A 111,693-nucleotide genomic window follows, 5' to 3' on the forward strand; every position below is an offset into this window, starting at 1 on the left:
GAGCGTCTGTCAAGCGACTATTTCACGATAAGCAACCGTCCGGCGATGCCACCTACAATTCTTCGATATTCACCCCTACCTAACACGCAGGAAACTCAGATGACTCACTTCCGCTCCGTCGCCCTTGAACACGCAAGCCGGTTGATCAATCACGGACCCACCGTGCTCGTCACGAGCGTTCATGGCGAACGTCGCGACGTGATGGCCGCGGCCTGGTCGATGCCGGTCGAATTCACGCCGCCGCGTATCGCCGTGGTCATCGACAAGAGCACTTACACGCGTGAACTCGCGATGGCGAGCGGCGTTTTCGGCGTCGTCATTCCGGGCGCGGCGGCTATCGACTTGACGTTTGCGGTCGGCTCGACGAGCGGACGCGAGATCGACAAGTTCAAGACTTTCGGGATCGAGACGATAAAAGGACCAGTGCTCGGTCTTCCGTTGATCGAGACGAACTGTGCGGCATGGCTGGAATGCCGGCTCATCAGCGAGCCGCATACGCAAGACGCCTATGACACGTGCTTCGCCGAAGTCGTGTCCGCTGCGGCCGACGAACGCATTTTCTCTAACGGTCATTGGAACGTGGATGACTCCAATGCGTCGCTGCATACCATCCATCATCTTGGCGCGGGCAAGTTCGTGCGCGGCTCATCCATGCAGCAAGTCAAGCCGCTCACGCGATAAAACTTGCCGCTTGTCGAGGCTGTCGTCGGTCGATCTGACTCGGCCTTGTACGCCTTTAGAGCGCATGCTCTAAGCGTGACTTAAAAGGTCTAAAGAATCTCTTTTCCCGGTCGTTAAGCAGTCGACGAACGCGAGGCACCGATGGTGCACTTGCGTCGCAAATAACAAGCACGCGATCCGTCACATGAACTCGGACGTGTGCGATAGGTGGGTGAGGACAGGTTTCATACAGTCACGGGCTTGCTGCGAAAGCGGCGCGCCGGTGTGACTGCCATGAAGGCCGCTCGCACCATCCGGGGAAAGGGGTGTGGTATGAAACAACGGTTTTCGGGTTTGCGATTCGTCGTTTATCTCGTGGGCTTTACGGGGCTATTGTGGCTCAGACTTTTGATCTCACCCGATGGCAAAAGCGGCGTGTTGGCCTTCTTCGCGTGCGTGGCCTCGCTCGCGGCGGCTTATCTGGTTTATTACGCGGCGTCGGAGGGTTACTTTCGCAACCTTGCCGGTGGCGTGGTGGTTTATCTTGCCATCGCGGCAGTGGTCGTGGCGTGTCCGCCATTCGTCTTGCTGCTTGCGTTCTGGTCGGTGACGAGCCTCTTCAAGCAACGCCGCGCGCTGCTCATGCATGCGCTTGCAAGCGTCATGTTATTCCTGCTCATTTTTCCGATGCCGCTCGCCGAGCGCCTTGGCATGCCTGAACTTGCGGGTGCGCCAGCGGGTCTCGCGTATCTGGTGTTTTCGCTTGCGTGGTCGGCTGTGGCTGCGCGCAGTCCGTTGAAGATCGGCCTCTTCAAGTTCGCGACGATGCTTGTGGCCCTGCCGCTCATTGGTACTTTCGTGTCGCTGGTTGGCGGCGGGATGCTGAATCGTCCGGAGCGGCGTGTGCGTAATTCGCTGGCACGTTCGCGACGGGCGATGCAGTTGGCTTTGCCTGCGCCCGAGGCTACAGCGGCTTCTTCCGCCTCGCGTGTGGCTTCGACCGATGCCGGATTGGCGTTGCCTGCCGCCTTGATCGCGGGGATCGCGGCTGAGGTGCTGATGCCGGTGGCTGTCGCGGCTGAGTAGGAGAGGTGTTTCGCCGATATGCTTGGTGGATGAGCGTATCGGCGGGGATGGTTTGGACGTTGGCCGCAGGACGTGTTGTCGAGTTGGCTGCTGCTGTCTCTTGCTTTGGACGTCCAAGCGTGATCGTTTATGCTCCGCGTTGGCGTCATACGCGCGCTCTTGCTCTTCCTCTTCGTTGACTCGCGCAACGCTCGCCATTGCTTGGCTACGTCATAAGGTCTTTTGCGGCGCGTTGCTCATGGGCGCTGGCCTTCGAATGCTCTCTATTCCTCTTCGTCTGACGCCGAGGAACTAGCGCGCCGTGTTTCTTCGACTGACGTCAGACTTCGTTATCAGATCGGGTGCTCGATCGTCTCGATAGACAGTGGCACACAAGAAGCCGCTATTCGCGGAGACGCACTCGGGCAGTCTGTTGAAAGCCGTGATCAAAAAAATTTCGCGCGCTCATTCCAATAACCGGCAAGAAACCAATATCTCCGTGAGCCAAATACAGGCATGGCCAGCGTCGTTATCACGACGCGTTTAAGTCGCTCCACTTTTATCACAGTCTATGTAGATTTTTCGCATCTTGACTTAGCGGAAATTCAAGCAAGTACTTTAAAATGTTTGGGAAGAAATTGGTATCACAGTAAAAACTAATGGGTGAATCAGGTTGTGTCGATGCCGATAGGCTTATCGAATCAATGAGAAAACGGAGCCTCTGAAGTCCGCACGATCCACACACATTAAAGTATCGTCACGGGAAACGAGGCCGTGGTCGTCAAGCTGGCATGACCTTGAGTCTGCCATGTTCACCCGAACTAACGTCCTGTTTCCCTTTAGTCTGAAAAGCCGTCGCCGGAAAACGAACCACCATAAAGCGTGGTGACGGTAATACGCGAAATCTCATTAGGCAGGCGGTTAGCGGTTGGGCAATTAGATTCCCAGAGCCCGCTGATTTTGATGTGCTCTCGGCACGCGCTAAAGAATGATATGAATCAAGGTTGCTCAGTCGTGCGTCGGCGTATTTCACTCGTAGTGCCTTTCCATAACGAAGCTGCGGTCCTTGATCAGTTCTTCGCATCCGTCACGCCGGTTCTGCGCGGCCTGCCCGACGTGGACTATGAGATTGTTTGCGTCAACGACGGCAGTACCGACGCCACCCTCGATATGTTGTTGACCGCTTGCAAGCATGATCGGCACGTGCTCGTCGTGGACTTATCGCGGAATTTCGGTAAAGAGGCGGCATTGACCGCGGGAATCGATGCGGCAACCGGCGATGCGGTAATTCCTTTCGACGCGGATCTGCAAGACCCGCCCGAAGTCATCCCTCAACTTGTTGCGCGATGGCGAGAAGGCTACGACGTGGTCCTTGCGAAGCGCGCCGAGCGCAACACGGACACGTGGACCAAACGCGGCACGGCAATGCTTTTCTATCGCGTGCACAACGCTATTTCGGAGACGCTTATTCCCGACAACGCCGGCGATTTCAGGCTTATGTCGAGGCATGTAATAGACGCTCTGAAGCAATTGCCTGAGAATCGTCGGTTCATGAAAGGCCTCTTTGCCTGGGTTGGCTTTCGCACGACGCAAATTGAATACGTCCGTAACTTGCGTGCAGCGGGAAAGACTAAATTTTCCGCGTGGAAATTGTGGAATCTTGCGCTCGAGGGACTCACCAGCTTTGGCACATTGCCGCTGCGTGTATGGACGTATATTGGCGGCGCTACCGCGGGATTTGCCATTCTTTATGCAATCTGCCTGACTCTGCGCACGTTGATTCATGGCGTCGATGTCCCCGGTTACGCATCCATCATTACAGCGGTGCTGTTTCTCGGCGGAGCGCAACTCGTAGGCATTGGCGTGATAGGGGAATATGTCGGCCGCATTTACATGGAAGCGAAACGGAGGCCTATCTATATCGTGCGCAAGACCTACCGGTCAGACGAAGCATGATACCGATGCAGTCCGGGTTTTGGCGTTTTGCGGACCTATCCGTAATTCTGTGGGCGAGGCATATTATGAGAGGTGAGGTAAAAGTTATGGATATGCCGATGAAGAAGAAACGCACCGTCGCTTCTCAGGCAGCGGCCCGAGGGCCGCTGCCCGCCCTTCCGGAAGGTCTGCTGGATGACCTGGTCAAAGGCCCGATGACGCCCACCGAGGTCCAGGACCTGATGCTGGCGTTCAACAAGGCACTCATCGAGCGCGCGATGGGCGCCGAGATGAAGATGCATCTGGGCTACCTGGCGGGGCAGCCGAAACCCGACGGCCAGGACAACGAACGTAACGGCGCCAGCGGCAAGACGCTCATCACCGATTATGGCCCGCTCAGGGTCGATCTGCCGCGTGATCGTGACGGCAGTTTTGAACCCATCCTGATTCCGAAACACGAGCGCCGTTTTACCGGTTTCGACGAGCGCATCATCGCCATGTACGCGCGCGGCATGAGTGTGCGCGAGATCCAGGCGTTTCTGGCCGAAGCCTATGGCACCGAGGTTTCGCCCGATTTCATCAGCTCGGTCACCGACGAAGTCATGGCTGAAGCGCTCGCCTGGCAAAGCCGTCCGCTTGAGCCGATGTACCCGGTGGTGTTCTTCGACGCGTTGCGTGTGAAGATCCGTGGCGACGGCGTGGTGAGCAACAAGGCGGTGTATCTGGCGCTGGGCATTCAGGCCGACGGCCAGCGCGATGTGCTCGGCCTGTGGATCGAACAGACCGAAGGGGCGAAGTTCTGGCTGAAAGTGTTCAACGAACTGAAGACCCGGGGCTGCCAGGACATCCTGATCGCGGTGGTCGACGGCCTGAAGGGACTGGCTGAGGCGATTGGCACGGCGTACCCGCGCACGGCCGTGCAGACCTGCATCGTGCATCTGATCCGCAACAGTCTGGAGTACGCCAGCTACAAGGACCGCAAGAGCGTGGCCGCAGCGCTGCGGCCGGTCTATGCCGCCGCGAGTGAACAGGCCGCTCAGCAGGCCCTGGAGGCCTTTGCCGAAGGCCCGTGGGGTGCGAAGTATCCGACTATCGTGCAGTCGTGGCGACGGGCGTGGGAGAACGTCACACCGTTTTTCGTGTTTCCGCCGGACATACGCCGTGTCGTCTACACCACCAACGCCATTGAGAGTCTGAACATGCAACTACGCAAGATCATCAAGACACGCGGCCACTTCCCCAATGACGAGGCCGCCATCAAGCTGCTGTGGCTGGCATTGCGCAACGTGCTGGCAAAGTCAGTACGCGCGGCGTTCGACTGGTCGTCCGCGATGAACCAGTTTGCCATCCTGTTTGGAGAGCGTTTTACCAACGCACGCGGGTGACTCCGCTAACCGCCTCGCACACAAAAATGCGGACAGGTTCCGTTTTGCAACCTATGCCAGCGTTGGTGTGGCTGGCACCTTCGCTCAATATGCCGTGCTCTCCGCGCTCGTATCCATTCATGCGTGCGGGGCAGTCCTTGCATCCTGTTTGGGCTCAGTCACCGGGGCCATGGTCAATTATCTCCTGAACTACCACGCCACATTCCGCGCCAAGGCCTCTCATAACAGGACGGCTCCTCGCTACTTCACGGTCGCGGCAATAAGCGTCGGCCTCAATAGCGCGCTTATGTTCGCGTTTATGCACCGGCTTCGCATGAGCTGGCCGTTGGCCCAATGCATCACGACCGCGTGCGTGCTGCTGTTCGGTTATAGCGTCAATTCCCTCTGGACTTTTCGCGTGCGCAGTGCGTGAGCGCCGCGTCCGTCGACTCAACGCATTCCCTTGAACCAGAAATACCCGATGTCCGACACTTCATTCGTCAAAGCTGATGTCGCTGCTTCACCTGCAGGCAACGGTGATGGCGGCAGTACACGACACCTTATCTGGCTACTGCCTGTCCATGCAATCGTCTGGATCATCTCCGCTTGGCTTTCTCGCGGCAACCTTGACACCCAAGGGGACATGATCGAGAACTATGTGTGGGGTATTGAGTGGCAGGCGGGCTATTCCAAACACCCGCCGCTATTCGCGTGGATCACGGCCGCCTGGTTCCGCGTCTTTCCACACACCGACATTGCTTATTTCGCGCTTTCAGCACTGAATTCGATGACGGGCCTTCTCGGCATCGTTGCGCTGGCGGGGCGCTTTTTACCGCGCCGGCTTGCGGTGATCGCCGGGCTCGCAATGGCCGTCTCTCCGCTCTACTCGAACCTTGCGATCAAGTTCAATGCAAACTCGGTGCTACTCTCTGTGTGGCCCTGGACGGCTTATTTTTTCGTGCGCTTCATGCAAACGCGGAGTTGGCGGGATGCGATTGCACTCGGAGCGCTGGCTGCCGCGTCCGTGCTCGGCAAGTACTTTTCGATAGTGCTTTTGATTGCGCTGTTCGTTGCGATGCTTGCGCGACCAGCTTGGCGAGCAAACCTTTTCGATTGGCGCGCGCTACTGGTCGCAGCGGCGGGTGCGGTCGTGCTAGGACCGCATGTTCACTGGCTCGTCGTCAATCACTTCCCGACCTTCGCCTACGCTGACGAACGTACGGGCGGCACCTTTATGGCCGCTGTGGCGCGTTTCGGCGTTTATACCCTCGCGCAGGTTGGCTATCTCGCGCTGAGCTTTGCCATGACGCTCATGCTGGTGCATGGGCGACGAGGTCAGGCTGCCCGGTTCATGGTCGAAAGCGTCGTAAGGCCTTCGCTGAATCCGGACCTCTGGTGGCTGGCGCTCGGCCCTCTCATGACCGTGGGCGTGATCGCCGTACTGTCCAGAACACAGATGGCTTCGGTATGGGGCATGGCGCAATGGTTTGCTATCGTGCCGTTGTGGTTGGCCGCTCTGGATCGCGCGGGCTTCAAGTTGAAGCCTGAGAGGGCGGTTCGCGCGCTGGCTGGTTACTGGGCAATTGCCTTGGTGATTGCTTCCGCAGTCGGCTACCTTGGCGCGCTCCGTAATACCGACGATGCCGCCGAACCCCGTGCGGAACTCGCAAGGGCGGCGCATGTGCTGTGGAATCAGCGCTTCGGGTACGACATGCCTGTGGTCGCCGGTTCGGTCCATGAAGCGCAATCGATCGCGTTTTACGGTGACGGCAACACTCACTATTGGGACATCTCCAATCCGCGAACGACACCTTGGCTGGCTATCGAGGACCTGAAGCAACGCGGCGCACTGTTCGTATGCGAAGAGATCGATACGCGCTGCATGGAAGAATCAAAACGAATCACTGGTGCAACGCCAGTCAGGGTCGAAGTCAACAAGCACGCTTGGGGGCGCTCGCTCATGGCGCGACAATATCTTTTATTCGTCCTGACGCCTCGCTGATGATGAACAGATGCTCGCAGCCACACGCGCGGGCGAGGTGATCGGCATTCGCGTTGGCGTCCCAACGAAACGCGCTGGCTTGGGCTATGACCGGTCCGCTTGCACGCGGAGCTATGAGCCGTCAGGATGTGCGACTTGGCGTATCAAGGCCGGATGAAAGATGACGGCCCGAGTTCGACTCTTAGCGAGGCGGGCGCCCCTTCACCACCAACCTCGCCTCCAACCCACCCCCCTCACGCTCATGCAGCGTGAGCGTCGCATCCATCGCAAGCGTCAATTGACGCGCAATCGCGAGCCCCAGGCCGGTCCCTCCGGTCTGCCGGTTACGCGATCCTTCCAGCCGCACGAACGGCTCGAACACCGCTTCCAGCGACTCGCCCGGAATACCCGGTCCGCGATCCAGCACCACGATCGAAGCGCCTCCGTCCGGCAGTCCGCCGATCTTGATCTCCGCTGCTCCGGCGAACTTGAGCGCGTTATCCACGAGATTGCCGACGATCCGTCGCAACGCCTGCGGCCGCGTCACCATCGTGCCGCCGATACTTCCCTTGAGCGACACGACCTTGCCCGCATCGAGATAATCGTTGAGAAGGCTCTCGAACAGCGCGTCCGAATCGACACGGAGCGGCGCCTCGGTCGTGCCGTGCAACGTCCGTGCATAAGTCACGCCTTCCTTCACGAGCGTTTCCATCTCCTGCAAATCCTGCTGTAACCTGGCACCGGCAGGATTTTCATCCATCGTGTCGACGCGCAATCGCATGCGCGTAATCGGCGTCTGCAAGTCATGCGTAATGGCCGCGAGTATCTGCATGCGCTGGGTCATGTACATCGAGACGCGGTCTTGCATCGCGTTGAATGCCTTGGCCGCGCGCGTTACTTCGTCCGGACCGTGCTCGGGCAGACGCGTGGCCTTGAGGTCCGGACCGAGTGTGTCCGCGGCTTCGGCCAATTGCTTGAGCGGGCGCGTCGCGATACGCACCGCGAGCCAGCAACATGCCGCGAGCAGCACGAGTTGTCCTGCAAGCACGAGCGGCAGCCACGCGGACAGCGGCGTGCCGACCATCGGATGCATGTCGATGGTGAGCGGGCTGCCATCGGTGAGACGCAAGTGAACCTGCATGCGTTCGGCATCGCCGGGAACGGCATTGACCGTCAGCGGATAACGCTTGCCGATGCCATCCGCAATCGACTCCGCAAATCGCTCGGAAAGCGCGGCATCGAGCGGCGTGCCGCTTTCGCCCGGCCCGAGGATGAATTGATAGCTGCGGCGCGCCAGTCGCGGCAGCCACTCGGCGCGTTCGGCGGGCGGCAGATGATCGAGCAGCGCCACGGAACTCGTCACCTCGCGCTCGACGTAGCCGACCATCACGTTGGTCATCGACTGATCGCGCTCGGTCATCGTGATCCAGAACGACAGCGTCTGCGCAAGCGCGATACCCACGAACAGAATCACCGCGAGCCGCGCGAACAGTGTGCGCGGCCAGGGCAAGAACCGTGGCGGATGCGCGGTCGATGTCGTTGCACCGAGCGCGCTCATGGCGATGCATCCAGCGGCGTGACCGCAGCGGAAAACACATAGCCTTCGCTGCGCAACGTCTTGATGTAGCGCGGCTCGCGCGCCTCGTCTCGCAGACGCTGACGCAGACGGCTCACCAGCAGATCGATGGAGCGGTCGAAGGCATCGGCCTGACGGCCTTGCGTCAGGTTGAGCAATTGATCGCGCGTAAGCACGCGTTGCGGATTGTCGAGGAACACGCGCAGCAGGCGATATTCCGCGCCCGACAGCGCCACCATGGTGCCTTCTGCATCGAGCAGATGGCGCGCGGTGGTGTCGAGCCGCCAGTCGCCGAAGCCCAGCATTTGCGCCGATTCGGTCACTTCCATTCCCGGCGGCAACATGCGTGTGCGACGCAGCACGGACCGAATGCGCGCGAGCAGTTCGCGCACGGCGAAGGGCTTGGGCAGGTAGTCGTCCGCGCCCATTTCGAGGCCGAGAATGCGGTCGGCTTCCTCGTTGCGCGCGGTGAGCATAAGCACGGGCACCGCGCGGAACTTGCTCGCGCGCAATTCGCGGCACAAGACGAGGCCGTCCTCGCCGGGCAGCATCAGGTCGAGCACGATCAAATCCGGCGCGCCTTGTTCGAGCGCCGCGCGCATCTGGCGTCCGTTGGCGGCGAGCGAAACGCGCATGCCATTCTTTTCGAGGTAGGTCGCGAGCAACTCGCGGATACCGCGATCGTCATCGACGATCAGCACATGGTCGGTCGTTTCCATCGATAGCTCACGGCTTCTTGCGCTTGATCTGCACCCGGCGCGTGGTTATCGCGAGGCACTGCACCGGATGGGCCAGTTTGGTTGCGATACCGCCGAATAAAAACGCTGCGACGGCGAAGAACTGCTTCATTTTCAATCTCCCGCGTGATCGCTGTGTCTGCGTTATAGCGCAGAACGCGAGCGCTTTTGTATCGCAGTGTATCCGGACTTTCTCGCGACACATGCGGATTCACTCGCGTGTCTTGAACGGCGCTTCGTATCGCAATGTATCCGCGCTGCTTTCGATACAAAACATTGCTCACGCAACACACAGCGGATACGTCCGAACGTTTTAATGCTTCAACGACGGCGTTGGCGGATTTCAAGCGTCGCTTCTCACCCACCAGTTAAGGAGTAGCACCATGAAGATTTCTATCGTTGCTTTCGCTCTCGTTGCAAGCGCCATGACGGGCATTGCTCACGCGGAGGTCCACGCCACGTCGACGCAACCGCAGGTCGGCAAGACACGCGCGCAAGTGAAGCGCGAACTCATACAAGCGCAAAAGAACGGGCAGATCGCGGCGCTCGCGAATCTGTATCGCGGTAGCTGATCGGCACCCATTGTCTCAATCCATTTCGTGAGGTTCACCATGTTCAAGAAGCTCATCACCGCTGCAGTCGTCGTTGCTAGCGCCACTGCCGCAGGCTCCGTTTTCGCAAGCAGCGGATACGGTCTCGCGCCGCACGGTGACACGTCGGCCGGCGTGCCCGCATCGCAACGCGCTCAGCGTGTGCAGTCGATCAACGATAGCGGCATGCAGGACTATGGCGGCATGCGCGATGTCCAGACGCAGTCTGGCAGCGCATCGACGATCACGACTTTCCCGACGAGCGGCACGGGTTCGCTCTTCGCGCATCACTAACGCCTTGATCAACGCCTACCGAAGGAGATGAACACCATGACGCAACTCGACAAACTTCTCTACACCGGCAAGACACACGTGACCGGAGGCCGCGATGGCGCGGCGCGCAGTTCCGACGACCGGCTGAATGTCAGGCTCACGCCGCCCGGCGCGCCTGGCGCGGGGACCAATCCCGAGCAATTGCTCGCAGCGGGATGGTCCGCATGCTTCATCGGCGCGATGGGCAAGGCGGCCGCGAAACTGCAAGTGAAGTTGCCGGCCAATACCGCCGTCGATGCAGAGATCGATCTGGGTATGAATGGCGATGCGTACTTGCTGCGCGCGCGGCTGAACGTGAGCTTGCCGGGCATCGAACGTGATGTGGCGCAGGCGATCGTCGAGGGCGCGCATCAAACCTGTCCGTATTCGAAGGCGACGCGCGGAAATATCGATGTGACCATTACGGTAGTTTGAAGCCGCAAAAAACTAAGCGCAGCCGTGCAAAGTGCACTGGCTGCGCTTCTTTCTGCTGGCCGTTCAAAGCGGGAAAGCTCCCGCTCGCGATACTCGAGACTTACTTCTTCGCTTCGGCAAAGCGCCGCGCGACTTCCTTCCAGTCGATCACATTGAAGAATGCGGCGATGTATTCAGGCCGGCGATTCTCATACTTCAGATAATAGGCGTGCTCCCATACATCGAGACCGAGAACCGGCGTATTGCCCGAGCCGATTCCCGACATCAACGGGTTGTCCTGATTGCCCGTGCTTTCGACCGCGAGCTTGCCCTGCGGTGTCACGCTTAGCCACGCCCAGCCGCTGCCAAAGCGCGTGAGTGCGGCCTTGGTGAAAGCTTCCTTGAAGGCATCGAAGCCGCCGAGGTCGGTATCGATCGCCTGGGCTACTTCGCCTTCCGGCTTGCCGCCGCCTTGCGGAGACATGATGGTCCAGAAGAGGCTATGGTTCGCGTGGCCGCCGCCGTTATTGCGCACCGGGGTGCGGACCGCTTCGGGCAGTTTGTCGATTTGCGTGATCAGTTGCTCGACCGGCAAGTCCTTGTGCTCCGAATTCTCCAGCGCGGCATTCAAATTATTGACATAGGTCTGATGATGCTTCGTGTAATGCACTTCCATCGTGCGCGCGTCGATGTTCGGCTCGAGTGCATCGTAAGCGTAGGGCAGGGGAGGCAGGGAATAGGCCATTGCGAATCTCCTTTTTGACGATGAGAGGAATCAATGCCGGGCCGGGCCGCTGGCGGAAAGCGCCAGACTGGCGTTTTCGATGGTCCGGGCAATGACGGAATGCGGCCCATGACGGGCGACGTGGCGGATCAGCGCCACGTGTGTTTCGCGGCTGTGACGCAAGGCGGCTTGCCGGATCGTTACCGGCCGCTCTGCGCTTACGGACAGCGCCAGAAGTGCTTCGTGCGCCTCGCAGCGCAACTGCGCGGCGGCGTCCTGATTGCCTTGTTCTGCGTAGTGATCGGCGAGATTGTGATGCGAGACGACGAGCGCCGCGATACAGTCCTCGCCGCGTCCGGGCGGCGGTGCTTCGATGAGTCGACGCGCGATCTCAAGTGCGTGCTCGAAGGTCGAGCTTGCTGCCGTGGTCTGTTGTTCCGCTGCGGCTTTCATCGCTTGCCGCATGAGTGCTTCCCACACGGGAAGACTCGGGCTGTCTTGTGCCGATATGTCCACGGCTTGGAATTCGATTCGTTCGTGCATGGCGTAGGCTCCAGTTCCTGCGCCCTTTGCGTCGACGAAAAGCCTGCGTACTCGGGACAAACAATGATAACCAGTATCGAGGGAGTCTGCACGCGGGGGCTAAACCTCGCGTAAAGCGAAAGCTTGCAAGGTTGCCATGCGCGGATCATAGAGCAACTAACCGTCTTCCTCTTGACCATCCACGAATTAACCCACCAGTAGCCTGTTAGCGACTCCCCTTGCCAACATGATTTCCAAATAAAGACAGTGGCATGTTTAAGTCGTATCACTCAACGCATCTTGATGCGCCTGCGCAAACTCCGCCATGCTCTTGAACCGAAAGTCGATGCGAGGTTGCGCGCCTGGGTCCATCGTTGCGCCGAAGCCCGGCTGCCCGTGCCGCCGATAAATCCAGCATGACGTCAGCCCGATTTCGTTCGCGGGCTTGTGATCGTGAAACAGACTTTCCGCGACGTGAAGAATCTGCTCCTTGCGAATGCCTCGGCTTGCAAGCTTCTCCAGCAAATACTCGAAGTTACGTTGTGATGGCTTGTATGCGCCGACATCCTCGGCGGTGACGATGCCGTCGAATTCCACTTGCAACTTCGCGTTGCTGAACGCAAAGCTTTCGTTATCGACGTTTGAGAGAATCACGAGCTTGAAATGCTGCTTCAGATAACGAAGCGCTTCGGCGGAGTCCGCAAACGCAGGCCAGTTGCGGATGGACCGACCATACGCGACGCATTCTTCCTGCGTGTAAGAGAGTCTCCATTCCTCGGCGAGCCGCTTGTATACGATGGCCAGCACCTCCTGATAGCGCTTGCCCGGCGTGTACTGCTGCTGCGAAGACTCGTGACGCGCATGCGCTTCGAGTACCTGATCGCGCGTGGGCGGCGGAACCGCGCGTTCGAGCAATGGCCGCAAGCCTTCGAAAATGCCGGTTTCCCAGTCGATCAAGGTTCCGTAGCAGTCGAAGGTGAGCGTATCGAAATCGGTGAGATTCACTGCGGCTCCTTTTTGGCGTTGGTAACGAACACCCGGTATCTTGCCGCAGATTAGAATGTGAGCGAATTACTCATTTTAAACCGATAAGGCCGCATGATGGCGCAAGCTCGCAACGCTCCCCGGCAAGACCGCTCGATAAGGACCATCGATTCCATCGTGGATGCCGCCGCGCGCCTGCTCGGTGAACGCGGCCAGCTTCTGACGACGAATGCGGTCGCAGAAGCGGCGGGCGTGAGCATCGGTTCGCTGTATCGATACTTTCCAGACAAGGGCGCGTTGATCGACGCCGTCCGCCAGCGTCATCGCGATGATCTGCTTCCCGTGCTGCAAGTCGGACGTGGGCAAGTTGCCGCGTTCGTCGATGGGATGATCGAGGTGCATCGCCGCGATCCTGCCGCGCAGCGTGTGCTGCTCGAAGAGGGCCGCTGCGAAGCCGAATGCAGACGAGCGTACGAAGCGCTCTTCGCGGCATTTACGCGATGCTCCGCGGAGCACAGGCGCATTGGCGCTGAAGTGCTTGCGGGCGCGGTGGGCGGCGCGCTTGAGGAGGCGGCGCGCAACGAACGCTTGGCATCACCCGTGTTTCGATGGGAACTGATTGCGCTCGTCGAGGCTTACACGAGCAAGCCGCGCCCTGCAAAAGCAGTCATGATCGAGCGCGCACCGCAAACGTCGCGAGCAAACAAGCGTCAGCCGCGTGCCCATTTGCGCCTGCGCAAATCGCCGACGCAGCCGCGCTCGGCGGAGACTGTCGCCGCCATCGTGGAAGCCGCGGCTCAAGTGCTCGAAAGCGAAGGCTTCGAAGGCTTCAATACAAATGCAGTCGCCGCGCGTGCCGGCGTGAGCATCGGCTCGCTGTATCAGTACTTCCCGGGCAAGGACGCGCTGACCGTTGCGCTCATCCATCGTGAGGCGCAACGCTTCTACGATGACGCAGCCATCGCGCTGGATAAGCGAAGCGGCAAGGCGGCGCTCGAATATCTGATCGGCGCGTCGGTACGTCAGCAACTTGAGCGTCCGATGCTCGCGCGGCTGCTCGATATCGAGGAGAGCCGTCCGGCCTTGCGCGATGAGCTTGCCAAGGTGGACCTCGCGGGGCTGTTTGCTGCAATCGTAGCGAGAGCGGCTCCGAAGCATCCGCAACCGGAAATAGCGGCAGGCGACCTGTCGGCGATTATCCGAGGCATGACCGACGCGGCGGGTGAACGCGGGGAACGCGACCTCGAACGTCTGCAACGGCGCGTTCGCGCGGCGGTTTTCGGGTATCTCGCTCGCGAGAGCTGAACATGCGAATGTGAGCAAGCGCAAAGCAAGCGCGGGCGTGCCAAGCCGCGACGAACCGCGCCATGCGGACTTCACGCCGCGCGCGTGGAGGTGCTCGATGCGAGTTGTACAATGTGAGCTTTTACTTTTATTCTGACGTCGTCGAGCGAAACGGCATGGGCCTTCGCCATTAACAGATGAGAACGACGATGACAGAAACCATCAAGAGCATGAAGCTCAACCACCTGAGCTTTCCTTCACGCGATACTGCTGCAACCGCGAAATTCTTTGAACACTATTTGGGCTTCACCGTTTCGGGAAGCTGGGACAAGTCGTACATTTTGAAGCGTCCCGGCTTCGACGTGGTAATCGATCATGTCGAAAGCGATGACGTCACGTGGCCCCGAAATTTCCACGCGGGCTTCGAACTGCCCACTGTCGATGCGTTGCAGGAACTCTATGATCGCTTCAAGCAAGAGGGTGTTCAGATGGAAACGGCGGTCTTCAACAATGGCCGTGGCTCGCGCTTCTTTTGCCGCGCGCCGGGCGGTGTGATGTTCGAGTTGAATACGCGTTCGGACGCCGCACCGGAGTTTCGCGGCACGTTCGACGAGTAAGCATCGAGCGTAGATTGCAAAAGCCGCATTGCCCTGTAAAAGGCAATGCGGCTTGTGTCGTTTCGCGAGACGCCTCGCGGCGTAGTGCGAGTTACTGCGAAAGCACGACTTGCGCGATGATCCCCGAAGCAACGGCGACGAGCAGATAGTCGCCACCGACGCCTACCCACTGATAGCCGCGCGGCGGCTGACGCAGGCCGTGTTCATGGTAGTTATCGACGACGTATTGATGGTCACGATAGTCTTGCGACAGATGCTGACCTTTCTGCCAGTCTGAATGGCGCGGGCCGTTGTCCGCATGCTCGGGCGGGCGCGGTGCGTCATGTCCGTAATTAGCAGGGCCGTGTCCTGGTTGGCCAGGACCGCCATGATTTTGCGGGCCGCCGTGATTTTGTCCCGGACCGCCGCCATGGTTCTGATCCGGACCGCCGGGGCCTTGCTGCGCAAAGGAAGCGCCGGCGGCAAGACTCAAGGTCGCGCACAACAGCGCGGCAACGATTCGATTCTGCTTCATGTTGATTCTCCAATCGAGTGAGAGGTTCGCGTGCATCGCCTGATGCGTGCGCTGCGAATCGATGAGCGGACTTTACTCAAAGCCGAAAGGAAACGGGGTGAGCAGATGTAAGCGTCGCTTACGTATCATTACGGCGAGGGGGGAGCAGACACGCGAAGGATACAGATCGCGGCACGTACCGCCTGGCCGGGTACTTCGGCATCTGTCGGTACACTTGAAAGGCAGGCCGCGTGGACTGCATGACCGCAATGAAGCTGTCCAACGGATGGAACGACATGCAGACCTATTATCTTGCCATCGATGTCGGGACGGGCAGCGTGCGAGCCGCACTCGTCGATGCGCGTGGCGTGGTGCGCAGCATCGCCGCACATGAGCACGAGCAAATCGTGCCGCGTTACGGCTGGTCTGAGCAACGCCCAGCGGACTGGTGGGAAGGCGCCGCGCGCTCGATACGCGAAGTGCTCGACGACGTTCCGGATGCAGCTTCCCATATCGTCGCGATATGCGCATGCGGCCAGATGCACGGCACGGTGCTGATCGACGCCGATGGTCAACTCGCACGCGATACCGCGCCGCTCTGGAACGACAAGCGCACCTTCGCACAGGTCGCGGCGTTTTGCGCGCGCCACGCAAGCGCCTCGTATCTCGCGAAGACCGCGAACCCCGCGACGCCCGCGTGGCCCGGTTTCAAGCTGCAATGGATCAAGGAGCACGACCCGTCGGCTTATGAACGCGCGAGCACGGTGTTCATGCCGAAGGACTACGTGAACTTCAAACTCACGGGCGAACGTGCGTGCGACTGGAGCGATGCATCGACGAGCTTCATGATGGACCCGCGCACGCGCGAGTGGTCGCAAGACATGCTGACCTTGCTCGGGCTCGATGCCGCGAAGCTCGCGCCGATTCGTGCGCCGCTCGACATACTCGGCGGCGTGACGCACGAAGCGGCCGCCGCAACCGGTTTGCGCGCGGGTACGCCGGTGCTGGTTGGCGGCGCGGATTATCCGGTGTCCGTGCTCGGCTCGGGCGTGTTCGAGCCGGGGCTGGCATCGGATATCACGGGCACATCGTCGATCATCACGATCATCGCCGACACACCGATGCTGCATCCCGAAGTGTCGAATCTAGCGACTTGCGAAGGGCTGTGGGGACGCTTCATGTTGCTCGATTCGGGCGGCGATGCCATGCGCTGGGCGCGTCGCGCGTTCCATGAAAACGCGCTGTCCTACGACGATGTCGCTGCCAAGGCCGCAAGCGCGCCGGTGGGTTCGGAAGGTTTGTTCTTTCTGCCGTATCTCACAGGCGAGCGTCTCGGCGAGCACGCTAATTCGCGTGCACAGTTCTTCGGTATTGCGGCGAGTCACGGGCTCGCCCATCTACATCGCGCGGTGCTCGAAGGCGTTGCATTTGGCGTGCGTCGGCATATCGCGCTCATCAAGCCCGAAGGCGTGGGTATCGAGCGGCTCGTTGCGGCAAGCGGCGGCGCGAAGGCGTCGCTTTGGCTCGATATCAAGGCCAGCATGTACCGCACGCCCATTCTCGTGCCGGCGCAATTGGAATGCGGCGTGATAGGCTGCGCCATTCTTGCTGCAACCGCGCATGGCCAGTTCGCACGTCTCGCCGACGCCGTGCGCGCCTTCGTGCAGTTCGAGCGCGAAGTGCAGCCCGACCCGCGTGCGAGCGATACCTATGACCGCATGATGCCGATTTTCGAGCGCCTTTATGTGCACTCGCAGCAGTTTTACGACGATCTCGACCGACTCTTTCCAGACAACCCAACCTCTACATGACGAATCAGACTTCCTCCATCAAGGCTGTCCTTTGGGACATGGACGGCACGCTCGCCGAAAGCGAACCGCTTCATTTGAGCACGCTGGTTGCGGTGCTTGCGCATCACGGCATCGAAGCGGGCGACGAATTGCATCCGCTGATCTTCGGTAAGACAGGGCGCGAAGTGCACGCGCTGTGTAGCGAACGCTTTGGCATCGATACGGACTTCGCGGACTGGTCCGCGTTTCGCGCACGGCATTATCTCGAAGGCGCGCCTCGGCTCGTGCCGCGTCCTGGCGCGCTCGAGGTGTATCGCGCGGTGAAGCGGGCGGGCATAACGCAAGGAATCGTGTCCAATTCGTCGCGCATGTTGCTTGAAGCGAACTTGCGAGCACTGGGCATCGAGGAACCGCAACTCGTGAGCGTAAGTGTGAACGACGTGCGCAACGGCAAGCCGAGCGCCGAGCCGTACGAACGCGCGGCGTGGCTCATGCGTCTTGAGCCGGAGGAAGTGGTCGTCGTGGAAGACAGTCCCACTGGGGCGCGCGCGGCGATCGCGGCGAACATGCGCGTGCTGGCCTGGCCTTTCGACGATGCTGGCGCCGCGCTTTTTTCAAACGATGCGCAAATCGTCCGCTCCGCCGAGGAGCTTGCCAAGGCGCTGGGCGTAGATCTGGCCTAAGCAAGAAAGTGTCGGCGTTTTCAGGTGCGCCGCTTGCTAAAGCGAGATGGCAATCGGTGCATGCCTTCGTTAAGCCTGCATGATTCTATGCAAAGCACGCGCGTAAAGACGCGCTAAGATGAATGGCTGCACATGGAACGTGCCTCGTTCGCATAATGCGCCGCGCGCTGCGAACGGACGCTCGGAAACGAAGGAGACACCATGCTTACGCTCTATCATCGAGGTGTAGCGCTACAGCCGTCCGCAGGTCGAAGCGGCAAGCTGTTCGTATCGTGCGTATCGATTCTGGAAGAAGACGGCGAGGAAACGGTACTGCGCGAGTTGGGCGCATTTCCCAGCCGCGACGCGGCGCTGCAGTTTGCGCTGACATGCGGCACCGCTTTCGTCGATGGTGAACCACTGCCGATTGCGCCACAATCCGTCGTGCGTGACGAGGAATCGAAAAACGCCGGTCTTTGAAGACCGGCGTTTTTTTGCTTCAGGGTGTGAGTACCACCTTGATGCAACCGTCCTCCTTGTCGCGGAAGGTCTTGTACATTTCCGGTCCTTCCGCAAGCGAGACGCGGTGCGTGATGACGAACGAGGGGTCGATCTGACCTTCCTGAATGCGGCTGAGCAGGTCGTCGGTCCAGCGAGCCACGTGCGTCTGACCCATGCGCCAGGTGAGGCCCTTGTTCATCGAGGCGCCAAAGGGAATCTTGTCGATCAGTCCGCCATAGACGCCCGGTACCGACAGAATGCCCGCGGGACGGCATACGTAGATCATCTCGCGCAACACGTGCGGCCGGTCCGACTCGAGCATGACCGCCTGCTTGGCTCGATCGTAAAGCGAGTCGAACGAGCCCGTGGCGTGCGACTCCATGCCAACGGCATCAATACACTTTTCCGGGCCTTTGCCTTGCGTGAGATCGGCGAGGCGCTCGACCACGCTCTCTTCCTTGAAGTTGATGGTGGTGGCGCCCGTGACGCGCGCCATTGCAAGGCGTTCAGGCACGCAGTCGATTACGACGACATGCTTTGCACCAAGCAGAAATGCGCTGCGAATCGCCATTTGTCCCACCGGTCCCGCGCCCCAGATCGCCACGGTGTCCGTTGGCTCGATATCGCAGTTGATCGCCGCTTGCCAGCCTGTCGGGAAGATGTCGCCGAGGAAAAGCACTTGTTCATCTGAAAGGCCATCGGGAATCTTCACGTGCGTTTTATCGGCGAAAGGTATGCGTACGTACTCGGCCTGGCCGCCGGCATAGCCGCCCGTCAAATGCGTGTAGCCAAAGAGACCCGCCGTGGTGTGTCCGAAAACCTTGTCGGCCGTGCTCTTGTTGCGATTACTGCGCTCGCACACGGAGAAATTACCGCGCTTGCATTGATCGCACTCGCCGCAAAAGATGGTGAACGGTACGACTATGCGGTCGCCGATCTTGAGCGCCGCGTTTTCAGCGCCGACTTCGACCACTTCGCCCATGAACTCGTGGCCCATGATGTCGCCGGATTCCATGCCCGGCATGAACCCATCGAACAGATGCAGGTCCGAGCCGCAGATGGCGCAACTCGACACCTTGATGATCGCGTCGCGCGGATGTTCGATCTGCGGGTCCGGTACCGTGTCGTAGCGAATGTCCTTCTTGCCGTGCCAAGTAAGCGCTTTCATTGGAAGTATCCTTGTCCTTTAGAGTGAACTGTCGACGACGCCTTACTTGTTGGTTGGCTCGCCGGGATCTTCGATGCCCTTTTCCATATTGTCCTTCTGGTCACCGTAGTCCTTTCGATTCGCACCGTTCGTTATCTCGACGTCACCCTTCAGCTTGCGATCTTCATTGCCGGTGAGTGTGCCGATGGCCGTGTCGGTCCAGCCCTTTATTTGTTCCTTGATGCCTTCTTTCTGATCCTTGTTCATTGCGTTCTCCGTGCCATGTATCGGAAGCCTAAGAGTCTCTTGCGCCAATCGTTGGCGTCGATACAATTCAGCAACGCGTGTGCCTTCGCCGTGTATACATTGCGCGAGCGCTCCGGCCGACATGCGGCACTACGATTGCTGCGAGAAAGAAGTGCGCTTCATGGTTCGACATCGCGCATCGAATCCACGCCTGATCTGTGCGTCCGGATGTGATTCGTCTGTTTATCCATCCGATCACTTAAACGCAACTATCAGGAGCAACAAGATGAACACGCCCGCAGAAACCCCCATGACCGATGACCCGAAAAGCGACGACGAAGTCGAATCCGGCACGGACGATGTGCTCACCACGGATGTATCGGAAACCGATGATGAAGGAACGACTGTCCGCGAAGCGGAAGTTGACCCGGACGATCTGACGGAGATCGAGCCGGAAGGAGGCGATAAGTCTTGATGTAAAGCGGTGTGGCGGCGCGGTCCGAATGGCCCGCGCCGCTTATCGTGTGTCTGATCAGCCGAGCGCCTGACTGGCCGCCGCTGCACGTCCGCGCAGCCAGTTGATGCTCGCAAAAAGCAGCACGGCGAAGACGATCAGCATGGTCGCGACCGCCAGTATGGACGGGTCGATCGAATCGCGGATGCCGCTCCACATCTGACGCGGCACGGTCTTCTGATCCGGCCCGCCGATGAATAGAATCACGATGACTTCATCGAATGAAGTGGCAAAGGCAAACACGCTGCCTGTGGCGACTGCAGGCATGATCAGCGGTAACGTCACACGCCTGAACGTGATCCATGGCGCCGCGCCAAGACCGGACGCCGCGCGCAGCAGGCTCTGATCGAACGACAGCAGCGAAGCCGTCACGGTGATGACCACGAATGGCGTACCAAGCGCCGCATGCGCGAGCACGACACCCGGATACGAGTTGACGAGACCGAGCGGCGCGAAGATTAGATAGAAGCCCGCAGCCACGACGACGATGGGTACGATCATCGGTGAAATGATGATGGGCATGATGAGCGAGCGCCACGGAAATTGCGCGCGGCTCAGGCCCAGCGCGGCCAGCGTGCCGAGACAGGTCGCGATCAACGTCGACGCCGCGCCAATGCCGATGCTGTTCAATAGCGAGCGCTGCCAGTCCGCGCTCGTCAACGCCTGCTCGTACCAGCGCATTGAAAAGCCCTGCATCGGATATGAAAAGTACGAACCCGAATTGAACGAGAGCGGAATGATCGCGAGGATGGGCGCGATCAGAAAGAACAGGACGATCGCCGTATGCACGCGCACCCAGCGATTCGCCACGCGTTCGGTCAGCACGGTATTGCGTTGATCTTGCATGTCGTCGAGTCCGTGTCGTTCAACCGAAACGCAGCCGGTCGATGCCGACTATGCGGTTGAAGAGGAAATAGAAGACCGCCGTGAAGATCACGAGGTACGCCGACAGCGCGCCCGCGAGTCCCCAGTTGAGCTGCGTGTTGGTCTGAATGGCGATGAGCTGGCTGATCATTTCATCGCCCGCGCCGCCGAGTAGCGCAGGCGTGATGTAGTAGCCGAGCGCTAGCACGAACACGAGGAAGCATCCCGCGCCCACGCCCGGCAGCGTCTGCGGCACATAGACCCGCATGAACGCAGTGAACGGATGCGCGCCCAGCGACTTCGCTGCACGCATATAAACGGGCGATACGCTTTTCATCACCGAGAAGATGGCGAGGATCATATAAGGCAGCAGCACGTGCGTCATGCCGATCAGCACGCCCGCGCGATTGAAGATGAGCGGCACGGGATGCGACGCAAGGCCCAGCCCCATGAGCAGGCTGTTGATGACGCCGCCCGGTTGCAGCAGCACATACCAGGCGGTCGTGCGCACGAGAAGCGAGGTCCAGAACGGCACGATCACAAACAGCATGAGACGGTTGCTGCTCTTAGCGGGCAGATTGGCGAGCAACCACGCAACGGGGTAACCGAGCACGAGACACATGAGCGTGACGGTTGCGCTGATGGAGATGGTACGCACGAACGCCTCGCGAAACACCGATGAATCGGCCGGCATGGACGCTATCTTGCCTTGCGGTGTCACTTGCGCATCGACCGCTGCGAGCAGGTAGTCGGGCGTGGGCGATGCAGCGGCGCGCTTGAGCAAGCGCCAGATTTCCGGGGAATTCCAGCGCTCGTCGGTTTCGATGAGCGCGGGTTTCCATGCGGGTGGTGCATCGGCGGGCAGGCTGCGTGCGGTACGCATCAACAGGCTGCGAAACTCCGCTTGCGCGAAGTTCAGACGGCGCGCCACGGTCCCGAGCTGACCGCTTTGCTGGGCTTCCTTGAGGCCGGCGGCCAGCAATGCGAAGGTGCGTTCGTCGGGCACGCCGTGGCCGTCCCAGGCATCGAGCGCGCGCGTGAGGGCGGGCATGCTGTCGGGGACTTCGCGATTCTGCACGCTGCGCGCGAGCAGTAGCGCAATCGGCGCGATAAAGGTAGACAACAGAAACACGATCAGCGGCAACGCAAGCAACAGCGCTTGCAACGATGCACGGCGACGCGCCTTCTGATAAGACGCGTGGCCGTCGGCGCTTCTAGGAGAGCCCGATGGCGCGGCCTTTGCGGATACGGACATGTTGGTGGTCGCGGTCAAGTCGGGCTCTCTTCGGATCATGTTTCGCGTGAAGCGGACAGCGTCGATACCTTGCTGTCTTACTGCGTCAGCCACACCTGAAAGCGCTTGTTGATCTGATCGGCATTGTCGGCCCAGAAATTCGCGTTGATCTGCACGGCGCGCTTGAAGTTGGCAGGCGAGGTCGGCAGGTCGGCAAGACGCTGCTTGTCCACCAGTTCTATAGCGTCCTTGCGCGGCGGCGCATAAGCGATGTACTTCGTAAGATCCGCATACGCCTTCGGCTGCGATGCCGAGATGATGAACTTGGCCGCCGTGTTTGCGTTCTTCGCGCCCGTCGGAATGCCCCACCATTCGAAGTCGTACACCTGCGCGTCCCACACGGCCTTGAAGGGCTTGTTGTCCTTCTTCGCTGCATCGTCGATACGGCCGTTATAGACCTGTGTCATCGCCACTGCGCCGTCGGCGAGCAACTGCGGCGCCTGCGCACCCGACTCCCACCACACGATGTTCTTCTTGATGGTGTCGAGCTTCTTGAATGCGCGATCCACGCCAGCTGGCGTGCCAAGCACCTTATAGACATCCTTGGGATCGACGCCGTCGGCGATCAACGCCCATTCCATCGTCACCTTTGGCGACTTGCGCAGGCCGCGCTTGCCGGGAAACTTCTGCAAGTCGAAGAAGTCGTTGACGCTGGTCGGCGCGGTCTTCAACTTGCTCGCATCGTAGGCGTAGACGGTGGACCACACCATGCTCGCCACTGCGCAATCGAGGATGGAGCCGGGAATGAAGTCGCTCGTCTTGCCGAGCGTCTTCTTGTCGAACTTCATGAGAAGACCTTCGTCGCAAGCGGTGATCGCGTCGTTGGTTTCGAGGTCGATCAGGTCCCACGTCGTGTTCTTCGCCTGTTCCATCGCGGAGAGCTTGGCCAAGCCGCCGTCGTACGATTCCGTCGAGAAGCCAACGCCCGTGGCTTGCGTAAAGGGCTCGAAATAAGCCTTCTTCGCAGCGGCTTCATAAGCGCCGCCGAACGTCACGACCGAAAGTGTCTCTGCAGCCTGAACGGTGATGCTGGAAAACGCGCATAACGCGAGTGCCGCGCATTGAGTTTTGATAAAAGTGCGCATGTCAGTTGGCTCCTGCTGTAGCGGGCGTGGTGATTGAAGTTGACGACGGTGTGGAAGAAAGAGGTGTGGACACGCTTCTGGACGCGCTCATCGCAAGTATCTTGCAGTCGTCGTGGCGCCAGGCGACATCGACCGTGCTGCCATCCGCGGGCAAGGCGTGACGCTGAGTGTTCGGCAGCTTGACGACGAGGTTGTCGCGCGTGCCGAGCTTCAGGTGCACGCGATGATGATCGCCGCAATAAACGAGTTCTTCGACTCGGGCGCGCACCACGTTGCTGTGTTCGTCGACATGCGAACCTTCCGCGCTCGGAATGTGCGCGCGTTCGGGGCGCAGCGCGAGCATGGCTTCGTCGCCTTCGGTGAGGCCGGGTTCGCATCGTCCACGAATGATGTTGCCGTCCGCGAGGGCCAGGGTCGCCCATTCGTCGCTCGTACTGGCCACGCGGCCAATGAGGCCGTTGTTCTCGCCCACGAAGTTCGCGACGAAAGCGTTCTGCGCGTTCTCATAGAGTTCGCCGGGCGTGGCGGCTTGCTGAATACGGCCATCGGAAAACACGGCGACTCGGTCCGACATGGTCAGCGCTTCGGCCTGATCGTGCGTGACATAGACGATGGTGAGCGACAACTCGCGATGCAGCCGCATGATCTCGTATTGCATGGTTTCGCGCAGACGCTTGTCGAGTGCGCCGAGCGGTTCGTCCATGAGCACGACGCTCGGTTCGAAGACGAGTGCGCGCGCGAGCGCCACGCGCTGTTGCTGCCCACCGGAAAGCTGCGAAGGACGCCGGTTCGCGAGATGCGGCAGTTCGATCATTTCGAGCGCGCGCTTGACACGCGCCTTCTGATCGGCGCGGCTTACGTGGCGCACGGAGAGCGGGAACGCGACGTTCTCTGCAATCGTCAGATGCGGAAACAGCGCGTAGTTCTGAAACACCATGCCGATATCGCGCAGATGCGGCGGCTTGTCGTCGAGACGTTTGCCATCGAGACGAATCTCGCCTTGCGTGGGAGATTCGAATCCCGCGAGCATCATGAGCGTGGTCGTTTTGCCTGAGCCCGATGGCCCGAGCAGCGACAGGAATTCTCCCTTGCGCACGTCGAGATTCAAGTCTTCGACGACGTAATGCACGCCGTCATAAGACTTGCTCACGCCCGTGAACGAGATAAAGGAAGCGTCAGGCATCGTTCGGTCCTGTCCGTTTGCAGTGACGTTCAATGCGCGCCAACCTTGCTGGCGAGATAGCGCGCGAAGTCATAGTTGGGCCGTTCGAGATGGCTGAGATGACCGGGCTTTGCAAGCGGCGCATGCACGCCACGAAAAACCGCTTCGACGCCGCGCTTGTCTTCCGCGTTGACTTCATCGAGCAAGGTCTTGAGCGAGGCCATATGCGCATTCGCTTCTGGGTCGGCGATGAACTCGGGCGCAAGACCGCCGCCGAAACGAATATGCACGCGGCCAACGCCTTGCGGTTGCAGCACGAGATACCAGAAGTAGCCAGGTGTGAGCGTGACGAGATGCGTCGGATAGATCGCCAGCAGCGCCGTGGTCTTGCGCCAGTGTCCCGTAAGCCGCGTGTTGTCCGGATGCGCGTTACCAATGGGCAGAGACGCTTCCTTCGTGATCCAGTGGTAATTGAATGCGGGAAAGCCCGGTGGGCATTCCATCTCTTCAAGACGTGAATGCGGTCCTACTGTCGCGCGATGCAGCATGGGCAGGTGATAGCTCTCCATGAAGTTTTCAGCGAGGATCTTCCAGTTGGTGTCCCACACGTGCTCTTCATAGAAAGTTTCGATGTAGTGTTCCATGCCGTAGGCATCGATGAGCCCGCTCAAATCGGCAAGCTGTTCACTGACCGGCCGCGCTTGATCGTCGAGCGTTACATAGATCCAGCCTTGCCATTCTTCACACCGCACGGCGGGCAACTTATAGCTTTCCTTGCAGAAGCCTTCTTGACGGTCCATCAGGGGTGCGCCTTGCAACGCGCCATCCAGCGAGTAATTCCATGCATGATATGGACACACGATCCTGCGCACGTTGCCGCGCCCTTCGAGCAGAACCGACATGCGATGCAGGCAGACGTTGGACATCGCCTTGAGTTGCATCTGCTCATCGCGCAACACCACGATAGGCTGTGCGCCAATGCGCGCCGTCAGGTAGTCGCCCGGCAACTTCAAGGCGCTTGCGCGGCCAACGCATTGCCATTCGCGTTCGAAGATGTCGCGCTCTTCGAGCGACAAAAAATCGGCGGAGGTGTAGACGCCAGGCGGCATGGCATGCGCGTCGTTGAACGATCGTTCGCAACCGGCGCGCAACTCGTCGACGAGTGCCGTGATCGGGATCGTTCTTGCCTGGCTGGTCATGAAAGACTCCTTGAATCTATTTCCCTATAAGCGCGCCAGCGTAGAGTCGGCAAGGCGTTGCGCTCGCATGGCAACAAATTTATCAAGCCAAATTACCAGCCAAAATATTGTTTTCGGATACAAAGCAGAGCTTTTGCCTATGTAGCGTTCCTGGCTTTGGCGTTTCTTAGGCGTCTAGATGCAGCCGCCGGATATAGTTCTCACAAAACGAGGCGAAGCGTTGCACCACTTGGCGCGGCTTCATGGTGCGCGATTGCGCAATGCCTAGCGTCGTTGCGTTGACGGTGTCCTTGAAGCGCTTAATCACGAAGTCTTCACCATCTACGGTGCGATTCGATTTGAGCGGAAAATTGAGGATGCTATAGCCTAAGCCGTTAGCCACCATGCCGCGCACGACTTCAGGCTGCGACGACCGAAATGCGGGAACCGGCCGGTTGCCGACGGCATCGAAAAGGGCCGCGAAATATTCTCGGCTATGCGGTAAATCCAGCATCACGTAAGGCTCCGCTTCGAGATCCGCTAATGAGACCTTGCGCGCGCGGGCTAGCCGGTGCGTCTTCGGCAAGATGACATAAGGCGGCAGAGAAAGCAGTGGCGTAAACGCGATGTCCTCGGTCAAATCCAGGCTATAGGTCAGCGCAATATCGAGCGAGCCGTCGTGCAAGCCTCTTAGCAGGCCATCCTGATGCGCCTCGACGGTCCTAAAGGAGATCCCTGCATGCTCGCCGGTAAAGCGGCTTATGAGCCCCGGCATGAGCGGCGGCGCAAGTGAAACGAGGCAGCCGAGCGCGATCGAGCCCGTCATGCCGCCATCCATTTCCTTAGCGGCCATTTGCAATTCTTCGGCTATTTTTAGCAGGTTGCGCGCTTGCCCCAGAAGGTCTCGGCCTGCTTGCGTAAGCGACAATCCCGCCGCGTGATGCCGTATGAAGAGCTGCACGCCAAACGATATTTCGAGGTCCGCGAGCGCGGTGGAGATCGACGGCTGCGAAATGTGCAGGCGCCGCGCGGCGGCTGTAAAAGACAGCACTTCCGCCGTCACGACGAAGTAGCGCAATTGCCGAAGCGAGTAACGCAAAGGGTGATTTTCCATCGGAAACGCTCCGCCTCTAAACGGTTGACCGGCCGAATTGTGGGTTCGCCAAAAAGGATTGCATAGCCAAAACCGATGCTAAGCATTTTTTAAATATATTTTTAGAATTCTGCGCTCAAGCGTAAATTTGGGCTTCATTGGCAGCACGCCAGCCACGTACGACTGCACGTATTTCAAGGACGCTGACTTCGCCGGACACATCCGCGAAGTAAAGCCATATCGGAAGGACATAGCCATGACAGTGGAAATAACCTCAATCGACACGCTCGTCGTTGGCGCCGGTCAGGCCGGCGTGGCGATGAGCGAGCATCTGAGCAAGCTCGGCGTGCCGCACCTCGTTCTTGAACGCGACCGCATTGCGGAACGCTGGCGCACGGGACGTTGGGACTCGCTCGTGGCGAACGGTCCGGCGTGGCACGATCGTTTCCCCAATCTCGAGTTCGATGAAGTCGATCCCGATGGCTTTGCCAATAAAGATCAGGTCGCCGATTACTTCGTCACCTACGCCGAAAAGTTCGATGCACCCATTCGCACGGGCGTCGAAGTCAAGAAGGTGGTTCGCAATGTCGGGCGGCAAGGCTTCACCGTCGAAACATCGGAAGGCGTGATCGAAGCGAGCCGCGTGGTCGTCGCTACTGGTCCGTTCCAGAAGCCGGTCATCCCGGCTATCGCCCCGAAGGACGAGCGTCTTACGCAGCTTCATTCGGCTGATTATCGGAATCCTGAGCAATTGCCGGAAGGCGCGGTGCTCGTGGTCGGCGCGGGATCGTCGGGCGTGCAGATTGCGGATGAACTGATGCGCGCCGGCAGGAAGGTGTATTTGTCGGTCGGCCCGCATGACCGTCCGCCGCGCGCGTATCGTGGCCGTGATTTTTGCTGGTGGCTGGGCGTGCTCGGCGAGTGGGATGCGGAAGTCATGCGGCCGGGCAAGGAGCACGTCACGATTGCAGTGAGTGGCGCGCGCGGTGGACAAACAGTCGATTTCCGCCGTCTCGCGCATCAGGGCATGAACCTCGTCGGTCTCACGAAGTCATTCGAGAATGGCATTGCAACGTTTCAGCCAGACCTCACGACCAACATCAACAACGGCGACGACAACTACTTGTCTTTGCTGAGCGCCGCAGACGCGTATGTGGCGCGCAATGGTATCGATCTGCCGGACGAGCCCGAGGCACGCATCATTCCGTCCGATCCGGAATGCATGAAGCAGCCTGTTCTCGAACTGAACCTTGCCGATGCTGGCGTGAGTTCGATCATCTGGGCAACCGGCTACGCCGTCGACTTCAGCTGGCTCGATGTCAACGCCTTCGACGATAAAGGCAAGCCCAAGCATCAGCGAGGCGTTTCCAAGGAGCCCGGCGTTTATTTCCTTGGCTTGCCCTGGCTTTCGCGGCGCGGCTCCGCTTTCATCTGGGGCGTCTGGCACGATGCAAAACATATTGCCGATCACATCGTCACGCAGCGCAAGTATCTCGCGTATCACGATGCGTCGCGCCGTCATGCCGACCAAGCCGCGACATTCAGCGATCCGCGCGTGCACAAGGTCAGCGAGATGGGCGTGAGTTGACGATCGCCCAAGACGCCGCATTCACTATTCAATCATTCTCAGCTTCGAGGTGCATCGATGAGCCAACCTACGCATACGCGTATCCGCATGTTCAACACGAAGGATACGTACCCGAACCAGACGCTCGATAACGATCTTTGCCAGGCCGTGCGCGCCGGCAACACGGTCTATGTGCGTGGTCAGGTGGGAACGGATTTCGAAGGCAATCTGGTGGGTCTCGGCGATGCACGCGCGCAAGCCGAGCAGGCGATGAAGAATCTCAAGCAGTTGCTCGAAGAGGCGGGCAGCGACATGAGCCATATCGTCAAGACGACCACGTATCTGATCGATCCGCGTTATCGCGAGCCGGTGTACCAGGAAGTCGGCAAGTGGCTCAAGGGCGTGTTTCCCATTTCGACGGGGCTGGTGGTGAGTGCGTTGGGACAGCCGGAATGGCTGATGGAAATCGATGTGATCGCGGTCATTCCTGAAGGTTGGAAGCCCGCCTAAGTCGAGGAGCCTTGCATGACATTCTCCGTGATCGGACGTTGCCAGGAAACCGGCCAGCTTGGCATTGCAATCAGTTCGTCGAGTATCGCCGTGGGCGCGCGATGTCCGTGGGCACGCGGCGGCGTGGGCGCGGTGGCCACGCAAAACGTGACTTTGCCCGCACTTGGGCCGCAGATCCTCGACCTCATCGACACTGCGCAACTCGATCCTCAAGCGGCGCTCGACCGTGCGCTCGATGCGAACGCGTACAGCGAATATCGGCAAGTAACGGTCATCGACGCTCATGGCCGCACCGCGTTTTTTAGCGGCAAGGAAGCGCTTGGCCTGCATCACGCGGTGGCTGGAGATCAATGCGTCGCCGCAGGCAACATGCTTGCGAGCCTCGGCGTGATCGAAGCCATGATTCCCGCGTTCGAAAACACCAAAGGCATGTTGGCGGATCGTTTGCTCGCGGCGATGCGGGCGGCGATGACCGCAGGCGGCGAAGCCGGGCCGGTGCATTCCGCAGCGCTCAAGATCGTAAGCGATCTGAGTTGGCCTATCGTCGATCTGCGCGTCGATTGGGCCGACGCCGACCCCATCGGCCAGCTCGATGGTCTGTGGCAGGCTTATCGGCCGCAAATGCAGGACTACGTGACCCGTGCGCTGAACCCGACAGTGGCGCCTAGCTATGGAGTGCCGGGCAATGAGTGAGATGTCGAGCCGCGACTTGCTCGAACGGCTGATCGGCTTTGCAACCGTCAGCCGCGATTCGAACCTGGAACTCATCGAGTTCGTTCGCGACACCCTTGCGAATCTCGGCGTCGAGAGCGAACTGTTTTATAACGCCGAGCGAACGAAGGCGAATCTGTTTGCGACGATCGGTCCGCGTGACAAGGGCGGCATCGTTCTATCCGGTCATACCGATGTCGTGCCCGTCGATGGCCAAGCCTGGACGCTCGATCCCTTTCAGCTTACCGAGAAGGAAGGGCGCTTATATGGCCGCGGCACGGCGGATATGAAGGGTTTTATCGCTTCGGTGCTGGCCTCGGTCCCCACGTTCCTTGAGAAATCGCTAGTCATGCCCGTACACCTTGCCTTCTCTTACGACGAGGAAGTCGGTTGCCTTGGGGTGCGGCCCATGTTGGAGCAACTGGCGAGGCGCCCACACAAGCCCGTTTTGTGCCTGATCGGAGAGCCTACCGAACTGAAGCCGGTGCTCGGTCATAAAGGCAAGCTCGCCATGCGCTGCCAGGTGAAGGGCGCGGCTTGTCACTCGGCTTACGCGCCCTACGGCGTGAACGCCATAGCGTATGCAGCACGTCTTATCGGCAAGCTGGATGATATTGGCGAGAACCTGGCACGGCCCGAGCACCATGACGCACTCTTCGATCCACCCTATTCGACCGTGCAAGCAGGCGTCATCAAAGGTGGGCGTGCGCTCAATATCGTGCCGGCGGAATGCGAATTCGATTTCGAAGTGCGTGCGCTTCCCGGCTTCGACGCGCATGAGGTGGCGGATGAATTGCAAAGCTTTGCCGAAGCCGAATTGCTTCCGAAGATGCGCGCGGTGAAAGCGGACACGGACATTCGCTTCGAATCCTTGAGCGCCTATCCGGGCTTGGCCACACCGCCAGATAGCGAAGCAGCGCGCCTGCTGACGCTTCTTAGTGGCTCGAACGAGTTCGGCACGGTGGCGTTCGGCACCGAAGGCGGACTCTTCAATCAAGTGGGCATCCCAACCGTGGTGTGCGGACCGGGAAGCATGGATCAAGGGCACAAGCCCGACGAGTTCGTGAGGGTCGAGCAACTCGACGCCTGCGACGCCATGCTCGCGCGTCTTGCGGATTATCTAGCAACCGCTTCCTGACACGCGCCATGGCGCGTTCGAGAGCCCCAAGATTTTCGACGGGCTCCGCGGTGCGCATGGTCTTTCGAAACGACTCGCGCATGCGCCAAATCAATAAAGGAGACGACTTTGAATACGTCGGATAGCAACACGTCCTCGTTCATCGAGAAGCATACGATCGGCTATGTGCCGCCGGAGGATCGGCATGGCAAGGTGCGCGATCTATTCACGCTCTGGTTCGGCGGAAACATTGCGCCATTGCCTATCGTGACGGGCGCGCTTGGCGTGCAGATATTCCATTTGAACTTGCTGTGGGGAATCGTCGCGATCATCGTCGGTCAGGCAGTGGGCGGCGTGTTGATGGCGCTGCATTCGGCGCAAGGGCCACAGATGGGTATCCCGCAGATGATCCAGAGCCGCGCGCAGTTCGGATCATGGGGTGCCTTGCTCGTCACGGTGATTGCGGGCGTGATGTACGTGGGCTTCTTTGCATCGAATATCGTGCTCGCAGGCAAGTCGTTGCATGGCATCGAAACGTCGATATCGGTGCCGGTCGGGATCGTCGTCGGTGCGGTGGGCTCGGGGTTGATCGGGATCATCGGCTATCGATTCATTCACGTACTCAATCGAATTGGCACGTGGGTGCTGGGCATCGGTATCTTCGTGGGCTTTGCATACATCTTCACGCATATCGCGACGGCCGATTTCTTCGCGCGCGGCGGCTTCAATTTCGCAGGCTGGCTGGCTACCGTTTCCTTGTCCGCGCTATGGCAGATTGCGTTTGCACCTTATGTTTCCGACTACTCGCGCTATTTGCCGAGCAATGTGCGTGTAGCGTCGACGTTTTGGGCGACGTATCTGGGCTGCACCATTGGCTCCTCGCTTGCGTTTGCCTTCGGTGCGGTCGCCGCGCTCGCCGTCGCGCCCGGCGCTGATACCATGGACGCCGTCAAGACTGCGACCGGCCCCCTCGGCTTGCCCATGCTCGTCTTGTTTCTGCTTAGCGTGATTAGTCATAACGCGCTCAATCTCTATGGCGCGGTGCTCGCCACGATTACTTCGTTGCAGACGTTTGCTTATCGCTGGATTCCCACGGCCAAAGCGCGCGCCGTGCTTTCAGTCGCGATTCTGCTTGCGTGCTGCTATGGAGCGATTGGCGCATCGACCAACTTTGTGGGAAATCTCGTCGATCTGGTGCTTGCCTTGCTCGTGGTGCTCGTGCCCTGGACCGCGATCAATCTGATCGACTTCTATGTCATCCATAAAGGGAAGTACGATATTCAATCGATCTTCGAAGCCGATGGCGGCATTTATGGGCGCTTCAATCCGCAGGCTTTGATCGCTTATGCAATCGGCATCATCGTGCAGATTCCGTTCATGAATACGCCGATGTACGCCGGTCCCGTGCCGAAGTATCTCGATGGCGCGGATCTGTCGTGGGTCATTGGCCTGCTGCTGACTTCGCCGCTTTATTACTGGCTGGCTTCGCGGGATTCGGGCTATCGGCGCAGACAAGAGGGCGCGTTGACGATGCGGCAAGCGCGCACGGGTCCCGGGTACGAGTGATGATGCCTGGCGGCGCGGCGATCCGTCTGCATGAGGATCGCCGCTCGCGGTCGCGTTTAGGTCATCCAGCTGACATGCGCGCTGACGACCTTCCATCCATCCTCGAAGCGTATCCACGTCTGACTTTGTCGGCCTATACGCGCGTCGCCTTCCCTCCGGAATTCGATATTTGCAACGGCCATCGAATCTCCATAGGTCGTCACCATTCGTGCCGTCACCTCGCGCGCCAAACCTGTTCCGGACCGTGCCGCACGAAACTCGCGTATGGCGTCGTAGCCGTAGAGATTTTCCGTCGCCCCATAGCGCACCGTTAGCGACGAATCAAAAAACAGGTCATCCAGCATCGCGACGTCATTGCTAGTCAGGGCCCGTTCATACGCGTCGAACACCGCATTCACTTCCTCGAGAACATCCGGTCGATTGATCTCGTTCACGCTTTCTCCTCGGCAAAACGCGGTGTCGCACAACCCGCTACGCCAGCTTGCTCCAGACGCCGGGCGGCTTCGAATGCCAGGTCTTCGCGCCACGGCGCGGCAATCAACTGAACTCCCATCGGCAAGCCGGCTTCCGTTCGCATAGGCGCGGTCACAACGGGCAACCCAAGGCACGAGATGGGTTGCGTCAACATGCCGAGGCTGGCTCGCACTGCCATTCGCTCACCGCGGACCTCCATGAACTCGTCGCCGATGCGCGGCGCCACGACTGGCGTCGCTGGCGCGATCAAGACGTCGTAGCGCTCGAAGAGTTCCAGCACGCGTCGCCGCAACGAAGCGCGGACGCGTTGCGCCTGAATGATCCATGCGGCAGGCAGCAACGCACCCGCGATCAAGCGGTCGCGCGACAAAGGCTCACGCTCGTCGTAGTGCGCGCGAAGGTCCTTCATGTGCAATTGGCCGCCCTCGGCAGCGGTGATGAGAAAAGCTGCACCACGCGCCGCATCGGCATCCGGATACTCGACGGTATCCGTCGCTTCGAGCGCGGCTGACGCAGTGAGCGATGCGTTGCGTGCATCGTCGTGTGCGTAGTCGTCGAAATAGCCCGTCAGACGTGCAACGCGCAAGGTTCCGCTCATCGCACGCGCGGGCTCGAATTCACGCTGCGCGCAAGCCATATCGAGTGGATCGGCAAACTGTAGCGCGTCATAGACAGCGCCGAGGTCTTCGACACTGCGCGCGAATGCGCCCATATGATCCAGACTCGCGACGAACGGATACGTTCCGCGCCGCGACAAGCGTCCATAGGTCGGCTTCACGCCGAACACGCCGCACAGCGAGGCAGGCACGCGCACTGACCCATTCGTATCGCTTCCGAGAGTGAGAGGCACGAAGCCCGCCGCGACCGCCGCGGCGCTGCCGCCTGACGATCCACCCGCCGAGCGTGTCAGGTCGTGCGGATTGCGGCATGGTCCCGCGTGACTGTTCTCGGTGGTGAAGCCGTAGGCGAACTCGTCCATGTTGAGCGCGCCGACCATGATTGCGCCATGATCGGCGAGTCGTTTAACGAGCGTGGCATCCGCAGCGGCGGGCGCGGCATTGGCGAGCACGCGCGATCCCGCGATCGTCGTGACGCTCGCGATGTCGAACAGGTTCTTCGCCGCAAAGGGAACGCCTGCGAGCGGCGGCAAAGCAGCGCCGCTCGCGCGCCGTGCATCGAGGGCAGTGGCTTCATTGAGTGCGCGTTCGCGCGTGATCGTGGTGAAGGCGTTGATCTGCGCGTTATACGTGTCGATGCGAGCGAGCGTTGCTTCGATCAATTCGCGCGCACTGAATGCACCTTCGGCATAGGCACGTGCAATGGCAACTGCGCCAGCAGGGAATGCGTCGTTGATGGTCATGGGCGATACACCGGCGCAGGTTCGTCCTGGGCATCGACGGGATAGGCGAGCACCGGTGCCGCGAGTTGCGCGATGCGCGCGAATTGCGCCTTGACACGCGCGGCGGTGTCATCCGTTAGATGAGGGAAGTGCAGCCGAATTGCGGCGTCGGCATAAGCGTCGAGCGTTCCATCGATTTCCGGTGGCATGTTCATGGTTCTCGTTCGATGTTGAAAGCGATGATGAGTAGACAAGATCGTCTACCTCATTCGATATTGGAGAACAGACTTCGCGCCCGCGCAATCAAGGCACGGTCGCTGTTACGCGGACCGATCAATGACAACGCGAGCGGGCCGGTCAATTCGTTCGCAATGGGTATGGTCACTTGCGGCAGTCCGGCAAATGCCGCGATGGCGTTGAAGGTCAAGGCATCGCGATAAAACGCGCCGATACGCTCCGACGTTTCATTCTGGCGCAAAAGCGAGACGGGCGTAGTTGGCAGCACAATCAAGGCATCGGCGACGATATCCGCCATACGTGCCGCATACTCCTCGCGTAAAGCGTGGCACCGATTCACCTCCGCGTCGTCGATCGACTTGAGCCGCGCGAAGCGTGGCGCGATGTTCGCTCCGAAGCGCGGCGTATGCGTGTCGATCCATGAACCAAGAGACGCACGTATCGCGTCGTCCTGCAACTGCTGATAGACATGCAGCCAGTCCGAGCCCTCGCCCGCGAAGAGTTCGATCTCGGCGGATGCGGGTGCAAGTTCGCGCAGACGCGCGGAACCGTGCGCGTCGAATGCTTCCTTGCAGCGCACGAGACGCGTGGGAGCATCGTGGGAAGCGACCTCATCGAGGAGCACGTCGGCAACGCGCGCAAGCAGATCACCCGAGCGCGCGAACCATCCGACCGTGTCGAAGCATGGTGCAAACGGCAGCACGCCATCGAGCGATACCGCGTCGTGCGTTGGCCGTATGCCCCAGAGTCCGCAGAACGCGGCAGGCACACGCACCGAGCCGCCGGTGTCGGTGCCGAGTGCGAAATCGACACTGCCGCTCGCAACCGCCGATGCCGATCCGCTCGACGATCCACCCGGCAACGCATGCGGCCAACGCGGATTGAGCGGCGTGCCATAGTGTTCGTTCGCGCCTTCGAGGCTGTAGGCGAGTTCATCGGTGATGGTCTTGCCATCCACGGATGCGCCCGCCGCTAACAGCTTCGCCACGCACGGCGCATGACATTGCGCGGCATCGTGCGTGGCAAACCAATCGGGATTGCCGCCGCCCGTCGTCACGCCCGCGATATCGATCAAATCCTTCACCGCAAAACGCAAGCCATCGAGCGCGCCGCTGCCGGTTGCATTCACGCGAATACGCGGACCGGGAACGAAAGCATTCATGCGGCCGCGCTGTTCAATGCGTCGGCGAATTGCAACGAATCCGCGACGAAGCCATAGCATTTCCTCACGTTCCAGATACTCGCTTCCGTGCAGAAGTCGGGCGATGAAGTCGCGCAACAATCGGTGAGCATCACGCAACCGTAGCCGAGAAAATTGGCATCGGTGAGTGTGTGCATCACGCATTGGTCCGTGTTCACGCCCGCGAAAAACACGGTACGTGTACCGAGATTACGCAGAATGCTGTCGAGCGGCGTGTCCCAGAAGCCGCTGATGCGGTACTTGTCCACGCAGATGTCTTGCGGTTCGATCTTCAGTTCATCGACCACGGCGGCTGCCCACGAATCCTTTTCGAGGACATGTGCGCCATGTTCGGGCAAGGCCTCGCCAAGCCCGATTCCCGTTCCCTTCGGCTTATACAGATGCAGTTGATTAGGCGGCATGTTGGCGAGATCGGGCCTATTGCCCCAGTTCACCCAAATCACCGGCACGCCGCTTTCTCGCGCGATCGGCAGCAGGCGCTGCAATGGCGCTATTGGTGCACGGTCCGCACCGTAATCGCCCCCGATATGGTCGACCCACCCGCCTTTGGTGCAGAAGTCGTTCTGCATGTCGATGATCACGAGCGCTGTTTTCTCGATGTCGAAGCGCACTTTCTGCGGCTTGGCATCGAGTGTCGCGAGGCGCGGAACGGGCGTTGGCACGGCCATATCGACGAGCGTTTCCGTCGCTTGCCAGCGCGTCTGCGCAAATGCGCCGAGCAAGCCAGCGCCTGCCGTGGCGGGGTTCGGGGCGTGGTCCATCGTGTTCTCCATCGGAAAAGAGTTGAGGATGTTGCCGCAGGTCGCCGATGACACCGAACGCGACTGGCGCGAAGTATTCGACATTCACGCGCGGGTTGAACATGGCATTGAAGTTGCAATGTGCATTTCGCTCATGAATAACCTACTTACCGAAACTCAACGCAAAAGGAGTGCCAGTGATGTTCCGTTCGCAACAGCCTTCCATCCTGATGAAACGCGTCGTGGCCATTGCCGGCGTAGTTGCGCTCGGCGTGCCGGCGTTCTTTATCCGCCCTGCGCACGCGGCCGATGAAGCGATGCGCGTGGGCGTCCTGATCCCCGGTTCGAAATCCGACAAGGGCTGGATGGAGTCGGGGTATGAAGGCGTCGCGGCCGCGCAAAAAGAGTTCGGCCCGAAGCTGAAGACGCAGATCATCGAGAACATCAACTACGCGGACATGGAGCAGGCGCTCACGAATCTCGCGACGAAGAATCAGCTCGTGATCGGTATCGGCGGTCAGACGCAGGCTGCGGTACTCAAGGTCGCGAAGCGCTTTCCGAATGTGAAGTTCTCCATCGTCGGCGGCAACAAGGGCGAGAACATGCCGCCAAATGTCGCGGGCTATGACGTGAAGCAGGCCGAGATCGCTTATGTCGCGGGCGCGGCTGCAGCCATGCTGTCGAAGAGCGGCGCGGTGAGTTATGTGGGCGGCATGGAGATTCCGTCGATCGTGAATGCGGGCAAGGAATTCGGCAACGGTGCGCGCTATATCAATCCGAAGGTCAAGTACTTCGAGGCTTATACCGGCGACTTCGACAACGTGGCGAAGGCGCGCGAAGCGACAGCAGCGGCCATCGCGCAGGGCGCGGACGTGCACTATCACATCCTGAATCTCGGCTTGCGCGGGCTCGAACAAGCGGCGAAGGAAAAAGACACGCACATCATCGGCAGCTATACGGACCGTTGCGGAAGCGATCCGCTTTACATCGCATACAGCATCACGGGCGTGGGCTATCAGGCGCAGTACGCCATCGAGCAACTGGAGAAGGGGCAATGGCAGCCGGGCTATAAAGCGTTCGGCCTTGCAATGGGGCCGAAAGCATCCGGCATGGTGATCTGCAAATCCACGCCCGCCATGGACGCCAAGATCAAGCAGATCGAAGACGATATCCAGAGCGGCAAGATCAAGGTTTCTGAAGGATGAGCACGCTGGCTTCCCCATCCGCCGATAGTTCGCCCATTCTCTCGCTGCAGGGAATCGGCAAACGCTTCGGCGCGTTCACGGCGCTCGACGACGTCTCGCTCGACCTATATCCCGGCGACGTGCATTGTCTGCTCGGCGAGAACGGCGCGGGCAAGTCGACGCTGTGCAATGTGATCTTCGGTGTGCATCAGCCGGACGCGGGTGCCATGCGCGTCAACGGCGCGCCGTATCGGCCGCGCAATCCGCGTGAAGCGCTCGCGAACGGTATCGCGATGGTGCATCAGCATTTCAGTCTCGTCGACGATGCCACCGTGCTCGACAACCTGCTGCTCGGTCAGGCGCGGGGCTGGCTCGACCGGCCAGCGGAAGCCACGCGCGTGCAGGACGTGTTGGCGAGCGTCGGTCTCGATCTTGCGCTCGACGCGAAGATCGCGGACTTGTCCGTCGGCGAACGGCAACGCGTCGAGATCGTCAAATGCCTGATGCGCGAGCCGCGTCTTCTGTTGCTCGATGAACCCACCGCCGTGCTCTTGCCCGCCGAGATCGATGCGTTGCTCGACACGTGCGAACGCGTGGCGAGACGCGGTTGCGCGGTAGTGCTCGTGACGCACAAGCTCAAGGAAATCGGCCGCATTGCGACACGTGCGACCGTGCTGCAATCGGGACGCGTGGTCGCGCGTTCGTCGAATCCATCGAGGGATATCGACCGGCTCGTGCACGCGATGATTCATCGCGAAGACAGCGATGCCGCTGACGATCTCGCGACGCGTCTGTCACTCGTGCAAAGCGGCTCGCCGTACTCGCGACCGCTCGATGACGAAGTACTGCAACTCGACGGCCTGAGCGCTCGCGACGCGGAAGGCGTCACGCGTCTCGCGGACTGCACGCTCGTCGTGAATCGGGGCGAGATCGTCGGTATCGCGGGCGTGGAAGGCAACGGTCAAAGCGAACTCGGCGCGGTGCTCGCGGGCATGCTGAGCGCATCGTCGGGGCGCTTCTTTATCGCTGGCCGCGACATGACCAACGCCAGCCCGCGCGAATTAACGGAAGCGGGCGTCGGTATCGTGCCGGAAGATCGTCACGCGGTAGGCTGCGTCACCGGCATGAGTCTCACCGACAACCTCTTGCTCAATCATCTCGACCGCTATACGCGCGGTGGCTTTCTGCGCCGCCGCGCCATGCGCGACGCCGCGCTCGAACTCATGCAACGTTTCGACGTGCGTGCAAGCGGCCCCGATGCATTGTTCGGCGGACTCTCCGGCGGCAATCAGCAGAAAGCCGTTCTTGCACGCGAACTCACGCTCGACCCTTTGCTGTTCCTGCTTGCGGCGCAGCCCACGCGCGGGCTCGATGTCGGCGCGGTGGCCGCCGTCTATGCGCATATTCGCGCGGCGCGCGACCGCGGCGTGGGCGTGCTGCTCATTTCCTCTGAACTCGACGAACTGATGAGCGTCGCCGATCGCATCGTCGTGCTGTATCGCGGTCGCATCATGGGCACATGTACGCCCGATGCGAGCAATCGCGGTCGTATCGGCGCATGGATGGCGGGCTCGGGAGATAACGCATGAACGTCAACATGAAGCTGCATCGGCCGTTCGCGGCAACGTCCGGCGCGCGCCATGCGCCGCAATTACGCGTTGCGTTCGTGATCGCGGCGGCCGTGCTCTTTGCAATGCTCGCGGCGCTCGGCTTGATCGCGTTGATGGGCGTATCCATTGCCGATGCGCTCGCCGCGTTCGCAGATGGCGCGTGGGGCTCGCCCTATGCAATCGGGGCCTCCGTCAATCGCAGCCTCGCGTTCGCGCTCGTCGGCACGGGCTTCGTCATCGCAAATCGCGCGAAGCTGACCAACGTGGGCGGAGAAGGGCAACTGGCGATAGGCGGCATAGTTGCCACGGCGATGAGTCTCTACGGCGGATGCGCGCACTTGCCTTTAGGCCTCGCCTTCATCGTGCCGATGCTCACGGCGGCCGCCGCGGGTGCGGTATGGGGCGGCGTGCCCGGCGTGCTGAAAGCTAAAGCCGGTACCAACGAAGTCATCAGTACGCTGCTGCTTTCGTTCATCGCCGTGTGGCTGCTTTACTGGTGCGTGCAAAGCGATGCACTGCTGCGTCAACCAATGACGAGCGGCGCGACCTTGCCTGAATCGCTGGAAATTCCCGATGTAACCAAGCTGCCGGCCATCTTCATGGCAAGCGGCATGAACCTGAATATCGGCTTGCCGGTGACGCTCGTGCTGGCTGTTGCATCGGCCGTGATGCTCGCGCGCACGCGCTTCGGCCTGTCGTTGCGCGCAGCGGGGCTCAACGCCGTTGCCGCGAAGCGCGCGGGTTTGCCGATCACATCATCGCTCGTCGGCGCGCTTGCGATCGCAGGCGCGTTCAGCGGACTCGCCGGCGCGTTGATGCTGCAAGGCGATCAATACTCGCTGAAGGCGGGCTTCTCGTCGGGCTACGGTTTCGATGGCCTCGTCGTCGGTTTGCTCGCGCGTGGTTCGATCACCGGCGTGTTCGCGGCGGCCTTGATGTTCGGCTTCTTGCGCTCGGGTGGCATCAACATGGAGATGGTCGCGCAAGTGCCTTCGGCGCTCGTGTTGATCGTGCAGGGCATCGTCACGATCGCTTTGGCAGGCGGCGCAACGTGGCTCGATAAAGGAGAAACTTCGCGATGAACCTCGAACTTCTCGCGGTCTTTGCGGGCGCATCCATTCGCCTGGCCGCGCCCATGTTGCTTGCTTCGACCGGCGAACTCATCAGCGAACGCGCAGGCGTGTTGAACATGAGCGTCGAAGGCATGATGCTGACGGGCGCGTTTCTCGGTGCGGTGTTTTCCTGGCTGACGGGGCATCCATCGCTCGGGCTTTTATGCGGCATGCTCGGCGTGATTCCGCTTGCCTTGCTGCAGGCGTTTCTGAGCGTGACCTTGCGCGCGAATCAGATCGTGACAGGCATCGGCATCAACATTCTCGCGCTTGGTGGCACGACGCTCGCATACCGGGCAGTATTCGGCGAACGTTCCAGCGCGGTCATTCCCGGCCTCGCGCACTGGTCGCCGCCCGTGCTCGGCAAATTGCCGTTGATCGGCGAGCCGGTGTTCGGTCAGGTGTGGCTGCTGTATGCGGGGCTTGCCGTTTTGATCGCAACGTCGGTCATCATGCGCCGCACCGCGCTCGGCATTGCGCTGCATGCGACAGGCGTCGCGCCACGCGCCGTCGATCAATCGGGGCTGCCTGTTACGCGCATTCGTTATGGCGCGGTGGTGTACTCGGGCGTGATGTCGGCGGCAGCGGGCTGCTTCATTTCCATCGGCGACATACACACGTTCACGGAGAATATGACTAACGGTACGGGTTATCTGGCGATTGCCGCCATCATCTTCGGCAACTGGAAGATCGGCCGCACGGCGCTCGCGTGTCTCTTGTTCGGTGCCGCCACGGCCATGCAGTTTCAGCTACCGATGTTCGGCCTGCACGTGCCCACCGCGTTGCTCATCATGTTGCCGTATTTGCTTGCGTTGATCGCGGTGGCGGGGCTCATCGGCAGACAGACCGCACCGCCCGCGCTTACGCTGCCGTTCAGACGTTAAAGGCGGGTAACATCGACATGTCCTTATCAACGACACGACTCATGGCCCCGCCCAAGCTGAAAAGCGCCTCGAAAGAAGATGCCGCGCCCACACGCCGCACGCAGCTCGCGGCGAAGACGAAGGAGCGCATCTTCAGGATCGCCATTCGCGAGTTCGCGGACAAGGGCTTTTCCGGTGCGCGCGTAGAGACCATCGCGAGCCGTTCGAAGGTCAACATCCGCATGATCTATCACTACTTTGGCGGCAAGGAAGCGCTTTATGTCGAAGTCCTGGAGCATGTGCTCGCGCGCCTTCGCGAAGCCGAATTAGCTGTCACGCTCGACGCGCATACCGTCGATCCCGCCGCGGGCATTTTGCAACTTTATGACTTCACCGAAGGCCATTTCGCGGCACACCCCGAGCTGCTGTGTCTGCTTTCATGGGAGAACCTGAATCGCGCGCGCTACATGAAGCGTTCGAAGGTCATTCCAGCAATGTCGTCGCCGGTGCTCGACATGCTGCGCACGCTGATCCGTCGTGGCGAGACGGCAGGGACGTTAAGGCGCGGCATCGACCCGTTGCATCTCTATGTCACGCTGGTGAGTCTCGCGTATTTTCACAAATCGAACGCGTACACGCTGTCACGCATGTTCGATACCGAGATGCTCGCCGCATCGTGGCAATCCGCGCACAAGGATCAGGCGCATCAACTCGTGCGCGCGTTTCTCGCAAGAGAAGGTACGATGAAGCTCGCGGTGAATGCGTGATGCGGTGAATGCGTGTAGCGGTGAATGCGTGAATAAGCGTGCGATTCAAGCCGCGCGCAGGCATGTTTGCGAAGGCCGCAACAAAGAAGCATTGCGATGCGCCGCCTCTTTGTGATAAAAGCCGAGCCACGCACGCGTCCGTTATCGACGCGGGACATGCATTGGGAGTCAAGGTTGAGAAGGTCCGCCGAAAACAAGTTGAAGGTCGTCGCGGTTCGCGTCGAGCCCGCGATCGAACAAAGATTACGCATACTGGCGGAAGCGACTGGGCGCAAGCAGTCGTTTTTTCTGCAGCAGATGATCGAAAGCGGCATCGCCGCAATGGAAGAGCGGTGGCTCTCGCCGCAAGTGCTCGAACAGGTCAGGAGCGGCGCGTTGCAGTCGTTGCAGCCATCGAGCGGTGCGACGTCGGATTTGTTCGGCGATTTGCACGACGCTCAGGCCGAATGAGCGGCTTCGCTCACGCGGAAGCGGCCACCCTAAACCTGAGCAAAACCCAGTGCCATATCGAGAAAGTTCGCGGTCTTGGCTTGCGTGGCTTCAATCCGCGATGCCAACGCAAGCCTGATCGATACGGCTTTGCCGGTCATGTCGGCATACACGACGCCTTCGACTTGTATCTGGCACACGGAAGCCGGCACGAGCGACACGCCGAACTCGGCCGCGACGAGGTTCACGACCGACGAAAGCTGCGGCGCCTGCTGGCCTGCAACGGGCTCGAAACCGGCCTCCCTGCATGCGCCGACGATCACATCGTGCAGCGTCGGACTCGCCACGCGCGGCAGCATGACGAAGGGATCTTCGGCCAGCGCTGACAATGCGATCTTCTTTTTCTTCGCCAGCCGATGCGTGACGGGCAGCACCACACGCATGGGCTCTACCGCGATGTGGTGAAACTCGACGCCCACAGGCGACTGGCTGCCGAGCCGCACGAACGCGACATCGACGGTGCCTGCATCGAGATAAGCCAGCAATTGGGCGGTGTTGCCTTCGGCCAACGTAAGCGTAACGTTAGGAAATGCCTGCCGATACGCGCGAATCAGTTGCGACACGACCGGATTGAACGCCGCGGAACCCGTGAAACCGATGTTGAGTTGCCCCATTTCACCGCGTCCCGCGCTTTGCGCGTTTTCCACGGCAATGCGCGTGTCGTTCAGGATGCGTCTGGCATCGGCCGCAAACGCTTCTCCGGCCTCGGTCAGCACCACGCCGTGCCCCGTGCGACGGAACAGGCGCACGCCAATTTCGTCTTCTAGAGCGTGAATCTGCTGACTGAGCGGCGGCTGCCCGATGCCGAGCCGCTCCGCCGCGCGCGTCACGTTTAGCTCTTCGGCCACGGCCAGAAAATAACGAATATGGCGCAATTCCATGCGATATCTGTTAAAGCTATTTCAGAAAGACGAGATAGATATTGGACAGTATAACAACGACGCGACAAAATAACGCTATCGCGCAGACCGCGCGCCTATAACTCTTCCTCCAATACACGCGGCCGGTTTTCGACTGAGGCCGACGGGACGAGTCGCGCTCGACGAGCGTGCCGGCGACGTGCTGCGGTTGCTCAATCTAAAGTGAGAAGGGGTCTGCCCGTGGCTGAAGCCGTAAAAAAACCAAGGCCCGAGTTCCGGAACATCGGGCTTGGTCAACTCGCGAAGTATCGCTTGCCGCTCGCGGGGAAGGTGTCCATCCTGCATCGCATCAGCGGCTTGCTGCTTTTCGTGTCGCTGCCGTTCATTCTCTATCTGCTCGATCAGAGCCTGACCTCGGAACTCAGTTTCGACGCGTTCAAGGGCTTTCTGGCCAACCCCATCGTCAAGATCATCACGCTCGTGCTGTCGTGGGCGTATCTGCATCACTTCTGCGCGGGCATTCGCTTTCTGCTGCTCGACACGCACGTTGGCGTGAACAAGGAAGGCGGCAAGCAAAGCGCGTTGATCGTGCTCGTCGTCTCGCTGCTTCTCACGGCTGTGATGGCCCTTAAAATTTTCGGAGCCGTCTAAGACCATGGCAACCCAAAACAGAGTTGGCCCGAAGCGCCTGGTCGTGGGCGCGCATTACGGCCTGCGCGACTGGCTCGCGCAACGTATCACCGCCGTCGTGATGGCGGCGTACACCGTCGTTTTGCTGTTCTGGTTCTTCGCCGCTCACAGCTTCTCCTATGAAGGCTGGGCGTCCATCTTCGCCATGCAGTGGATGAAGCTTGCCACCTTCGTGACTCTGCTTTGCCTGTTCTATCACGCGTGGGTCGGCATTCGCGATATCTGGATGGATTACGTGAAGCCCATGGCCGTGCGCCTGTTTCTTCAGGTGCTGACCATCCTCTGGCTCGTCGGATGCGCCGGCTACGCTGCACAGATTCTCTGGAGAGTTTAAAGAACATGGCTGCAATCAAGACTTCCCTGCCGCGTCGCCGTTTCGACGTGGTCATCGTGGGCGCGGGCGGCTCGGGCATGCGCGCATCGCTGCAGCTCGCGCGTGCGGGCCTGTCGGTCGCTGTGTTGTCGAAGGTGTTTCCCACGCGCTCGCATACGGTCGCCGCGCAAGGCGGCATTGGCGCCTCGCTTGGCAACATGAGCGAGGACAACTGGCACTATCACTTCTACGACACCATCAAGGGCTCCGACTGGCTCGGCGACCAGGATGCAATCGAATTCATGTGCCGTGAAGCGCCCAACGCCGTGTATGAGCTCGAACACATGGGCATGCCGTTCGACCGCAATCCGGATGGCACGATCTATCAGCGTCCGTTCGGCGGACACACGGCCAACTACGGCGAAAAGCCCGTGCAACGCGCCTGTGCCGCGGCCGACCGTACCGGCCACGCGTTGTTGCACACGCTGTATCAGCAGAACGTCGCGGCCAAAACGCACTTCTTCGTCGAATGGATGGCGCTGGACCTGATCCGCGACGCCGAAGGCGATGTGCTCGGCGTCACCGCGCTGGAGATGGAAACGGGCGACGTGTATATCCTCGAAGGCAAGACCACGCTGTTCGCCACGGGCGGCGCGGGACGTATCTTCGCGGCATCGACGAATGCGTTCATCAACACGGGCGATGGCTTGGGCATGGCCGCGCGCTCGGGCATCGCGTTGCAGGACATGGAGTTCTGGCAATTCCACCCGACCGGTGTCGCGGGCGCGGGCGTGCTGATTACCGAAGGCGTGCGCGGCGAAGGCGGCATCTTGCGCAATTCGAACGGCGACCGCTTCATGGAGCGCTACGCACCGACGCTCAAGGACCTCGCGCCGCGCGACTTCGTTTCGCGTTCGATGGATCAGGAAATCAAGGAAGGCCGTGGCGTGGGTCCGAACAAGGACCACGTGTTGCTGGATCTGTCGCACATCGGCGCCGAGACGATCATGAAGCGCTTGCCGTCGATTCGCGAGATCGCGCTCAAGTTCGCCAACGTCGATTGCATCAAGGAGCCCATTCCCGTGGTGCCGACCATCCACTATCAAATGGGTGGCATACCGACGAACATGCACGGGCAGGTCGTGGGTACGTCCAATGGTTATAACGAGCCGGTCAACGGGTTCTACGCGGTGGGCGAATGCTCGTGCGTCTCGGTGCACGGCGCGAACCGTCTGGGCACGAACTCGCTGCTCGACCTGGTGGTGTTCGGCCGCGCGGCGGGCAATCACATCATCAAGCACGCGAAGGAGTTGAAAGAGCACAAGCCGCTGCCGGCCGATGCCGCCGACTTCGCGCTCGAACGTCTCGCGGTGCTGGAGAAGTCGACGTCGGGCGAATACACGCAGAACATCGCCAACGACATTCGTTCGACCATGCAGGCGCATGCGGGCGTGTTCCGCACATCGAAGCTGCTCGAAGAGGGCGTGAGCAAGATCGACGAACTCACCGCGCGCGTGAAGCACGTGCATCTGAAGGACAAATCGAAGGTGTTCAACACGGCGAAGGTCGAGGCGCTGGAGTTGGCGAACCTGATCGAAGTCGCGCGCGCGACCATGGTGTCGGCCGAAGCGCGCAAGGAAAGCCGTGGCGCGCACGCGCACAGCGACTTCGAGCATCGCGACGATGAGAACTGGATGCGCCATACGCTGTGGTTCAGCGAAGGCGATCGCCTCGACTACAAGCCGGTGCAGATGAAGCCGCTGACGGTCGAATCGGTGCCGCCGAAGGCACGGACCTTCTAAGGCACAAGGGAAAATCGAAATGGCAAAGAGAATCTTCGAAGTCTATCGCTACGATCCGGACAAGGACGCAGCCCCGCGCATGCAGACGTACGAGCTGGAGATCGACTCGCACGAACGCATGCTGCTCGATGCACTGCTCAAGCTGAAGTCGGTCGACGAGACGCTGTCGTTTCGTCGTTCGTGCCGCGAAGGCGTGTGCGGCTCGGACGCGATGAACATCAATGGCAAGAACGGTCTTGCGTGTTTGCAGAACATGAACGATCTGCCGCAGCGCATTGTGCTGCGTCCGCTGCCGGGCTTGCCGGTGGTGCGCGATCTGATTTGCGACTTCACGCAATTTTTTAATCAGTATCATTCGATCAAGCCGTATCTGATCAACGACACGCCGCCGCCGGAAAAAGAGCGTCTGCAGTCGCCGGTCGAACGCGACGAGCTCGACGGGCTGTACGAGTGCATTCTGTGCGCGAGTTGCTCGACGTCGTGCCCGAGCTTCTGGTGGAATCCGGACAAGTTCGTCGGACCGGCGGGCTTGCTGCAGGCGTATCGCTTCATTGCGGATAGCCGCGATGAAGCGACCGGCGAGCGTCTGGACAACCTGGAAGATCCGTATCGTCTGTTCCGTTGCCACACGATCATGAATTGCGTCGACGTGTGCCCGAAGGGGCTCAACCCGACCAAGGCGATCGGCAAGATCAAGGAATTGATGGTGCGCCGCGCGGTGTAGCGCGAATGGCGTAACAAGCATTGAACGACTGCCGAAGCTGAGCGTGAGCCAGCTTCGGCAGTTGTCGTTTGAGAGCTAGCTCAAGCGTGCAAACGTCCCGTCGAAAAGGGACAGATACTGAGAGTAACTAAGCACATTTTTAACTATCCGGTTAGAATATCGAGATTGCACAAGTGCCGTCGTCGGCACCGCTAATCGCCATGCTCCCCGCATGGCGTTGAGAAGGGCCGTGCCGCGCGCAACCCTGCGCCGTGCAGCAACGCTTCGTCTGCAAGCCTGTTTCGCCGATGCGTTCCCATCCAGCGTACCGAAGGCTCTATCCTTCGCGACCGACCGCGCCCGAGCTTCTTGGAGAAAATAGATGTCTACGAGTAATACCCGTGTTTCAGCCGCGCTGAGAACCGGTTGTGTGTTGTTGGGGCTCGCAATGCTGGCCACGGGTTTGTTCTTCGTTGCAGGCGGCGCGAAGCTCGTCTTGCTGCACGGCAGCCCGTACTTCGTGATCGCCGGGATCGTGATCGCCGTGGCCGCGGTGCAGTTGATGCGCGCGCGGTCTTCCGCGGTCATCGTGTATGGCGTGGCGTTCGTCGGCACGCTGATCTGGGCCTTGATCGACGCAGGCTTCGATTTCTGGCCGCTGGTGTCGCGTCTCATGTTGCCGACGGGCTTCATGGTGCTCGCGTTGCTGCTATGGCCGTCGTTGCGCAAGCATGAGAGGGTGACGCCCGCGTCGAAATGGGCATACGGTTTGAGCGCGCTGTTTGCGTTGGGCATGGTCGTCACGTTCGTGCAGATGTTCGAACCGCACGACCCGGTCGCCTTCGAGGGCACGCCTGCGCCGCTCGCACCGCTTGCACAGAACGACGCGCAGAAGAATTGGAGCAACTATGGCAATACGCCGGGCGGCAGCCGTTTCGTGGCGCTGAACCAGATCACGCGCGACAACATCAAGGACCTGCACGTTGCATGGACTTTTCATACGGGCGACGTGCCGGTGAGTCCCGGTGGCAACGGCGCGGAAGATCAGCAGACGCCGTTGCAAGTGGGCGATCGCATCTTCATGTGCACGCCGCATAACAACGTGATCGCTGTCGATGTCGACAGCGGCAAGCAAATCTGGAAGCGCGAAATCAATGCGCAGGCGCAGGTGTGGAACCGTTGTCGCGGCCTTGCATACTTCGATGCCACGCAAGCGCTTACGCAGCCTTCGGTCGCGGGTTCGACGCCCGTGATCGCGCCGACGCTTGCATCGGGCGAAGCGTGTCAGCGCCGCATTCTGATGAACACGATCGATGCGCGCCTCGTTGCCATCGATGCCGATAACGGCGCGCTCTGCGATAGCTTCGGCGACCATGGTTTCGTGAATCTGAAAGCAGGCCTTGGCGCGGCGGATGACCCCAAGTATCAGCTTACTTCCGCGCCGACGCTTGCAGGCACGACCGTGGTCGTGGGCGGGCGAGTAGCGGATAACGTGCAGACCGACATGCCCGGTGGCGTGCTGCGCGGTTTCGATGTCATCACGGGGCAAATGCGCTGGGCTTTCGATCCGGGCCATGACGATCCCAACGCGCAACTCGAGCCGGGTCAGACCTTTGCTCGGAGCACGCCGAACTCGTGGGCGCCCATGTCGTACGATCCCGCGATGAACACGGTGTTCATCCCGATGGGCAGCTCCTCGGTGGATCTCTGGGGCGCGAACCGCACGGCTCTGGATCATCGTTATGCCACGTCCATCCTCGCGCTCGATGCCACGACGGGCAAGGAGAAGTGGGTCTACCAGACGGTCCACAACGATTTGTGGGACTTCGACGTTCCCATGCAGCCGAGCCTGATCGACTTCCCCGAGAAGGATGGTTCGACCAAACCCGCCGTGGTGTTCGGCACGAAGTCCGGGCAGGTCTTCGTGCTCGATCGGCTTACGGGTCAGCCGCTCACGCGCGTCGAGGAAAAGCCCGTCAAAAAGGGCAGCATTCCCGGCGAGCAGTATCCCGATACCCAGCCGTACTCGGTCGGCATGCCGCTCATCGGCGCCGATACGCTGAAGGAATCGGACATGTGGGGCGCCACGCCTTTCGATCAACTCATCTGCCGGATCAGCTTCAAGTCGATGCGTTACGACGGTCTCTTTACGCCGCCCGACACGGACATCTCGCTGAGCTTTCCAGGCTCGCTCGGCGGCATGAACTGGGGCAGCCTTTCGACCGATCCGAATAGTCACTACATCTTCGTGAACGACATGCGCCTCGGCCTCTGGGTGCAGATGATTCCGCAGAAGACCGACAACGTGCAGGCCAGCAACGGCGGCGAGTCCGTAAACACCGGCATGGGCGCGGTGCCGCTGAAAGGCACGCCTTACGCCGTCAACAAAAACCGCTTCATGTCGCCGCTCGGTATCCCTTGTCAGAAGCCGCCTTTCGGCACGCTTTCCGCGGTCGATTTAAAGACGCAGAAGATCGTATGGCAAGTGCCTGTGGGCACGGTGCAGGACACGGGTCCCTTCGGTATCAAGATGGGGATGAAGATGCCCATTGGCATGCCGACGCTCGGCGGCACGCTGGCGACGCAGGGCGGCCTCGTGTTCATCGCGGGGACGCAAGACTACTACCTGCGTGCCTTCGATAGCGCGACCGGCAAGGAGGTATGGAAAGCGCGTCTGCCGGTGGGAAGTCAGGGTGGACCGATGAGCTATGTATCGCCGAAAACGGGCAAGCAGTACGTGCTCATCTCGGCGGGCGGCGCGCGACAGTCGCCGGATCGGGGCGATTATGTCATCGCCTATGCACTGGATCATTGAGTACGCGCCGTCGCTTGGTTAAAGTGACGGCTTCTCTTCGAGCCTGTCGGCCTGGCGCGTCAGCACAACAACAATATGCGTCTTACATCTCTTTCGGGCCGCTGTCTGGCCCTGGCCCTGACCCTGCTAGGCACGTTTGGCATGGGCGCTACGGCGGTTCATGCGCAGAGCGCCGTGACCTTGTATGGAACGATCGACACCAGCATCGAGGTGACCAATCCCGGTTCAGGGTGGACGCCGCGCATGGATTCGGGCGCGTATCGCGGTTCGCGCTTCGGCATGCGGGGCGCCGAACCACTGACTGGCGACACGCGTCTCCTGTTCGATCTCGAAAGCGGCTTCAGTTCCGCTGACGGGACGCTTGCGACCGCGGGCACCTTGTTCAATCGTCAGGCATGGATCGGCGTCGGCGCGCCGTGGGGCGAAGTGCGCATGGGGCGTCAGTATTCGCCGATCTACATTCCGTTCAAGGGACAACTCGACGCCTTCGGTGCCGGGACGATCGCATCGGGTCTCAACAACCTGTCGAAGATCACGCCTTATACGGATAACGGCATCACGTATCTGTCGCCGGACATTCACGGCTTCACGACGACCATCATGTTCGCCTTGCGCGATGCCGGCGCGGGCAATGGCTTGTCGGGCAATTACGAAACCTTCGCGTATCGCAACGGGCCGTTCCGTATTGCTTACGCGCATCAGGACACGCAGGGCAGCACGGGGCTACGTTCGAATCTGAGTGGCGTGTCGTATCGCTTCGGCAAGACGACGGCGTTTCTCAACTTCTTCAATGGCGATGGCGGATCGCCGCGTTATCACGACGACGGCATGTCCGTCTCGATGCGCTACGCGTTCTCGCCGGCTCTGCGCGCATCGCTTGGTTATGCTTATGCGCGCGATCGATCGGGCGGCGACAATAACGCGGACCAGTTCAGCATTGCGTGCGAATACGATCTTTCGAAGACATTGATGTTCTACGCGACAGGCGCGATGCTGCGTAATCGCGGCGATGCCACCTTCACCTTGCGCGGTGTGAATGTGACGGGGCTTCCGGCCGCGTATCCGGGTGCGCCGATTCGCGGCGTGCAGATCGGCGCAATCGAGCGATTTTAAGCGGCTCCAGGCGGCTTTAAGCGACGCTAAGCGGCTTTATCGAAGTGCGTCGATCAAACCGCGCAACGCGACGCGCAACAGATCGTCCGATGTCGGCTTGCCGACGAACCTCATCGCGGGCGCAGATCAAGTCAGGCATCGAAATTCAGCAACATTTGACCTATCCGAAATAAGAAGTCGAACAGAATCCATGTACAAAAAAGGCGCAGCACTCGAATTGCAGTTTGCTCCGGCTCGTTTGAATAGCGGCGCTGGCGATCCCTACTGGATCGATCTGACCATGGAAGAAGCGCGACGTCTTCATGGCGAACTCGACGCTTACCTCGCCGCCGATCGCGAGCGGGGCGCAGACCCGCTGGTGGTCACGCTCGACCGTGGCGCAGAGGACGAGACGCTCAAGGACGAGCAGCCGCCAGCGGCACGCTCCCACGTCGAATCCGAATTCAAGCAATGGGTCTGCGTGATCTGCGGATGGATCTACGACGAAGCCACGGGTGATCCTGAACACGGCGTTGCAGCCGGCACGCGCTGGAGCGACATTCCGGACGACTGGCGCTGCCCGCTGTGCGATGTCGGCAAGGAAGACTTCGCGCTGGTCGAGTTCTGAAAGACCTTCGTTCGTTTCATCGAGTTGCCGAGTTGCCGAGTCGCCGAGTTGCCGAGTCGGGGGCGACCTTGCATCGGCGCTTGTCCGTGGTCTGTCGCGATGGAAGGTATCTGCGATAATCGGCGCATTGCATCGAGACCCCACCGCCATGCATCCATTGCTCAACGCCGCAGCACTCGCAGAACTCGCGCAAGCCGCCGAAGATCGCGCGCGGGGTGTCGCATGCGACTGCACGAAGACGGCCCTCGATGGCTGGCAATCGCAGCCTTTATCGCTAGACGAAGCGGCGCTCGTTCAGGTCGGCACGCTCATGTCGCCGGACGATCATGAGCCGACTTACGCGGAGTATCCGCCGGGGAATTCGCAATACTGGTCGGCGGAGGCACCTATCGCGCCGCGCTACTTTCCGTATAACCGCTGCGACGTGTGGGAATGCTCGAAGTGCGGCAGGCTCTATTTGCGTTATACGGAAGGCGGCGGTTATTTTGTCGATCGTCGCATTCGCGCGCTCAAGGCGCGTCTCGTGGAAGACGCCGCGCTTGAATAAAGCGCGCGGCGCGACTCATCCCTTGCCGCGCGCGGGAGCGCTTTCCCCCTCGGGCGCAGGCGTTCCCTTCGATGTCCCTCGCGCCGCGCTGACGAGATCGCGCAGCGTCCGCACGACACGGTAGCCGATCAATCCCCAAGTCGTATTGGCAATCTGCATCGTCCATGCATGGCTGCCGTTGTTGCGGCTCCAGTAGGTCTTGAAGCGCTCGGAACCCACCCCGAAGTCGATGTCATAGCGCTGCTCGAAGGCCCACTTCACGCTGTGTTCCCATGCAATGGAGCCCGGCCCGAACCGGCCGTATTCCGCATTGAATCCCGCGATAACGGCGTTTGCCATCGGATTGCCGTGACTCATGATGACCGCGGCCATTGGCTGGTCGTCGAGTGTGACCATCATGAGTCGCGCGGGCGGTTCCTTGTCAGACGTCTCGCCGCGATAGGTGAGCGTGGAGATGAGAAAGCGTTCATAGTAGGGCGAAAACAGCCATTTTCCGCGCTTGCCGACACGGTCGCTCCAGCCACGCTTGGATTCGAGCATCCAGCGTACGTAGCGCGCGATTGCTTCGGTATCCGATGTATTGACCATACGAATACTCAGTGCGCCTTCCTTGGCCAAGCGACGTTCGAGCTGACCGGGTTTCTTGCCGAACATCGTGCCGAGCGAACCGGAGAACGTCTTCCAGTCGCTTTCGTCGCGCAATTTCGCTATCCACGATTCATGCCGCGACCGGCCGAGAATATGCCGCTCCGCCGACGCAATGCGATGCAACTCCGACCCTTCGTTCATATAGGGCAGGTGGATGAAATCCGTCTTGAAGCGTTCACACGCAATACGCCATGCGCGCTCGATCAGCGCCCGTGCGTCCTGACCGTCCTCGACGAGCACGCTGGTGTAATCGCCGGCATCGGGGCTAAGGGGCAGCAGATACGTCCACAGTGCGCGTCGATAAGCAACGAGCGGCCACACCAGCCGAAGCTCGCCGTTCTCGCGCAAGACGATGCAGCGCAACTTGCGGCGTCGCGGTTTGGCAACGTGGAGCCACGCAAGCAGACACACATCGAAACGCTGGAAGTAGCGGCCCTGTGCTTTCAGCCAAAGCGTCTCCCATTCGTCCTTGAGCGCACGCAAGCCAGGCTCGTCGCAGACGAGTTCGATTCGTATCTCGGAGTCGCGCATCGGGTCGCTCTTGACTGACTGTCCATCCTTGAATATCCCACGACTTCAGAGCGACTTAGGTTCGGGATCGCTCATAGGTTTTCATGATTTGCGCGCCGTCGCGCAGACCGTAAGGTTAGAGTAATTTAGGCGTCAGATTGTCGATGCTTTGCCGAAGCAATGGCGCATGTATCGCACGACATGCGAGCGCTCGACGATGAATCGCATGTAAGCGTTTGCGCACCGCAACGTGCATGTGCGAGGGGGAAGCCCGGCGCGCGAGGCGTATATGATGGCAGCGTCTTACTTCCGGGAGCGACCATGCAGCCGACTACCTTGCTTGTCCCCACTTTCACGCAAATGCTGAAAGGACTTGCCGCCTGGCTCGACAAGGCCGACGCGCATGAGAAAGCGCGTGGCATGACCGCCGATGCATTGCTGCCGTTGCGTCTCGCGCCCGACATGTTTCCGCTCGCGGCACAGGTGCGCTTCGCCTGCTTTCAGGCGCAGGAGCCGGTGCATCGTCTGCTTGGCGCGGCGCTGCCCGATGCGCTGATAGCGCTGCGCGCGGAAGGCGCTCATTCGAACGAGCAACCCGGCACTTTCACGGATGCAAAAGCCTGCATAGCGGATGCCATCGGCTTTCTGTCGAACGTCGCCCCGAACGCATTCGATGAAGTAGGCGGCCGGCCCATCGCGCTCGATCTTCCCAACGGCGTCGTCTTCGATATGACTGGCGAGCAATACGCGCGCGACTGGGCGCTGCCGCAGTTCTATTTCCATATCATGACGGCCTACGCGATCCTTCGTCATCATGGCGTGCCGCTTGGCAAACCCGATTACGTGGCGCACATGCACGCGTACATCAGGCCAGGAACGCTGCCGGGCGCGAATTCATGACGCAGGGTTGCCGTATGCCGTCGAACGAATTGCTGCGCCAAGCGTGCGCAGCGTTTCGCGCGCTTGCCGGTCGGTGAGACTGGAGTACATGACGACATCGCGTGCGGGCAGCGGCGGCAACTCGAAGCGCGATCCGACATCGATCGTTCCCTTCGGCGTGACGCGTCGTCCCAACGCGGCAGCAGCCAGTCCCGCCGATACCGCCGCGCCTATCGTGCCCAATCCGCCGCCCACGAACACTTCCGTCCACGCGACGCCGGCTGTATCGAGTGCATCGATTGCCATGCTGCGCACGCTGCACGGCGGAGGCTGAGTCGCAAGCCGCAGCGGCTCGCCATCGCGATGCTGAAAGTCGGGCGCGGCCATCCAGCCGAACGCTTCCTCATGAATGGTCTCGCCGTCCAGACGCCGGCTGTCGTGGCGCAGAACGACGGCGGCATCGAGCAGGCCTGCGTCGAAATCCTCGAGCAAGTCGCGCGATGACGCGATTCGCATTTGCAGCACGACGCCCGGTTCCGCCTCGCTCACGCGCCGCAGCAAAAGCGGCAGTTCCGTACCGACGATATGGTGGCCGATGCCGATCGCCATGCGGCGAGTACCAGCGCCGAATGAACCCAGCGCGCCCTGATGCGCGGCAAGCAGCGCACGCGCGGGTTCGAGAAACGCGCTGCCTTCCGCCGACAGACGCACGAGCCGTGGCGTGCGTTCCAGCAGCCGGCGCGCGAGGCTATCTTCCAGACGCTTGATCTTCAGGCTGATGGCGGATTGCGTGGAATCCATCGCCTCGGCCGCGCGGGTGAAGCTTTTGAGGTCCGCGGTGAGCACGAATGCCTGCACGGCCTCGATATCGAGAGTCTTCATGGTCATTCGTTTTTCGAATCATTGAAATATCAATTCATATCGTTTTCAAATGATAGAGCGATGGGTATTCTGAATGCAAGCTTCTTCCACGCTCGTTCACTCTCGAAAGGATCGATCATGCTGCTCGCTCAATATGCTCATCGTCTCCCGGCCGATTACGACACCGGCATCATTCGCGCGCGCGCAAAAGAACGCGGACCCTTGTGGGACGACTTGCCCGATCTGCACTTCAAGGCGTTCCTGCTGCGCGAGAGCGGCCGTCATGGCGCGCTCGAAAACACTTATTCGTCGCTTTATCTGTGGCGTCGTGACGAGGCCTTCGGATCCTTTCTCGTCGATGGCCGCTTCAAGACGGTGACGGACAGTTTCGGACGGCCGCGAATCGAAACGCGCTTCGCGCTCGATGCCGTGAGAGGCCCGGCACGCATCGCACGCTTCGTGTACAAGGAAGAACTGGCTGTCTCACCGGACACGGATTTGCAAACGGTGTTCAAGGCGGAGATCGAGCGCAACCGGCAGACGGCCGCCGAGTCGCATGTGGTCAGCGCGGCGGTCGGTGTGGACGCACAGCAGTGGAAGTTGACGCGCGTAGTGGTGAGCGAACGCGAGCCCGATGCAACGGGCAAAGCGATCGCCTACGAAGTGCTGCATTTCGCGACGCCGTTGCTGCACGAGCTGGAATCGGCGAGCCGTTGAAGATGCGCGAACCGGCGTATGGGCCGTGGCTCATCTTCGCGGTTCATAGGCCGGTTTGTAACGATGGAAGCCAGGCTATGAGTAGAACGATGGCGTCGGCATGCGTCCATTGAGCGCCCACTCGCCAAGCTCGCGCACCTTGTAGTCGATCGGATCGTGCAGCGTATGCACGCGCACGTTGCGCCAGAAGCGGTCGAGTCGTAACGCGGCGGCGGTCGATCGCGCGCCGGTCACGTCGAACATGCGATGCGCTACATCGAGACCCGCACGCGCCGCCGCCACACGCGATGCCGCCACCGCGACGGCCACGTCGCCGCGTTCGTCTTCGGTGAGCGCGAGGCCGCGTTGCCATGCGGTATCGAACTTATGCATGGCGCGTTCGGCAAGGAGCCGCGCGCTTTCGAGCGCGAGCCAGAAGTCGCCGTAATGCGCGAGCACGTATGAGTCTTCGCTCGGGCGCGCCGCCGGCGATGCGATCCACGGACGCGTCTGCGCAAGCGTCGACTCGCGCGCCGCCTGCAGCGCGCCTTCGCCGATGCCGAGATAAATGTGGCTCAGGATCGATTGCGCGAGCAGCGGCCTTAAGCACGCGAACGGGCTGGAGAGCGGGCCGGGATCGTCGAGCAGTTCGTCGGCTGCGACTTTCACCTGATCGAAGCGCACCGTGCCGCTATCGGTCTGGCGCTGTCCCATGTTGTCCCAGTCGTCGAAGATGGTGATGCCTGCGCGCTTAGTAGGCACCACGCCGATCAGAAGACGTCCATCGGACTTGAATGCGGAAGCGAGAAGCCGGTCGGAGTCGGTGGCGCCGGAGCAAAAGCTCTTGCGGCCGTCGAAGATATAGCCGTTCGCGCCGTCCGCTTCGGCCCGCGTGCCCTGATCCAGCGGGTTGAGCGCGTTGCCCCAGAACCATCCTTCCTCGATGGTTTGGCCGAGCCACTGGCGAATCTGCGCGTCGCGGCCGAAGAGGCGGATAGTCGCGAGTTGCAGATGATGAAACGCGAAGAGATGCGCGAGCGAGCTATCGACTTGCGCCATGCGTCGGACGACATCGAGTGTCGTGGACCAGTTCGCGCCACCGCCGCCGTATTGTTCGGGCACGCTCAAGCGCAGCAGGCCGCTTTCACGCAGGAGACGGCGCTCGTGCAGAGCGGTGCCGCCGGCTTTGTCGCGTGCAGCGGCGGTTTGCGCCCATTCGCGCAGCAAGGCTTCGAGGGTTGCGCTCAAGGCATCGTCGATGTGGGTCATGCCGGTGTCTCCCGATAGCGTTTCGCCATATGCGGGGACACGAGCGTATCCCGGCGCCTCGCAAGGTAACGCACGATAGCGCGCCGGGCAAGTTATCGCTTGATAAGAGCCTGTCTTGCGGATGACTTCTCGCGCGAGCCAGGTGCCGCACTACGCAGCCAACGCCTCCACCACCTCATCGACTTCGGCCAAGGCAGCCGCATGCTCGCGAATCAGCCGATAAACCGTATCACCCGGCACCGTCTCATCCTCCAGCAACTGCGCGGCAATCGCGCGCAGCACGGGCTCGTTCGCGCGCAGCAGCGCGTAGCAGGCATCGTTCAGATCGTGCAGAAGCCGATTCGCGTGTTCGATCGCGTTCTTGAGCTGCAAGCCCGCATACTGCTGCGGCAGCGACGCAAGACTGAAGAGATCGCCGTCCGCGTTGAAGCCTTGCTTCGACACCATGTCGAGACCGATGCGCGATGCTTCCTGAAGATCGTGCGCCGCGCCGCTCGATGCTTCGCGGAACATCAGCAGTTCCGCATTGCGCCCGCCGAGCAGCACCTGAATCTCGTTGCGCAGTTCGGTTTCGCGGTACAGGTGCTTGTCCTGCATCTTCGTGATCAGCGCCACGCCCAGCGCGCCGCCGCGTGGCAGGATGGTGACTTCTTCCAGCACGCCCGTGCCGAGCAGCGCGGCGACGAGACCGTGTCCGGCTTCGTGAACCGCGATACGCTTGCGCTCGCTCTCCGACAACGTACGTTCCGCACCGTTGATGTCGCCGATGCGCGCAATCTTCACCGCTTCCACGAAATGCTTTGCACCGACTTCGCGCTCGCCCGCCTTGCGCGCGACGAGACCCGCCTGATTGACGATCATCGACAGCGTGGCCGGCGACACGCCGGTAGTCAGACGCGCGAGCTGATCGAAGTCGATATCGTCTGGCTTCGTCTTCAGCTTGGCCGCATAGAAACGCAGGATCTCGGCGCGATCCGCGAGATCTGGCAGCCGCACCTGAATGGTCCGGTCGAAGCGGCCCGGGCGTCGCAACGCTTCGTCGAGACTGTCCGGATGATTGGTCGCCGCGACCACGATCACGCCTTCGTTCGAAGCGAAGCCGTCCATTTCCGCGAGCAACTGATTGATGATGCGGTTGCTTTCGGCTTCCACCGGACCGCCGCCGCTATCCGTGCGCTTGCCGAGCCCGTCCGCCTCGTCGATGAAGATGACCGTCGGCGCGTTCTTGCGCGCCAGTTCGAACAGATGCTTGACCTTCTGAATGCCCACTCCGTAATACTTCGCGCTGAAGTAGCTGCCCGTGATCGCGATGAAGTTGGCGCCGCATTCGCCCGCGAGCGCTTGCGCGAGACGCGTCTTGCCGACACCGGGGCCACCCGTCATGAGGACGCCGCACGGCGCGCGCACGCCCATGCCGGTGAATTGCGCGGGTTCGGTGAGCCACGCCTGCACATCGGCGAGCGCCGCCTTGGCTTCACCCGCGCCGATGACGTCGGCGAAACGCAGCGTCGGCGATTTGGCGAGCAGACGCGCGCCACCTCGCATTTCGCGGCGCATGAACCAGATCAGACCGCCCATCATCAGCATCGGCAAGAGCAAGCTCAAGGCGTCGCGCACGAGGTCGAACCGGTCGGTCCAGCTCGCCATGCCCGTGCGCACGTTGACATCGGGGAGCCAGACCAATTGGTAGGGCGACGCGTTGCCTGATTTCAGGTCGCCGAGCAGCAGGGCGTTGGAGAAGGCGCCATTATGATCGGCGACGAAGTATTGGTCGGCATGAAGCGTCGAGACGAGGATGGCGTCGCGGCTGACGCCGATCGCGGCGACGTCGTGTTCGCGGATATCGCGCATCATCTCCGAGACGTCTTTTTCCCGATGCGTCCACGGCGACGCATCGCGGCGCATCTGACTCGCGACGCCTGCCACCGTCGGCGTGGTCTGCGTAGCGGCCGGTTCGTCGCGCGAAAGCAGCACGCTCACGGCTGCCACGAGCACGGCTGCGGTCATGCCACACGCGATGAAGCGGCCGATGCGCGACCGTAGCAGTTTTCTGAGCCTATCCATTAAACATGTCCTGAGGGGCGCGGCGAGGCGGCCGTTGTAGCTGTCGTGATTCGATCTGACGAGGCGCTTGCAATGGAGCGCGTTACGCACTGTGCGAGCGCTCGAGTGACGCGTGTCGTACTCAAATTTAATGACGGCAGAGGGCGCGCCAATCTTTAGTGGCGGCTTGAGGCGGGAAGCTACAGCGCGAGGGCGGCTTCGGTAAAAATGGGGAGTTGCGGGCTGCCGGGCAGCTTGCGTCGTGACGTCACGGCGTTAAGTCGCTGACCACTCAGAACGGCTCGGTCTGCCACCGCAACACAGGATGCGTCGCTCCCGCGGGCATCGCCCAGACGCCGTTCGTGCCGAAGTTATATGTCGGACCAAAACTCGCCGTCTGGCTCATCTGGGCCGTGGTGCGTCCTTGCGAGGCGGGAACGGTATTGCCCACGGTGACGCCCGCCGGCGCGCCCGTCGTCTGCTTGTTCCAGTACACGTCCTTGCCGATCACACCATCGTTCTCGAAGGCGATTCCTGCAGGCGCCGGTCCCTGGCCCGCCTGCACATTGTCGATCACCGCGCCCGTGGCGAACGACTGCGTGATCTTGCCGGTCGCCGTGTTGATCCGCACGAGCGCGCCCGGCGCCGATGTGCATACGCTCGCCCCGAATCCGCAATAGTTCGGGCTGAACGTGGCGCTGCCCGTGGCGTACGACTGCGTGATCGTGCCCGCGTTGCCATCGACGAGTCCGCCCGCGCCGTTCGTGTGGGCATAACCCTCCGCGTTACCCGTGGCGTACGACTGGCTGATCACGCCGGTCACGTCGTTGGCGGCGACGAGGCCGCCTGCATCCGCGTCCGCGGACACGTTCGCGCTGCTCGACGAACGAGCGATCAGGCCGGCATTTTCCCCCACGAGGCCGCCGACACTGATCAACGATGCGCCGGCGCTGCCGCTCGAATGCGCGTTGACTATGGTGCCTTGATTGAGGCCCGCGAGCACACCTACAGCGCCGAAGAAAGCGCCCGTGCCGTAGGCGCCGCCATCCACGTTGATATTGCGCACGACACCCGTCGTGCCGATGACGGCGAACATTCCGCCCGCGACGTAGTCTTGCGATCCGCAGCATATATCGGTCGCGTTGCTGTTCAGATTCGTGACGGTCCGACCCATGCCGTCGAATTGTCCGGTGAAGGGCGTGGCGACGCTGCCGATCTGCGTGCTGTAGCCGAAGGCCGAACGGTTCGCCGCAATGTCCTTCCCGAGCGCATAGTTACCGGCCAGATCGAGCACGACGTTATCCAGATCGGCAGGCGTATTGACGAGCTTGTATGCCGTCACCTGACCGACGAGCCCGCTGTAGACGGGCGCCTTCCACGCCGCGTTCGCGCGGATGGTTCCTCGCGTGAAGCTGCCGGTCATGTCGTAGAACGCGCTGACGGTCCCGGTGCTTTTCGACCAGTCGATGGTGCCGCCGTTCTTCACGCTGCCGCCGTTATCGTTAGCCGATGCATCCGCGCGCAGCACGACGCTGCCCGAGCCCGCGTTGCGCAGTGTCGTGTGAGGCGCAATCGAGACGTTGCGATACCCCGCGAGCGTGAGATCGGCGGCGCCTTTCCACCGCATATCCGCCGATACGGCCAAGTCACCGTTCGTCCCCTTTCCGCCCGTCGTGGTCAGCGCAACCGAGGTTCCCGCACCGAGGCTATCCTGCAGCGCGTGCGCCGTGGCTGACCGTACCGTGATCGATGGCGTCGCGATGTTCCACTGCGCGGCGTGCACTTCGGCGTTGTCGCCGAACGCGAGTTGCGCCGCTTGCGTATCGACCGTGCCGCCGCTGCCATCCGCGTTCTTCGCCGTGACGACCCCACGTTGCGTGACCTTGCCGTCGCCTGCGACCAGCCAGACGTGGCCATCGCGCGTGGCCGTGCCTGTCGCACGCACGCGCGTGCCTTCGCCCGCGAGCGCGTAGACGTTGCCATCGGCGGCTTGCAGGTCGATCTGCGCGGCGTCGATGCGCCCCTTGTTCACGATCACGCCGTCGCTGCCCGTCTGCACGAACACCTGCTTGCTGCTCTTCGAATCCTGCAGCAAGACCTTTTCGCCGACAGCCAATTCCGCCGTGCCTTTGGGCGCCTTCACGCTGCCGGCATTGACGACTGCGCGTTGCGCGATCAGGAACACGTCGCCGCCGCTCGAACTAATGCTTCCGAGATTGATGACGAAGCCATCCGACTTGCCCGCCAGGGTGAGCGCGCCGCTGTTTTTCATGAAAGCGTCGTTGGCGACGTCCAGCGTCGAGGCGACGAAGCGCCCGCCCGTAGTGACGACACCCGAAGGCCCCACGACGATGCCCTGCGGATTGATTACGTAAAGGCCGCCCGTGGCGCTCAGGCGTCCGAGGATCTCCGAAGGCGAGCCGCCGGTCACGCGGTTGAGTGTCGCGCCCGTGCCGTTGTTGAACACGACCGCATTGCTTGTGCCGATGGAAAAGCTCTTCCAGTCGATGACGCCGCGCGTCGGGCCTGGCTGCGTGATGACGAGTTGACCGTTCTGCCCCGCGATGCTTCCCGCGCCCGCCGCATAGTGGCCTCCCTGCGGCAGAACACCGGCCGCCATCGCCGTTTGACCGACGATCGTCGCAGCGAGCGATACACCGAGCACAAGCGGCACGAGTCTCGAAGAAGCACGGAGGCATTGCAGCGAAGGCGTAATCATGGACGTTCCTTTCCACTTGTGGCGCATCTTCACGACGAACGACGCTTCGCCGTTGTTACTTCGACAACCGGTTCCCTGTGAAAGACGACGGGCGCGGTTCGTTCGCCGCGTCAGCGGGCGGGGCGGTCGCCGGCATGAATCGTGACCGTGCCGTGACGATTAACTGCACCAGGGAAGTGGGTCGAAAGCAGGCATCGGGAATACATCGGAATGCTAGGTATTCCAGGTCTGATCGGAATGCCCGAACGTTCGTCGAGCGTGGCAGATGTTGCCTTTGAATATAGTTTGGATCACGAGATTATTCAACTTGGCGGATACCCGCCATGAGGCTCGATGTTCGATGAATGTCGTGTCGTGTTGGCCTTGAACGCAGCATTGCCGACACGCCGATGTCGCTCCGAGCCGCCTTCGCTCCAACCACGCATCGCGACGCCGACATTGTCGAATTCGAACGCAAGCCGCGTTCGCCCTTGAGGGGCGGACTCACCGCGCGCAGGGCCTACGAGCGCTCGGCCTCTTGCGAACCGATGAGCCGACTTGCGGCCATCGCGTCGAATGACGTCCATTCCTCATACCAAGTCGATGCCCGATTTGCCCGTTCTGTGGTTTTTATTGACAAATAGTTTGCTTTATTTTGGCTTCGTACACTTGAACCGGGCAGATCACACACATCTCGCATGCGGAGCGGACAGATGACAATGGAATCCGGATCACGTCGTAAAGCGTTGAAGTTCGGTGCGGCGGCAGCCGTCGGCGCGCTGGTCGGGCCTTACGTGACCCGTAGCGCACAGGCGGCCGAACCGATCAAGCTCGGCAGCCTGCTCGACGGAACCGGTGCGCTCGGCCTCGAAGGCCGTCGCATGATTCAGGCAACCGAATTCGCCGTCAATCAGATCAACGACAAGGGCGGCCTGCTTGGGCGTCCCATCAAGCTGATTGCCTACGACACACAGAGCAGCATCCAGCTTTACACGCAGTACGCGCAGCAACTCGTCTTGCAAGACAAGGTGGACGTGATTCAGGGCGGGATTACCTCGGCGTCGCGCGAAGCCATCCGGCCGATCTTCGATCGCAGCAAGACGCTTTATTTTTACAACACGCAGTACGAAGGCGGCGTGTGCGACCGCAACGTGTTCTGTACCGGCACGACGCCCGCGCAGACGGTGAATCATATCGTCGACTACGCGATGAAGAACTGGGGCAAGAAGGTCTATATCATCGCCGCCGACTACAACTACGGTCATATCACCGCAAGCTGGATGACCAAGTTCGTGAAGGCCGCAGGCGGCTCGGTGGTCGCTACGGACTTCTTTCCGCTCGATGTCACCAATTTTTCATCGACGATCAGCCGCATTCAGGAAGCCAAGCCGGACATGGTGCTCTCGGCGCTCGTCGGCGCGAATCACGTCGGCTTCTATCGGCAATGGGCGGCGGCCGGCATGAAGTCGAAGATTCCGATCGGCGCGACCGTGTTCGGTCTCGGCGACGAACTCACCACCATGGATGCCGCGACGACCGACGGCATCATCACCTGCTTCGGGTTCTACAACAACCTCGGCACGCCCGCCGCCGATGCCTTCGTCAAAGGCATGCAGGCGAAATACGGCCCGAGTCTGACCGACCTCGGCGAACTCGATACCGCGACGTACGAGGGCATCATGCTTTGGGCGGAAGCGGTGAAGAAGGCCGGTTCCGTGGAGCAGGCGAAGGTCGTGGCGGCGCTCGAAACGGGCATCACCATCGACGGGCCTTCGGGCAAGGTCAAGATGGACCCGGCCACGCATCACACCATTCGCAACGCTTATCTCGCGCGTCCGAAGAACCAGAAGTGGGAGATCCTGCAGACTTTCAACGACCAGTTCCCGTCCGATACCGGCGGTGCGTGCGACCTCATCAAGTCGCCGCGCACCAACAAGCAGTTCACGCCGCAAGTCTGAGCGGAGTCTAAGCGATGGCAACGGATCTCGTGGGATTGCTCGCCTTCAACGTGCTGACGGGCATCGCCACGCTCGCGTTGATCACGATCGGGCTGGGCGTCATCTACGGCATGATGCGCATCATCAATCTCGCGCATGGCGAGTTCATGATGCTCGGCGCATACACGGCGGTGACGGCCAGCACGGCCGGGATCAACATCTGGATCTCGATGCTGATCCTGCCGCCCATCGTGGTCGGACTGTTCGGGCTGCTGTTCGAGCGCGTCATCATCCGCTTTCTCTATGGCCGGATGATGGACACCATGCTCGCGACCTGGGGTATCAGTCTCGGGCTGATCGGGCTCATTACGTCGATCTTCGGCAACGTCATCAAGTCGGTGCCCATGCCCGTGGGCAGTTTCTCGATCGGGCAGTATCACGTGAGCGCCTATAGCCTCGTGCTGATAGGCGTCTGCGTGGTCGTGATGATCGCGATGCTGCTGCTCCTGCGCAAGACGCGCTTCGGCCTGATCCTGCGCGCCACCATGCAGAATCCGGCGATGGCCGCGTCGCTCGGCGTGCGGCCGTCGGCGGTATACATGGCGACGTTCTCGCTGGGCGCGGCGCTCGCGGGACTCGCGGGCGGCGTGCTCTCGCCGATCTCGGGTGTATCGCCGGGCATGGGTGCCGCGTATATCGCGAAGGCGTTTATCACCGTGCTGGGCGGCGGTCCGGCGATCATCGCGGGCACCGGCCTCGCGGCGGGTCTCTTCGGCTTCATCAACGAGATCGTGTCGTTTCTGTCGACGCCGGTCATCGGCGACATCGCGCTGCTTGCTTCCGCGGTGCTCCTGATCCGCATCCTGCCGCAAGGCATCACTGGTCGATTCCTGAGGCGCAGTTCATGAAATCGCTTCGTCTGGGCGGCGCGGGCGCCGTCATCATCGTCGCGCTCGTCGTCATGTTCGCATTGCCGAAAACCATCAGTGCGTTCGGCGTGATGCAGGCCACGCTCTTCGCGGCCATGGCGGTCTACGGCTTGAGCCAGGGCTTCGTGTGGGGCTACGCCGGCATCCTCTCGTTCGGGCAGGCGGCGTTCCTCGGCATCGGCGGCTATACCTATGCCATTGCCGCCATCAATCTCGGCGACACCACCGTTTCCGCCGCGCTCGCGATCGTCGCGCCCATGCTGTTCGCGGCCTTGCTCGGCTACTTCATGTTCTTCGGGCGTATCAGCGATGCGTATATCGGCGTGATCACGCTCACCGTGTCCGTGATCCTGTTCGAGTTGATGAACTCGACTTCGGGCAGCCAGTATCACATCGGCGAAGCGGTGCTCGGCGGCTTCAACGGCATTCCCGCCATACCCGTGCTCGCGCCGCCCGGCGCGCCCGACGAGCCGCTCGATCAGATCGGCGTGTGGTATGTCGCAATGGGCACGCTCATCGTGGCGTATGCGCTCCTCAAGTGGATACTCGCGTCGCGCTTCGGCCGCGTCGTCGTGGCGATCCGCGAGAACGAAACGCGCGCCATGCTGATCGGCTACGACCCGCGCGTCTTCAAGCTGCTCGCGTTCGTGACGGGTGCGGGCATCGCGGGGGCTGCGGGCTGTCTCTTCGCCAACTGGGGCGGCTTCATCAGCCCGACCGTGTTCGCGCTCACGATGTCCGCGCAGGTCATCATCTCCGTGTTGATCGGCGGGCTCGGCACGCTCATCGGGCCGATTCTCGGCGCGGTCGCGATCCAGTATCTGATCAACGTGGCGGGCACGCAGCATGTAATCGACCCGAGCCTCGGGCTCGGCATCGTGCTCGTGGCCTTCGTGCTGCTCGTGCCGCAGGGCGTGGTGCCGGTCGTGCGCTCGGCGATGTTGCGCGTGTTCAGCTCATCGAAAGAAGTCAAGGCCGTGGCGCCCAACGCGGCGGCCAACCCGGAATCACGCCCATGAACGCGCTTCCTCCGCTTCTTCAGGCCAAGGGCGTCACCATGCGTTTCGGCGGCGTGACCGCCGTGCGCGAGGTGGACTTCTCCTTGCGCGAAGTCGAACTGCGCTGCCTGATCGGACCGAACGGCGCCGGCAAGAGCACCTTCTTCAAGATGCTCACCGGACAGCTCAAGCCGACCGAAGGCAGCATCCATTTTCGTAACAACGACGTGACCGGCAGCAATCCGCATCAGATCGCGCGGCTGGGCGTGGGCATCAAGACGCAGGTGCCTAATGTCTTCAACGGGCTTTCGGTGCGCGAGAACGTGTTCATCGGCGCGGGACGCAGGAAGTCGATAGCGCAGGCGCGGCGCATCGTCGACGAAACCCTCACGCGGCTCAAGCTCGACAGCATCGCGGACCGTATCGTGGGCCAGCTCGCGCACGGTCAGCGTCAGTGGGTGGAGATTGCAACGGTCCTCGCGCAGCAACCCGAACTCATCCTGCTCGATGAACCCGCCGCCGGCATGAACCACGACGAAGTGCATCGCACGGCGGAGCTGATTCAGGAAATCAACCGCACGCAGGCGCTCGTGGTGGTGGAGCACGACATGCAGTTCATCCGCATGATCGCGCGCACGGTCACGGTGTTCTCGCAGGGCGCGGTGTTGGTGGAAGGTTCCGTGGATACGGTGCTCGCCGATCAGCGCGTCAAGGACGTTTATCTCGGGAGGCGCGCGGCATGAGCGACACGATTCTCTTCGAAGTCTCGCAACTCTGTTCGGGCTACGGGCGCATTCCCATTCTGAATCAGGTCAATTTCACGGTGAGGGAAGGCGAGCGCGTCGGCATTCTCGGGCATAACGGCATGGGCAAGACCACGCTTTTGCGCACGCTCACCGGCCATTTGCCGACCACGGCGGGACACGTGCGCTTCAACGGCGCAGACATCACGCATCTGTCGGCGACGGCGCGGGCGAAAGCGGGTATCGGCTATGTGCCGCAAGGGCGCGAGATCTTCCCGCAGCTTTCGGTGATGGAGAACCTGCGTGTCGGATGCTTGTTGTCGAAGCGCGCGGAAGGCGAAACCATCGAGGACATTCTCGGGCTCTTTCCGCGGCTCAAGGCTTATCTCGACCGGCCGGGCGGCGCGCTGTCGGGCGGCGAACAGCAATTGCTCGCGCTCGCGCGATGCCTGTGCGGCGGCCCGAAGATCATCTTGCTCGACGAGCCGACCGAAGGCATTCAGCCTTCGATCATCGATGAAATCATCGACACGTTGAAGAGCGTGGCCGAAGCACGCAGCCTGACCGTGCTGCTGGTCGAACAGAACCTCAACTTCATCGCGTCGCTGTCCGAGCGCATTCTGATCCTGCAGAAAGGCACGGTCACGCGCGAGATTCCGCCCGAGATCGTCACCGATCCCGCCATGCTCGACGAGTTCGCGGGCATTGCCTGACGCGCCTTCCTTCCGCCAATCCTTAAGCAAGCGATCAAACATCATGACGAAAACTATCGATGTAACCGAGCTGACGGTCGAACAAGTCCAGGCCGGCTTTGCGAGCGGCGCGTTCACGTCGGAGACGCTGACGGCCGCGTTCCTCGATCGCATCGCGACCTACAACCCGCGCTACGTGGCGCTCAACTTCCTGAACCCCGCCGCGCTCGACGATGCCCGCGAGATCGACCGCCGCCGCGCCGCTGGCGAGGCTCTCGGGCCGCTCGCTGGCGTGCCGGTCGTGGTCAAGGACACGATGGACATGGCAGGCTTTCCGACGACCGGCGGCTGGACGCTGCTCTACAGCAAAACGGGCGGCGTGGACCTGATGCCATCGACGGATTCGCCGGTCGTCGCCCGCATGCGCGCGGCGGGCTGCGTGATCCTCGGCAAGACCAACGTGCCGGTGCTGAGTGCCACCGGCTCGCACGCCAACGATAGCTGGGCGGGTCCGACGCTCAATGCCGTCGATACCGCGTTCATGCCGGGCGGCAGCAGCGCCGGCACGGCCACCGCCGTGGCGGGCAGCATGGCGGTGCTTGGTCTCGCGGAAGAAACGGGCGGTTCGATCCAGAATCCGGCGTCGGCGCAGGCGCTCGTCGGCATCAAGCCGACCTTCGCGCTCGTGCCGAATGCAGGCGTGATGCCGCTTGCGGGCAGCACGCGCGATGTCGTCGGTCCGATCGCCCGATGCGTACGCGATGCCGCGCTTACGCTCGATGTACTGGCCGGATTCTCGGCGGAAGATTTGAAGACGGTGGCGGGCGTCGGCATGAAGCCCGCTGGCGGCTATGCCGCGGGACTGCGTGAAGATGCGCTCAAGGGCAAGCGTCTAGGCTTGTACGGACCGGGATGGCGGGATCGCGCGTTGTCGGAAGAGACGCATCACTTGTACGAGCGCGCGCAGGCGGAACTCGAAGCGCGCGGTGCGGTGCTCGTCGACGATCCCTTCGCCGGCAGCGGCTTCGCGGCACTCGGCATGCCCGCGCCGGGCTCCGATTACTTCGACGCGCGCGGCATGGAAAGCCTGCCCTACGACATGCAGAAGTACCTCGAACGCCTGGGACCCGGCAACACCATCACGACATGGACGCAATTCGTCGAAGCGACGCGCGCCGAAGATCCGTTCGGCGCAACGGGCGTGCTGACCTATATGTCGAGCCTGCCCGACATGGCCGCCAATCTGCGCGATGCAGCCGCGCCGCCTGTCATCGATGCCTTCTATGCGTTGCGCGAAACCTATCTCGCCATCTTCGAAGACGTGATGACGAAGCACGCGCTCGACGGCCTCGTATTCCCGCAATTGCGCGACGCCTTGCCGCCGCGCGAGGGGATCGAGACGCTGCACGAGACCACGGTCTGCGAAATCAACATCGCCGGATTGCCGGGCGTGACCATTCCCGCCGGCTATTACGAATCGGGTTCGCCGTTCAACCTGATCTTCGTGGGACGGCGCTTCAGCGAGCCGGCGCTGCTCGCCATGGCTTACGATTACGAGGTCGCCGGACGTCATCGGCGCGTCCCCGAACTGACCGCTTGAGGAGCGCGCGAGAGACGAGGCAGTTTCCAGTAACGAGACCATGTCCGAGCACCGCTACCAAGAAATTCTCACCCGCCTTCGCGACGAGGGCCGCGTTTCGGTTACGCCGCTCGCGAAGATACTGGACGTCGCCGAGGAAACCATCCGGCGCGATCTGAAGGAACTGGAGCAAAGCGGCTTGCTGCGCCGCATCTACGGCGGCGCCGTGTTGCCACGGCTCGATGTCGAGCGGCCCGTGACCGAACGCGGCAAGGTCAATGTAAAGGGGAAGGCGCGCGTGGCGGAACTTGCGGAACCGCTCATTGAAGACGGCATGTCGGTGTTCATCGACTCGGGCACGACGACCATTGCGTTCGCGCGGCGGCTGATCGGCCGTAACGTGACGGTGACGACCAACTCCATCAACATCGCGCTCTTGCTCGGCACGAGCGTGAGCCGCGTCAACCTTACGCCGGGCATGTTGCGCGGCAAGGACAACGCGCTAGTGGGTTACGAGACGCTCGCTTATGCAAGACGCTTTTTTTACGATGCCGCGTTCATGGGCATCGCGGCGTGCGACCTGAAGCACGGCTGGATGGACTACGAGGAACACGAGTCCAATTTGCGTGGCGTGCTCAAGTCGCAGACACGTCATTCGGTGATTCTCGCGGATATCGACAAGTTCGGGCGCGAAGCTTATCTCAACACCTTTCCCATTTCCCAACCTGTCACGGTGGTGTGCGACCGCGCGCCGCCCAAGCCTTTCATGGATAAATTCGCCGAGCATGACATCACAATCATTCATGCCTGAGGCGCTCGGCGCGGGTGAACCGGGTACGCTTGCGGCCTTGCTGACGCGCTTTGCCGCGTTCGGCGGCTTGAAGACGGGCGGCGTCACGCGCCTCTGTGCGAGCGCGGCAGACGGCGCGGCGCGCGATGCCTTCGCCACGCTGCTTCGCGATGCCGGCGCGCATGTCGTCACCGATGCGGTGGGCAACCAGTTCGGCGTTTTCACCCTGACCGACGCGGCCGATGCGCCGCTCGTCATGATGGGTTCGCATCTCGACAGCCAGCCGCGCGGCGGACGCTTCGACGGTGTGCTGGGCGTGCTTGCCGCGTTCGAGGCGGGCCGCCGGCTGATGCTGGCCAAGCGCGCGGGCGCATCCTTCAACGCCAACTTCTGCGCGGTGAACTGGACGAACGAGGAGGGCGCGCGCTTTCGTCCGAGCCTGCTTGGCAGCGGCACGTTCACCGGCAAGATCGCCGTGGCCGATGCCCTCGCCAGTATCGACGACGACGGCGTGACGCTCGGCGCAGCGCTTGCCGCCATCGGTCATGACGGCGTGGATGCGCCGCCGCCCGTGCCCGCGTGCTATGTCGAAATGCATGTGGAGCAAGGCGGTTTGCTCGAAGCCGAATCGGTGCCTGTCGGTGTGGTGACGCGCAACTGGGGCGCCGCGAAGATGGACGTGCGCTTCACGGGCGAGCAGGCGCACACGGGGCCCGCCAAGATGCACGCGCGGCGCGACGCGCTCTTCGCTGCGTCACAGTTGATCTGCGACGTGCGCGCCATCGCGGACGAATGGCCGGAGCGCATCCATACGTCTGTCGGCAGGCTCGTCGTGCAGCCGAACTCGCCGAACGTGGTGCCGGCGCAAACCGACTTGTCCGTGGAACTGCGCGCCGTGGATAACGCCATTCTTCGCGAAGCCGAAGCGCGCATTCTCGCGTGCATCGACGAAGCCGCGAAGCGCGCAAACGTGGGCGTGCAAATCCTGAGCCGCACGAGCCGGCCGATCCGAGAACTGCCGCCCGCAGTGGGCAATCTCGTGCGGACTTGCGCGCGGGCGGCGGGCGTGCAGAGCCGCGACATCGACACTATTTCGGGCCACGACGCGTTGAGCCTGCTCGATGTCTGCCCGACCGGGCTCATGTTCGTGCCGAGCGTGGGCGGCATCGCGCATAACGAGAACGAAGAGACGCATGGCGAGGACCTCGACACGGGCATGACCGTGCTCATGGGCGCGGCGTACCGCTTGTGTGTATCGCGCGGCGATCCGGTCGCGGCGGCCGCCTGGGAGCCTCGGCGATGAACACGACCGCGCGCGAGCGCAACCCCGCCGAAGTGGCGGCCAGAGCGGCCGAAGCGGCAATCGCCTCGATCGATGCATGGCGCGGTGGCGACGTACGCCACGAACCCGCGTTTGCGCCGGTCATGTCGCCGATGCATCGCGGCGTGTCGCATAGCGCCTGGCGCGTGCGCGTGGACAACAGCGCGACCTTCTTCATGAAAGTGGCGCACGGCGATCTGACAGAATCCATCGATACCGGCGCGTCGTTTCTTGCGGCGCGAGCGGCGGCATCGCTGGGCATCGCGCCGGCGGCGCACTACGTGAGCGAAGCGCACGGCGCGACCGTCTTCGACTTTCTCGATGACGGCTGGCGCACCGCGCATCTCGACGATCTCGCACAACCCGCCACGCTCGACGCGCTCCTGCAAGCGAAGCGCGCCATCCATTCGCTGCCTGCGTTTTCGCGCACGACGAACGTTTTCGAGCGTATCGAGCATCTTGCCGAAGGCATGCCGTTGACGCCGGATCAGGTGTCATGGGTCGATCTCGCGGGCGACTTGCGCACGGCAATCGACGCGGCCGGTGCCGACGTTCGCCCTTGCCACGCGGACGGCGTGACATCGAACGTCATGCTGCACGACGATGGCGCGCTCATGCTGGTGGACTTCGACGAAGCCGCGAACACCGATCCCGCGTTCGACCTGGCCGTCACGTTGAATGAAGTGCTTGGCTTCGGACACGACTGGATGCAGGCCATCGAAATGTCGATGGGCGCCGCCTCGGAACGCATGCTCGCGCGCTGCCGCGCCTATGCGTTCGCCGACGACTTGCGCTGGGGCTTGTGGGGCATGCGCATGGACCGCGACTCGCCGCGCCGCAACGTCGAGTTCCTCAAGTATGCGCAATGGCGGTTGCTGCGTTGCTCCATGGCGCTGCCGCGCTGGAACCTCGACGCCGCGCCGGCATCGATTTGAGAGGTCATGCTCATGCAGATCAAGACGATTGGCGCCGCCGCGTGCGACGCCGAGCGCGAGGTGGAAGCGGTGCTTGCAAGGATCGAACCGTGGTCGGGTCGCGCGTTGCGCTATGCGCCCGTGTTGGGCGGCATCAGCAACACGAACTGGCGCGTGTGGGTCGACGGCGAAGCGCAAAGCTATTTCGTCAAGGTGCCGGGCCGGGGCACGGAGCAGTTCATCGACCGCAAGGCTGCGTTTGCCGCAAGCCGGCTCGCGGAGCAGATCGGCATTGGTCCGCGTCTTTACGACTATGCTTTCGAGCAGGGCGTGGAGATCAACGACTTCGTCGAAGGCCGCGCGACCTGCTCGAACCGCGACTTTCTGGAGCGCAACGTGCGCGCTTCGGTCATGCACGCGTATCGCACGCTGCACGGCGCGCCGCCATTGCCGCTCACGAAGACCATTTTCGATCTGATCGATGAACACGTCGCGCAAGTGCATGAAGTAGGCGGCACGCTGCCCGCCGACTTCGCGCTGATTCACGCGCGCTATCGCGAGGCGCGCGCGGCGCTGGAGTCATCGGGACTGGATATCGTGCCGTGCTTCAACGATCCCATGCCGGGCAATTTTCTGCGCGACGATGCGGGTACGATCTTGCTTATCGACTACGAATACGCATCGAATAACGACCGCTGTTATGACATCGGCGCGCTCTCCGGCGAGATGTTCTTCACGGCCGACGTGGAAACGGAACTGGTCGAGACATACTTCGGCCGCGTGAGCAACGACGTCATGGCACGCGTCACCGTGCACAAGGCGCTCGCCGATATCAAGTGGGCCACTTGGTCCATGTTGCAGAACGAGATCTCCACGCTCGATTTCGACTACGCCAAATACGGCGCGTGGAAGTTCATGCGCGCGCGCTCGGTGATCGAGGCGCCGCATTGGCAAGACTGGTTGCGCAGTCTTTGAAGAAAGTCGTCGAGCGTTACGACCGTCCAAAAGAAAGGGCGTGCTCTCGCACGCCCTTCAAGTCGCCACGCAGCGAATCAGACTTTTGACAACCCCCTGGGACTGCAGCGCTTTATGTGATCGACGATCGCCTGAATCAGCGGCAGTCTCTTGCACAATCAATCCGTGACCAGATTAACGACCGAAAGGTCGCGGACTTGAGAAAACTTGCGAACGCCGGTTCGAAATTCAACGCTCAAGTTTCACGCATGGCGTGACGATAGCGCCACGCCCTTGAGCAACATGTCCAGATCGTCCGCGTTGAACGGCTTCGACAGCACGGCGACACCGAGGCGTCGCGCCTGTTCGAGATGCTCCGCATAACCCGTCATCAGCGTCACGGCCTGCTTGGGGCGTTGCCGCTTGATCCATTCGACGAGGCCGATGCCATCGCAAGTTCCGGGCATCTGGATGTCGGACAGAACGAGGTCGAATTCGAGGCCTTCTTCCAGCACCTTCAGCGCGGCATCGCCGGAAGGCTCGTGGCGCGCGCTCCAGCCGAGCACATCGAGAACGGCGACGAGCCCCGCCGCCACTTCCTCGTTGTCTTCGACGAGCAGGATGGTGGACTTCGCGCCGCCCGGTTCGATGGCACCCTCGCGCTCCGCCGGAGATGCTTCCGTGACGCCCGCCGTCCAGTGCGGAAGGTAGAAGAAGATCGTGGTGCCGCGCCCGACATCGGTTTCCACGCGTGCCTTGCCGCCCGCCTGTTCGGCCATGGCGAGCACTTGTGCAAGGCCGAGCCCGGTTCCCGCGCCAGCCTGCTTGGTGGTGAACAACGGCTCGAACGCGTGCTGGGCGACTTCTCGCGTCATGCCGGTGCCGCTGTCCTGGCAGGAGAATTCGACATACTCGCCGGCTTCGAGCTCGTAGCGCCCTTGGGATAACGCCACGTTCCTGCAGCGAACGATAAACGTGCCGCCTTGCGGCATCGCGTCCTTCGCATTGACCGCGATGTTGATGATCGCCGAAGTGATTTCCGATGGATCGACCTTGATCGGCCATGACGCCTCCGCCACTTCGATCTGCACGGCGACCTTGCTGCTTACAGCCGAGCGGATCAGCGCCTCGGTTTCGAGCAGCCACGCGCCCGGTAGCAGGGTCTGCATCTGCAACGGCTGTCGGCGCGCCACGCTCATGAGACGGCGCGCGAGCGCCCGCGCGCTCGTGGAGGCGCGCTCCACTGCATCGATCTCGTTCTTGACGCCGTTGTAGTTCTTGCGCCGGACGATCTCCATGTTGGCCGTCACGACCATCAGCAGGTTGTTGAAGTCATGGGCGACGCTCGCGACGAGATTGCCGAGCGCGCCCATGCGCTGCATCTTGCGCGTGGCTGCTTCCGCCGAGCGGCGCCGCGACAGCTCGCGCCGCCAGTTCTGCCAGGAGGTTTCCTCCGCGCGAAGACGCCGCAGCGAAAACACGATCAGCACGCACAGACACATGCAAGGAATCAGCGCGACGGCCACGAGGGACATGTCGTCGCGCAGCCAGTTGCTGACCACATCGTCGATTGCGTAGCCGGCGGAAACGTAGACGGGGTACTGACCGGCGCGCCGGTACGCGAGCATCTTGCGGGTGCCGTCCAGCGGCGAATCGATCTTGATGATGCCCTGTTCCGCCCCTCGCGCGAACGCGGCCGCGAGAGGCTCGTGCTTCGGTGGCGGGTTCGCCAGGCGTGGCGCGGGCAGGCGAAGCAGAATGCCGCCATCGGCGCGATAGAGGCCGACCGTCAACGCAGGCGTCTCGGCGATGAGCCGCTGATAGAACTGCAGCAAGTAGGAGCGATGCAGGGAAACGACGATGGCGCCGAGAAAGCGCCCGTCGGGAGCGGTCCGGGCGGCGAGCGTGTTCACGATATCGGTGCCCTGAACGCGGCCGCGCTCGGGCAGCGAGACATAGAGCTGCGAGGAGGCCGCGCGCGTCGCCATGAAGTCGCCGCGGTCGCCGATAGAGACGTCGGGCGTCGGGGAGAAGCGGCTGCTGACGATCAACTGGCCGTTTTTATCGACGATGGAGAGTGCGACGACCTGCGGATGATTGGCGACGAGCGCTTCGAGTTTCCTGTGCAGGCTTGCCTGTTCGCGCAGAATCTGCCGCTCGTCAGCCGTTCCGACCACGTCCTGGACGCGCGAGATGAGGTCGCGGTTCGAGTCGAGCAGATTGGTGAGTTTGCCTTCCGCGACCCACGCCAGCCGATTGAGTATCTCCGACTGCTCCGCGACCGCACGTTCGTAGGTGTAGTAGGCGTAAAGCGCCGACAGACTTAGCGGCACGACCACCGAGGCGGTCAGCGCGAGGACGAGCCGCCGGCGGGCAGCCCTGAAATTGAGCGGAGGAAACGAAACCCGGTCCGACGGGTCGGAATGTTGAGTCGCGAACTCAGTCATGAAACACCCCGGTCACGCTAAGGGGAGTCATCCGACGCCGGCACATGTTTGCGCGAAACATCGATTCAAATTCCTTGGCGGTGGCGCGCCCGCGACCTCCTCCCCGTATCACGCCTGGTTTCTAGCTGCGGATGTTCGCTCCGCTAAGCTTGCTCGCATCGTGCCGAAGGGGGCTTTGTCAGGCGAACGGGAAAGGTCTGGACGTCATAAGACGTACCTACTATTTCATAATACTCATACGGTTGATGGTAGCACGGCTTGTTGCCGACTTAATTGCCTGTGGTTTTTTGATTGCTGAACGGCAGCGGAATGGCCGTGGCGCTTGGCTCGGGCTCCGGTAAACTCCGCGTTCATCGTTTGGCCGGCACGGGCTCAAAAGTTGCGCAATCTGGCCGTAAACCTTTATGCGAGCCGCGCGGACAGCGAGCAGAAGTCCGCTAAACCGGCTCTTTAGCAACGAATAAGAAAGCGAGTCGTCGAGCGTCGCGTGGCGGGGTTCGGCAGGAGAGAATCGTTGGGACCGTGGTTCAAGAGGAGCGTCCGAGCAGAAAGCCCGGCATCGTGGGTCGACAGACACTCGGTGCTGGTTGCGCTCGGCGCGACACTGGCGAGCGTCATCGTGCTGATCGCCACCGTCGCGGTGCTGATCTCGAGCCGCGAGGAAGCCATCGCGAAGGCGCGCCGCACGTCGGCGAACGTCGCGGTGGCGCTCGCGCGCGACATGTCGAGAAACCTCGAAATCTACGATCTCTCGCTGCAGGCCGTCGTCGACGGCATGGCGGACCCGACCATATTGAAGCTGCCGCCTGAACTGCGCCGGCAGATTCTCTTCGACCGTTCGACCACCGCCGCTTATATCAGCGGCATCTATGCGCTCGACGAACGCGGCCGGATCGTGCAGGGCCGGGCGCGGCTTCTTCCGACCGTCGATCTCTCCGATCGGGATTACTTCACGGTGCATCGCGCCAATCCGAATGTCGGGCTCTTCATCTCGAAGCCGTACGCGTCGCGTCTGCGAAACGGCGCGCCATCGATTGCCCTCAGCCGGCGGATTTCCAAAGCCGATGGCAGCTTCGGCGGTGTCGCGCTCATCTCCATCAACCTCGATTACTTCCAGCAATTGGTGGATGACATTAGGCTCGGCCACGAAAGCGCGGCGACGATCGTACAGAGCGATGGCGACATCGTCGCGCGCAATCCGAAGCTGCGTCCGGGCAGCGTCAGCAGCATTCGCGGCTGGCCGATCTTCTCGAAGATGTTCGGCGTCGAGAGCGGCTCGTTCGACGCGCGCTCGCCCGTCGACAACGTCGACCGCATCATGACGTTTGCGCGCGTGCGCGGCAGCAATCTCGTGATGATGGTGGCGCTCGGAAAGGACGACGTGACCTCGGAGTGGCAGCAGCACTCGCTCATCATCGGCACGCTGGTGGTGGCCGTGGCGGGCGCGTTCACCATCGTGGTCTGGCTGCTGGTCTTCGCGGTGCGCCAGCGCGACGCGGCGCAGGCGAAGCTCGTCGAGATCGCGGACACAGACGGTCTGACCGGCGTCGCCAACCGCCGCAAGCTCGATGCGGCGCTCGACGAACTCTGGACCTCGGCAGCGCGCGAAGGTTATCCGGTCGCGCTGCTTTTCGTCGATGCCGATCGCTTCAAGGCTTACAACGACACACACGGCCACGAAGCCGGCGACCGGGCGTTGCAGTTCATCGCCGAATGTCTCGTGAAGCATGCGAGAGGACCGCACGATCTGGTCGCGCGCTACGGCGGCGAGGAGTTTGTCGTGGCGCTCGCCGACTGCACCCGCAGCCGCGCGGAGGCGGTGGCGGAGGCCATGCGTATCGACGTGGCCAATTCGAACGGCGCGCGACTTCGCCAGCAATTTCCTCCGACGACCGTGAGCATCGGCGTGGTGGTGGCTCGACCCGATAGCGGCTCGACTATCGACGACGCCATGCGCCGCGCCGACGAAGCCTTGTATGTGTCGAAGAGCGGCGGACGCAATCGCGTGACGCTCGCGGCTGTGTCCGAGAAACGGCGCGGCGAACCGGTCGGCACCGCGCCTTGATGCCTGACGCCTGATGCTTCAAATCAATTCGCGCGAGGCCGCATGCTCGACTCGCGCGAGATGAAACGCGCGCCGCAACTCGAAGCCAAGACGTTCATATAGACCGATAGCCGCGAGATTGTCGCTGAACACGTGCAAGAACGGTGTCTCCGCGCGCGCCTCGATCTCTCGTTGCAGGATCTGCATGAGCCGCCCGGCAAGGCCTCTGCCGCGATGCGTTTCATCGACACATACGGCGCTGATCTCGACGTAACCATCCAGATGCAGGCGTTCACCGGCCATTGCAATGAGTCGCCCGTTGTCTCGCACGCCGATGTAATTGCCCGTCTCGCGGGTCCGCACGGAGAACGGCCCGGGCCGCGTTCTTCCGGCAAGATCCAGCATGTCGTCGTTATCTGCCTGGGTGAGTCGGATCACATCCAGCTTTTCGACGCTTGCGGCTTTGGGCGCTTTGCGAGTGTTCGCGACCATCTGATGAAGGATGCCGACACGCGTTATCTGCAAGGCATCGTATGACGGCAAGGGCTCCGTGGAGAGCAAGGCCACTTGCTGCCCAGGCTGCAGAAGGCGGTGAAGGGCGTCATACGCATCCGGCGTTGCGGTTGCCAGCGCGGCGAACGGCGCGACGTCGGGATGATATCGACGAACGAGCGTGTCGCCGAGCGCGAGGTGTGCGTGTCGGGTCGTCAGCGCCTCCCAGATAGGGCGGTCGAGGTCGGCAGGTTTCGGATGGCTCATGGGCGCTCCAATGGCGTGTGATTGCTGTGCAGTCTAGACGGCCCGGGCGCACGGGGCTATAGTCGCAAATGACATTATTAGCACTATTTGCGACATGAGACTGGCAATCCTCGCGCTCGACGGCCTGTTCGACACCGGACTGACCGTGTTTCTCGATACCTTTTCGATGGCCAACGAAGTGGCCGCCGCGCAAGGGTTCGAGGCCGCGCCGTTCGAGGTGAGGCTCATCGGCATGCGCAGACGTATTCGCACCGCGCATGGCTTGTCGACTTCGGTCGAATTGGCGAGCAGCGCGCCGTCGCCGGACTGGATCGTCGTGCCCGCGCTGAACGTGAGGCAGCCGGAGCGTCTTGCCGAGGCGCTCGAACGTCGCGACACGCGCGAGGCGATCGCTTATCTGCAAGCGCGGCACGCTGCGGGCGCGGGCGTAGCGGCGGCGTGCATCGGCACGTTCATATTGGCCGAAGCCGGTTTGCTCGATCATCGCGAGGCCACGACCACATGGTCGCTTGCACCGTTTTTTCGACAGCGCTATCCGGCCGTCATGCTCGACGATTCGCGCATGGTCGTCGCATCGCAAGGCGTCGTCACGGCGGGCTCCGCAATGGGTCATCTCGATCTCGCGTTATGGTTGCTGCGTCAGGCGAGTCCCGAACTGGCGACGCGTGTCGCTCGCATGATGCTCATCGACAAGCGTGCATCGCAGGCGGAATACATCATCCCCGATCATCTCGCGCATGCCGACCCTTTAGTCGCGCGTTTCGAGCGATGGGCGCGCGACAATCTCGCGGCGGGCTTTTCGCTTCAGGCGGCGGCGAGTGCCTTGTCGGTCGGGCCGCGCACGTTGCAGCGCCGTACCGAGTCGGTGCTCGGCAAGTCGCCGCTGGCGTTCTTTCAGGACTTGCGCATAGAACGCGCGCAGCACCTCGTCGCTATCGGCTACGACATCGAGAAGATTGCAAGCGAAGTCGGCTATGCCGATACGGCGACCTTGCGCACCTTGCTGCGCCGCAGGCTCGGCCGTGGCGTGCGCGAGTTGCGCGCCGGGCGATAACGCGAGGCATCGGGCGACCACGAACATAAAACCGGGAGACGGCATTGACACAGGGACACTCGAACTGGTTCGTGCGCGCGCGGCTCAAGACGCGCCAGCTCTTGTTGCTCGCCGCGATGGAGGAAGAGGGCAACGTGCGCCGTGCCGCCGATGTCCTCGGCATGACGCAGCCAGCGGCATCGCGGCTTCTGAAGGAACTCGAAGATGTGCTGGACGTGCGTCTCTTCGATCGCACGCCGCACGGCATGCAGGCGACGCTCTACGGCGAAGTGATGATCCGTCATGCGCGCATGGTGCTGTCGAATCTCAACAAGGCGCAAGACGAGATTGCCGCCTTGCGCGCCGGTCTGGTGGGCGAAGTGCGCGTCGGCGTGATCGCGGCGGCGGCGGCCAGAATGGTTCCGCTCGCCATCGGACGCGTGAAGGCGCAGTATCCGCAACTGCAAATCTGGCTGCAGGTGGAGACTTCCGATGTCATGCTGCCGCTTCTCACGCAGGGGCAACTCGACGTGATGATCGGCCGCGTGCTCCAGCAGCACGTGCAACTGAAGCCCGCCGTGCAATACGCGCCCATCGCCGATGAACCGCTGTGCGTGGTGGTGCGCCCCGGGCATCCGCTCGAACAGACTGCGGGGCTCACCATGAGCGGTGTCGCCGACGCCGAATGGGTGCTGCATCCGCCGGGGAGTGTCTTGCGGCATCGTATCGACATGGCGTTCGCGGAGCTTGGGCTGAACCCGCCGCGGAATGTGGTCAACACCAACAACTTTCTGGCGATCTCGAGCCTTCTGTTGCAGAGCGACATGCTCGCCGTCATGCCCGATGAAGTGGCGCGGCAATACGAGCGCTTCGGCACGCTCAAGCGTCTTGCAATCGACCTGCCTTGCCGCATGGATGCATTCGGCATCATCACGCGGCAAGCGCATGCGCTCTCGCCCGCGGCGACCGTGGTGCTGCATGCGCTTCACGACGCCGCCGCCGAAGTATACGGCGTGTCCGCCGATGCCCTGAGCGCCTGACCGGGTAAGCCCGAATCGCGTTTTCCACTATATCAACATTGGTATCGGGATCGCTGAATAAGTGATTGGACCATCATGGGAGTGAGGGCTAACCTTGCCCGGGGCTCAGCCTGAGCCTTCGACCCCGGACTTCGAGCCGCGGCGCACATGATCCAATCAGGAGACAGCCATGAAACAGACCCGACGCGCGGTGCTCGGCGCAATGCTTGGTTCGGTGCTGGTACTCGCCGCGAGTGTGAATGCACACGCCGACGACAAGAAGATCACGCTCGGCTTCGCACAGGTCGGCGCGGAGAGCGCCTGGCGCACGGCCAATACGGTCTCGGTCAAGTCCGCCGCGAAAGACGCGGGCATCAACCTCAAATTCTCCGACGCCCAGCAGAAGCAGGAAAATCAGATCAAGGCCATACGCTCCTACATTGCGCAGAAGGTCGATGTGATCGCGTTCTCGCCGGTCGTCGAGTCGGGCTGGGAGCCGATTCTCATCGAAGCGAAAAACGCCAAGATTCCCGTGATCCTGACCGACCGCAACATCGACGTGAAAGACAAGTCGCTCTATGTGACGATGATCGGCTCGGACTTCCTCGAAGAAGGCCGGCGCGGCGGCAAGTGGCTGGAAGAACGCTACAAGAACGAGAAGGGGCCGATCAACATCGTCGAGTTGCAGGGCACGGTGGGATCGGCGCCGGCGAACGACCGGCGTGCGGGTCTGCTCGAAGTCATCAAGAACGATCCCAAGTTCAAGGTGATCGCCTCGCAAAGCGGCGACTTCACGCTCGCTGGCGGCAAGCAGGTCATGGAAGCCTTCGCGAAGACCTACGGCAAGCAGATCAACGTGGTCTACGCGCATAACGACGACATGGCGCTCGGCGCCATTCAGGCAATGGAGGAGGCGGGCATGAAGCCGGGCAAGGACATCACGGTCGTCTCGTTCGATGCAACCAAGGGCGGTTTCGACGCCATGGTCGCGGGCAAGATCAACGTGGACGTGGAATGCAGTCCGCTGCTCGGCCCGCAGTTGATGACCGCGGTGAAGGATGTGGTCGCGGGCAAGGAACTGCCCAAGCGTATCGTGACCGAAGAGACCATTTTCCCGATGAGCGTCGCCGCGGCCACGCTGCCGCAGCGCAAATACTGAAGCTCGGGCGCCATCGCACGTCCATCGCGCCATCATGTGAGCGCGATGGACGACTCATTCCCTTTCCGGCGATATCCATGACCGACACACCCGTGCTCGAAACCATTGGTTTGTCCAAGTCGTTCCCCGGCGTGCGCGCACTGCACGACGTCGATTTTCGTTTGTTTCCAGGCGAGATTCATACGTTGATGGGGCAGAACGGCGCCGGCAAATCGACGCTCATCAATGTGCTGACGGGCGTCCACGAGCACGATGCAGGCGAGATCCGGCTCGGTGGCAGTTCCGTGAATTTCGCCGCGCCCATGGAAGCGGAAGCCGCCGGAATTCGCACGCTCTATCAGGAAGTGAACCTGTGTCCGAATCTCTCGGTGGCGGAGAACGTTTTCGCGGGCAGGCAGTTGAAGCGGCATGGCGCGATCGACTGGAAGAGCATCCACGTGCGGGCGCAAAAGGCGCTCGCGGACCTCAACGTTTCGGTGGACGTCACGAAATCGCTCGATACGTATCCCATCGCCGTGCAGCAGATGGTGGCGATTGCGCGTGCCTTGTCGGTCGATGCGCGCGTCCTGATCCTCGATGAACCGACCTCCAGTCTCGACGACGGCGAAGTCACGCGACTCTTCGACGTGTTGCGCAAGCTCCGCCATTCAGGTCTCGCGATTCTCTTCGTGACGCACTTTCTGGAACAGACCTACGCGGTATCGGATCGCATCACGGTCATGCGCAATGGCGAGCGCGAAGGCGAATATCTCGCGAAAGATCTTCCGGTCGAACTGCTCGTGTCGAAGATGGTGGGCCACGAACGCATGACCGAGCGCCTGAAGCGCGCGGCTTCCGAGCCGCCCGCGCAACGAGGCGCGGCTGCGCCGTTTCTCGAAATGCGCGGCGTGGGCCGTCGCGGCTTGATGAATCCCGTGGATATTGACGTGCAGCCGGGTCAGATACTCGGGCTCGCGGGCTTGCTCGGTTCGGGGCGCACGGAAACCGCGCGGCTTCTCTTCGGCGCGGAGCGTTCCGATGCAGGCGCGACGAAGGTGTCCGGCAAGCCGGTCAAGCTGCATTCGCCGCGCGATGCGGTGCGTCAGGGCATCGGCTATTGCCCGGAGGATCGCAAGAAGGAAGGCATTATCGCGGACCTGTCGATTCGCGAGAACATCATCTTGGCGCTTCAGGCGCGGCTCGGGCTTTGGCGCTGCATTCGGAAGGCGAAGCAACGCGAGATCGCCGACGACTATATCGAGCAGCTAGGCATCAAGGCGCGCGATGCCGAGCAGCCTATCGGTCTGCTCTCTGGCGGCAATCAGCAAAAGGTGCTGCTCGCGCGCTGGCTTGCAACGGAGCCGCGCATGCTGATTCTCGATGAACCGACGCGCGGCATAGACGTGGCCGCGAAGTTCGAGATCATGGACCGCGTGCTCGCGCTCTGCGCGAAAGGGCTCGGCATTCTCTTCATCTCGTCCGAAGTGAGCGAGGTCGTGCGCGTGAGTCACCGGATTGCGGTGTTGCGCGACCGGCGCAAGGTCGCCGAGGTCGCGGGACATACGACCTCGGAAGACGAGGTGTATCGGCTGATCGCGGGAGGATCGCAATGAACCGTATCAAAGGTGTCTTGCAGCATCCGCTCGTGTGGCCCTGCGTGACGCTCGTCGCGCTGTGTCTGCTCGATCTGGCGCATAACCCAAGGTTCCTGTCGATTGCCATGCTCGATGGCCACCTGTTCGGCGCGCCCGTCGATATCCTGAATCGCGCGGCGCCGCTCGTGCTCGTCTCGCTCGGCATGACGCTCGTGATAGCGACGCGCGGCATCGATATCTCGGTGGGCGCGATCGTCGCGATTGCCGGCGCGACGGCCGCCACGATCCTCGCCGACGATCCTTCCCGCGTGACGCTTGCCATCGCGGCGGCGCTCGCGGTCGGCGTTCTCGCGGGCATGTGGAACGGCTTGCTGGTGGCGTTCATCGGCATGCAGCCGATCATCGCGACGCTCATCCTGATGGTTGCGGGACGCGGCGTCGCGCAGTTGCTGACGGGCGGCCAGATCATCCCGATCGGCGCGCAGGCTTATTTGATGGTCGGCGGCGGCTATCTGGCGGGCGTCCCGTGTTCCGTGTGGATCGCGGCGGGCGCGCTCATCCTCACGGCGCTTCTCGTCGATCGCACCGCGCTCGGGCTTTTCATTCGGGCTATCGGCGTGAATCCGGTTGCAACCCGGCTCGTCGGCTTGCGCTCGAACGTGATCGTGTTCGGCGTGTATGCATTCTCCGGGTTGACGGCGTCCATGGCGGGCATTCTCGCCAGTTCGAACGTGCGCAGCGCCGACGGCAACAACGCCGGCCTCCTGCTCGAACTCGACGCGATTCTCGCCGTCACGCTCGGCGGCACTTCGCTGCTCGGCGGGCGCTTCAGTCTTGCGGGCACGGTGCTCGGCGCGCTCATCATCCAGACGCTCACCTACACGACTTATTCCATCGGTGTGCCGCCCGAAGCGACGCTCGTGGTGAAGGCAGCGGTGGTGCTCGTCGTCAGCGTGATTCAGTCGTCCACCGCGCGCGCCGTGCTGATGCGGCAGTTGCGACGCGTCTTTCCGTCCGCTTCGAAACAGCCGCTCGCGGAGGCATCCCGATGAAAAGTTTCTTCGACCGTCTGACGGACCCGCGCATCTTGCCTATCGTCGTCACCGTCGTTCTGTTCGCGGCTCTTTTCGGCTTCGGCTCGGTGATGTACACCGGCTTCTTCTCGCTGCAAGTGCTGCTCGGCTTGCTGATCGACAACGCGTTCTTGCTGATCGTCGCCATTGGCATGACGTTCGTGATCGTGTCGGGCGGCATCGATTTGTCGGTCGGCTCGGTCGTCGCTTTGACGACGATCCTGTGCGCCGTGTTCGCCGAACGTCTGCACTGGCCGGTGTGGATCATCGTGCCGCTCGTGCTGGCCTTCGGCGCCTGCTATGGCGCGGCGATGGGCGCGCTCATCCACTTCTTCAGGCTGCAACCGTTCATCGTCACGCTGGCCGGGATGTTCCTCGCGCGCGGCGCCTGCTTTCTCATCACGACGCAATCCATCACCATCACCGATTCCACGTTCCGCGCGCTGTCCGCCTTTCATGTGGATGTCGGCGGCGCGTCGCTCACGACGGGCGCGCTGATCGCCATCGTCACGCTGATCGTGGCGATCTTCGTCGCCCACTTCACGCGCTTCGGACGCAACGTGTATGCGGTCGGCGGCAACGAACGATCGGCGCTGCTGATGGGCTTGCCCGTCGCGCGCACCAAGGTCGGCGTCTATGCGCTCTCGGGTTTCTGCTCGGCGCTCGGCGGCGTGGTGTTCACGCTATACGTGCTCTCGGGCTACGGACTGCAAGGGCAGGGCATGGAACTCGACGCCATCGCCGCGACGGTGATCGGAGGAACCTTGCTCACGGGCGGCGTGGGCTATGTGATCGGTTCGGTGTTCGGCGTCGGCATTCTCGGCACCATCCAGACCTTGATTACCTTCGACGGCACGCTCAGTTCATGGTGGACGCGCATCGTGATCGGCTCGCTTCTGTGCGCGTTCTGTCTGTTGCAGCGAGTCATCGAACGTCATGCCGCGCGCCGTAAATCGAATGGGACGAAGCTCGGCGAAGGCATCGGATCGAAAGAGCCGCGCACGCCTTTGCCGTCCGATACCGCGAGCAAAGCCGAACCGCTCGCGATGGTCCCCAGAACCTGAAGCACACACATAAGCAGCACATAAGCACGCATACCCTGCCACCCTCGTCGAGAATCCGTCATGCCCAATGAAAAACGCCTGCTCCGTTCCGCTCAATGGTTCGGAACCCAGGACAAGAACGGCTTCATGTATCGAAGCTGGATGAAGAATCAGGGCATCCCGGACCACGAGTTTCAGGGCAAGCCGATTATCGGTATCTGCAATACGTGGTCGGAACTCACGCCTTGCAACGCGCATTTCAGGAAGATCGCGGAGCACGTGAAGCGCGGCGTCTTCGAGGCGGGCGGCTTTCCGGTGGAGTTTCCGGTGTTTTCCAACGGCGAATCGAATCTGCGGCCTACGGCCATGTTGACGCGCAATCTCGCCAGCATGGACGTGGAGGAATCCATTCGCGGCAATCCCGTCGATGCCGTCGTGCTGCTGGTCGGCTGCGACAAGACCACGCCCGCCTTGCTGATGGGCGCGGCGAGCTGCGACGTGCCCGCGATCGCGGTCAGCGGCGGCCCGATGCTCAACGGCAAGCATCAGGGTCGCGATATCGGTTCGGGCACCGTCGTATGGCAACTGAGCGAGCAGGTGAAGGCGGGCAAGATCACGCTGCATGAATTCATGTCGGCGGAAGCAGGCATGTCGCGTTCGGCTGGAACCTGCAACACCATGGGGACGGCATCGACCATGGCGTGCATGGCCGAAGCGCTCGGCGTGACCTTGCCGCACAACGCGGCGATTCCCGCGGTGGATGCCAGGCGCTACGTGCTCGCGCACATGTCGGGCATGCGGATCGTGGAGATGGCGCTCGACGACTTGCGGCTCTCGAAACTCCTCACGCGGCAGGCGTTCGAAAACGCGATTCGCGTCAACGCGGCGATTGGCGGATCGACGAATGCGACCATCCATCTGAAGGCGATTGCCGGCCGTATCGGCGTGGACCTGGAACTCGACGACTGGACGCGCATCGGCCGCGGCACGCCGACGCTCGTCGACTTGCAACCGTCCGGACGCTTTCTGATGGAAGAGTTTTACTACGCGGGCGGTTTGCCCGGCGTGATCCGGCGTCTGGGCGAAGCGGGCTTGCTGCCGTATCCCGACGCGCTGACGGCCAACGGCCGCTCACTCTGGGACAACACGAAAGACGCGCCCATCCACGACGCCGAGGTGATTCGTCCACTCGACCGCCCGCTCGTGGAAGACGGCGCGCTGTGCATTTTGCGAGGCAATCTCGCGCCGAACGGCGCGGTGCTCAAGCCGTCCGCCGCGACGCCGGCGTTGCTCAAGCATCGCGGCCGGGCGGTCGTGTTCGAGAACTTCGACGACTACAAGGCGAGGATCGGCGATCCCGAATTGAACGTCACCGCCGATTCGATCCTGGTCATGAAGAACTGCGGCCCGAAGGGTTATCCGGGCATGGCCGAAGTCGGCAACATGGGCTTGCCGCCGAAGCTGTTGGCGCAGGGCGTGACCGACATGGTGCGCATCTCCGACGCCCGCATGAGCGGCACGGCTTACGGCACGGTGGTGCTGCATGTAGCGCCCGAAGCGCGCGCCGGTGGTCCGCTCGCGGTGGTGGAAGAAGGCGACTGGATCGAGATGGACTGCTTCGCGGGGCGCCTGCATCTGGACATCAGCGACGAGGCGCTGAGGACACGTCTCGCCCGCTGGGCGGAAGAACCGCGCAAAGCGGGCGAGAACACGAGCGGCTACGGCAAGCTGTATATCGATCACGTTTTGCAAGCCGATCAGGGCTGCGACTTCGACTTTCTCGTGGGATGCCGTGGCGCCGATGTTCCGCGCCATTCCCATTGACGCCCGCGCGTTCTGCCTGTCAGCCGCGCGCTCCGAAGGCGCGCTGGATTTTCTTCTCGGTGTTGTACTGGCTGAGCGCGTAGACCGACCAGATCGCGGCAGGAATCCAGCCAATCAACGTGATCTGAAGAAGCAGGCAAATGATGCCGGCAATCGGTCGGCCGATCGTGAAGAACTGCAGCCACGGAAGGATGAGTGCGAGCAAGAGACGCATATGCGGTCCTCGGATGTGATGGTCTGGTGACTTTACCATCCGCGTTGCACCTGCTTGCGCGATCCCATAACATGAGGCCGGGACTTACTTTGCCGAACTCGCCAAACGCCCGGCCGACATTCGATGACCGAAGCCACCGACCTCGCGCACCTTGTTGACGCGTTGCGCCAGCATCGCCTGCTCGATGCCGACGAAGAACCGCGCTTCACGCGCCTGACGGGTGGCGTGTCTTCGGATATCTGGCGCGTCGATGCGCGCCGCGCTACGTTCTGCATCAAGCGCGCGCTCGGCAGGCTCAAGGTCGCGGCGGACTGGCATGCGCCCGTCAGCCGCAATGCCGCCGAAGCCGCGTGGCTGCGCTGTGTCGCGACCTGGCTGCCGCACGCGGTGCCTGCGCTTCTGTTCGAAGACGCGCCGCTCGGCTGCTTCGCGATGGCGTATCTTCCTGCGGAATATAACCCCGTCTGGAAGGCGAAGCTGCTGAAAGGCGAGATCGACGACACTTTCGCCGCGCAAGTCGGTTTCCTTCTTGCGCAGATTCATGAGCAAAGCGCGGGGTCGGCTGCGCTCGCGGCGCAGTTCGCGAATCACGATACCTTCGAGTCCATCCGCATCGAGCCTTATCTGCGGGCGACAGCCGCGCGTCATCCCGACCTGGCGAACACACTCGGCGATCTGGCGGATTCGGTTTCGGCTGCGCGCATCGCGCTGGTTCATGGCGACGTGAGCCCGAAGAACATCCTGTGCGGTGCCGACGGCCCCGTCTTTCTCGATGCCGAGTGCGCAACCTACGGCGATCCGGCCTTCGACCTCGCGTTCTGCCTGAATCACCTCGTCCTGAAGAGCTTTCTCAATCCGCATTGGCGTGAACGCTATGCCGGAAGCTTCGACGCACTGAGCGGTCGATATCTGGCGGCTGTCGATTGGGAACCAGCGGAACGCATGGATCTGCGTTGCGCGCGGCTCTTGCCGGCATTGTTGCTCGCGCGGGTCGATGGCAAATCGCCCGTCGAGTATCTGCAAGATCCAGCCGACATACAGGCGGTGCGCGAACTTGCGCGCGGCCTTCTCATCGAACCGGTCGATTCCCTTGCGCAATGGCGAAAGCGCTGGAACGAGGCGGCATCCATCGATAAACCCGCGGGAGTCTGAATATGAGCAGCGCGATTACATCCGTCCACGGCCGCCGCATTTGGGATTCGCGCGGACGTCCGACCGTGGAAGTGGAAGTGACGCTGGCAAGCGGCGCCAAAGGACGCGGCATGGCCCCGGCGGGCGCTTCTCGCGGGCGTTTCGAGGCGGTGGATCGGCGCGACGGGGCGGCCGCGCTGGGCGGCTTCGGCGTGAGCGATGCGTTACGCGGTATCGACGATGAAATCGCGGCGGCGCTTATCGGCATGGATGCGCTCGAGCAGACGCAAATCGATGCGCGTCTGATCGAACTCGATGGCACCGAGGACAAATCGCGGCTTGGCGGCAATGCGTTGATCGCGACGTCGCTTGCGGTTCTGCATGCCGCGGCGGCAGACCGTCGGCAGCCGCTGTGGGCTTATGTCGCCAACGGCCGAACCGTCAGCATTCCGATCCCGGAAATCCAGATCTTCGGCGGCGGCGCGCATGCTGGCCAGCGTATCGACATTCAGGACCTGATGGTCATGGCGCCATCCGCGAAAAGTTTCGACGAAGCGCTGGAGATGACCGCCGAGGTCTATCTGGCTGCGGGCAGGATCATGGCGAAGCGTGGTCATCTTGCCGGTGTCGCCGACGAAGGCGGGCACTGGCCCGTGTTCGAGAGCAACGAAGCGGCGCTGGATACGCTCGTCGCGGCTATCGAAGAAGCGGGGTTCGTTCCGGGCGAGCAAGTCGCCATTTCGCTCGATATCGCCGCATCCGAATTCGGCTCGGGCGGGCGTTACAAGCTCGGCCTGGAGCGCCGCGAGCTCGACAGCGACGCCATGTGCGAACTGATGCTCCGATGGTGCGACCGTTACCCGATCGTGTCGATGGAAGACCCGTTGAGCGAGGACGATGCGGCCGGCTTGCGCCGATTCACGGCAGCGGTGGGAGAACGCGTGCAGGTGATCGGCGACGATTACCTCGTGACGAACGCGGCGCGCATCGCAAAGGCCGCCGAGCAACGCGATGTCAACGCTGTCCTCATCAAGTTGAATCAGGCGGGTACGGTGACGGAGACGCATGCGGCGCTGGAAGCGGGAAAGAACGCGGGGTTTGGCACGATCGTATCGGCGCGCTCGGGTGAGACGGAGGATACGACCATCGTGCATCTTGCCGTTGGCTGGAATGCGGGCCAGCTCAAAGTCGGCTCGTTCTCGCGCTCGGAACGCATGGCCAAGTGGAACGAGGCGATTCGCGTGGAAGAAGCGCTTGGCGACGCGGCACAGTTTGCGGGTATGTCGATGCTCGGTCGCAGGCCATAGGAGCGCGTCCGTTAAGAGGCCGAAGCGAACCGTTCCGGTGCCTTTTTTACAATATCCAGACGAATAGTCAGCATATATTCCACGAAAAATACATAACGTGTGGAATTTAACCAGTGGCTGCTTCGTTCATTCCTCAAGCGATCGCGAGCGTTGGCGTGTGCGCGAGTATGTTGTGTTCGACGGTCTGGCAAATTGCTTGCTCATGTTGTGGGCCTTAAGGCGTCAGTCACGCCTTCGTTTCAACATGGTCTGGAACTTGCCGCGAAGAAAGCATGATCCATCGGTGTGCGTAATTGCGCATCGACGCGCAAAGATAAATGCACCGATGAACGAAGCGCCAGCGGCAAAGCAACAATGCGTGGCATTTTGGACTATGCTGGCCTGAGCACTATCGAACGATGGGCAGGTGTGGGCAACACGGCATGGCAGCGTGCACACCATTTGATTCGTCCCCCTTACTAGCGTACCCGCATCATGAAAAATGATGCGGAAGCGGAGAGGCGCATGAAAATCGCGTTTGTTGTCGACAGCTATCCTGTTGCATCGGAAACCTTCGTGGTCCGTCAGATCGCGGGATTCGCGGAACGAGGACATCATGTGGTCGTCCTTGCCGCGCGCTATGACGAAGGCGCCGACGATCCGCTCAAAGGCCAGATCGAATTACGCATATTTCGTCGCAAACAGGGCACGGCGGCACGCATTGCGCATCTGGCGCGCTTCGGACTGAGCTCACTGTCAACGCCGGAAGGACGCAAACGCATCGGCGTGGCCTGGCGCGCGGCGACGTCCGGTTGCCGCTCGACGCTGTTCGACCTCTCGGGCGGCGGAGCAATGTCGCACGAAAGTTTCGACGCGGTAATCGCACATTTCGGTCCCCTCGGCGTGCGCGCCATGTATCTGCGCGATGCGGGCTATTTCGAAGGCCCCATCTCCACCGTCTTTCATGGCTTCGACATGAGCGATGAAGCGCTCGTCAAGCGTTATCTGCCGCACTACAAGCAGCTCTTCGGACGGGGGTCGCTGTCGCTGCCGGTCAGCGAATTCTGGCGGATGCGCCTGATCGACTGGGGCGCGCCTGCATCGCGGACGCTCGTGCATCACGTGGGAGTGGATGTCGAGCAACTGCCGCTTGCCACCGACAAGCAGAAGCCCGGACGCCCGCTCAAAGTGCTGAGCGTGGGAAGATTCGTCGAGAAAAAAGGCCTTGAATATGCGATTGCCGGCGTTCGCGATTGCAGCCTGCCCGTGGAATACAACGTGATCGGCTACGGCCCACTTGAGGCCGACTTGCGCGCGATGGCCGCGAATAACCGCAATCCGGTCAACTTTCTCGGCGCGCGCGCACAGGACGAAGTGTTCGCGGAACTAAAGCGCACCGACGTGTTTCTGCTGCCGTCCGTGACGGCCGCCAACGGCGACATGGAAGGCATTCCGGTGTCGATCATGGAAGCAATGGCTACCGGCGCGATCGTCGTCGCAACGCGTCATAGCGGCATTCCCGAACTTGTGGTGGATGGCGAGACCGGCGTGCTCGTCGACGAGCGTTCGGGGCCGAGCATTTCCGCCGCGCTCGAAAAAATCGCCAAAGGACAGATCGACACCGACAAGATGCGCGCGACCGCGCGGCACACTATCGAAACGAACTTCAACAACCGCACGTTGCACGCGGAACTGGAGGCCATTCTGGTCGAGGCGCGCGCGGGCGAAGCGCGCGAGATCGCAACGTGATGCGGTCTCGCGCGGCATCAGGAATCCGCATGCGAGCGGACGAAATTCACGAAGCTCAGATACGTCGGCAAGATCGGCACGCTGTTGTGCATGATGCCGAAGGTGTGGTCGCCGCTGTCGAGCACGTAATACATGGTGGATTGAATGTTGTGCGTCTTGCGGGCGTCGTAGAACGATTGCAATCGGGACTGCACGAACGCGCTCCGGTAGTCGTCGCTTTGTTCGGGATTGGCATTCCACTCGGTAATCATGAAGGGAACGCCGTAACGCGCCTTGCAGTATTGCGGCAGGTCGAAGTGCGGGCCCGCGCCATCCGAACCGATATCGAACAAATCGCCATAGACTTCGTAGTTATGCCATGTCGTCATGTCCCAGCGGACTACGGGATGACCGTTCGTGCCGTCCGGCTGATTGCCTTCCCATAACGCGTCCGATGCACCGATATCCGCCACGCAGAAGTTGATGCCGCACATGGCGTCGGGCTGCGCGGCCTTCACGCCGTCGATCAAACCGCGCATGACGCCGCGCATGACCGGCCAGTTATCGTTGTTGAAGTCGGCGACATCCGTTCCGGCGCGATTCGAGTCGATTACAGTCTGAGCTCGGCGCGTGAGTTCGTTGCCGCATTCGTACATCGTCACGCCGTAGGGCTTCAGCGTGCTCGCGACCGTCACGCCTGTGCTGTAGGCCTTGGCGTATGCCGCGGCCTCGCTCCCGAACAGGTTACCCCAGTCATCCGTCAATCCTTGTTGAATCAGACAGAACAGTTCGATGCCCGTTCCGTTCATGGCCCTCGCCATCCTTGCGACAGGTCTGAGTTCAGCCGACGTCTCATTGCACCCGAGCCGATAGATACTGCAACCCATGCCATTCAAAATGGCGATGGTTTGCGCGGGCGTGTAGAGATAATCGTAATGACCGTTCATGCCGAAGAACATGCCGGATTGCGCTGCGAGCGGTGTGCGCGGGTCCCGGCAAAGTAGCCAGTCATTCGACCACACATAGAATTGCCCGCTTGTGTTTCTCTGATAGATCTTTCCGCCCGACCAGAGAAGCATCAAAACGTTGGCAATGGATATTGCCGTGTCGTTCTGGAATACGACACCGTTATTCACCGTCCAGACGGAGCCGCGTTTGTCCACGATCGCGGTTGCGTCAGGAATGGTCGTGCCATCCGGCGATGGACCTTGCGACTCCGCTCTTGCAGTGGGATTCAGTTGTCTGGACCGCCCGGAAGCGCTCGATGTCGAGTTCGGTACGTCGCTTTCGCTTCCGCCTCCGCAGGCGGCCAATGTATAGGTTCCGGACAACGCGCCCAGGCTAGCTAAAAATCTACGTCGATCAATCATCGAATATGCTAATCCGCCTTCTCGCGGAAAACTCCAATTACTCTGCGATAAAATCGCCATTCTTTAAACATAGTAGGAATGCGAACTAATAAATCGAAGGCGAAAGGATGCCTGCGCTGCCTTGACCAGAGGCGCGGTCGAGAGCCCTCGAGACCTGCGTTAAGCGATGACTGCGTTGACGCCAGGGACTACGCGGAACACTTCGAGTCTGAACGAATTCGGCCGGGATTTGCAGGTCGCTTCTCGAACTACAGAGTTGCGCAAACGCTTTTCCTTAACGGCGCTTCGTGAGGCGGCAATATGAAAAAACGTGAATGCGTCGTAAAGACAATGCAGAGAGCGTGATCGAAATCTTGAACCATCGATAACGCACGAACGCTTCGGGTAGCGAAGGCTTGCGAAATGCAACCCAACCGCGGACGCGACGTTGTTCAAGAGGAAGAGCTTTAGGGAAACGATGTGACGTGACGTGAACCGATGGCTCAGTGTGTTCACGTCACGCCTGAGTGACCAATGCGGGCGGTGTCAGCGTTTCGACAACCGCACACATGCCAATTCACCCGATCGTCCGCGTCGACATTTTCGGCGTGGATAACAGAGGCGCTGCCTGCAACATTTGCCCCCACTGATAATCCACGCTGTCCGGGAAGAGGGGATATAGTCCACCGCCCGGCGTGAAGGTCATTTCGCCGAAGAAGATCTTGCAGTCGGGTGCATAAAGATCCACGCGCACATAGTCGAAGGATGCCGACAACGCTCTCGCCTTGGCGAGGATCGCGTCGAGGTTGGCCGGGCGCTCGCAAGGCGTCGCACTACGCGGATAGTGTCCGATCCTGATGTCGAGGTGGTTCCACGATTCATCGAAGAAATCTCCGCGCGGATGGCCCGTATAGCGATCGGAGATCAGCAGGACAAACAGCTTGGAAGGGCCCTCTTCGGGATTGAAGCAGTGGATCTTGAAGTCGGCGGGAATGTTGCCTTGTTCATCGAGAAGCAGGGCTTCGAAAAGCAGCCGTGGTTGAATCGCGCGGTAATGCCGCTCGCGCCCGGTTCTGGAAAAGTCGGTTGCAAGCCACCGGTCGGCAAGCGTCCTCAGTTCCTGATAACTCGTTTCCGCTTTGTCGCGGACGATCTTGACGAAGCCGCTGCCGTGATTGGCCTTCATGACGAAGGAGTCGGGCAACGCCTCGAAATCCTCTTCGGTGAAGAGCTCGGACGCCTTGAGCAGCGGAATCAGATGTTCTTCGCCGATCACGCGCCTGACGAAGTCACGCACGATGAGCTTGTCGGCCAGATCGGTAAAGCGCGCGTCCGGGTTCAGACTGCGCCGGAGCATTTTCTCGTTGAAGGTTTCGGGATTTGCAAGACTCGGGAATCGCCCGATCTTTCTGCGATGCTGCAGACGGAGGAAGAGTTCGTCGGGCATCCAATTTTTGAAGGCGTTCGCGATCATCGTGAATTAGATATTCATTCCGTTTTGGCGAAGCAGGGCACGCATAATGTGCCATATTCAAAATAATGCAGCTACTGAATAAGTCGCGGTGAAAATCGCAGCCTTTCAGACGTGAAGAAGGTCACGTGGGTCAAGTATGGCCAGCGACGTGGCTGGTTTTGTGCGCTAACGCACGTTGCGATGGAACGTAAGGGACGTCAAGTTCACGTCTTACTAAATGCGCGGAGTTTATTTCCAAAGCAAGCGCGTGAGGCCCGATATCTCAAGCTCTTTCGAATCTGTATGTAATCAGGTTGATAGATTGCGTTCAGAAGCGATATGCGACCGAGGCCATTCCGTTCACATCCAACCTGCGTTCTGTAATCGGGCTGCCGGCAGCGAAGCGTTCGAGCCGGCCAACGACTGCGACCAGGTTGGCCGACCAGTGCGAAGAGATCGTGTAATTCGCGGCCAGATTGAAGTGGACGTCGCGCAGGCCCGAGCCGGTGGAGTATTGCGGCAATCCGGACGCCACGCTTTCCGGCTGTGAAACGCCGAAGAACGTGCGCGTATAAGCGCCATTGGCCCAAGTCAGCCCCGGCCCCGCCGACAGCAGCAATTTGCCGATGGGCGCGGAGACATAGAGATCCGCCATCGCGGTGAGTCCTTGCCCGGTGCCGCCGATGTCCTGATAAACGGCTGTCGATCCGGTGAAGGCCCAGTACGTGTAATCGGCGAATAGTCGCAGCTTCGGTCCGTAGTGCACGTTGGGCAGGCCGTCGAGTCGCGCGTCATCGGACGATGATCGCGACTGAAAGTCGAAACTCACCGACATGCCTGCGTGGTAGTTCTCCCCGCGCAGCACGTTGACGCCGAGCACGTCCGGACCTTGCGAAAAGATACGGTCGCGCCAGGAAATATCCTGCACGGGCAAGGGAAATACCTTGATCCGCGACGATCCCGGAAACTCGGGGAACACGTACAGTCCTGGCCCGATCGAGATTTTCCAGTCACCATTCGTTTGCGTGTCCGCGTCGGCGGCGTGTGCCGGTCCAAATGCGAGCACGGCCGCAAGCGCCACGCAGGTGCGCGCGATGAACGTTTGTGCGCGCTTCATGCTCTTTTCGCTCCTGCAGCCGTTTGCCGGAGCCGACGCGCCAGGGCACGCGACATCACGGGACCTGTGCCATCGGTGGAGTCGCAGGCAGATGCGCTCTCGCGCAGGAACATCGTGCATTCGCGCGCCACCACTTCGCGCTCGTTGTCGGACGTGATCATGTGATAGGAGTCGTCGAGCCAAATGGTCCGCAAGAACGACGCGCCTATGTTTGCCGCGACGAATCGCGCGTTGTGCGGGCTCGAGGTCTCGTCGTCGATAGCGTGAATAACGAGGCAGTCGCTCGTGACGCGCTTCAGCTTGCCACGCACCGATGCCGCGAGACGGCTGGCCTCGTGCAGCGCGGGCATCGAAATGGATGCCGGGCCGACTTCGCTGATCTCGCCTTTTTGCATCGCGCGGGCGATCTTCGTGCGCAGCGCTTCATTGCGCAGACCATAAGGCTCGTGCTCGCGATAGCGATAGCGCGTACGCAACGGCGTGTAATACGCCCAGTCGAGCAGGAATCGATACCACGGGATGGCCCAGCCGTCATAGTCGAGCGTGACCGAGAGCAACAGCAGGGCGCGCGCGGAAGGGCGTTCATGGGCGACCGCGGCGGCGAGCGCCGCGCCCATCGACAGGCCGCACACCGAAACGTGCCGATGCCGCGCCGCCAGCGCGTCGAATTCCGCCACGGCCGCGCGCAGCCACTCTTCCATCGAAGCGTGTCCGGCGCCCGCGCTGTATCCGGGCAACTCCGGCGTGTGCGTTGCGAAGCCCTCTTCACCGAGATAGCGGGCGAGAAAGCGCAATTCGAGCGGCGAACTGGACAGGCCGTGCAGCAGCAGGACCGCGTGATCCCGGTTCTGTGCGGGGGGAAAGTAAGGCATGTTCATGGTCAGGCAGCCGAACGGAGGACGAGATAATCGCCGGATGGCGTGGCGAAGCGCTCGCAAACACATTCGACGGGCCGCCAGTCCTGCTCGTCCGACTGGAACCGGATACGGTGAAGCCCCGGCAGAAGGGCATCGCTGACGCGGGCAATATCTTCGCCGTGGGCATCGGCATGCTTGGCGCCATATGCGATGCCGGCGCGCGGCGCGTCATCGTCGATAACCGGGGAATTCGCCGCCGCGACGAAATTGGCGGGCGAGACACGCGTCGTCGGATCGAGCGCCTTGATGAGAATCAGCGAACGGTTGTATTGCGTGACGTGCTGGAGCATTCGGTGCATTTCCTCGGTCGCCCGGCGCGTGATGAGGCGTTCGTTGTCGTGACGCAAGAGCATTTCATAGCGCGACTGCGCCACCGAAGCGAGCAACTCGGCGCGATACTGCGCGCGCTTGAGCCGCTCGACGAGCGTCATCATGACGATGGTGATCAACGGATACGACACGAGCAGCTTGATATCCGCGCGGTCGAAGTCCTCGATGCGTGCATAGGGCGGCACGAAGAGAAAGTCGGCAATACACAGTCCGGCAAGCATCACGCAAACCGCCGGCGCAAGACCGCAGTAGTACTCGACGAGAACGGCAATGAGAAACGCCGTTCCGGGCATGACGGGTCCAAGCAGCGGGTGCAGCAGCGTGCGGATGAGTGCGGCGGTAAAGAGCGCGCTTGCCGCGATGATCCATCGTTTGCCGCCGCGCGGCGCCCATCGGCGAGAATTACTGATATGCATGCTATTGCACGAGGCGTGTGACTGTCCTCGTAGTATCGGCGTTCCGGCACGCGACTTTAATGCCATGTGAGGCATAACGGGCTTTCGCGGCGCGCGGGCGCTGGAATGATTATGCTTTTAACGTCTGAAAAAGCTTGATGATGTCGAACGAGAGAATTCGCATGCCCCTGCTGTCCCACGGTCTACGCTTTGCCATTGCCGCTTATCTGCTTGCGGCGCTGACGCTCTTTATGGTGCAGGACCGGATGCTTCTGCCTTCCACTCCGAGCGCGCCGGATCTTCGCACAGTCCCGCACGCTGGTGCAAGCATCGACCTGTTGCAAGTGCGCGACCAATTCGCGGGCTATGTCGTCACTCCGGCCGGGCGCGAACCGCGCGGGACGTTCATGGTTTATCACGGTAACGAGGAGTCAGCCGACACCAAACTGCCGCTCGCCGACGTGTTCGTGCGCGACGGCTACAGGGTGGTGATCGTCGAGTATCCGGGGCACGGCAGACGCCCGGGAGAGCGCACGATGAAGGCGGCGCTGGCCGCATCGCGGGAAGCGTTGGCGGCCACCATCGCGCAGTGGCGCGGGCCGCTTTATCTCGTCGGGGAGTCGCTCGGTGCGGGCATGGCCGCGCAGGTCGTGAAGGGCAATGAAGCAGCGCTCGCGGGCGTCGTTTTGATCACGCCGTGGGACTCGCTCGCCGACGTCGCCGCCGAAAAATATCCGATTTTTCCGATCCGCTGGATGCTGCACGACGGCTTCGATTCCGTCGCCGCCGTGTCGCATTACGACGGCCCGCTCGTGATCGTGGGCGCGCAACTGGATACGCTGATCCCGGTGGAGCACGCGCGCCGTTTCGCAAACGAACACGAACGCGCGCGTTTCATGCTCCTGCCGGCCGCCGATCATGACGACTGGTTCGGCGTCGTGACGCAGGCGGACTGGCGGCAGGTCTTGCAGTGGATGCACGCCGGCTGACGAAGCCCGGCGCCAGCGTTTCCTCGTCGGTCAGTCGCGCGGGCTCAATGCGAGGTCGGCTTGACAGGCGCAACCGGGCTCACTCCGTCGATCGCACGCACCGGGTCGACGTTCTTGGCTTCGACGTGTTCAACTTCGACATCCGTGCCGCGCAGTGTCTCGTTGATCGTCTCGGTGCGCTCGGTTGCCTTGCGGCCCACGACGACTTCCTCGACGACATGCGCGGTCTTCGCGACGACGGCGTGTTCTGCCGTCTCGCGAATTTCCACGAAGCCTTCCTTCAGGTCGGCGGCCGTGGCGGGCCGGTCGACCGGACGGCGCTCGATCGTCGCATGCTCGTCACGCAGATTGACGGTCTCGCTGACAGGCGTTGCAGTGGCGCGCGAATAGACGCGCACGCCGCCGGTTTCGACTTCGCGCTTGCCGACTTCGAGCGACTCACGCGTCACCGCGAATGACTGGCGATCGGCCAGCACTTCATCCGATGTCAACGGCTTCGCGGATGCATCGAAGCCCGCATAACCGCCGCTTTTCCAATGCGCCACGCGTTCGTCGATATCCACGACGCCCGCCTCGTGCATCGTCGAACGCACGAGCGGCACCTGTGATTCTTCCTTCACGTTGACCGTGAGTAACGCGCCACCGCGACGAACCGCTTCCTGATAGTTGCCGATGTCTTCCGACCGGTCGTCGCCAGCGAACATGTTGCCGAAGAAATTCTCGATCTTGCCGACGATGCCGACTTCTTCCGTGGCGGCGGAAGCGGGTCGATCTGCAACCACGGGACGTTCCGCGCCGCTCGTCTCGTCACTGGCGTGCACTTCCATGTCGGCGCGGTCAAGACCGCCTTCCACGAGACGCGCGACCGCGCTTTCGGCTTGCTGAAACGAATCGAATACACCAACGATTGCTTGAGTCATGTTTTGCTCCGGGTAATTTTGAGTGATTTGAATGGCGGCCAGACGTTGCTTCGAAGAACGGCTCAGGAAGATGTCTTGCCCGAGCCCGAGGACGGTATCGCGGGGTCCGCAATCCAGTCTCCAACCGTTCCAACGCGCCTTTCCACGACAACTTCCTGACGTTGCAATTCGGCTCTGTGCACGTCATTTTTTTCGGTCACTACAGTGGTGATGCGGATTTCTTCCTTGAGCATCAGCCTCAGTTCGGTCACGGGCACGTACTCGAAGACGGGCACGACCAACGTGTCGCCTTCATGGCGCGGCGCAAACTCCGCGTCCACGAAACGATTGAGGGCAACGCGTTCTATTCGTGCCGTGCGGTCGTGCAGAACGACGGGCACCTCGCGCGACTCGGTGTGCGTCACGACACGAACGCGCACCATGCCGGTTTCGAGCGTTTCCGTCGATACGTGCAGACGTTCTTCGGTGGCGGTCAAGGTCGACGTTTCCACGACACCTGTCGCCGTTCGATTCTGCGTGCTCATGCGCGGTTCCAGGTTTCGTGGATCAGTCGGATAGTGTTTTTAGCGTGTGACACGGTTGTCCGGCGCAAGGCGTCCTGCGGCACCGGCGCGCAAGGCGACGTCATCGCGAGCGCTGCCGCTTGCATCTTCGAACGGCGGTTGGTGACGGAATCCCGCACCACCCGACACGATCGCGATGATCGCGCCGACGAGAAGTGCAGCGAACGAGAACCACGAAGCGCGGGCGACGCCGCGTGCGGCGGTATCGGCGGCCTGACGTGCATCGGCTTCAGCTTGCGGGCCAGATGCAGCGGCCGTTGCGGAAGCAACCGCGCCTTGAACCTGCGCCTTGAGCGAACCCAGCATCGTGCCGCTTGCGGCCGAAGGGTTGGCCGCGGCGGTAGCCGTCGCACCGGTCGATGCGATGCTGCCTGCCGCACTCACTGCGCTGCCGACAAGCGACGTTGCGCCGTATGCCATCGCGATGATCATCACGGCCCATGCAAGCAGGCCATGCAGCCAGCCAAGAACCGGCGCGCAACGCCCTGCAAAATAGGACCGATGAACACGGCGATGACCGTCATCACGATCATGTAGGCGCCGGAGCCGAACGCGAAGCCGCGCGATGGATCGGGCTGAGTCAGTGGCGACAGCACCGATGCCCCGATAGCGGTTCCGAGCACCGTCAACATGAGGTACGCGATCAGCGAGAGGATGACTCCCGCGATGACGGCGCCCCATGAGACGCGGGGTAGACCATATTGTGTAGTAAGCAGGCGCATAGCGGTATCCAAAAGAATTTAGGAAGCCAAAACAGGCACGTCTAGTGAGCAACGCGTGCTGGCCAACTTGTAGGTGCAATCACCATTCCCACGAAGTGCCGGAGGCGGCTTGAACCGGCATGGACGAAGGTTCGCGCATGCGGTCGGGAGCAAATAGGTGGGATCTGCTTGAGGGTGTCGCGCGGCGGGCGAAGAACACTTATCGCCGCGTTGACCTATCGATGTCCTTCAATGCGGACTCAGGGCGAGTTTGCTTCCACGCGATCGTGTTCATGCTCGAGGCTCTGCGCCTCGATCAGACGATGGATGAACCTCAGCTTTTTCACGGCGCCAGGCGCGAGCGTGAACGGATACGGGTCCGGCATGCCGAGGCTTCGGTTGAGGCTGTTCATGGCATAGGTCAGCATCGTCCATTGCTTCATCAGCAATTCGAAACTCGGCGAGTGAGGCAGCACTTGCGCGGCGAAGTTCGGACCTTTGCGGCTCACTGGCGCGATGTTGATGCCGCATGCGCGCGCGGTGCCGGTGGTATCCACGATATGAAGATAGTGCGCCCAGGTTTCCGCCCAGTCTTCCCAGGGATGCATGGTCGCGTAGGCGCTGACGTGACTCGTCGCCCAGTCGGCAGGCGCGCCGTTGCGATAGTGGCGGGAAAGCGCTTCGCTGTAACTCGCCCGGTCATCGCCGAAGAGCGTGCGGAACGACGCCGTTCGCCGCGCGCCCACCACGAGGCGATCGAAGTAGTAGTGGCCGATCTCGTGTCTGAAGTGACCGAGCAAGGTCCGGTAGGGCTCGCGCATGGCGATGCGTACGCGTTCGCGACGCACGTCGTCTGCCTCGGCGATGTTCATCGTGATGAGGCCGCTATGATGGCCCGTCAACACCTTTTTGCCGCGGCGGCTTTCAAGAAACTCGAATTCGAGCCCGGTTTCCGGATGCTCCTTGCGTGTGTCGACCCGCAATCCCAGCACGGCGAGCGTGTACAGCAAACGACGCTTCGCGGCTTCGAGTCTGGCCCAGTAATAACGACGGCGCGGCGCTTTCAGATTCGGGATCACGGCGGTCAGACGGCAAGAATGACAGAACGGGTCCGGCGAGTCTTCCGGCACCATCCAGTTGCAAACCTTTTCGACCGAATAGTTGTGGCACGGCTTGTAGCGAACGTCGCCGTCCGCCGGCTTCGCTTCCCACCGAGGCCCCTTCAGCTTGACGAATGCGCTCATCTCGCCCGTTTCCGGAATGAAGCCGAGCATCGACCCGCAGCGTTCGCATTGAACGTTTTCGAAGAAGATGAGATGTCCGCAGTCGGTGCAGTGAAACGCTTTCATAACGGACGATTCGTGGGCGTTCTGAAGGTGGACGCGAAGATCATTCGCACGGCTCGCAAATCACCTTGAAGTCGACCAGGGCCGCGCTCCCGAAGGTCATGCTGATTGGCACGTCGGTCGCATCGCGGCCGCGCGCCATGAGTACACGGCCAGTGCGCGGTGCGTTGTTGCGCGGATCGAAAGTCTGCCAGGTTCCGCCGAGATAGGCTTCGAACCATGCACAGAAATCCTGGTCCGCATAAGGCGGCGGCAGGTTCACGTCGCTGATATAGCCGGTGCAATACCGCGCCGGAATGTTCAGGGCGCGGCAGAGCGCCACCGCGAGTTGCGCGTAATCGCGGCACACGCCGATGCCTTCCTGATGCGCTTCGGAAGCCGTGCGCGTGGGCCGTGCCGTCTTGTAGTCGAACTTGATGTGTGCGTGCACGTAATCACAGATGGCGAGAACCTGTGTTCGCCCTTGCGGCAGTCCGCCGAACCGTTGCCACGCGAAGTTGGAAAGCAAGTCGGTTTCGCAATAGCGGCTGCCCAGCAGAAACTGCAGACACTCGTCGGGAAGTTGTTCGACCGGGAGCTGACCATCTTCCAGGGGATAGCTTTCCGGCGTATCGGGCACTTCGAGCACGCCTTCGGTCGCCACGACGAGCGGACCCACAGACGGCGTCACGATACGCGTGCACAAGTTGCCGAAGCCGTCGTAATAGTGCGTGAACGCGAGCGGCGGATCGAACGTAATGCGATCGGCAACGACGACCTTGTCCGACATGGAAGGATGCGTGTTGAGCATGAGCACCGCAGGCGTGGCCTGAGTGCAGTTATAGGTCAATTGAAAACCGACGCGGAGCTTCATGGAGGTGGGTCCAAAGGATTAACGGGCGTACTAGGGCGATCAACCGAACGCCTCGACCTTCGACACGACCCAGGAGATTTTGCCAGCTTCGCCAAGCGCCGCCATTCACCTGATGTATGCATCGGATGAGGACGTTCTTGTTGCATGCCAGCATGAGATAACTTGTCTCAGCAACATCGGGGCCTGGAACCATCGATGCTTGTGAATACACGATAACACCATTACTTTGTCCCAACGCTTTGGAAAGAAAAGCAGCATCCACTCCGAAGCGCGCCAAAACCGGTTCGTTCGACTTGACGCACCTTGCTTGAATCGCTTCAACGGTGTCGCCAATGGAAAACATCAGGAAACCGAAAGATCACAAAAACTTCGCTTGACGCATGCGACCACTCCCGTATGATGGACTCATTGTTGCAATGCAGCAAAAACGGGCGCCGTACCCACGGATCGGCTCGCACGTACCTCTTTATGGAGCGGACAATGTTTCCTATTCTTCAATCATCGGCACCGGCGGCAACGGCACAACTCGAAGCGTTTTTCGGCATCACGAAGCGCTATGCAATGGGACTTCAACAGCTTGCCGATCTGAATGTGCAGACGGTCAAGGCTGTGTTCGAGGAAAGCGCCTCGGTCCTCACGTCGGGTTCGGACGTGAAACCGAGCGACTTCATGGGTTTTCAGTGGACGCTGTTCGCGGAAGTGCCGGAGAAGTCGGCCGCTTATGCGCGCCACTTCTTCCAGATCGTTCGTGAGACGGAAGCCGACATCCTCAAGGAAGCGCGCAGCCAGTACGAGCAATACGGTTCCGGCATGAAGGGCGCGTTCGAATCGGCCATGCAGCAAGGCTCGTCGCAAGTGCAAAAGTCGATTGCTTCGATATCGGATGTGGCCTCGTCCGCGCATGCGGCAAGCGCTGCGCCCAAGCTCATTCTCGATGCAAGCGAGAGCACGGTGGATAGTGTGACTGGTGCGACCAACGCCAGCATCGAGCTATTGAACACCAGCCCCAAACATTCGGCGTGAAGTTTCCGGGAATGTGACATCCGTCGCCAACGCCCGCTTAAGCGGGCTTTTTATTGCGGCCACGCCTGGAGCACTCCGGTGATTTTGCTGGCTTAGAGAGGTCCCGCCATGACAGACAAGATTGCGACCGCCGACGAAGCGATCGGACTGATCCGCGACGGCGACGCCGTCTGCTGCTCGGGATTCGTCGGCATCGGTACACCCGATGAATTGCTGATCGCGCTGGAACGACGTTTCCGAAGCTCCGCCACGCCACGCGATTTGACGGTCGTTTTCGCCGCCGCACCGGGCGACGGCGGCGAACGCGGACTCAACCGCATCGCGCTGCCGGGCCTCATCAGGCGCGCTATTGGCGGACACTGGTCGCTCGTGCCGAAGCTCGCACGCATGGCGACCGACGACCTGATCGAAGCCTACAACCTTCCGCTCGGCACGATGTCGCATCTGTTTCGCGATATCGCGGCGCATCGCGCCGGCACGATCACACAAGTCGGAATCGGTACGTTCGTCGACCCGCGGCTTGGCGGCGGAAAGATCAACGCGAGCACGACGGAAGAGCTCGTCAGCGTCATCGAGATCGATGACAAACCGTGGCTGCTCTACAAAGCCTTTCCGCTCGACGTGGCGCTGATTCGCGGCACCACGGCCGACACCGACGGCAACATCACGATGGAGCGCGAAGCGCTCGTGCTCGACGCGCAAGCTATCGCCATGGCCGCGCATAACGGCAAAGGTCTGGTGATTGCGCAAGTGGAGCGGATCGTTCCAAGCGGCACGCTCGATCCGCGCGCGGTGGTGGTGCCGGGCATTCTCGTCGATCGCATCGTGCTCGCGTCCGCCGGCGCGCAGCCGCAGACATACGGCACGGTCTATGACCCAGCGTTCTCCGCCGAAACGAAAGCCGTGGTCGGCGAGATGAAAAGCCCCGTGCTCGACGAGCGCAAGGTGATCGCACGCCGTTGCGCATTCGAGTTGCCGCCAGGCGGCGTCGTGAATCTCGGGATCGGCGTGCCTGAAGTGGTGGCGGCTGTCGCGGGCGAGGAGCACTTGCTGAGTCATCTGACCTTGACCGCCGAGCCAGGCGTGATCGGCGGCATGCCGCTCGGCGGCCTCGATTTCGGCGCCGCGATCAATGTCGATGCGCTCCTGCATCAGAATCAGCAATTCGATTTCTACGATGGCGGCGGTCTCGATCTCGCCTGCCTGGGCATGGCCGAAGTGGACCGCGGCGGCAACGTCAATGTGAGCCGCTTCGGCGCGCGGCTCATCGGCGCGGGCGGCTTCATCAACATCAGCCAGAACGCGCGCTCCGTGGTGTTCGCGGGCACCTTCACGGCGGGCGGACTCAAGGTGCAGATCGAAGGCGGGCGGCTCGAGATCATCGCGGAAGGCGCGAAGAAAAAGTTCGTGGAGCGCGTCGAACAGATCACTTTCAATGGCGAATTCGCGGCCGCGCGCGGTCAGCCCGTGCTGTATGTGACCGAACGCTGCGTGTTTCGTCGCGTGCCCGAGGGACTCGAACTCACGGAGATCGCACCGGGTATCGATCTCGAACGCGATATCCTCGCGCATATGGACTTTGCACCCATCGTGCGTCAGGTCCGGCTAATGGACCCGCGCATTTTCCTTCTGCAGATCATGGACCTGTCGACCATTCTCACCGAGCGCGGCGCAATGACCCGCGAACTCGCGTTGCAAGGAGACTGCCAATGAAAGCATCCGACCTGTTTGTCAGGGCGCTCGAAAACGAAGGCGTCGATCGTATCTTCGCCGTGCCGGGCGAGGAAAACCTCGATGTCGTGGAATCGCTGCGCAAATCGAGCATTCAGCTCATCGTGACGCGCCATGAGCAGTCGGCGGCCTTCATGGCGGCCACGCACGGTCGTCTGACCGGTCAGCCGGGCGTGTGCATGGCGACGCTCGGTCCCGGCGCGCTGAACCTCGTCACCGGGGCGGCTTACGCGCAACTCGGCGCCATGCCGATGATCCTCATCACCGGCCAGAAGGCCATCATGACCTCGCGGCAGGCGCGCTTTCAGATCGTCGATATCGTGGCGACGATGAAGCCGCTCACCAAGGCATCGCGGCAGATCGTGAGCGGCGCGAGTATTCCGACGGTCATACGCGACGCGTTCCGGCTCGCCGCCGAAGAGCGTCCCGGCCCCGTGCATCTCGAACTCCCGGAAGATGTGGCGGCCACCGAAGTGAGCGACGACGTGGGCATCGTTCCCAGGCATCCGGTCGAGCTGCCCGTCGCGCACGACGCCGCGATCGAACGCGCCGCGAACCTGCTGATGCACGCCGAACGGCCGCTCGTCATGTTCGGCGCGGCGAGTAACCGGCCGCGGCTCGCGGGCCAGTTGACCGACTTCATTCGCCGCACCGGCATCCCGTTCTTCAACACGCAGATGGGCAAGGGCACGGTCGCGGCTATCGGCAACGACGAAGCCACCGAGCTGTGGATGGGCACGGCCGCGCTCAGCGAACGCGACTATCTGCACGAAGCGATCGACCGCGCCGACCTGATCCTCGCAATCGGTCACGACACGGTCGAAAAGCCGCCGTTCTTCATGGGACCGAAGGGGCCGCAGGTGATCCATGTGGGCTACACGCCCGCCAATGTCGAGCAGGTGTTCTTTCCGCATGCGGAAGTGGTCGGCGATCTCGGCTTGAGCCTGTCGCGCCTCGCCGTGCGCGTCGAAGGCAGGTTGCCGTGCGCGGGTGCGCTGGCGCCGCTGCGAGAAGGCATTCTGAAGCGCACGCTCGACCGCGCCGACGAATCGCGCTTTCCGCTGACGCCGCAACGGATCGTCCACGACGTGCGCGAAGTCATGCCCGCCGATGGCATCGTCGCGCTCGACAACGGCATGTACAAGATCTGGTTCGCGCGCTGTTACCGCACACGCAGCGCCAACACGCTGCTCCTCGACAACGCCCTGGCGACGATGGGCGCAGGCCTTCCATCCGCGATGATGGCCGCGCTGCTCTACCCTGAGCGGCGCGTGATGGCGGTGTGCGGCGACGGCGGATTCATGATGAATTCGCAGGAGCTGGAAACCGCGGTGCGGCTGAAGCTGAACCTCGTGGTGCTCATCATTCAGGACGACGCGTACGGCATGATTCGCTGGAAGCAGGCCGTCGACAAGTTCATCGACTGGGGCCTCACCTTCGGCAATCCGGACTTCCTCAAGTATGCCGATGCCTACGGCGCGAAAGGGCGGCGCGTAGAATCGGCCGAAGGGCTGGTTCCGGCGCTGGAGGGCGCGTTCGAGGACGGCGGCGTGCAGCTCGTGATCGTGCCGGTAGACTATTCGGAAAACATTCGCGTGCTTGTCGAGGAACTCGGCAACCGCGGCATCGAGGGGACGAAATGAAGATCAAGGCAGCAGTTCTGAACGCGATGGGTACGGCCACGCCTTACGCGGAATCGAAGCCGCTTCGCATCGAAGAGGTCGAGCTTGCGCCGCCCGGCCCGGGCGAAGTGCTGATCAAGGTCGCGGCGGCGGGGTTGTGTCACTCGGATCTGTCGGTCATCAATGGCGACCGGCCTCGTCCCATGCCGATGGCGCTTGGGCATGAAGCGTCCGGCATCGTCGAGGAACTCGGCGCGGGCGTGACCGATTTGAAAGTGGGCGATCACGTGGTCGTCGTGTTCGTGCCGAGTTGCGGACACTGCGCCCCGTGCGCCGAAGGGCGGCCGGCGTTGTGCGAGCCAGGCGCGGCCGCGAACGGCGCCGGCACGCTGCTGTCCGGCGAGCGGCGGCTTTCGCATGGGGGCGAGCCGCTCAACCATCATCTCGGCTGCTCCGTGTTCGCCGAGTACGCGACCGTGTCGCGCCGCTCGGTCGTGAAGATCGATCCCGCCGTGCCGCTCGGCGATGCCGCGCTCTTCGGCTGCGCGGTGCTCACGGGCGTCGGCGCTGTCGTCAACACGGCGCAGGTGCGTGTCGGTGCGTCGGTGGCGGTGATCGGGCTGGGCGGTGTCGGTCTCGCCGCGCTCATCGGTGCACACGCGGCGGGCGCGCGGCAGATCATCGCCATCGACCTGGCCGACGACAAGCTCGAACAGGCACGCGCGCTCGGGGCCACGCATACGGTCAACGCGGGTCAGGACAATGCGCTCGAACAGATTCGCTCGCTGAGTTCGGGCGGCGTCGAATTCGCATTCGAATTCGCGGGCTCGATTCGCGCGCTGGATCTCGCGTATCGCATCACGCGTCGCGGCGGAATGACGGTGACCGCCGGGCTGCCGCCATCGACCGCCAACTGGCCGCTGCCAGCGGTGAGTCTCGTTGCGGAGGAACGCACGTTGAAGGGCAGTTATATCGGCACGTGCGTGCCGTCACGCGATATTCCCCATTACGTCGATCTCTATTCGCAAGGCCGCTTGCCCGTGAACAAGCTGCTCACGGGACGCCTGAAGCTCGACGAGATCAACCATGGCTTCGACCTGCTGCATGAGGGAAAAGCGATTCGGCAGGTGGTCGTGTTCGATTGATTCGGCTTGACCACGTGTAGCCGCATGAAGTCGTTCGCGAAGGAAGGCAATCGCGCCTTGCCTTCGAGAACGATGTCTTTCGGTTCGCGAAGCTGCCTTGTGACCGCCGCAGTCCATCGAGAAACGCGCTTCGACGACTGCTTGAGGAACGCATCGCGCTTGTCTTCGCTGCGATGATTGCGTGGAAGGCGCGCCTTCAACGCCCTTTCCACGGCACGAGCCGCCGTTCCAGCGCGCGCATGCCGAAGTCGAAGATCCACGCAATCGCACCGATGAGCACGATGCCCATCACCACCACGTCGGTGCGCAGAAAGCTCGACGCGTTCAGCACCATCTGTCCGAGACCGGCGGTGGCCGCGACCATTTCCGCCGCGACGAGCGTGGTCCAGCCAAAGCCGACCGCTATGCGCAAGCCCGTCAGAATCTCGGGCAACGCGGCGGGCAGCACGACATGCCGCACCACTTGCCGAAAGCTCGCGCCGAGCGACCACGCCGCGTTCACTTGCTCGGTGGTCGCGCTGCGCACGCCCGCGCGCGCGGCCATGGCGATCGGCGCGAAACACGCGAGCCAGATGACGACGATCTTCGCGGTTTCATCGATACCGAACCAGATCACGACGAGCGGCAGATAAGCGAGCGGCGGCAGCGGCCGGTAAAACTCCAGAGGCGGATCGAGCACGCCGCGCGCAATCCGGCTCACGCCCATCAAAATGCCGACCGGCACCGCCGTCACGACCGCGAGCGCGAACGCGCCGAACACGCGAATCGCGCTCCACAGCAGATGCTCCGATAGCGGCAGACCGCCCTGAATGCGCCCGTGCACGGCATCGATGAAAGCACGCCACACGGCCTCGGGCGACGGCAGAAAAAGCGGTGGCAACCAGTGAAAATGCGTGGTCGCCCACCACAGCACGGCGATCGCCACGACGCATAACGTGCTCGGCATCGCGGTGGGTCCCGCGCCCGGCATGCCGCGATAGCGCTTGCCACGCTTCGCGCGCCGGGCGCGAGGCACTGCCGCGTTTTCCGAAGGTGGAGCGAAGCGGGCCTCCTGAACGGGCTGCGTCACACGGCCTCCGTGACAGGACGATGCAATCGCCGCGTCAGACGCTCGCGCCACTCGATGAACGCCGGCGATGCCTTCACCGCGCGGGCATCGCGATTCGCGACGTACTCGCGCGAGAACGGCAGTTCGTGCACTTCCTCGATACGGCCCGGACCCGGCGTCATCAACACGAGACGGGTGGCGAGAAAGAGCGCTTCCTCCACGCTATGCGTGATGAAAAACACCGTCTTTTGCGTGCGCGCCCAGACATCGAGCACGAGTTCCTGCACGGTTTCGCGCGTGAGCGCATCGAGTGCGCCCATCGGTTCGTCCATCAGCAGCACTTCGGGATCGCTGGCGAGCGCCCGCGCGATGCCCACGCGCTGCTGCATGCCGCCCGACAGCGCATAGACCTTCGCGTGCTCGTATTGCGCGAGGCCGACGAGGGCAAGCGTGCGGCGCGCGATCTCGCGACGCTTGTCGCGCTTGACGCCGCGAAAGCGTAAGCCGAGCGCGACGTTGTCGAGCACGTCGAGCCAGGGCATGAGCGCGTACTTCTGGAACACGACGCCGCGTTCCGCGCCCGGCCCGAGAATCGGCTCGCCGTTGAGCGACGCTTCGCCTTCGGTTGGATCGAGAAAGCCTGCAAGGCAATTGAGCAGCGTGGTCTTGCCGCATCCGGAAGCGCCGAGCGCGACGACGAACTCGCCGCTGCCGATTTGCAGATCGACGCCCTCGAGCGCGGGCGCGCTCGCGCCTTCATACGTGACGCCGAGATTGCGGATGGACAGCGAAGTCATTTCGCGGCCTGCTGCGCGAAGCGCGGATCGACGCCCGTCGAATAGTCAGCAAGGACGTTCTGGATCGTGCCTTGTTGCTTGAGGAACTGTGCGGTGGCCGTGAGCGACTTCGCGGCGCCGGATTGCTGACCGCCGCCGAGCCAGGTTGGCGACGCCTGTTCTCTCGCGCTTGGAAAGGCGTAGAGCGAGAGACTCGCGGGCACGTCGGCGGCGGTTGCACCGGACTCTCGCGCCACGGCCTCGACCTGTTTCGAACCGGCGGTCCAGTCGGCCTTGTGATCGCGGTATTGCGCGTCGGTATCGGCGAGCACCTTGGTGAGACCCGCCATGAACGCGGCGTTGTCCTGCGCGAACTTGCGCGAGGCGACGAAGCCATCGAAGGTCGCCTTGCCGCTTTCCTTCGCAACTTCGCCCGATGTCACGAGCACCTTGCCGTTCTGCTTGACCTTGGCGAGCACCGGGTCCCAGATGTAGGTCGCGTCGATATTGCCGCGTTCCCACGCCGCCGCCACTTCAGGCGGCCGCAGGTTGACGATCTTCACCGATGAAGGATCGACGCCCGCCTGCTGCAACGCCACGAGCGCATGAAAATGCGAGGTCGATACGAACGGCAGACCCAGCGTCTTGCCCTTCAGATCAGCGAGCTTCGTCACGCCGGAGCCGTTGCGCACGACGAGCGCTTCAGCGTCGTTGATGTTGTCGAGAATCCAGAAGAGCGAGAGATCGACGCCTTGCGACAGGCCGGCCGCGATCGGGCTCGACCCTGCTTCGCCCACTTGTATCGAGCCGGATGCCAGCGCGCGGATCACGTCCGCGCCGCTGCCCAGCTTGCGGTACGTGACCTTGTAGCCGGTCGCCTTTTCGACCGCGCCGCTTGCCTGCGCATAGCGCCACGGCACGACCATGTCCTGATAGCCGATGACGACCTCGCGTGTCTCCGCTTGCGCGTGCATCGGTGCGAGAACGACGGTTCCAAGTGCAAAAGAGGCGAGGCTGGCGAGGAGTTGACGACGGGTCGTGTGTTTCATGGAGCAGGCGCTAAGGTCGTTGTAAAGCCTTCGACTATAGGCACTTCACGTGCCGCGGCTACCAATGTTTTATGCGTAGCAAATCACATCGCGACTGCTTTGGTCTTCATCGAAACCGCACCCTGATGCGCGGCGTAAAAAGCGGCGCGACACTTGACGCCGACGTTCGAAGACGCGCTCCGCATGCACGAGCCGATCGCGCAGTTCGACAAGTCGGACCGTTTAGGCAAGCGCATCGGGTCGACATTCCGTAAGCTTGTCTGAACCCGTGGCGCGCGTGCATTGCTCGATCTCGCGAGCACTGTTTCATCGAAGGGTTCGAGTCCGGGTCGCCGCTTCTTCGAAACGCACTATAGTGGAGGGTGTTTTCAACGAAGAGAGAGGGCTCGCATGATCTCACGCACTCGTTCCACCCTGGCCGCTACGATGCTCGCCGCGACGCTCGCGTATGTCCCCGCCGCGCATGCGCAGCTCGGCAATCTGCTCAATCAGGGGGGCAATAGCGGAGCCGGTGGCGGACTGAGCAGCCTCGGCAGTCTGGGCAGCGGGATGTCGTTGCAATCGCTGACATCGAACAGCACGGGCAACGTAGCCGGCGTGCTCCAGTATTGCATCAAGAACAACTACCTCGGCGGTGGCGCGTCATCGGTCAAGGACGGCTTGATGAGCAAGCTGCCGGGCGGTGCATCGACGAGCGATAGCGGATACACCGACGGCTCCAAGGGCATTCTCAATAGCGGCAGCGGCAAGGTCGATCTGAGCGGCGGCGGGCTCAAGGAGCAGATTACCAAGCAGGTCTGCGACAAGATACTGTCGCAAGGCAAGTCGTTGCTGGGTGGTTGACGGTTTGACGTCGGCAATGGAACGCTTCCGCGAGAGCGTCCTCGACGTTTGCGTCGAAGACGCTCCACGGCTTCTCAAGCGATCCAAAAGCGATGCGCAGCGCTCTCATGCCGAGGCGCCGCGCCGCGCGTTCAAGCGTTAAACATACCGCGCCTCGTCCAGATCGGCGATCAACGTCGGCCCGGTCGGATGCCAGTCGAGCCGCGCCTGCGTCAACGCGCTCGATGCGGGCATATCCAGACCGACGAACATGGCCATCCATCCGAAATGCGCGGCGGCTTCCTCCGGCGCGATGGAAACGGCCGGCAGCTTCAGGCCTCGTCCCAGCGACTCGGCGATCTCACGGCTGCTGACGCCTTCTTCACCCACCGCGTGATATCGCGCGCCCCGTTCGCCCTTTTCCACGACCAGCCGATAAAGCCGCGCGACATCCGACAGATGACCCGCCGGCCAGCGGTTCTGGCCATCGCCGACATAAGCGGATACGCCTTTCTTCCGCGCGACCTCGACGAGCGGCGTAATGAGTCCCTGCTTGAACGGATTGTGGACTTGGGGCAGCCGCACGACCGAGACGTTGATGCCCGCGTCCAGCAACGCATGACCCGCGAGTTCCGACGCGATGCGCGGGTTCGGATGACTCGCGTTGAACACATCCTCGCTCGCCGCCTCGCCATGCGCGCCACCGCCCATCCCGGTTCCCGACGTGATGACGAGCGGCCGGTCCGAGCCTTCGAGCGCCGAGCCGAGCGCGGCAATGACGCGCTTGTCCTTTTCGCAGTTCTCGACGAACCTCGAGAAGTCGTGATCGAAAGCCGTGTGGATGACGGCGTCTGCTTGCGCCGCGCCAGCGACGAGACTGTCCGGCTCTTCCAGCGTGCCGCGATAAACCTCGGCGCCCGCTTTCTCGAGCGTTTGCGCACCCGCGTCGGAGCGCGTCATGCCGAGCACCTGATGCCCGGCGCGAATGAGTTCGGTAACGAGGGCCGAGCCGATAAAA

Annotated in this window: 107 protein-coding genes and 1 pseudogene (1 of these 108 only partly in view); 64 read left to right on the forward strand and 44 right to left on the reverse strand. The window is 61.7% G+C overall.

Features of this window, described 5'->3' with window-relative positions; all coding sequences use genetic code 11:
• Positions 1 to 99 precede the first annotated feature (99 nt).
• The 6 genes from LDZ28_RS25410 (at position 100) to LDZ28_RS25430 (ending at position 7,026) form a co-directional block, all read left to right on the forward strand.
• Positions 100 to 681 (forward strand): flavin reductase family protein, encoded by a 582-nt coding sequence (locus LDZ28_RS25410; RefSeq protein ID WP_244830176.1) that lies wholly within the window; start codon positions 100 to 102, stop codon positions 679 to 681.
• Between the two features lie 312 nt (positions 682 to 993).
• Entirely contained in the window at positions 994 to 1,746 is a 753-nt protein-coding gene (locus tag LDZ28_RS25415; RefSeq protein ID WP_244830177.1) for a hypothetical protein, read from the forward strand.
• 972 nt (positions 1,747 to 2,718) lie between these two features.
• Complete coding sequence (locus LDZ28_RS25420; RefSeq protein ID WP_305038185.1) at positions 2,719 to 3,681, forward strand: glycosyltransferase family 2 protein; 963 nt, start codon at positions 2,719 to 2,721, stop codon at positions 3,679 to 3,681.
• 92 nt (positions 3,682 to 3,773) lie between these two features.
• Positions 3,774 to 5,045: an IS256 family transposase gene (locus LDZ28_RS25425; RefSeq protein WP_370652123.1), complete on the forward strand. Its 1,272-nt coding sequence runs from the start codon at positions 3,774 to 3,776 to the stop codon at positions 5,043 to 5,045.
• Positions 5,014 to 5,457: a GtrA family protein gene (locus tag LDZ28_RS32905; RefSeq protein WP_370652235.1), complete on the forward strand. Its 444-nt coding sequence runs from the start codon at positions 5,014 to 5,016 to the stop codon at positions 5,455 to 5,457. The genes LDZ28_RS25425 and LDZ28_RS32905 overlap by 32 nt, the downstream gene beginning before the upstream one ends.
• Before the next feature lie 30 nt (positions 5,458 to 5,487).
• Positions 5,488 to 7,026 (forward strand): glycosyltransferase family 39 protein, encoded by a 1,539-nt coding sequence (locus LDZ28_RS25430; protein WP_244830178.1) that lies wholly within the window; start codon positions 5,488 to 5,490, stop codon positions 7,024 to 7,026.
• 181 nt (positions 7,027 to 7,207) lie between these two features.
• On the opposite strand, the gene LDZ28_RS25435 is transcribed toward LDZ28_RS25430, so the two are convergent.
• From LDZ28_RS25435 to LDZ28_RS32740, 3 genes are read right to left on the reverse strand one after another with little or no spacing between them, the layout of a single operon-like run.
• Positions 7,208 to 8,563, reverse strand: a complete 1,356-nt coding sequence (locus LDZ28_RS25435) for an ATP-binding protein (RefSeq protein ID WP_244830179.1) — start codon at positions 8,561 to 8,563, stop codon at positions 7,208 to 7,210.
• On the reverse strand, positions 8,560 to 9,300 hold the full coding sequence (locus tag LDZ28_RS25440) for a response regulator (RefSeq protein WP_244830180.1): 741 nt from the start codon (positions 9,298 to 9,300) through the stop codon (positions 8,560 to 8,562). Before LDZ28_RS25440 ends, LDZ28_RS25435 begins: the two co-directional genes overlap by 4 nt.
• A 7-nt stretch (positions 9,301 to 9,307) precedes the next feature.
• Positions 9,308 to 9,430 carry a hypothetical protein gene (locus LDZ28_RS32740; RefSeq protein ID WP_255784723.1) on the reverse strand — a complete coding sequence of 41 codons (123 nt, stop codon included), beginning with the start codon at positions 9,428 to 9,430 and terminating at the stop codon, positions 9,308 to 9,310.
• Positions 9,431 to 9,701: 271 nt separating this feature from the next.
• Here LDZ28_RS32740 and LDZ28_RS25445 point away from each other — a divergent pair, with 271 nt between their 5' ends.
• From LDZ28_RS25445 to LDZ28_RS25455, 3 genes are read left to right on the forward strand one after another with little or no spacing between them, the layout of a single operon-like run.
• Entirely contained in the window at positions 9,702 to 9,890 is a 189-nt protein-coding gene (locus tag LDZ28_RS25445) for a DUF4148 domain-containing protein (RefSeq protein WP_244830181.1), read from the forward strand.
• Between the two features lie 39 nt (positions 9,891 to 9,929).
• Positions 9,930 to 10,202 carry a hypothetical protein gene (locus LDZ28_RS25450; RefSeq protein WP_244830182.1) on the forward strand — a complete coding sequence of 91 codons (273 nt, stop codon included), beginning with the start codon at positions 9,930 to 9,932 and terminating at the stop codon, positions 10,200 to 10,202.
• Between the two features lie 36 nt (positions 10,203 to 10,238).
• On the forward strand, positions 10,239 to 10,655 hold the full coding sequence (locus tag LDZ28_RS25455; RefSeq protein ID WP_244830183.1) for an organic hydroperoxide resistance protein: 417 nt from the start codon (positions 10,239 to 10,241) through the stop codon (positions 10,653 to 10,655).
• Between the two features lie 100 nt (positions 10,656 to 10,755).
• On the opposite strand, the gene LDZ28_RS25460 is transcribed toward LDZ28_RS25455, so the two are convergent.
• The 3 genes from LDZ28_RS25460 to LDZ28_RS25470 form a co-directional block, all read right to left on the reverse strand.
• Positions 10,756 to 11,379 (reverse strand): superoxide dismutase, encoded by a 624-nt coding sequence (locus tag LDZ28_RS25460; RefSeq protein WP_244830184.1) that lies wholly within the window; start codon positions 11,377 to 11,379, stop codon positions 10,756 to 10,758.
• A 30-nt stretch (positions 11,380 to 11,409) separates the two neighbouring features.
• Positions 11,410 to 11,901 (reverse strand): hypothetical protein, encoded by a 492-nt coding sequence (locus tag LDZ28_RS25465; RefSeq protein WP_244830185.1) that lies wholly within the window; start codon positions 11,899 to 11,901, stop codon positions 11,410 to 11,412.
• A gap of 255 nt (positions 11,902 to 12,156) precedes the next feature.
• Positions 12,157 to 12,885 carry a haloacid dehalogenase type II gene (locus tag LDZ28_RS25470; RefSeq protein WP_244830186.1) on the reverse strand — a complete coding sequence of 243 codons (729 nt, stop codon included), beginning with the start codon at positions 12,883 to 12,885 and terminating at the stop codon, positions 12,157 to 12,159.
• 96 nt (positions 12,886 to 12,981) lie between these two features.
• On the opposite strand from LDZ28_RS25470, the pseudogene LDZ28_RS25475 reads away from it, so the two are divergent.
• The 3 genes and pseudogenes from LDZ28_RS25475 to LDZ28_RS25485 form a co-directional block, all read left to right on the forward strand.
• Positions 12,982 to 13,164, forward strand: a pseudogene (locus LDZ28_RS25475) (helix-turn-helix domain-containing protein); the annotation flags it as partial.
• Positions 13,165 to 13,533: 369 nt separating this feature from the next.
• The gene (locus tag LDZ28_RS25480; RefSeq protein ID WP_244831040.1) at positions 13,534 to 14,169 is read left to right on the forward strand and encodes a TetR/AcrR family transcriptional regulator; all 636 of its coding nucleotides are present in this window, start codon (positions 13,534 to 13,536) and stop codon (positions 14,167 to 14,169) included.
• 188 nt (positions 14,170 to 14,357) lie between these two features.
• A complete protein-coding gene (locus LDZ28_RS25485; protein WP_244830187.1) occupies positions 14,358 to 14,765 on the forward strand; it encodes a VOC family protein in 408 nt (135 codons plus the stop codon).
• Positions 14,766 to 14,856: 91 nt separating this feature from the next.
• On the opposite strand, the gene LDZ28_RS25490 is transcribed toward LDZ28_RS25485, so the two are convergent.
• Positions 14,857 to 15,279 carry an RcnB family protein gene (locus LDZ28_RS25490; RefSeq protein WP_244830188.1) on the reverse strand — a complete coding sequence of 141 codons (423 nt, stop codon included), beginning with the start codon at positions 15,277 to 15,279 and terminating at the stop codon, positions 14,857 to 14,859.
• 275 nt (positions 15,280 to 15,554) lie between these two features.
• Between LDZ28_RS25490 and LDZ28_RS25495 the strand changes: the two genes are divergently transcribed.
• The 3 genes from LDZ28_RS25495 to LDZ28_RS25505 all read left to right on the forward strand — a co-directional run bounded on the left by LDZ28_RS25495 (position 15,555) and on the right by LDZ28_RS25505 (position 18,190).
• Positions 15,555 to 17,069 (forward strand): FGGY-family carbohydrate kinase, encoded by a 1,515-nt coding sequence (locus tag LDZ28_RS25495; RefSeq protein ID WP_244830189.1) that lies wholly within the window; start codon positions 15,555 to 15,557, stop codon positions 17,067 to 17,069.
• Complete coding sequence (locus LDZ28_RS25500; protein WP_244830190.1) at positions 17,066 to 17,731, forward strand: HAD family phosphatase; 666 nt, start codon at positions 17,066 to 17,068, stop codon at positions 17,729 to 17,731. Before LDZ28_RS25495 ends, LDZ28_RS25500 begins: the two co-directional genes overlap by 4 nt.
• A gap of 201 nt (positions 17,732 to 17,932) precedes the next feature.
• A complete protein-coding gene (locus LDZ28_RS25505) occupies positions 17,933 to 18,190 on the forward strand; it encodes a hypothetical protein (RefSeq protein ID WP_244830191.1) in 258 nt (85 codons plus the stop codon).
• A 19-nt stretch (positions 18,191 to 18,209) separates the two neighbouring features.
• On the opposite strand, the gene LDZ28_RS25510 is transcribed toward LDZ28_RS25505, so the two are convergent.
• Both LDZ28_RS25510 and LDZ28_RS25515 read right to left on the reverse strand, forming a co-directional pair.
• Positions 18,210 to 19,379, reverse strand: a complete 1,170-nt coding sequence (locus tag LDZ28_RS25510) for a zinc-dependent alcohol dehydrogenase (protein WP_244830192.1) — start codon at positions 19,377 to 19,379, stop codon at positions 18,210 to 18,212.
• A gap of 42 nt (positions 19,380 to 19,421) precedes the next feature.
• The gene (locus LDZ28_RS25515; protein ID WP_244830193.1) at positions 19,422 to 19,625 is read right to left on the reverse strand and encodes a CsbD family protein; all 204 of its coding nucleotides are present in this window, start codon (positions 19,623 to 19,625) and stop codon (positions 19,422 to 19,424) included.
• A 265-nt stretch (positions 19,626 to 19,890) separates the two neighbouring features.
• Between LDZ28_RS25515 and LDZ28_RS25520 the strand changes: the two genes are divergently transcribed.
• Entirely contained in the window at positions 19,891 to 20,079 is a 189-nt protein-coding gene (locus tag LDZ28_RS25520; RefSeq protein ID WP_244830194.1) for a hypothetical protein, read from the forward strand.
• A 57-nt stretch (positions 20,080 to 20,136) separates the two neighbouring features.
• Here the strand turns inward: LDZ28_RS25520 and LDZ28_RS25525 are convergent, their stop codons facing one another.
• From LDZ28_RS25525 to LDZ28_RS25550, 6 genes are all read right to left on the reverse strand, one after another.
• Entirely contained in the window at positions 20,137 to 20,964 is an 828-nt protein-coding gene (locus tag LDZ28_RS25525) for an ABC transporter permease (RefSeq protein WP_244830195.1), read from the reverse strand.
• 19 nt (positions 20,965 to 20,983) lie between these two features.
• On the reverse strand, positions 20,984 to 22,237 hold the full coding sequence (locus LDZ28_RS25530) for an ABC transporter permease (RefSeq protein ID WP_244830196.1): 1,254 nt from the start codon (positions 22,235 to 22,237) through the stop codon (positions 20,984 to 20,986).
• Between the two features lie 77 nt (positions 22,238 to 22,314).
• Positions 22,315 to 23,361 carry an ABC transporter substrate-binding protein gene (locus tag LDZ28_RS25535; protein WP_244830197.1) on the reverse strand — a complete coding sequence of 349 codons (1,047 nt, stop codon included), beginning with the start codon at positions 23,359 to 23,361 and terminating at the stop codon, positions 22,315 to 22,317.
• Position 23,362: 1 nt separating this feature from the next.
• On the reverse strand, positions 23,363 to 24,544 hold the full coding sequence (locus LDZ28_RS25540; protein ID WP_244830198.1) for an ABC transporter ATP-binding protein: 1,182 nt from the start codon (positions 24,542 to 24,544) through the stop codon (positions 23,363 to 23,365).
• A gap of 29 nt (positions 24,545 to 24,573) precedes the next feature.
• Positions 24,574 to 25,722, reverse strand: coding sequence for an SRPBCC family protein (locus LDZ28_RS25545; protein ID WP_244830199.1), 1,149 nt, complete (start codon positions 25,720 to 25,722; stop codon positions 24,574 to 24,576).
• Positions 25,723 to 25,888: 166 nt separating this feature from the next.
• The gene (locus LDZ28_RS25550; RefSeq protein WP_244830200.1) at positions 25,889 to 26,815 is read right to left on the reverse strand and encodes a LysR family transcriptional regulator; all 927 of its coding nucleotides are present in this window, start codon (positions 26,813 to 26,815) and stop codon (positions 25,889 to 25,891) included.
• A gap of 235 nt (positions 26,816 to 27,050) precedes the next feature.
• On the opposite strand from LDZ28_RS25550, the gene LDZ28_RS25555 reads away from it, so the two are divergent.
• From LDZ28_RS25555 to LDZ28_RS25575, 5 genes are all read left to right on the forward strand, one after another.
• Positions 27,051 to 28,382 carry an NAD(P)/FAD-dependent oxidoreductase gene (locus LDZ28_RS25555; RefSeq protein ID WP_244830201.1) on the forward strand — a complete coding sequence of 444 codons (1,332 nt, stop codon included), beginning with the start codon at positions 27,051 to 27,053 and terminating at the stop codon, positions 28,380 to 28,382.
• Between the two features lie 57 nt (positions 28,383 to 28,439).
• Positions 28,440 to 28,871, forward strand: a complete 432-nt coding sequence (locus LDZ28_RS25560) for a RidA family protein (protein ID WP_244830202.1) — start codon at positions 28,440 to 28,442, stop codon at positions 28,869 to 28,871.
• 15 nt (positions 28,872 to 28,886) lie between these two features.
• A complete protein-coding gene (locus tag LDZ28_RS25565; protein ID WP_244830203.1) occupies positions 28,887 to 29,564 on the forward strand; it encodes a DUF1028 domain-containing protein in 678 nt (225 codons plus the stop codon).
• Positions 29,557 to 30,720 carry an acetylornithine deacetylase gene (argE, locus tag LDZ28_RS25570; protein ID WP_244830204.1) on the forward strand — a complete coding sequence of 388 codons (1,164 nt, stop codon included), beginning with the start codon at positions 29,557 to 29,559 and terminating at the stop codon, positions 30,718 to 30,720. The genes LDZ28_RS25565 and argE overlap by 8 nt, the downstream gene beginning before the upstream one ends.
• Positions 30,721 to 30,828: 108 nt before the next feature.
• A complete protein-coding gene (locus LDZ28_RS25575; RefSeq protein ID WP_244830205.1) occupies positions 30,829 to 32,265 on the forward strand; it encodes a cytosine permease in 1,437 nt (478 codons plus the stop codon).
• Between the two features lie 56 nt (positions 32,266 to 32,321).
• Here LDZ28_RS25575 and hpxZ read toward each other — a convergent pair whose 3' ends face one another.
• From hpxZ to LDZ28_RS25600, 5 genes are read right to left on the reverse strand one after another with little or no spacing between them, the layout of a single operon-like run.
• Positions 32,322 to 32,699, reverse strand: coding sequence for an oxalurate catabolism protein HpxZ (gene hpxZ, locus LDZ28_RS25580; protein ID WP_244830206.1), 378 nt, complete (start codon positions 32,697 to 32,699; stop codon positions 32,322 to 32,324).
• Positions 32,696 to 34,099, reverse strand: coding sequence for an AtzE family amidohydrolase (locus LDZ28_RS25585; protein WP_244830207.1), 1,404 nt, complete (start codon positions 34,097 to 34,099; stop codon positions 32,696 to 32,698). The genes hpxZ and LDZ28_RS25585 overlap by 4 nt, the downstream gene beginning before the upstream one ends.
• Positions 34,096 to 34,293, reverse strand: coding sequence for an AtzG-like protein (locus LDZ28_RS25590; protein WP_244830208.1), 198 nt, complete (start codon positions 34,291 to 34,293; stop codon positions 34,096 to 34,098). The genes LDZ28_RS25585 and LDZ28_RS25590 overlap by 4 nt, the downstream gene beginning before the upstream one ends.
• 50 nt (positions 34,294 to 34,343) lie before the next feature.
• Positions 34,344 to 35,477 carry an amidase gene (locus tag LDZ28_RS25595; protein ID WP_244830209.1) on the reverse strand — a complete coding sequence of 378 codons (1,134 nt, stop codon included), beginning with the start codon at positions 35,475 to 35,477 and terminating at the stop codon, positions 34,344 to 34,346.
• Positions 35,474 to 36,277, reverse strand: coding sequence for a cysteine hydrolase family protein (locus tag LDZ28_RS25600; RefSeq protein ID WP_244830210.1), 804 nt, complete (start codon positions 36,275 to 36,277; stop codon positions 35,474 to 35,476). The genes LDZ28_RS25595 and LDZ28_RS25600 overlap by 4 nt, the downstream gene beginning before the upstream one ends.
• Before the next feature lie 176 nt (positions 36,278 to 36,453).
• On the opposite strand from LDZ28_RS25600, the gene LDZ28_RS25605 reads away from it, so the two are divergent.
• The 6 genes from LDZ28_RS25605 to LDZ28_RS25630 all read left to right on the forward strand — a co-directional run bounded on the left by LDZ28_RS25605 (position 36,454) and on the right by LDZ28_RS25630 (position 42,242).
• Complete coding sequence (locus tag LDZ28_RS25605; protein ID WP_370652236.1) at positions 36,454 to 37,461, forward strand: BMP family protein; 1,008 nt, start codon at positions 36,454 to 36,456, stop codon at positions 37,459 to 37,461.
• The gene (locus LDZ28_RS25610; protein ID WP_244830212.1) at positions 37,458 to 39,029 is read left to right on the forward strand and encodes an ABC transporter ATP-binding protein; all 1,572 of its coding nucleotides are present in this window, start codon (positions 37,458 to 37,460) and stop codon (positions 39,027 to 39,029) included. The genes LDZ28_RS25605 and LDZ28_RS25610 overlap by 4 nt, the downstream gene beginning before the upstream one ends.
• Positions 39,026 to 40,132 (forward strand): ABC transporter permease, encoded by a 1,107-nt coding sequence (locus tag LDZ28_RS25615; RefSeq protein ID WP_370652237.1) that lies wholly within the window; start codon positions 39,026 to 39,028, stop codon positions 40,130 to 40,132. The genes LDZ28_RS25610 and LDZ28_RS25615 overlap by 4 nt, the downstream gene beginning before the upstream one ends.
• Entirely contained in the window at positions 40,129 to 41,046 is a 918-nt protein-coding gene (locus tag LDZ28_RS25620; protein ID WP_244830213.1) for an ABC transporter permease, read from the forward strand. Before LDZ28_RS25615 ends, LDZ28_RS25620 begins: the two co-directional genes overlap by 4 nt.
• Before the next feature lie 41 nt (positions 41,047 to 41,087).
• Positions 41,088 to 41,792 (forward strand): TetR family transcriptional regulator, encoded by a 705-nt coding sequence (locus tag LDZ28_RS25625; protein ID WP_244830214.1) that lies wholly within the window; start codon positions 41,088 to 41,090, stop codon positions 41,790 to 41,792.
• A gap of 174 nt (positions 41,793 to 41,966) precedes the next feature.
• A complete protein-coding gene (locus LDZ28_RS25630) occupies positions 41,967 to 42,242 on the forward strand; it encodes a hypothetical protein (RefSeq protein WP_244831042.1) in 276 nt (91 codons plus the stop codon).
• A gap of 29 nt (positions 42,243 to 42,271) precedes the next feature.
• On the opposite strand, the gene LDZ28_RS25635 is transcribed toward LDZ28_RS25630, so the two are convergent.
• Positions 42,272 to 43,162: a LysR family transcriptional regulator gene (locus LDZ28_RS25635; RefSeq protein WP_244830215.1), complete on the reverse strand. Its 891-nt coding sequence runs from the start codon at positions 43,160 to 43,162 to the stop codon at positions 42,272 to 42,274.
• 219 nt (positions 43,163 to 43,381) lie between these two features.
• Here LDZ28_RS25635 and sdhC point away from each other — a divergent pair, with 219 nt between their 5' ends.
• The 8 genes from sdhC (at position 43,382) to LDZ28_RS25675 (ending at position 51,731) form a co-directional block, all read left to right on the forward strand.
• The gene (sdhC, locus tag LDZ28_RS25640) at positions 43,382 to 43,792 is read left to right on the forward strand and encodes a succinate dehydrogenase, cytochrome b556 subunit (RefSeq protein WP_244830216.1); all 411 of its coding nucleotides are present in this window, start codon (positions 43,382 to 43,384) and stop codon (positions 43,790 to 43,792) included.
• Positions 43,793 to 43,796: 4 nt separating this feature from the next.
• On the forward strand, positions 43,797 to 44,165 hold the full coding sequence (gene sdhD / locus LDZ28_RS25645; protein ID WP_244829108.1) for a succinate dehydrogenase, hydrophobic membrane anchor protein: 369 nt from the start codon (positions 43,797 to 43,799) through the stop codon (positions 44,163 to 44,165).
• Between the two features lie 5 nt (positions 44,166 to 44,170).
• A complete protein-coding gene (gene sdhA, locus LDZ28_RS25650; protein ID WP_244829109.1) occupies positions 44,171 to 45,946 on the forward strand; it encodes a succinate dehydrogenase flavoprotein subunit in 1,776 nt (591 codons plus the stop codon).
• Positions 45,947 to 45,965: 19 nt separating this feature from the next.
• Positions 45,966 to 46,670 (forward strand): succinate dehydrogenase iron-sulfur subunit, encoded by a 705-nt coding sequence (locus tag LDZ28_RS25655; RefSeq protein WP_244829110.1) that lies wholly within the window; start codon positions 45,966 to 45,968, stop codon positions 46,668 to 46,670.
• A gap of 361 nt (positions 46,671 to 47,031) precedes the next feature.
• Positions 47,032 to 49,464 (forward strand): glucose/quinate/shikimate family membrane-bound PQQ-dependent dehydrogenase, encoded by a 2,433-nt coding sequence (locus tag LDZ28_RS25660; RefSeq protein ID WP_244830217.1) that lies wholly within the window; start codon positions 47,032 to 47,034, stop codon positions 49,462 to 49,464.
• 75 nt (positions 49,465 to 49,539) lie between these two features.
• Positions 49,540 to 50,577, forward strand: coding sequence for a porin (locus LDZ28_RS25665; protein WP_244830218.1), 1,038 nt, complete (start codon positions 49,540 to 49,542; stop codon positions 50,575 to 50,577).
• Positions 50,578 to 50,767: 190 nt separating this feature from the next.
• The gene (locus LDZ28_RS32785) at positions 50,768 to 51,184 is read left to right on the forward strand and encodes a rubredoxin (RefSeq protein WP_244830219.1); all 417 of its coding nucleotides are present in this window, start codon (positions 50,768 to 50,770) and stop codon (positions 51,182 to 51,184) included.
• Positions 51,185 to 51,332: 148 nt separating this feature from the next.
• The gene (locus LDZ28_RS25675) at positions 51,333 to 51,731 is read left to right on the forward strand and encodes a hypothetical protein (protein WP_244830220.1); all 399 of its coding nucleotides are present in this window, start codon (positions 51,333 to 51,335) and stop codon (positions 51,729 to 51,731) included.
• 15 nt (positions 51,732 to 51,746) lie between these two features.
• Here LDZ28_RS25675 and LDZ28_RS25680 read toward each other — a convergent pair whose 3' ends face one another.
• On the reverse strand, positions 51,747 to 52,910 hold the full coding sequence (locus tag LDZ28_RS25680) for a GNAT family N-acetyltransferase (RefSeq protein WP_244830221.1): 1,164 nt from the start codon (positions 52,908 to 52,910) through the stop codon (positions 51,747 to 51,749).
• A 300-nt stretch (positions 52,911 to 53,210) separates the two neighbouring features.
• Here LDZ28_RS25680 and LDZ28_RS25685 point away from each other — a divergent pair, with 300 nt between their 5' ends.
• Entirely contained in the window at positions 53,211 to 53,789 is a 579-nt protein-coding gene (locus LDZ28_RS25685; RefSeq protein WP_244830222.1) for a DUF1993 family protein, read from the forward strand.
• Here the strand turns inward: LDZ28_RS25685 and LDZ28_RS25690 are convergent.
• Positions 53,784 to 54,650, reverse strand: a complete 867-nt coding sequence (locus tag LDZ28_RS25690) for a LysR family transcriptional regulator (protein ID WP_244830223.1) — start codon at positions 54,648 to 54,650, stop codon at positions 53,784 to 53,786. The two genes, LDZ28_RS25685 and LDZ28_RS25690, sit on opposite strands and share 6 nt — an antisense overlap.
• Before the next feature lie 117 nt (positions 54,651 to 54,767).
• Here LDZ28_RS25690 and LDZ28_RS25695 point away from each other — a divergent pair, with 117 nt between their 5' ends.
• Positions 54,768 to 55,346 (forward strand): DUF4865 family protein, encoded by a 579-nt coding sequence (locus LDZ28_RS25695; protein WP_244830224.1) that lies wholly within the window; start codon positions 54,768 to 54,770, stop codon positions 55,344 to 55,346.
• Positions 55,347 to 55,421: 75 nt separating this feature from the next.
• On the opposite strand, the gene LDZ28_RS25700 is transcribed toward LDZ28_RS25695, so the two are convergent.
• From LDZ28_RS25700 to LDZ28_RS25710, 3 genes are all read right to left on the reverse strand, one after another.
• Positions 55,422 to 56,594, reverse strand: a complete 1,173-nt coding sequence (locus LDZ28_RS25700) for an acyl-CoA dehydrogenase family protein (protein WP_244830225.1) — start codon at positions 56,592 to 56,594, stop codon at positions 55,422 to 55,424.
• A gap of 150 nt (positions 56,595 to 56,744) precedes the next feature.
• A complete protein-coding gene (locus LDZ28_RS25705; protein ID WP_244830226.1) occupies positions 56,745 to 58,601 on the reverse strand; it encodes an AAA family ATPase in 1,857 nt (618 codons plus the stop codon).
• 328 nt (positions 58,602 to 58,929) lie between these two features.
• A complete protein-coding gene (locus LDZ28_RS25710) occupies positions 58,930 to 61,356 on the reverse strand; it encodes a filamentous hemagglutinin N-terminal domain-containing protein (protein ID WP_244830227.1) in 2,427 nt (808 codons plus the stop codon).
• A 692-nt stretch (positions 61,357 to 62,048) separates the two neighbouring features.
• Between LDZ28_RS25710 and LDZ28_RS25715 the strand changes: the two genes are divergently transcribed.
• Genes LDZ28_RS25715 through LDZ28_RS25760 form a run of 10 tightly spaced genes read left to right on the forward strand, consistent with a single transcriptional unit; the run spans position 62,049 to position 72,213 of the window.
• The gene (locus tag LDZ28_RS25715; RefSeq protein ID WP_244830228.1) at positions 62,049 to 63,293 is read left to right on the forward strand and encodes an ABC transporter substrate-binding protein; all 1,245 of its coding nucleotides are present in this window, start codon (positions 62,049 to 62,051) and stop codon (positions 63,291 to 63,293) included.
• A gap of 14 nt (positions 63,294 to 63,307) precedes the next feature.
• Positions 63,308 to 64,180: a branched-chain amino acid ABC transporter permease gene (locus tag LDZ28_RS25720; RefSeq protein WP_244830229.1), complete on the forward strand. Its 873-nt coding sequence runs from the start codon at positions 63,308 to 63,310 to the stop codon at positions 64,178 to 64,180.
• A complete protein-coding gene (locus LDZ28_RS25725; RefSeq protein ID WP_244830230.1) occupies positions 64,177 to 65,220 on the forward strand; it encodes a branched-chain amino acid ABC transporter permease in 1,044 nt (347 codons plus the stop codon). The genes LDZ28_RS25720 and LDZ28_RS25725 overlap by 4 nt, the downstream gene beginning before the upstream one ends.
• On the forward strand, positions 65,217 to 65,942 hold the full coding sequence (locus tag LDZ28_RS25730; RefSeq protein ID WP_244830231.1) for an ATP-binding cassette domain-containing protein: 726 nt from the start codon (positions 65,217 to 65,219) through the stop codon (positions 65,940 to 65,942). Before LDZ28_RS25725 ends, LDZ28_RS25730 begins: the two co-directional genes overlap by 4 nt.
• On the forward strand, positions 65,939 to 66,655 hold the full coding sequence (locus tag LDZ28_RS25735) for an ABC transporter ATP-binding protein (protein ID WP_244830232.1): 717 nt from the start codon (positions 65,939 to 65,941) through the stop codon (positions 66,653 to 66,655). The genes LDZ28_RS25730 and LDZ28_RS25735 overlap by 4 nt, the downstream gene beginning before the upstream one ends.
• A 43-nt stretch (positions 66,656 to 66,698) precedes the next feature.
• On the forward strand, positions 66,699 to 68,234 hold the full coding sequence (locus LDZ28_RS25740; RefSeq protein ID WP_244830233.1) for an amidase: 1,536 nt from the start codon (positions 66,699 to 66,701) through the stop codon (positions 68,232 to 68,234).
• Between the two features lie 40 nt (positions 68,235 to 68,274).
• A complete protein-coding gene (locus LDZ28_RS25745) occupies positions 68,275 to 69,024 on the forward strand; it encodes a DeoR/GlpR family DNA-binding transcription regulator (RefSeq protein ID WP_244830234.1) in 750 nt (249 codons plus the stop codon).
• A complete protein-coding gene (locus LDZ28_RS25750) occupies positions 68,999 to 70,306 on the forward strand; it encodes a Zn-dependent hydrolase (protein WP_244830235.1) in 1,308 nt (435 codons plus the stop codon). Before LDZ28_RS25745 ends, LDZ28_RS25750 begins: the two co-directional genes overlap by 26 nt.
• Positions 70,303 to 71,259, forward strand: coding sequence for a phosphotransferase (locus LDZ28_RS25755; protein ID WP_244830236.1), 957 nt, complete (start codon positions 70,303 to 70,305; stop codon positions 71,257 to 71,259). The genes LDZ28_RS25750 and LDZ28_RS25755 overlap by 4 nt, the downstream gene beginning before the upstream one ends.
• A 12-nt stretch (positions 71,260 to 71,271) precedes the next feature.
• Positions 71,272 to 72,213: a choline kinase family protein gene (locus tag LDZ28_RS25760; protein WP_244830237.1), complete on the forward strand. Its 942-nt coding sequence runs from the start codon at positions 71,272 to 71,274 to the stop codon at positions 72,211 to 72,213.
• A 242-nt stretch (positions 72,214 to 72,455) separates the two neighbouring features.
• Here the strand turns inward: LDZ28_RS25760 and LDZ28_RS25765 are convergent, their stop codons facing one another.
• Positions 72,456 to 74,639 (reverse strand): hybrid sensor histidine kinase/response regulator, encoded by a 2,184-nt coding sequence (locus LDZ28_RS25765; protein WP_244830238.1) that lies wholly within the window; start codon positions 74,637 to 74,639, stop codon positions 72,456 to 72,458.
• Between the two features lie 514 nt (positions 74,640 to 75,153).
• Here LDZ28_RS25765 and LDZ28_RS25770 point away from each other — a divergent pair.
• Positions 75,154 to 76,704, forward strand: coding sequence for a diguanylate cyclase (locus LDZ28_RS25770; protein WP_244830239.1), 1,551 nt, complete (start codon positions 75,154 to 75,156; stop codon positions 76,702 to 76,704).
• An 18-nt stretch (positions 76,705 to 76,722) separates the two neighbouring features.
• On the opposite strand, the gene LDZ28_RS25775 is transcribed toward LDZ28_RS25770, so the two are convergent.
• Positions 76,723 to 77,442 (reverse strand): GNAT family N-acetyltransferase, encoded by a 720-nt coding sequence (locus LDZ28_RS25775; RefSeq protein ID WP_244830240.1) that lies wholly within the window; start codon positions 77,440 to 77,442, stop codon positions 76,723 to 76,725.
• Positions 77,443 to 77,536: 94 nt separating this feature from the next.
• On the opposite strand from LDZ28_RS25775, the gene LDZ28_RS25780 reads away from it, so the two are divergent.
• From LDZ28_RS25780 to LDZ28_RS25810, 7 genes are all read left to right on the forward strand, one after another.
• Positions 77,537 to 78,496, forward strand: a complete 960-nt coding sequence (locus LDZ28_RS25780) for a GlxA family transcriptional regulator (protein ID WP_244830241.1) — start codon at positions 77,537 to 77,539, stop codon at positions 78,494 to 78,496.
• Positions 78,497 to 78,540: 44 nt separating this feature from the next.
• Positions 78,541 to 79,515, forward strand: coding sequence for a LysR family transcriptional regulator (locus LDZ28_RS25785; RefSeq protein WP_244830242.1), 975 nt, complete (start codon positions 78,541 to 78,543; stop codon positions 79,513 to 79,515).
• A gap of 202 nt (positions 79,516 to 79,717) precedes the next feature.
• Positions 79,718 to 80,653: an ABC transporter substrate-binding protein gene (locus LDZ28_RS25790; protein WP_370652268.1), complete on the forward strand. Its 936-nt coding sequence runs from the start codon at positions 79,718 to 79,720 to the stop codon at positions 80,651 to 80,653.
• A gap of 77 nt (positions 80,654 to 80,730) precedes the next feature.
• Positions 80,731 to 82,245 (forward strand): sugar ABC transporter ATP-binding protein, encoded by a 1,515-nt coding sequence (locus LDZ28_RS25795; protein ID WP_244830244.1) that lies wholly within the window; start codon positions 80,731 to 80,733, stop codon positions 82,243 to 82,245.
• Positions 82,242 to 83,279, forward strand: coding sequence for an ABC transporter permease (locus tag LDZ28_RS25800; protein ID WP_244830245.1), 1,038 nt, complete (start codon positions 82,242 to 82,244; stop codon positions 83,277 to 83,279). Before LDZ28_RS25795 ends, LDZ28_RS25800 begins: the two co-directional genes overlap by 4 nt.
• Positions 83,276 to 84,364: a galactofuranose ABC transporter, permease protein YjfF gene (gene yjfF / locus LDZ28_RS25805; protein ID WP_244830246.1), complete on the forward strand. Its 1,089-nt coding sequence runs from the start codon at positions 83,276 to 83,278 to the stop codon at positions 84,362 to 84,364. Before LDZ28_RS25800 ends, yjfF begins: the two co-directional genes overlap by 4 nt.
• Before the next feature lie 60 nt (positions 84,365 to 84,424).
• Positions 84,425 to 86,167, forward strand: coding sequence for an IlvD/Edd family dehydratase (locus LDZ28_RS25810; RefSeq protein ID WP_244830247.1), 1,743 nt, complete (start codon positions 84,425 to 84,427; stop codon positions 86,165 to 86,167).
• Positions 86,168 to 86,186: 19 nt separating this feature from the next.
• Here the strand turns inward: LDZ28_RS25810 and LDZ28_RS25815 are convergent, their stop codons facing one another.
• Positions 86,187 to 86,381 (reverse strand): YqaE/Pmp3 family membrane protein, encoded by a 195-nt coding sequence (locus tag LDZ28_RS25815; RefSeq protein ID WP_244830248.1) that lies wholly within the window; start codon positions 86,379 to 86,381, stop codon positions 86,187 to 86,189.
• Between the two features lie 123 nt (positions 86,382 to 86,504).
• Between LDZ28_RS25815 and LDZ28_RS25820 the strand changes: the two genes are divergently transcribed.
• From LDZ28_RS25820 to LDZ28_RS25830, 3 genes are all read left to right on the forward strand, one after another.
• A complete protein-coding gene (locus LDZ28_RS25820) occupies positions 86,505 to 87,533 on the forward strand; it encodes a phosphotransferase family protein (protein ID WP_244830249.1) in 1,029 nt (342 codons plus the stop codon).
• Between the two features lie 2 nt (positions 87,534 to 87,535).
• Positions 87,536 to 88,819 carry a phosphopyruvate hydratase gene (eno, locus tag LDZ28_RS25825; RefSeq protein WP_244830250.1) on the forward strand — a complete coding sequence of 428 codons (1,284 nt, stop codon included), beginning with the start codon at positions 87,536 to 87,538 and terminating at the stop codon, positions 88,817 to 88,819.
• Positions 88,820 to 89,323: 504 nt separating this feature from the next.
• A complete protein-coding gene (locus LDZ28_RS25830) occupies positions 89,324 to 90,547 on the forward strand; it encodes a glycosyltransferase (RefSeq protein WP_244830251.1) in 1,224 nt (407 codons plus the stop codon).
• A 17-nt stretch (positions 90,548 to 90,564) separates the two neighbouring features.
• On the opposite strand, the gene LDZ28_RS25835 is transcribed toward LDZ28_RS25830, so the two are convergent.
• From LDZ28_RS25835 to LDZ28_RS25855, 5 genes are all read right to left on the reverse strand, one after another.
• Complete coding sequence (locus tag LDZ28_RS25835) at positions 90,565 to 91,896, reverse strand: hypothetical protein (protein ID WP_244830252.1); 1,332 nt, start codon at positions 91,894 to 91,896, stop codon at positions 90,565 to 90,567.
• 556 nt (positions 91,897 to 92,452) lie between these two features.
• Entirely contained in the window at positions 92,453 to 93,322 is an 870-nt protein-coding gene (locus tag LDZ28_RS25840) for an ATP-grasp fold amidoligase family protein (RefSeq protein ID WP_244830253.1), read from the reverse strand.
• Positions 93,323 to 93,656: 334 nt separating this feature from the next.
• On the reverse strand, positions 93,657 to 94,445 hold the full coding sequence (locus LDZ28_RS25845) for a MipA/OmpV family protein (protein WP_244830254.1): 789 nt from the start codon (positions 94,443 to 94,445) through the stop codon (positions 93,657 to 93,659).
• Positions 94,442 to 95,317, reverse strand: coding sequence for a carboxylesterase (locus tag LDZ28_RS25850; RefSeq protein ID WP_244830255.1), 876 nt, complete (start codon positions 95,315 to 95,317; stop codon positions 94,442 to 94,444). The genes LDZ28_RS25845 and LDZ28_RS25850 overlap by 4 nt, the downstream gene beginning before the upstream one ends.
• 8 nt (positions 95,318 to 95,325) lie before the next feature.
• On the reverse strand, positions 95,326 to 96,108 hold the full coding sequence (locus tag LDZ28_RS25855) for a DUF4118 domain-containing protein (RefSeq protein ID WP_244830256.1): 783 nt from the start codon (positions 96,106 to 96,108) through the stop codon (positions 95,326 to 95,328).
• A gap of 161 nt (positions 96,109 to 96,269) precedes the next feature.
• Between LDZ28_RS25855 and LDZ28_RS25860 the strand changes: the two genes are divergently transcribed.
• On the forward strand, positions 96,270 to 97,076 hold the full coding sequence (locus tag LDZ28_RS25860; protein ID WP_244830257.1) for an alpha/beta hydrolase: 807 nt from the start codon (positions 96,270 to 96,272) through the stop codon (positions 97,074 to 97,076).
• Positions 97,077 to 97,120: 44 nt separating this feature from the next.
• Here LDZ28_RS25860 and LDZ28_RS25865 read toward each other — a convergent pair whose 3' ends face one another.
• From LDZ28_RS25865 to LDZ28_RS25885, 6 genes are all read right to left on the reverse strand, one after another.
• Complete coding sequence (locus tag LDZ28_RS25865; protein WP_244830258.1) at positions 97,121 to 97,996, reverse strand: YsnF/AvaK domain-containing protein; 876 nt, start codon at positions 97,994 to 97,996, stop codon at positions 97,121 to 97,123.
• A gap of 62 nt (positions 97,997 to 98,058) precedes the next feature.
• Positions 98,059 to 98,520, reverse strand: coding sequence for a YsnF/AvaK domain-containing protein (locus tag LDZ28_RS25870; RefSeq protein ID WP_244830259.1), 462 nt, complete (start codon positions 98,518 to 98,520; stop codon positions 98,059 to 98,061).
• 39 nt (positions 98,521 to 98,559) lie between these two features.
• The gene (locus tag LDZ28_RS32910; RefSeq protein ID WP_370652238.1) at positions 98,560 to 98,994 is read right to left on the reverse strand and encodes a hypothetical protein; all 435 of its coding nucleotides are present in this window, start codon (positions 98,992 to 98,994) and stop codon (positions 98,560 to 98,562) included.
• A complete protein-coding gene (locus LDZ28_RS32915; protein WP_370652239.1) occupies positions 98,991 to 99,281 on the reverse strand; it encodes a hypothetical protein in 291 nt (96 codons plus the stop codon). Before LDZ28_RS32915 ends, LDZ28_RS32910 begins: the two co-directional genes overlap by 4 nt.
• A gap of 239 nt (positions 99,282 to 99,520) precedes the next feature.
• Positions 99,521 to 100,609 carry a putative zinc-binding metallopeptidase gene (locus LDZ28_RS25880; protein WP_244830260.1) on the reverse strand — a complete coding sequence of 363 codons (1,089 nt, stop codon included), beginning with the start codon at positions 100,607 to 100,609 and terminating at the stop codon, positions 99,521 to 99,523.
• A 40-nt stretch (positions 100,610 to 100,649) separates the two neighbouring features.
• Positions 100,650 to 101,459 carry a transglutaminase family protein gene (locus tag LDZ28_RS25885; protein WP_244830261.1) on the reverse strand — a complete coding sequence of 270 codons (810 nt, stop codon included), beginning with the start codon at positions 101,457 to 101,459 and terminating at the stop codon, positions 100,650 to 100,652.
• A 480-nt stretch (positions 101,460 to 101,939) separates the two neighbouring features.
• Here LDZ28_RS25885 and LDZ28_RS25890 point away from each other — a divergent pair, with 480 nt between their 5' ends.
• The 4 genes from LDZ28_RS25890 (at position 101,940) to LDZ28_RS25905 (ending at position 106,980) form a co-directional block, all read left to right on the forward strand.
• Complete coding sequence (locus LDZ28_RS25890) at positions 101,940 to 102,482, forward strand: phasin family protein (RefSeq protein WP_244830262.1); 543 nt, start codon at positions 101,940 to 101,942, stop codon at positions 102,480 to 102,482.
• A 108-nt stretch (positions 102,483 to 102,590) separates the two neighbouring features.
• Positions 102,591 to 104,195: an acyl CoA:acetate/3-ketoacid CoA transferase gene (locus LDZ28_RS25895; RefSeq protein ID WP_370652240.1), complete on the forward strand. Its 1,605-nt coding sequence runs from the start codon at positions 102,591 to 102,593 to the stop codon at positions 104,193 to 104,195.
• Positions 104,192 to 105,856 (forward strand): acetolactate synthase large subunit, encoded by a 1,665-nt coding sequence (locus LDZ28_RS25900; protein WP_244830263.1) that lies wholly within the window; start codon positions 104,192 to 104,194, stop codon positions 105,854 to 105,856. Before LDZ28_RS25895 ends, LDZ28_RS25900 begins: the two co-directional genes overlap by 4 nt.
• Entirely contained in the window at positions 105,853 to 106,980 is a 1,128-nt protein-coding gene (locus tag LDZ28_RS25905; RefSeq protein WP_244830264.1) for a zinc-dependent alcohol dehydrogenase family protein, read from the forward strand. Before LDZ28_RS25900 ends, LDZ28_RS25905 begins: the two co-directional genes overlap by 4 nt.
• Before the next feature lie 196 nt (positions 106,981 to 107,176).
• Here the strand turns inward: LDZ28_RS25905 and LDZ28_RS25910 are convergent, their stop codons facing one another.
• Genes LDZ28_RS25910 through tauA form a run of 3 tightly spaced genes read right to left on the reverse strand, consistent with a single transcriptional unit; the run spans position 107,177 to position 109,853 of the window.
• Positions 107,177 to 107,995: an ABC transporter permease subunit gene (locus LDZ28_RS25910; protein ID WP_244830265.1), complete on the reverse strand. Its 819-nt coding sequence runs from the start codon at positions 107,993 to 107,995 to the stop codon at positions 107,177 to 107,179.
• Positions 107,996 to 108,045: 50 nt separating this feature from the next.
• Complete coding sequence (locus LDZ28_RS25915; RefSeq protein WP_244830266.1) at positions 108,046 to 108,825, reverse strand: taurine ABC transporter ATP-binding protein; 780 nt, start codon at positions 108,823 to 108,825, stop codon at positions 108,046 to 108,048.
• A complete protein-coding gene (tauA, locus tag LDZ28_RS25920; RefSeq protein ID WP_244830267.1) occupies positions 108,822 to 109,853 on the reverse strand; it encodes a taurine ABC transporter substrate-binding protein in 1,032 nt (343 codons plus the stop codon). Before tauA ends, LDZ28_RS25915 begins: the two co-directional genes overlap by 4 nt.
• A 390-nt stretch (positions 109,854 to 110,243) precedes the next feature.
• Here tauA and LDZ28_RS25925 point away from each other — a divergent pair, with 390 nt between their 5' ends.
• Positions 110,244 to 110,696 (forward strand): DUF2501 domain-containing protein, encoded by a 453-nt coding sequence (locus LDZ28_RS25925; RefSeq protein ID WP_255784742.1) that lies wholly within the window; start codon positions 110,244 to 110,246, stop codon positions 110,694 to 110,696.
• Between the two features lie 138 nt (positions 110,697 to 110,834).
• Here the strand turns inward: LDZ28_RS25925 and LDZ28_RS25930 are convergent, their stop codons facing one another.
• Positions 110,835 to 111,693, reverse strand: the 3' portion of a protein-coding gene (locus LDZ28_RS25930) for an SDR family oxidoreductase (RefSeq protein ID WP_244830268.1). The gene runs 29 nt beyond the window's last position; 859 of the gene's 888 nt are visible here — the last part of the coding sequence; its start codon lies off the right edge, out of view — the gene reads right to left on this strand; it ends in the stop codon at positions 110,835 to 110,837.

Origin of the sequence: Caballeronia sp. TF1N1 (genome assembly GCF_022878925.1) — a bacterium.
Classification (GTDB): domain Bacteria; phylum Pseudomonadota; class Gammaproteobacteria; order Burkholderiales; family Burkholderiaceae; genus Caballeronia.

Excerpts from the sequence above, each read along its gene's own strand:
- LDZ28_RS25410 (WP_244830176.1), top strand. The coding sequence starts at position 100 with ATGACTCACTTCCGCTCCGTCGCCCTTGAACACGCAAGCCGGTTGATC.
- LDZ28_RS25415 (WP_244830177.1), top strand. The coding sequence starts at position 994 with ATGAAACAACGGTTTTCGGGTTTGCGATTCGTCGTTTATCTCGTGGGC.
- LDZ28_RS25420 (WP_305038185.1), top strand. The coding sequence starts at position 2,719 with ATGAATCAAGGTTGCTCAGTCGTGCGTCGGCGTATTTCACTCGTAGTG.
- LDZ28_RS25425 (WP_370652123.1), top strand. The coding sequence starts at position 3,774 with ATGCCGATGAAGAAGAAACGCACCGTCGCTTCTCAGGCAGCGGCCCGA.
- LDZ28_RS25435 (WP_244830179.1), bottom strand. The coding sequence starts at position 8,563 with ATGAGCGCGCTCGGTGCAACGACATCGACCGCGCATCCGCCACGGTTC.
- LDZ28_RS25440 (WP_244830180.1), bottom strand. The coding sequence starts at position 9,300 with ATGGAAACGACCGACCATGTGCTGATCGTCGATGACGATCGCGGTATC.
- LDZ28_RS32740 (WP_255784723.1), bottom strand. The coding sequence starts at position 9,430 with ATGAAGCAGTTCTTCGCCGTCGCAGCGTTTTTATTCGGCGGTATCGCA.
- LDZ28_RS25445 (WP_244830181.1), top strand. The coding sequence starts at position 9,702 with ATGAAGATTTCTATCGTTGCTTTCGCTCTCGTTGCAAGCGCCATGACG.
- LDZ28_RS25450 (WP_244830182.1), top strand. The coding sequence starts at position 9,930 with ATGTTCAAGAAGCTCATCACCGCTGCAGTCGTCGTTGCTAGCGCCACT.
- LDZ28_RS25455 (WP_244830183.1), top strand. The coding sequence starts at position 10,239 with ATGACGCAACTCGACAAACTTCTCTACACCGGCAAGACACACGTGACC.
- LDZ28_RS25460 (WP_244830184.1), bottom strand. The coding sequence starts at position 11,379 with ATGGCCTATTCCCTGCCTCCCCTGCCCTACGCTTACGATGCACTCGAG.
- LDZ28_RS25465 (WP_244830185.1), bottom strand. The coding sequence starts at position 11,901 with ATGCACGAACGAATCGAATTCCAAGCCGTGGACATATCGGCACAAGAC.
- LDZ28_RS25480 (WP_244831040.1), top strand. The coding sequence starts at position 13,534 with ATGATCGAGCGCGCACCGCAAACGTCGCGAGCAAACAAGCGTCAGCCG.
- LDZ28_RS25485 (WP_244830187.1), top strand. The coding sequence starts at position 14,358 with ATGACAGAAACCATCAAGAGCATGAAGCTCAACCACCTGAGCTTTCCT.
- LDZ28_RS25490 (WP_244830188.1), bottom strand. The coding sequence starts at position 15,279 with ATGAAGCAGAATCGAATCGTTGCCGCGCTGTTGTGCGCGACCTTGAGT.
- LDZ28_RS25495 (WP_244830189.1), top strand. The coding sequence starts at position 15,555 with ATGCAGACCTATTATCTTGCCATCGATGTCGGGACGGGCAGCGTGCGA.
- LDZ28_RS25500 (WP_244830190.1), top strand. The coding sequence starts at position 17,066 with ATGACGAATCAGACTTCCTCCATCAAGGCTGTCCTTTGGGACATGGAC.
- LDZ28_RS25505 (WP_244830191.1), top strand. The coding sequence starts at position 17,933 with ATGCTTACGCTCTATCATCGAGGTGTAGCGCTACAGCCGTCCGCAGGT.
- LDZ28_RS25510 (WP_244830192.1), bottom strand. The coding sequence starts at position 19,379 with ATGAAAGCGCTTACTTGGCACGGCAAGAAGGACATTCGCTACGACACG.
- LDZ28_RS25515 (WP_244830193.1), bottom strand. The coding sequence starts at position 19,625 with ATGAACAAGGATCAGAAAGAAGGCATCAAGGAACAAATAAAGGGCTGG.
- LDZ28_RS25520 (WP_244830194.1), top strand. The coding sequence starts at position 19,891 with ATGAACACGCCCGCAGAAACCCCCATGACCGATGACCCGAAAAGCGAC.
- LDZ28_RS25525 (WP_244830195.1), bottom strand. The coding sequence starts at position 20,964 with ATGCAAGATCAACGCAATACCGTGCTGACCGAACGCGTGGCGAATCGC.
- LDZ28_RS25530 (WP_244830196.1), bottom strand. The coding sequence starts at position 22,237 with ATGTCCGTATCCGCAAAGGCCGCGCCATCGGGCTCTCCTAGAAGCGCC.
- LDZ28_RS25535 (WP_244830197.1), bottom strand. The coding sequence starts at position 23,361 with ATGCGCACTTTTATCAAAACTCAATGCGCGGCACTCGCGTTATGCGCG.
- LDZ28_RS25540 (WP_244830198.1), bottom strand. The coding sequence starts at position 24,544 with ATGCCTGACGCTTCCTTTATCTCGTTCACGGGCGTGAGCAAGTCTTAT.
- LDZ28_RS25545 (WP_244830199.1), bottom strand. The coding sequence starts at position 25,722 with ATGACCAGCCAGGCAAGAACGATCCCGATCACGGCACTCGTCGACGAG.
- LDZ28_RS25550 (WP_244830200.1), bottom strand. The coding sequence starts at position 26,815 with ATGGAAAATCACCCTTTGCGTTACTCGCTTCGGCAATTGCGCTACTTC.
- LDZ28_RS25555 (WP_244830201.1), top strand. The coding sequence starts at position 27,051 with ATGACAGTGGAAATAACCTCAATCGACACGCTCGTCGTTGGCGCCGGT.
- LDZ28_RS25560 (WP_244830202.1), top strand. The coding sequence starts at position 28,440 with ATGAGCCAACCTACGCATACGCGTATCCGCATGTTCAACACGAAGGAT.
- LDZ28_RS25565 (WP_244830203.1), top strand. The coding sequence starts at position 28,887 with ATGACATTCTCCGTGATCGGACGTTGCCAGGAAACCGGCCAGCTTGGC.
- argE (WP_244830204.1), top strand. The coding sequence starts at position 29,557 with ATGAGTGAGATGTCGAGCCGCGACTTGCTCGAACGGCTGATCGGCTTT.
- LDZ28_RS25585 (WP_244830207.1), bottom strand. The coding sequence starts at position 34,099 with ATGACCATCAACGACGCATTCCCTGCTGGCGCAGTTGCCATTGCACGT.
- LDZ28_RS25590 (WP_244830208.1), bottom strand. The coding sequence starts at position 34,293 with ATGAACATGCCACCGGAAATCGATGGAACGCTCGACGCTTATGCCGAC.
- LDZ28_RS25595 (WP_244830209.1), bottom strand. The coding sequence starts at position 35,477 with ATGAATGCTTTCGTTCCCGGTCCGCGTATTCGCGTGAATGCAACCGGC.
- LDZ28_RS25600 (WP_244830210.1), bottom strand. The coding sequence starts at position 36,277 with ATGGACCACGCCCCGAACCCCGCCACGGCAGGCGCTGGCTTGCTCGGC.
- LDZ28_RS25610 (WP_244830212.1), top strand. The coding sequence starts at position 37,458 with ATGAGCACGCTGGCTTCCCCATCCGCCGATAGTTCGCCCATTCTCTCG.
- LDZ28_RS25615 (WP_370652237.1), top strand. The coding sequence starts at position 39,026 with ATGAACGTCAACATGAAGCTGCATCGGCCGTTCGCGGCAACGTCCGGC.
- LDZ28_RS25620 (WP_244830213.1), top strand. The coding sequence starts at position 40,129 with ATGAACCTCGAACTTCTCGCGGTCTTTGCGGGCGCATCCATTCGCCTG.
- LDZ28_RS25625 (WP_244830214.1), top strand. The coding sequence starts at position 41,088 with ATGGCCCCGCCCAAGCTGAAAAGCGCCTCGAAAGAAGATGCCGCGCCC.
- LDZ28_RS25635 (WP_244830215.1), bottom strand. The coding sequence starts at position 43,162 with ATGGAATTGCGCCATATTCGTTATTTTCTGGCCGTGGCCGAAGAGCTA.
- sdhD (WP_244829108.1), top strand. The coding sequence starts at position 43,797 with ATGGCAACCCAAAACAGAGTTGGCCCGAAGCGCCTGGTCGTGGGCGCG.
- sdhA (WP_244829109.1), top strand. The coding sequence starts at position 44,171 with ATGGCTGCAATCAAGACTTCCCTGCCGCGTCGCCGTTTCGACGTGGTC.
- LDZ28_RS25655 (WP_244829110.1), top strand. The coding sequence starts at position 45,966 with ATGGCAAAGAGAATCTTCGAAGTCTATCGCTACGATCCGGACAAGGAC.
- LDZ28_RS25660 (WP_244830217.1), top strand. The coding sequence starts at position 47,032 with ATGTCTACGAGTAATACCCGTGTTTCAGCCGCGCTGAGAACCGGTTGT.
- LDZ28_RS25665 (WP_244830218.1), top strand. The coding sequence starts at position 49,540 with ATGCGTCTTACATCTCTTTCGGGCCGCTGTCTGGCCCTGGCCCTGACC.
- LDZ28_RS32785 (WP_244830219.1), top strand. The coding sequence starts at position 50,768 with ATGTACAAAAAAGGCGCAGCACTCGAATTGCAGTTTGCTCCGGCTCGT.
- LDZ28_RS25675 (WP_244830220.1), top strand. The coding sequence starts at position 51,333 with ATGCATCCATTGCTCAACGCCGCAGCACTCGCAGAACTCGCGCAAGCC.
- LDZ28_RS25680 (WP_244830221.1), bottom strand. The coding sequence starts at position 52,910 with ATGCGCGACTCCGAGATACGAATCGAACTCGTCTGCGACGAGCCTGGC.
- LDZ28_RS25685 (WP_244830222.1), top strand. The coding sequence starts at position 53,211 with ATGCAGCCGACTACCTTGCTTGTCCCCACTTTCACGCAAATGCTGAAA.
- LDZ28_RS25690 (WP_244830223.1), bottom strand. The coding sequence starts at position 54,650 with ATGAAGACTCTCGATATCGAGGCCGTGCAGGCATTCGTGCTCACCGCG.
- LDZ28_RS25695 (WP_244830224.1), top strand. The coding sequence starts at position 54,768 with ATGCTGCTCGCTCAATATGCTCATCGTCTCCCGGCCGATTACGACACC.
- LDZ28_RS25700 (WP_244830225.1), bottom strand. The coding sequence starts at position 56,594 with ATGACCCACATCGACGATGCCTTGAGCGCAACCCTCGAAGCCTTGCTG.
- LDZ28_RS25705 (WP_244830226.1), bottom strand. The coding sequence starts at position 58,601 with ATGACCGCAGCCGTGCTCGTGGCAGCCGTGAGCGTGCTGCTTTCGCGC.
- LDZ28_RS25710 (WP_244830227.1), bottom strand. The coding sequence starts at position 61,356 with ATGATTACGCCTTCGCTGCAATGCCTCCGTGCTTCTTCGAGACTCGTG.
- LDZ28_RS25715 (WP_244830228.1), top strand. The coding sequence starts at position 62,049 with ATGACAATGGAATCCGGATCACGTCGTAAAGCGTTGAAGTTCGGTGCG.
- LDZ28_RS25720 (WP_244830229.1), top strand. The coding sequence starts at position 63,308 with ATGGCAACGGATCTCGTGGGATTGCTCGCCTTCAACGTGCTGACGGGC.
- LDZ28_RS25725 (WP_244830230.1), top strand. The coding sequence starts at position 64,177 with ATGAAATCGCTTCGTCTGGGCGGCGCGGGCGCCGTCATCATCGTCGCG.
- LDZ28_RS25730 (WP_244830231.1), top strand. The coding sequence starts at position 65,217 with ATGAACGCGCTTCCTCCGCTTCTTCAGGCCAAGGGCGTCACCATGCGT.
- LDZ28_RS25735 (WP_244830232.1), top strand. The coding sequence starts at position 65,939 with ATGAGCGACACGATTCTCTTCGAAGTCTCGCAACTCTGTTCGGGCTAC.
- LDZ28_RS25740 (WP_244830233.1), top strand. The coding sequence starts at position 66,699 with ATGACGAAAACTATCGATGTAACCGAGCTGACGGTCGAACAAGTCCAG.
- LDZ28_RS25745 (WP_244830234.1), top strand. The coding sequence starts at position 68,275 with ATGTCCGAGCACCGCTACCAAGAAATTCTCACCCGCCTTCGCGACGAG.
- LDZ28_RS25750 (WP_244830235.1), top strand. The coding sequence starts at position 68,999 with ATGACATCACAATCATTCATGCCTGAGGCGCTCGGCGCGGGTGAACCG.
- LDZ28_RS25755 (WP_244830236.1), top strand. The coding sequence starts at position 70,303 with ATGAACACGACCGCGCGCGAGCGCAACCCCGCCGAAGTGGCGGCCAGA.
- LDZ28_RS25760 (WP_244830237.1), top strand. The coding sequence starts at position 71,272 with ATGCAGATCAAGACGATTGGCGCCGCCGCGTGCGACGCCGAGCGCGAG.
- LDZ28_RS25765 (WP_244830238.1), bottom strand. The coding sequence starts at position 74,639 with ATGACTGAGTTCGCGACTCAACATTCCGACCCGTCGGACCGGGTTTCG.
- LDZ28_RS25775 (WP_244830240.1), bottom strand. The coding sequence starts at position 77,442 with ATGAGCCATCCGAAACCTGCCGACCTCGACCGCCCTATCTGGGAGGCG.
- LDZ28_RS25780 (WP_244830241.1), top strand. The coding sequence starts at position 77,537 with ATGAGACTGGCAATCCTCGCGCTCGACGGCCTGTTCGACACCGGACTG.
- LDZ28_RS25790 (WP_370652268.1), top strand. The coding sequence starts at position 79,718 with ATGCTTGGTTCGGTGCTGGTACTCGCCGCGAGTGTGAATGCACACGCC.
- LDZ28_RS25795 (WP_244830244.1), top strand. The coding sequence starts at position 80,731 with ATGACCGACACACCCGTGCTCGAAACCATTGGTTTGTCCAAGTCGTTC.
- LDZ28_RS25800 (WP_244830245.1), top strand. The coding sequence starts at position 82,242 with ATGAACCGTATCAAAGGTGTCTTGCAGCATCCGCTCGTGTGGCCCTGC.
- yjfF (WP_244830246.1), top strand. The coding sequence starts at position 83,276 with ATGAAAAGTTTCTTCGACCGTCTGACGGACCCGCGCATCTTGCCTATC.
- LDZ28_RS25810 (WP_244830247.1), top strand. The coding sequence starts at position 84,425 with ATGCCCAATGAAAAACGCCTGCTCCGTTCCGCTCAATGGTTCGGAACC.
- LDZ28_RS25815 (WP_244830248.1), bottom strand. The coding sequence starts at position 86,381 with ATGCGTCTCTTGCTCGCACTCATCCTTCCGTGGCTGCAGTTCTTCACG.
- LDZ28_RS25820 (WP_244830249.1), top strand. The coding sequence starts at position 86,505 with ATGACCGAAGCCACCGACCTCGCGCACCTTGTTGACGCGTTGCGCCAG.
- eno (WP_244830250.1), top strand. The coding sequence starts at position 87,536 with ATGAGCAGCGCGATTACATCCGTCCACGGCCGCCGCATTTGGGATTCG.
- LDZ28_RS25830 (WP_244830251.1), top strand. The coding sequence starts at position 89,324 with ATGAAAATCGCGTTTGTTGTCGACAGCTATCCTGTTGCATCGGAAACC.
- LDZ28_RS25835 (WP_244830252.1), bottom strand. The coding sequence starts at position 91,896 with ATGATTGATCGACGTAGATTTTTAGCTAGCCTGGGCGCGTTGTCCGGA.
- LDZ28_RS25840 (WP_244830253.1), bottom strand. The coding sequence starts at position 93,322 with ATGCCCGACGAACTCTTCCTCCGTCTGCAGCATCGCAGAAAGATCGGG.
- LDZ28_RS25845 (WP_244830254.1), bottom strand. The coding sequence starts at position 94,445 with ATGAAGCGCGCACAAACGTTCATCGCGCGCACCTGCGTGGCGCTTGCG.
- LDZ28_RS25850 (WP_244830255.1), bottom strand. The coding sequence starts at position 95,317 with ATGCCTTACTTTCCCCCCGCACAGAACCGGGATCACGCGGTCCTGCTG.
- LDZ28_RS25855 (WP_244830256.1), bottom strand. The coding sequence starts at position 96,108 with ATGCATATCAGTAATTCTCGCCGATGGGCGCCGCGCGGCGGCAAACGA.
- LDZ28_RS25860 (WP_244830257.1), top strand. The coding sequence starts at position 96,270 with ATGCCCCTGCTGTCCCACGGTCTACGCTTTGCCATTGCCGCTTATCTG.
- LDZ28_RS25865 (WP_244830258.1), bottom strand. The coding sequence starts at position 97,996 with ATGACTCAAGCAATCGTTGGTGTATTCGATTCGTTTCAGCAAGCCGAA.
- LDZ28_RS25870 (WP_244830259.1), bottom strand. The coding sequence starts at position 98,520 with ATGAGCACGCAGAATCGAACGGCGACAGGTGTCGTGGAAACGTCGACC.
- LDZ28_RS32915 (WP_370652239.1), bottom strand. The coding sequence starts at position 99,281 with ATGCGCCTGCTTACTACACAATATGGTCTACCCCGCGTCTCATGGGGC.
- LDZ28_RS25880 (WP_244830260.1), bottom strand. The coding sequence starts at position 100,609 with ATGAAAGCGTTTCACTGCACCGACTGCGGACATCTCATCTTCTTCGAA.
- LDZ28_RS25885 (WP_244830261.1), bottom strand. The coding sequence starts at position 101,459 with ATGAAGCTCCGCGTCGGTTTTCAATTGACCTATAACTGCACTCAGGCC.
- LDZ28_RS25890 (WP_244830262.1), top strand. The coding sequence starts at position 101,940 with ATGTTTCCTATTCTTCAATCATCGGCACCGGCGGCAACGGCACAACTC.
- LDZ28_RS25895 (WP_370652240.1), top strand. The coding sequence starts at position 102,591 with ATGACAGACAAGATTGCGACCGCCGACGAAGCGATCGGACTGATCCGC.
- LDZ28_RS25900 (WP_244830263.1), top strand. The coding sequence starts at position 104,192 with ATGAAAGCATCCGACCTGTTTGTCAGGGCGCTCGAAAACGAAGGCGTC.
- LDZ28_RS25905 (WP_244830264.1), top strand. The coding sequence starts at position 105,853 with ATGAAGATCAAGGCAGCAGTTCTGAACGCGATGGGTACGGCCACGCCT.
- LDZ28_RS25915 (WP_244830266.1), bottom strand. The coding sequence starts at position 108,825 with ATGACTTCGCTGTCCATCCGCAATCTCGGCGTCACGTATGAAGGCGCG.
- tauA (WP_244830267.1), bottom strand. The coding sequence starts at position 109,853 with ATGAAACACACGACCCGTCGTCAACTCCTCGCCAGCCTCGCCTCTTTT.
- LDZ28_RS25925 (WP_255784742.1), top strand. The coding sequence starts at position 110,244 with ATGATCTCACGCACTCGTTCCACCCTGGCCGCTACGATGCTCGCCGCG.